The 93303-nt window shown below is 31.0% G+C and carries 94 protein-coding genes and 2 riboswitches (1 of these 96 running past the window's edge); of the genes, 71 read left to right on the top strand and 23 right to left on the bottom strand.

What is annotated here, in order from left to right; genetic code table 11:
- Nucleotides 1-146: 146 nt before the first annotated feature.
- The 7 genes from EV215_RS04805 to EV215_RS04775 all read right to left on the bottom strand — a co-directional run bounded on the left by EV215_RS04805 (nucleotide 147) and on the right by EV215_RS04775 (nucleotide 8105).
- A complete protein-coding gene (locus EV215_RS04805; protein WP_134112856.1) occupies nucleotides 147-1517 on the bottom strand; it encodes a PFL family protein in 1371 nt (456 codons plus the stop codon).
- A 22-nt stretch (nucleotides 1518-1539) separates the two neighbouring features.
- Nucleotides 1540-1818, bottom strand: a complete 279-nt coding sequence (locus tag EV215_RS04800) for an ACT domain-containing protein (RefSeq protein ID WP_134112855.1) — start codon at nucleotides 1816-1818, stop codon at nucleotides 1540-1542.
- Between the two features lie 110 nt (nucleotides 1819-1928).
- Nucleotides 1929-1988: riboswitch (glycine riboswitch) on the bottom strand.
- Nucleotides 1989-1990: 2 nt separating this feature from the next.
- A riboswitch (glycine riboswitch) is annotated at nucleotides 1991-2068 on the bottom strand.
- 78 nt (nucleotides 2069-2146) lie between these two features.
- Nucleotides 2147-3229 carry a hypothetical protein gene (locus tag EV215_RS04795; protein WP_134112854.1) on the bottom strand — a complete coding sequence of 361 codons (1083 nt, stop codon included), beginning with the start codon at nucleotides 3227-3229 and terminating at the stop codon, nucleotides 2147-2149.
- 12 nt (nucleotides 3230-3241) lie between these two features.
- On the bottom strand, nucleotides 3242-3973 hold the full coding sequence (locus EV215_RS04790) for an outer membrane lipoprotein-sorting protein (protein ID WP_134112853.1): 732 nt from the start codon (nucleotides 3971-3973) through the stop codon (nucleotides 3242-3244).
- Nucleotides 3974-3984: 11 nt separating this feature from the next.
- Nucleotides 3985-6555, bottom strand: a complete 2571-nt coding sequence (locus tag EV215_RS04785) for an efflux RND transporter permease subunit (protein ID WP_166667350.1) — start codon at nucleotides 6553-6555, stop codon at nucleotides 3985-3987.
- Nucleotide 6556: 1 nt separating this feature from the next.
- Nucleotides 6557-7138: a TetR/AcrR family transcriptional regulator gene (locus EV215_RS04780; RefSeq protein ID WP_134112851.1), complete on the bottom strand. Its 582-nt coding sequence runs from the start codon at nucleotides 7136-7138 to the stop codon at nucleotides 6557-6559.
- 79 nt (nucleotides 7139-7217) lie between these two features.
- Entirely contained in the window at nucleotides 7218-8105 is an 888-nt protein-coding gene (locus tag EV215_RS04775; protein WP_134112850.1) for a hypothetical protein, read from the bottom strand.
- Between the two features lie 122 nt (nucleotides 8106-8227).
- Between EV215_RS04775 and EV215_RS04770 the strand changes: the two genes are divergently transcribed.
- The 5 genes from EV215_RS04770 (at nucleotide 8228) to EV215_RS04750 (ending at nucleotide 14361) form a co-directional block, all read left to right on the top strand.
- Nucleotides 8228-9685: a mechanosensitive ion channel family protein gene (locus EV215_RS04770; protein WP_134112849.1), complete on the top strand. Its 1458-nt coding sequence runs from the start codon at nucleotides 8228-8230 to the stop codon at nucleotides 9683-9685.
- Between the two features lie 48 nt (nucleotides 9686-9733).
- Entirely contained in the window at nucleotides 9734-10423 is a 690-nt protein-coding gene (gene pgeF / locus EV215_RS04765; protein ID WP_134112848.1) for a peptidoglycan editing factor PgeF, read from the top strand.
- A gap of 8 nt (nucleotides 10424-10431) precedes the next feature.
- A complete protein-coding gene (locus tag EV215_RS04760) occupies nucleotides 10432-12102 on the top strand; it encodes a sensor histidine kinase (protein WP_134112847.1) in 1671 nt (556 codons plus the stop codon).
- Nucleotides 12103-12116: 14 nt separating this feature from the next.
- Nucleotides 12117-12842, top strand: a complete 726-nt coding sequence (locus EV215_RS04755; RefSeq protein ID WP_134112846.1) for a LytR/AlgR family response regulator transcription factor — start codon at nucleotides 12117-12119, stop codon at nucleotides 12840-12842.
- 121 nt (nucleotides 12843-12963) lie between these two features.
- On the top strand, nucleotides 12964-14361 hold the full coding sequence (locus EV215_RS04750) for a carbon starvation CstA family protein (RefSeq protein WP_134112845.1): 1398 nt from the start codon (nucleotides 12964-12966) through the stop codon (nucleotides 14359-14361).
- A 74-nt stretch (nucleotides 14362-14435) separates the two neighbouring features.
- Here the strand turns inward: EV215_RS04750 and cysK are convergent, their stop codons facing one another.
- From cysK to EV215_RS04735, 3 genes are all read right to left on the bottom strand, one after another.
- Entirely contained in the window at nucleotides 14436-15350 is a 915-nt protein-coding gene (cysK, locus tag EV215_RS04745) for a cysteine synthase A (protein ID WP_134112844.1), read from the bottom strand.
- A gap of 10 nt (nucleotides 15351-15360) precedes the next feature.
- Nucleotides 15361-15786 (bottom strand): RrF2 family transcriptional regulator, encoded by a 426-nt coding sequence (locus EV215_RS04740; protein WP_166667349.1) that lies wholly within the window; start codon nucleotides 15784-15786, stop codon nucleotides 15361-15363.
- Nucleotides 15787-15918: 132 nt separating this feature from the next.
- On the bottom strand, nucleotides 15919-16104 hold the full coding sequence (locus tag EV215_RS04735) for a hypothetical protein (RefSeq protein WP_134112842.1): 186 nt from the start codon (nucleotides 16102-16104) through the stop codon (nucleotides 15919-15921).
- A 225-nt stretch (nucleotides 16105-16329) separates the two neighbouring features.
- On the opposite strand from EV215_RS04735, the gene EV215_RS04730 reads away from it, so the two are divergent.
- Nucleotides 16330-16617 carry a DUF2325 domain-containing protein gene (locus EV215_RS04730; RefSeq protein ID WP_134112841.1) on the top strand — a complete coding sequence of 96 codons (288 nt, stop codon included), beginning with the start codon at nucleotides 16330-16332 and terminating at the stop codon, nucleotides 16615-16617.
- Nucleotides 16618-16679: 62 nt separating this feature from the next.
- Here EV215_RS04730 and EV215_RS04725 read toward each other — a convergent pair whose 3' ends face one another.
- Both EV215_RS04725 and EV215_RS04720 read right to left on the bottom strand, forming a co-directional pair.
- Complete coding sequence (locus EV215_RS04725) at nucleotides 16680-18458, bottom strand: glycoside hydrolase family 13 protein (RefSeq protein WP_134112840.1); 1779 nt, start codon at nucleotides 18456-18458, stop codon at nucleotides 16680-16682.
- 74 nt (nucleotides 18459-18532) lie between these two features.
- The gene (locus tag EV215_RS04720) at nucleotides 18533-18793 is read right to left on the bottom strand and encodes a SemiSWEET transporter (RefSeq protein ID WP_134112839.1); all 261 of its coding nucleotides are present in this window, start codon (nucleotides 18791-18793) and stop codon (nucleotides 18533-18535) included.
- Nucleotides 18794-18913: 120 nt separating this feature from the next.
- On the opposite strand from EV215_RS04720, the gene EV215_RS04715 reads away from it, so the two are divergent.
- From EV215_RS04715 to metH, 3 genes are all read left to right on the top strand, one after another.
- Entirely contained in the window at nucleotides 18914-20794 is a 1881-nt protein-coding gene (locus tag EV215_RS04715; protein ID WP_134112838.1) for a lytic transglycosylase domain-containing protein, read from the top strand.
- A 302-nt stretch (nucleotides 20795-21096) separates the two neighbouring features.
- Entirely contained in the window at nucleotides 21097-22308 is a 1212-nt protein-coding gene (locus tag EV215_RS04710; RefSeq protein ID WP_134112837.1) for a uracil-xanthine permease family protein, read from the top strand.
- Nucleotides 22309-22471: 163 nt separating this feature from the next.
- Complete coding sequence (gene metH, locus EV215_RS04705) at nucleotides 22472-26128, top strand: methionine synthase (protein ID WP_134112836.1); 3657 nt, start codon at nucleotides 22472-22474, stop codon at nucleotides 26126-26128.
- 40 nt (nucleotides 26129-26168) lie between these two features.
- Here the strand turns inward: metH and glgX are convergent, their stop codons facing one another.
- Together glgX and EV215_RS04695 are read right to left on the bottom strand one after the other, a co-directional pair.
- Nucleotides 26169-28316, bottom strand: coding sequence for a glycogen debranching protein GlgX (gene glgX, locus EV215_RS04700; RefSeq protein WP_134112835.1), 2148 nt, complete (start codon nucleotides 28314-28316; stop codon nucleotides 26169-26171).
- Nucleotides 28309-28590 carry an NfeD family protein gene (locus EV215_RS04695; protein WP_166667348.1) on the bottom strand — a complete coding sequence of 94 codons (282 nt, stop codon included), beginning with the start codon at nucleotides 28588-28590 and terminating at the stop codon, nucleotides 28309-28311. The genes glgX and EV215_RS04695 overlap by 8 nt, the downstream gene beginning before the upstream one ends.
- Nucleotides 28591-28600: 10 nt before the next feature.
- Here EV215_RS04695 and EV215_RS10670 point away from each other — a divergent pair, with 10 nt between their 5' ends.
- Entirely contained in the window at nucleotides 28601-28729 is a 129-nt protein-coding gene (locus EV215_RS10670; RefSeq protein ID WP_306767444.1) for a hypothetical protein, read from the top strand.
- A 449-nt stretch (nucleotides 28730-29178) separates the two neighbouring features.
- Here EV215_RS10670 and EV215_RS04690 read toward each other — a convergent pair whose 3' ends face one another.
- On the bottom strand, nucleotides 29179-29940 hold the full coding sequence (locus EV215_RS04690; protein WP_134112833.1) for a hypothetical protein: 762 nt from the start codon (nucleotides 29938-29940) through the stop codon (nucleotides 29179-29181).
- 365 nt (nucleotides 29941-30305) lie between these two features.
- Between EV215_RS04690 and EV215_RS04685 the strand changes: the two genes are divergently transcribed.
- Genes EV215_RS04685 through EV215_RS04675 form a run of 3 tightly spaced genes read left to right on the top strand, consistent with a single transcriptional unit; the run spans nucleotide 30306 to nucleotide 33052 of the window.
- A complete protein-coding gene (locus EV215_RS04685) occupies nucleotides 30306-31511 on the top strand; it encodes a betaine/proline/choline family ABC transporter ATP-binding protein (RefSeq protein ID WP_134112832.1) in 1206 nt (401 codons plus the stop codon).
- A complete protein-coding gene (locus EV215_RS04680) occupies nucleotides 31498-32142 on the top strand; it encodes an ABC transporter permease (RefSeq protein WP_134112831.1) in 645 nt (214 codons plus the stop codon). The genes EV215_RS04685 and EV215_RS04680 overlap by 14 nt, the downstream gene beginning before the upstream one ends.
- A 22-nt stretch (nucleotides 32143-32164) precedes the next feature.
- The gene (locus EV215_RS04675) at nucleotides 32165-33052 is read left to right on the top strand and encodes an ABC transporter substrate-binding protein (RefSeq protein ID WP_243832394.1); all 888 of its coding nucleotides are present in this window, start codon (nucleotides 32165-32167) and stop codon (nucleotides 33050-33052) included.
- Nucleotides 33053-33123: 71 nt separating this feature from the next.
- On the opposite strand, the gene EV215_RS04670 is transcribed toward EV215_RS04675, so the two are convergent.
- The 3 genes from EV215_RS04670 to htpG all read right to left on the bottom strand — a co-directional run bounded on the left by EV215_RS04670 (nucleotide 33124) and on the right by htpG (nucleotide 36673).
- The gene (locus EV215_RS04670; RefSeq protein WP_134112830.1) at nucleotides 33124-33978 is read right to left on the bottom strand and encodes a Cof-type HAD-IIB family hydrolase; all 855 of its coding nucleotides are present in this window, start codon (nucleotides 33976-33978) and stop codon (nucleotides 33124-33126) included.
- An 11-nt stretch (nucleotides 33979-33989) separates the two neighbouring features.
- The gene (locus EV215_RS04665; protein WP_134112829.1) at nucleotides 33990-34610 is read right to left on the bottom strand and encodes a DUF502 domain-containing protein; all 621 of its coding nucleotides are present in this window, start codon (nucleotides 34608-34610) and stop codon (nucleotides 33990-33992) included.
- A gap of 110 nt (nucleotides 34611-34720) precedes the next feature.
- Nucleotides 34721-36673, bottom strand: a complete 1953-nt coding sequence (gene htpG / locus EV215_RS04660) for a molecular chaperone HtpG (RefSeq protein WP_134112828.1) — start codon at nucleotides 36671-36673, stop codon at nucleotides 34721-34723.
- A gap of 163 nt (nucleotides 36674-36836) precedes the next feature.
- Here htpG and EV215_RS04655 point away from each other — a divergent pair, with 163 nt between their 5' ends.
- From EV215_RS04655 to EV215_RS04620, 8 genes are all read left to right on the top strand, one after another.
- Nucleotides 36837-37805: an SPFH domain-containing protein gene (locus tag EV215_RS04655; protein WP_134112827.1), complete on the top strand. Its 969-nt coding sequence runs from the start codon at nucleotides 36837-36839 to the stop codon at nucleotides 37803-37805.
- A gap of 85 nt (nucleotides 37806-37890) precedes the next feature.
- Complete coding sequence (gene flgG / locus EV215_RS04650; protein WP_134112826.1) at nucleotides 37891-38676, top strand: flagellar basal-body rod protein FlgG; 786 nt, start codon at nucleotides 37891-37893, stop codon at nucleotides 38674-38676.
- 4 nt (nucleotides 38677-38680) lie between these two features.
- Nucleotides 38681-39625 carry a flagellar basal body P-ring formation chaperone FlgA gene (gene flgA, locus EV215_RS04645; RefSeq protein ID WP_134112825.1) on the top strand — a complete coding sequence of 315 codons (945 nt, stop codon included), beginning with the start codon at nucleotides 38681-38683 and terminating at the stop codon, nucleotides 39623-39625.
- A 100-nt stretch (nucleotides 39626-39725) separates the two neighbouring features.
- The gene (gene rsmH, locus EV215_RS04640; protein WP_243832393.1) at nucleotides 39726-40682 is read left to right on the top strand and encodes a 16S rRNA (cytosine(1402)-N(4))-methyltransferase RsmH; all 957 of its coding nucleotides are present in this window, start codon (nucleotides 39726-39728) and stop codon (nucleotides 40680-40682) included.
- The gene (locus tag EV215_RS04635) at nucleotides 40683-40973 is read left to right on the top strand and encodes a cell division protein FtsL (RefSeq protein ID WP_134112824.1); all 291 of its coding nucleotides are present in this window, start codon (nucleotides 40683-40685) and stop codon (nucleotides 40971-40973) included. It abuts the gene before it with no gap.
- A complete protein-coding gene (gene rlmD, locus EV215_RS04630) occupies nucleotides 40973-42325 on the top strand; it encodes a 23S rRNA (uracil(1939)-C(5))-methyltransferase RlmD (protein WP_134112823.1) in 1353 nt (450 codons plus the stop codon). The genes EV215_RS04635 and rlmD overlap by 1 nt, the downstream gene beginning before the upstream one ends.
- 423 nt (nucleotides 42326-42748) lie before the next feature.
- Complete coding sequence (locus tag EV215_RS04625; protein WP_134112822.1) at nucleotides 42749-42982, top strand: helix-turn-helix domain-containing protein; 234 nt, start codon at nucleotides 42749-42751, stop codon at nucleotides 42980-42982.
- Nucleotides 42983-42996: 14 nt separating this feature from the next.
- Nucleotides 42997-44166 carry a DNA cytosine methyltransferase gene (locus EV215_RS04620; protein ID WP_208320338.1) on the top strand — a complete coding sequence of 390 codons (1170 nt, stop codon included), beginning with the start codon at nucleotides 42997-42999 and terminating at the stop codon, nucleotides 44164-44166.
- Between the two features lie 50 nt (nucleotides 44167-44216).
- Here the strand turns inward: EV215_RS04620 and EV215_RS04615 are convergent, their stop codons facing one another.
- The 5 genes from EV215_RS04615 to EV215_RS04595 all read right to left on the bottom strand — a co-directional run bounded on the left by EV215_RS04615 (nucleotide 44217) and on the right by EV215_RS04595 (nucleotide 48639).
- Nucleotides 44217-45767, bottom strand: a complete 1551-nt coding sequence (locus EV215_RS04615; RefSeq protein ID WP_134112820.1) for a hypothetical protein — start codon at nucleotides 45765-45767, stop codon at nucleotides 44217-44219.
- 14 nt (nucleotides 45768-45781) lie between these two features.
- On the bottom strand, nucleotides 45782-46591 hold the full coding sequence (locus tag EV215_RS04610; protein WP_134112819.1) for an LlaMI family restriction endonuclease: 810 nt from the start codon (nucleotides 46589-46591) through the stop codon (nucleotides 45782-45784).
- A gap of 6 nt (nucleotides 46592-46597) precedes the next feature.
- Nucleotides 46598-47683 (bottom strand): DNA cytosine methyltransferase, encoded by a 1086-nt coding sequence (locus tag EV215_RS04605; RefSeq protein WP_134112818.1) that lies wholly within the window; start codon nucleotides 47681-47683, stop codon nucleotides 46598-46600.
- A gap of 3 nt (nucleotides 47684-47686) precedes the next feature.
- Nucleotides 47687-48154 carry a hypothetical protein gene (locus EV215_RS04600; RefSeq protein ID WP_134112817.1) on the bottom strand — a complete coding sequence of 156 codons (468 nt, stop codon included), beginning with the start codon at nucleotides 48152-48154 and terminating at the stop codon, nucleotides 47687-47689.
- Between the two features lie 269 nt (nucleotides 48155-48423).
- On the bottom strand, nucleotides 48424-48639 hold the full coding sequence (locus EV215_RS04595; RefSeq protein ID WP_134112816.1) for a helix-turn-helix domain-containing protein: 216 nt from the start codon (nucleotides 48637-48639) through the stop codon (nucleotides 48424-48426).
- A gap of 267 nt (nucleotides 48640-48906) precedes the next feature.
- Here EV215_RS04595 and EV215_RS04590 point away from each other — a divergent pair, with 267 nt between their 5' ends.
- The 50 genes from EV215_RS04590 to EV215_RS04350 form a co-directional block, all read left to right on the top strand.
- On the top strand, nucleotides 48907-50772 hold the full coding sequence (locus tag EV215_RS04590) for a helix-turn-helix domain-containing protein (protein WP_134112815.1): 1866 nt from the start codon (nucleotides 48907-48909) through the stop codon (nucleotides 50770-50772).
- Between the two features lie 405 nt (nucleotides 50773-51177).
- A complete protein-coding gene (locus EV215_RS04585) occupies nucleotides 51178-51726 on the top strand; it encodes an RNA polymerase sigma factor (protein WP_134112814.1) in 549 nt (182 codons plus the stop codon).
- Nucleotides 51727-51790: 64 nt separating this feature from the next.
- Nucleotides 51791-52459, top strand: coding sequence for a Rha family transcriptional regulator (locus tag EV215_RS04580; protein ID WP_134112813.1), 669 nt, complete (start codon nucleotides 51791-51793; stop codon nucleotides 52457-52459).
- A gap of 14 nt (nucleotides 52460-52473) precedes the next feature.
- Complete coding sequence (locus EV215_RS04575) at nucleotides 52474-52695, top strand: hypothetical protein (protein ID WP_134112812.1); 222 nt, start codon at nucleotides 52474-52476, stop codon at nucleotides 52693-52695.
- Nucleotides 52679-53116, top strand: a complete 438-nt coding sequence (locus EV215_RS04570; RefSeq protein ID WP_208320337.1) for a DUF7768 domain-containing protein — start codon at nucleotides 52679-52681, stop codon at nucleotides 53114-53116. Before EV215_RS04575 ends, EV215_RS04570 begins: the two co-directional genes overlap by 17 nt.
- A complete protein-coding gene (locus tag EV215_RS04565; RefSeq protein ID WP_134112811.1) occupies nucleotides 53113-55470 on the top strand; it encodes a virulence-associated E family protein in 2358 nt (785 codons plus the stop codon). Before EV215_RS04570 ends, EV215_RS04565 begins: the two co-directional genes overlap by 4 nt.
- Before the next feature lie 224 nt (nucleotides 55471-55694).
- The gene (locus EV215_RS04560; RefSeq protein ID WP_134112810.1) at nucleotides 55695-55976 is read left to right on the top strand and encodes a VRR-NUC domain-containing protein; all 282 of its coding nucleotides are present in this window, start codon (nucleotides 55695-55697) and stop codon (nucleotides 55974-55976) included.
- The gene (locus EV215_RS04555) at nucleotides 55957-57306 is read left to right on the top strand and encodes an SNF2-related protein (protein ID WP_134112809.1); all 1350 of its coding nucleotides are present in this window, start codon (nucleotides 55957-55959) and stop codon (nucleotides 57304-57306) included. Before EV215_RS04560 ends, EV215_RS04555 begins: the two co-directional genes overlap by 20 nt.
- The gene (locus EV215_RS04550) at nucleotides 57306-57530 is read left to right on the top strand and encodes a hypothetical protein (protein ID WP_134112808.1); all 225 of its coding nucleotides are present in this window, start codon (nucleotides 57306-57308) and stop codon (nucleotides 57528-57530) included. Before EV215_RS04555 ends, EV215_RS04550 begins: the two co-directional genes overlap by 1 nt.
- Nucleotides 57527-57952 (top strand): DUF1492 domain-containing protein, encoded by a 426-nt coding sequence (locus EV215_RS04545; RefSeq protein WP_134112807.1) that lies wholly within the window; start codon nucleotides 57527-57529, stop codon nucleotides 57950-57952. Before EV215_RS04550 ends, EV215_RS04545 begins: the two co-directional genes overlap by 4 nt.
- A gap of 145 nt (nucleotides 57953-58097) precedes the next feature.
- Complete coding sequence (locus EV215_RS04540; protein ID WP_134112866.1) at nucleotides 58098-58457, top strand: HNH endonuclease; 360 nt, start codon at nucleotides 58098-58100, stop codon at nucleotides 58455-58457.
- A 119-nt stretch (nucleotides 58458-58576) separates the two neighbouring features.
- On the top strand, nucleotides 58577-59116 hold the full coding sequence (locus EV215_RS04535) for a P27 family phage terminase small subunit (RefSeq protein WP_134112806.1): 540 nt from the start codon (nucleotides 58577-58579) through the stop codon (nucleotides 59114-59116).
- Between the two features lies 1 nt (nucleotide 59117).
- Nucleotides 59118-59276: a hypothetical protein gene (locus EV215_RS10510; RefSeq protein WP_166667347.1), complete on the top strand. Its 159-nt coding sequence runs from the start codon at nucleotides 59118-59120 to the stop codon at nucleotides 59274-59276.
- Nucleotides 59276-60517, top strand: coding sequence for a site-specific DNA-methyltransferase (locus EV215_RS04530; RefSeq protein WP_134112805.1), 1242 nt, complete (start codon nucleotides 59276-59278; stop codon nucleotides 60515-60517). Before EV215_RS10510 ends, EV215_RS04530 begins: the two co-directional genes overlap by 1 nt.
- Nucleotides 60504-62378, top strand: coding sequence for a DNA cytosine methyltransferase (locus tag EV215_RS04525; protein WP_243832392.1), 1875 nt, complete (start codon nucleotides 60504-60506; stop codon nucleotides 62376-62378). Before EV215_RS04530 ends, EV215_RS04525 begins: the two co-directional genes overlap by 14 nt.
- Nucleotides 62379-62478: 100 nt before the next feature.
- A complete protein-coding gene (locus EV215_RS04520; protein WP_134112804.1) occupies nucleotides 62479-63150 on the top strand; it encodes a virulence protein in 672 nt (223 codons plus the stop codon).
- Nucleotides 63141-63368, top strand: coding sequence for a DUF4314 domain-containing protein (locus tag EV215_RS04515; protein WP_134112803.1), 228 nt, complete (start codon nucleotides 63141-63143; stop codon nucleotides 63366-63368). Before EV215_RS04520 ends, EV215_RS04515 begins: the two co-directional genes overlap by 10 nt.
- A complete protein-coding gene (locus EV215_RS04510) occupies nucleotides 63361-63540 on the top strand; it encodes a DUF5049 domain-containing protein (RefSeq protein WP_134112802.1) in 180 nt (59 codons plus the stop codon). The genes EV215_RS04515 and EV215_RS04510 overlap by 8 nt, the downstream gene beginning before the upstream one ends.
- Nucleotides 63541-63543: 3 nt before the next feature.
- Nucleotides 63544-63669 carry a DUF7678 domain-containing protein gene (locus EV215_RS10750; protein WP_442786020.1) on the top strand — a complete coding sequence of 42 codons (126 nt, stop codon included), beginning with the start codon at nucleotides 63544-63546 and terminating at the stop codon, nucleotides 63667-63669.
- Complete coding sequence (locus tag EV215_RS04505) at nucleotides 63632-63772, top strand: DUF7678 domain-containing protein (protein WP_442786019.1); 141 nt, start codon at nucleotides 63632-63634, stop codon at nucleotides 63770-63772. The genes EV215_RS10750 and EV215_RS04505 overlap by 38 nt, the downstream gene beginning before the upstream one ends.
- Before the next feature lie 210 nt (nucleotides 63773-63982).
- Entirely contained in the window at nucleotides 63983-65485 is a 1503-nt protein-coding gene (locus EV215_RS04500; protein WP_243832391.1) for a terminase large subunit, read from the top strand.
- 17 nt (nucleotides 65486-65502) lie between these two features.
- Nucleotides 65503-67122 carry a phage portal protein gene (locus tag EV215_RS04495; RefSeq protein WP_134112800.1) on the top strand — a complete coding sequence of 540 codons (1620 nt, stop codon included), beginning with the start codon at nucleotides 65503-65505 and terminating at the stop codon, nucleotides 67120-67122.
- 15 nt (nucleotides 67123-67137) lie between these two features.
- Nucleotides 67138-68334: a phage major capsid protein gene (locus EV215_RS04490; protein ID WP_134112799.1), complete on the top strand. Its 1197-nt coding sequence runs from the start codon at nucleotides 67138-67140 to the stop codon at nucleotides 68332-68334.
- 13 nt (nucleotides 68335-68347) lie between these two features.
- The gene (locus EV215_RS04485; RefSeq protein WP_134112798.1) at nucleotides 68348-68578 is read left to right on the top strand and encodes a head fiber protein; all 231 of its coding nucleotides are present in this window, start codon (nucleotides 68348-68350) and stop codon (nucleotides 68576-68578) included.
- 17 nt (nucleotides 68579-68595) lie between these two features.
- A complete protein-coding gene (locus tag EV215_RS04480) occupies nucleotides 68596-68913 on the top strand; it encodes a head-tail connector protein (protein ID WP_134112797.1) in 318 nt (105 codons plus the stop codon).
- A gap of 1 nt (nucleotide 68914) precedes the next feature.
- Complete coding sequence (locus EV215_RS04475) at nucleotides 68915-69256, top strand: head-tail adaptor protein (RefSeq protein WP_134112796.1); 342 nt, start codon at nucleotides 68915-68917, stop codon at nucleotides 69254-69256.
- Nucleotides 69243-69674, top strand: a complete 432-nt coding sequence (locus EV215_RS04470; protein WP_134112795.1) for an HK97-gp10 family putative phage morphogenesis protein — start codon at nucleotides 69243-69245, stop codon at nucleotides 69672-69674. The genes EV215_RS04475 and EV215_RS04470 overlap by 14 nt, the downstream gene beginning before the upstream one ends.
- Nucleotides 69671-70015 carry a hypothetical protein gene (locus EV215_RS04465; protein ID WP_134112794.1) on the top strand — a complete coding sequence of 115 codons (345 nt, stop codon included), beginning with the start codon at nucleotides 69671-69673 and terminating at the stop codon, nucleotides 70013-70015. Before EV215_RS04470 ends, EV215_RS04465 begins: the two co-directional genes overlap by 4 nt.
- Nucleotides 70016-70603 carry a major tail protein gene (locus EV215_RS04460; protein ID WP_134112793.1) on the top strand — a complete coding sequence of 196 codons (588 nt, stop codon included), beginning with the start codon at nucleotides 70016-70018 and terminating at the stop codon, nucleotides 70601-70603.
- 13 nt (nucleotides 70604-70616) lie between these two features.
- Complete coding sequence (locus EV215_RS04455) at nucleotides 70617-71000, top strand: hypothetical protein (protein ID WP_134112792.1); 384 nt, start codon at nucleotides 70617-70619, stop codon at nucleotides 70998-71000.
- A gap of 306 nt (nucleotides 71001-71306) precedes the next feature.
- Nucleotides 71307-72023: a hypothetical protein gene (locus EV215_RS10585; protein WP_208320334.1), complete on the top strand. Its 717-nt coding sequence runs from the start codon at nucleotides 71307-71309 to the stop codon at nucleotides 72021-72023.
- Entirely contained in the window at nucleotides 72014-73807 is a 1794-nt protein-coding gene (locus tag EV215_RS04445; RefSeq protein ID WP_208320333.1) for a phage tail protein, read from the top strand. Before EV215_RS10585 ends, EV215_RS04445 begins: the two co-directional genes overlap by 10 nt.
- Before the next feature lie 11 nt (nucleotides 73808-73818).
- A complete protein-coding gene (locus EV215_RS04440; protein ID WP_134112791.1) occupies nucleotides 73819-74595 on the top strand; it encodes a distal tail protein Dit in 777 nt (258 codons plus the stop codon).
- Entirely contained in the window at nucleotides 74573-77125 is a 2553-nt protein-coding gene (locus EV215_RS04435) for a phage tail spike protein (protein WP_208320332.1), read from the top strand. The genes EV215_RS04440 and EV215_RS04435 overlap by 23 nt, the downstream gene beginning before the upstream one ends.
- A gap of 201 nt (nucleotides 77126-77326) precedes the next feature.
- Nucleotides 77327-77911: a hypothetical protein gene (locus EV215_RS04425; RefSeq protein ID WP_134112788.1), complete on the top strand. Its 585-nt coding sequence runs from the start codon at nucleotides 77327-77329 to the stop codon at nucleotides 77909-77911.
- Entirely contained in the window at nucleotides 77908-80376 is a 2469-nt protein-coding gene (locus EV215_RS04420; protein ID WP_208320331.1) for a glycosyl hydrolase family 18 protein, read from the top strand. Before EV215_RS04425 ends, EV215_RS04420 begins: the two co-directional genes overlap by 4 nt.
- A 67-nt stretch (nucleotides 80377-80443) precedes the next feature.
- The gene (locus EV215_RS04415) at nucleotides 80444-80854 is read left to right on the top strand and encodes a phage holin family protein (protein ID WP_134112787.1); all 411 of its coding nucleotides are present in this window, start codon (nucleotides 80444-80446) and stop codon (nucleotides 80852-80854) included.
- Nucleotides 80851-81789: an N-acetylmuramoyl-L-alanine amidase gene (locus EV215_RS04410; protein ID WP_134112786.1), complete on the top strand. Its 939-nt coding sequence runs from the start codon at nucleotides 80851-80853 to the stop codon at nucleotides 81787-81789. Before EV215_RS04415 ends, EV215_RS04410 begins: the two co-directional genes overlap by 4 nt.
- A 139-nt stretch (nucleotides 81790-81928) precedes the next feature.
- Entirely contained in the window at nucleotides 81929-82147 is a 219-nt protein-coding gene (locus EV215_RS04405) for a hypothetical protein (RefSeq protein ID WP_134112785.1), read from the top strand.
- Nucleotides 82119-82439: an rRNA biogenesis protein rrp5 gene (locus tag EV215_RS04400; RefSeq protein ID WP_208320330.1), complete on the top strand. Its 321-nt coding sequence runs from the start codon at nucleotides 82119-82121 to the stop codon at nucleotides 82437-82439. The genes EV215_RS04405 and EV215_RS04400 overlap by 29 nt, the downstream gene beginning before the upstream one ends.
- The gene (locus EV215_RS04395; protein ID WP_134112784.1) at nucleotides 82432-83571 is read left to right on the top strand and encodes a DUF2800 domain-containing protein; all 1140 of its coding nucleotides are present in this window, start codon (nucleotides 82432-82434) and stop codon (nucleotides 83569-83571) included. Before EV215_RS04400 ends, EV215_RS04395 begins: the two co-directional genes overlap by 8 nt.
- Nucleotide 83572: 1 nt before the next feature.
- Nucleotides 83573-84124, top strand: a complete 552-nt coding sequence (locus EV215_RS04390) for a DUF2815 family protein (protein ID WP_134112783.1) — start codon at nucleotides 83573-83575, stop codon at nucleotides 84122-84124.
- Between the two features lie 75 nt (nucleotides 84125-84199).
- Nucleotides 84200-86167, top strand: a complete 1968-nt coding sequence (locus EV215_RS04385) for a DNA polymerase (RefSeq protein WP_134112782.1) — start codon at nucleotides 84200-84202, stop codon at nucleotides 86165-86167.
- A 65-nt stretch (nucleotides 86168-86232) separates the two neighbouring features.
- Entirely contained in the window at nucleotides 86233-86457 is a 225-nt protein-coding gene (locus EV215_RS04380) for an SHOCT domain-containing protein (protein WP_134112781.1), read from the top strand.
- A gap of 51 nt (nucleotides 86458-86508) precedes the next feature.
- Nucleotides 86509-88074, top strand: a complete 1566-nt coding sequence (locus EV215_RS04375) for a recombinase family protein (protein ID WP_134112780.1) — start codon at nucleotides 86509-86511, stop codon at nucleotides 88072-88074.
- The gene (locus tag EV215_RS04370) at nucleotides 88075-88509 is read left to right on the top strand and encodes a recombinase family protein (RefSeq protein ID WP_134112779.1); all 435 of its coding nucleotides are present in this window, start codon (nucleotides 88075-88077) and stop codon (nucleotides 88507-88509) included.
- 1 nt (nucleotide 88510) lies between these two features.
- On the top strand, nucleotides 88511-90079 hold the full coding sequence (locus tag EV215_RS04365) for a recombinase family protein (protein WP_134112778.1): 1569 nt from the start codon (nucleotides 88511-88513) through the stop codon (nucleotides 90077-90079).
- 168 nt (nucleotides 90080-90247) lie between these two features.
- Complete coding sequence (locus EV215_RS04360) at nucleotides 90248-90769, top strand: hypothetical protein (RefSeq protein WP_134112777.1); 522 nt, start codon at nucleotides 90248-90250, stop codon at nucleotides 90767-90769.
- Between the two features lie 2 nt (nucleotides 90770-90771).
- Nucleotides 90772-91527: an HNH endonuclease gene (locus EV215_RS04355; RefSeq protein WP_134112776.1), complete on the top strand. Its 756-nt coding sequence runs from the start codon at nucleotides 90772-90774 to the stop codon at nucleotides 91525-91527.
- 143 nt (nucleotides 91528-91670) lie between these two features.
- Nucleotides 91671-93303, top strand: partial view of a DUF262 domain-containing protein gene (locus EV215_RS04350; protein ID WP_134112775.1) — the 5' portion only. The gene runs 59 nt beyond the window's last position; 1633 of the gene's 1692 nt are visible here — the first part of the coding sequence; it begins with the start codon at nucleotides 91671-91673; its stop codon lies beyond the right edge, outside the window.

Genomic DNA, 93303 nt, shown 5'->3' with positions numbered 1-93303 from the left:
AAATATTGTTTTTAGTGATTCAACATTTTAGCATAGATTCTTATTAGATGTGTCTTTTTTTTTATTTATTTGTGCAATTAATTATACAATGTTCCAATAAAAAATATTGAGTGTATACGAAAGTTAATACACTCAATATAAAAAAATTAATTTTTCATTGCTTGTATAGGAGGAGATACTTTACCACCTCTATTAATTAAAGTAGAACAATTTAGAGAATTTATAGGCATAATATCAGCTTCACCTAAAAGCCCCCCAAAGACTACTCTATCACCAACATTTTTTCCAGGAACAGGGATAACTCTAACAGCAGTTGTTTTGTTATTTACCATTCCTATCGCCATTTCATCAGCTATAAGGCCAGATATAACATAATCAGGAGTATCACCAGGTATTGCTATCATATCTAAACCAACAGAACAAACACAAGTCATAGCTTCAAGTTTTTCTAAAGTAAGATAACCTTTACTAGCAGCAGCAATCATTCCTTGATCTTCACTTACAGGGATAAAAGCACCAGTTAATCCCCCAACTCTAGTAGCAGCCATAGCACCACCTTTTTTCACTGCGTCATTCAAAATAGCAAGAGCTAAAGTAGTTCCATAAGCACCTACAGACTCTAATCCAAATTCTTCTAGAATATTACCTACACTATCCCCAATTGCAGGAGTAGGAGCAAGTGATAGATCAATTATTCCAAATTCAACACCAAGATTTTTAGCAACTTCTTTTCCTACTAATTCTCCCATTCTTGTTATTTTAAAACTTATTTTTTTTATTTCTTCAGTAATTACGCTAATATCAGCTTTTTTATCTATTTTATTAAGAGCTGCTCTTACAACGCCAGGTCCACTAATTCCTAAATTTAATACAACTTCACCTTCACCAACTCCGTGAAAAGCACCAGCCATAAAGGGGTTATCACTTACAGCATTTGTAAATACAACAAATTTTGCAGCACCCAATCCATCTTTTTCTTTTGTATTATAAGCTAAATCTTTTACTGTTTTACCAAGCATTTTAACAGCATCAAGATTTATTCCAGCTTTTGTAGATCCTACATTTACAGAGGAACAAACTCTTTCGGTAACAGTCAGAGCATTAGGAATAGAATTTATTAATTTTAAGTCGCTTTCTGTAAATCCTTTTTCTACAAGAGCAGAAAATCCACCAATAAAATCTACTCCAATATCTTTTGCAGCTTTATCTAAAGTTTCTGCAAAGACAGTATAATCCTCAGCATCAGTAGCACCAGCAATTATTGAAATTGGAGTAACAGAAACTCTTTTATTTACAATAGGAACGCCGTATTTATTTGAGACGGCATCAGCTATATTTACTAAATTTTTTCCATATTTTAATATTTTATTATATATATTTTCGCAAGTTTTTTTATGGTCACTATTTATGCAATCAAGTAAACTAATACCTAATGTAACAGTTCTTATATCGAGATTTTGCATATCAACCATTTTAATTGTTTCTAATATTTCATTTGAATTTGCTAAAATGTGCATTTTTGCCTCCTAAATAAATTTATTAAATTTTATGCATAGCTTTAAAAATATCTTCATGTTGAACATAAACTTTTACACCTATTTTTTCTTCTAATAATTTTAATTTTTCTTTTATTTTATTAAAATCAAAAGTAGAATCTTTTATTTCAACTAACATAATCATAGCAAAAATTTCGTTTTCAAAAATTGTTTGAGAAATATCGATAATATTACACTTTAATTCTTTAAGTTTTAATGATACTTCAGAAACTATTCCTACTTTATCATCGCCAATTACAGTTATAACTATTTTTCCTTGCATAGTGATTCCTCCTAAAATATATTAAAGTTATTTGCCTATAAAAAAAAGCAGTTAAAAAACTGCCAAATAAAAAGAAAAGATATTTTTAAAAATAACTAATTTAAAAATATCCTCTGTCCTTTTACCTGAGAGCGTTACTCCTTCGGTGTCCTTTTGGATCTCTCCAGAGGTTCGTCCAATATAGGTTCTTTTACCTGAAAGTATTACTTCTTCGGTGACCAAAATTATGGTTCTCTCCCTATATCTTCAACCGTGATATTAAATTTTGATATATTTTACTTTATTAATTAAAAAATGTCAAATACATTAACAGTTTTAATTAATAATTTTAAAAGTCTGCTGTTATTGTAAAAGAAATTCCATAATCTCCATAAGTAGATTTTGTTAAATAATATTCACTATTTTTTTCTCCATTAAAGAAAAATTCAGTAAGATTAAAACTAATTAAATCATTATAATAATAATCACTGCTATTTCCAATAGTAAAACTACGGTCATTTATATTTATAAATGAAAAAAATGTAGTAGAAAATAATTCATTCATTTCGTATTTGAATGATGGAATCAAATAATCTGTTCCGATTGGTATATTATAATTTATTTTGTTTAAATCATTGTTGTCATAAAAATTTTTATCTGATTTTCCATACCCATTTTGATAATATTCAATATTGAAATAATAATTTTCCCAAAAATAATTATCGATACCTGTAATAAAAGTATAAATATTATCAGCTGCACTATAGTTTCCTTCTATCCAATACCCATAATTAATATAAGGAATAGTTGTTTTAATAGAAGCACCATATATATCACTAGGAATTAATGTTTCATAAGGTTTTAGTTCTTTACCTCTTTTTGCATATATAAATTCAAAATCAGTATTAAATATAAATTGTTTATATCTTATTCCATATTCGATATCTTTAGAAATAGAATTATTATTATAATTCCCAGCGTAAACAAACTCTAAGCTATCATCATTTTGTAAGTAACTAGTAAAAGTTATACTATTTCTAGCTTCTTTTTCATAATTAGAATCAAATGCAGATCCTGCAGGAGTTTCATTGAAAATATCAATAGGATTAAAATTAAAACCTTGTCCCCAACCTAATCTAGTTTTTCCAAAAATAATTTCTATATTGTTTTGAACTAATTTTATTCTTGCTAAATCAAGAGAATTTTTATTATTTTTTGAATTATTTTCTGTATACAATGAATATTCAATATCAATTAAACTGTTTTCAAAATCATCGTTATAAAGAAAAAACTTAGCTTTACTATTTGAGGTGCTTTCTAAATTTTTAATTTTTGAATTATTTATTGTTAATTTTGTTTTAAGAGAAGTAGTAGCAAAACCATTAAAAAAAATTAACATAAATACTGATAATAAAATTATTTTTTTCTTCATTTTTAACGCTCCTTATTTTTTTAAGTTTTTTTCTGAGAATAAAGTATTTTTAATATTTATATTTAATTTTATTGTAGAGATATCAGAAATAATATATGTAGATTTATTATTTATAATATCAGTCATTTTCATAGTTTTAGGAATTAAATAATTACCTTTTTTAGTATAATCATTTATTTCTAATTTTTTGTATAAAAAATTATTTTTATCATAATATTCTATCAATTCTTCGGTGAAATTAAATTTATTTACTTTGGAAATAATATAACTATACTTTTTATTTTTATCTATTGGAACTAATTTTAAATAATAATACTTTTTATCTTCTTTTAATAAAATAGAGTTAAAATCTTTTTCATAATCAAAATCCATATCATCATATGAAAAACTAGAGCCCATAAGGTTTCCATTTTTCGCACTTTTAGATAAAAGTCTTACTCTATTTGTTCTTTTATTATAATACCATGTATTTCCATTTTTGGAAAGTATAGATGTACCCGTTAATCTACTTGGAGAAGTAAATTTCATTAATTGGAAAGTATTATTATTTATTTTTTTTGAATATGACTCAAAAATCATACTAGATGTTATTTTTCCATTTTTTTCTATTTTCATAGTAGATATTTGAAAACTACTATTATAATTATTGTTTTTTTTAATATTTTTTAATATTTCATTTATAGTTGTTTTAGAAAAGGTAGTTATTGAAAATATTATTAGAAACATAAAAATAAATTTTTTCATTTTAAAGCCTCCTATTTAAATGTTATTTTATCGAAGATAGCAATTAATGAAACTAGTAAAAATAAAGTAAATAAATATGCAAGAGTTACTCCTAAACTGAGTAAAAACCCAAAACCAATAAAGCCACGATATTTTGCAAACATTAGAGTACCAAAGGCAAATACAGTGGTAAGAGTAGTTAGTGTAATAGCTTTTCCAGTACTTCTAAATGTAATTAATAAATCTTTTTCCTGCAAATATCGGTGAATTAAATGAACACCATCATCAACACCTATACCAATAATTAATGGAATACCAATGATATTTACAACATCAAATTTAAAACCAGTCCATCCCATTATTCCTAATATAGCAAGTATAGTTATAAGCATAGGAAGAAGTGCAAATATTGCATATTTAAAACTTTTTAAATCAAATAATAAAACTATAAATATAGCAATAACAGTATAAATAAGAACTTTTTTTCCTTCAGTTTTTTCGGCTTCAACAACTTTAATAAATATTTTAGCGGTACCACTATTATTTTTATTAACATTATCTATTTCAGTTAAAAATTTTTTTTGAAAATCTTCATTCCATAAGTCGTGTTTAGGATAAATTGTAGTTATAAATTCATTATTTTTACCAACAAATTCATTTTTTATACTATTTGGAATATCGTTTAATGTAATTATATTTTCGTTATGATTTAATATAAGGGTTTTAAGTGATTTAAAAAAGTTTATTTGAGATTTTTGAATATTTTTAGAGTCTAGATTATCAATAATATTTGATATTATATTTGAGTTAATAAACTCATCACATTTATTAGTTATTTTTATGTCTCCACTTACATAGCTAAGGTCAGAAAGTTCAATAATATTATTTTCTAACCTATAAAGCTCTTCAATAAGCTTATCTTCATAAATATTATTGTCAACTTTTATTAAAGAGCTTTTTTTGATATTTTTTATAATAGCTAATCTTTTATTTTGTTTTTCAATAGAAGGCAGATATTGTGCAATAGAAGAAATTTCACCGACGCTAGCTAGTTTATCAAGTTTTTCATAATTAGATTGAGCTTCTTTTAAATTTTTATTAATTATAATGGAGTTATCAGAAGTAAAATCAAATTTTTTTATAATTTCTTTATTTAATGCTATACTTTTCAATCCTTTAGCTTCTATTTTCATCATATCTTTTTCAAATTTAAAATTTGTAGATTTAATAGATAAAATGGAAATTATTATTATTAAAATGATTAAAGTAATATATTTATATTTAATTACTGGAATTTCCAATTTTTCCAAGATATAAATAGGTTTATTAGTTTTGACTTTTAATTTTTTTTTACCAAATACCATAAGTAATGCGGGAAGTGTAAAAATAGCAGCTAATAGAGTACAAATAATACCTATTCCTAGGACAATACCAAATTCTTTGAACCCAGGAAACTTGCTAAAACTAAACATTATAAAACCTATACTAGTAGTAATAGAACCAGTAATAATACCTCTTATTACTTTTTTATATACATTAAGTAAGTTTGTTTCTAAGTTTTCCTTTGATTTTTTTTCATCTAAAAAAACAGATATAATATGTATTGAATAATCAATTCCAAGTCCAATTAAAATAGCACCCATCATAGCAGTTAACATATTTAATGAACCAAATATCAAATAAGTTATTCCCATTGACCATATAATTCCCATTATTAAAGGGATAATAGCGAGAAAAGAATAACGTATTAGTTTAAATGAAATAATAAATAATAAAAGCATAAGGATTATTGATAAAGTAGAAGTAAGGTTCATATCTTTTGTACTAACTATCATTTCATCTCTTGAAATTACTTGAGAACCAGTAAGCGAAGTAGAAACATTATATTTTTTTCCTTCTTTATTTAGATAAGCTTCTAATTTGTTGATAAAATTTGTAACTTCAATAATATCATCTATACTTATAGCAGATTTAATTATAAATATACCTAAAGTGTTATCAGGAGAAATGAAATATTTATTTCCTCTAAAAAATCTTTTTGTATCTTTATTATTTAAGGTTCCGTTATTTGCTTTTGTTAAAAAGTCTTTTAAAAAATTAAGCAAAAAAATTATTTTGTTACTATTTTTATTAATTTTTTCTGAATCAGATGAATTTATGTATGTTTTTTCAAAATTATCATTAGAACTTTTTATGAATTCAGCTATAGAATTAGAAGAAAGAAGAGGCACTAAATCTTTTAAATCTTTTTCTTTGAGTGTAATAAGTCCATTTTTTAAAAGGAATTCATCATTTTGAGCATAATTTATACTTTTTATTTCATTCCATTGTTCCAATGTTTTAGGGACATCATTTAAAAATTTTTCAATATCATTTTTATTGTTCCCTTTAATTCCGACAATTATAGAATCTAAACTATTAAAATTTTTAAGAGCTTTTTTATAAATAATAACTGAATTGTCATTTTTAGGAAGTAAATCCATAAATTGCATATTCATTTTTAATTTTGTAATAAAAAATATTGAAATAACTGTGATAATGAAACTAAATAATAAAACTAAACGATATTTTTTTATGACAAATTTCCCTAACTTTTCAAGCATTTTAATCCTCCTCATTTAAAATTAAATCTATAAATTTTTCCCAATTTTTTTCAAAATTAAAAGGTATATCTAATGTTTTATATAAGACCATAGAATCAAGCATCATAAAAAATAATTGTTTAATTATTTCATGATCTTTTTTCTTTGAAATAATATTTTTTTTATAAAGGTGATCAAAAAAAGAATTGAAAAATTCTAGATACTTTTGAAGAAATTTTATTAAATAATCTTTTACTATTGCTATTCTAAATGCTTGATTTATAAATTCAAATTGAAATCTTGAATAATAAGGGTCAACTTGTCCAAAATTTAAAATATTATTACCAATATTTTTTAGTATTAATTTATAATTTTTTTTTGTAATGTTATCAATATCTAAAAAATCAAAGCGCATCATTGATTCGAATAAAAACTCAATTGTAGCAATAAATATATCATCTTTGGTATTAAAATAATGATAAATAGCACCTTTTGATAAGCCAGTTTCTTTTACCAAGTCATTTAAGCTAGCTTTATCATAGCCTTTTTTGGCTATTAATTTATAAAATGTAGTTATAATTAACTGACGTGTTGTTACTTTCATAAAATCACCTCAATATATTTATAATACAGAACAGTCGGTTTGTCAACAATAAAAATATAACTACCAAATTATTTGGTAGTTATAAAAGTTTTATATCAGATGTAGAAAGTGGAATACCTATATCAATGCTTATATTTGGAGAAAATTTCTCATGATTAATAGTTAATTTTATATATTCTTTTGAATAAAATTCGTTTTCAACATCTCTGTAAAAAATCATACTCTCTTTTTTTATATTTGAATTCTCTTTGTTTTTTGATTTTTCAATATATTTTAATTTTTCAAAATAGGATAATTTTTTATATTCAGATTCTAAGTCACCTTCTGATAGTATTATATAAAATTCAGCTTCGGATTCGTTTAAAAGTAAATCAATAATCCAATCTATAGAAGAAATAGCTGTATTAAATTTTGAAAATACTTCTTTGATACTAATACCTAATTCAGAAGAGATTAAATGAAGTAAATTTGTAGAAACATTAGAATCAGAATTATTAAAATTTACATTTGTGAAATTATTAAAATTTGGGAATATTTTTTTAACTATTTTATAAAGTGTAGTAACAGTTTTTTCTAAGGGAGTGTCTTCAAGTATAAAAATATCATCATTTATGATACCAGTAATATGTTCATTTCCAAGCCAATAGATCCACTCTTTTTTTTCAGAAGGATATATAGTATTTATGGTTGTGAATAAATAGCAATTGTTAAAAATGTCGTTTTCAAATATGAATTGTAAATAAGAATTAGAAGAATCAATTATTTTAAAATATAAATTAATTATTTTATAATTATTTATTTCAATGAAACTAATATCATCAATAGTAGAAGTATTAGAATCAAAAATAAAACGACTATTTAAATCATTATTTAAAAAATTTAAATTTTCAAAATGGATATTTTTATCGATATTTTCTATAAAGAATTTTTTTATTTCTTTATAATTAAACTCAGTATTTATTAGCATAAAAACCTCCTAAAATAAATATTGAAGTATATTAAATTATCAGTTACAATAAGAGTATATTATAATTATATATTTATAATATCGGCAAAATTAAAAAAAAATTAATAAATTAGGTGGTAATTATGGGAATTAAAGGAGATATTTTATTAATAATAATTCTTTTTTTTATTTTTCTTATGTTTTTATCAAAAAGAATAATAAAAAATTTTAAAAAATTAAATACATATTTGTTTTTTATTTTAATTTTAGTAATATTAAGAGAAGGGTTTGAGTATTTGTTTGATTTCAATAATAAAACAATAGGATTATATTTTATAACAGTTACATTTTTAGTAATAAAAATTTTAGGTATATTTTTAGATGAAACTTCTTATAAAATTATACATTTTGAAATACCTAAATTATTAAGAAGTGTAATTTTAATAGTTATTTTTATAGTAAGTTTTTTCTTTGCATTAAAAAAATATTATAATATTAATTTAACACCATTTTTAACAACGTCAGCAATTCTTTCAGCAGTAATAGGTCTTGCTCTTCAAGATACATTAACCAATTTTATAGCGGGAATAGTTTTGACTTCTGAAAAAAATTTTAAAAGAGGAGACAGTGTTGTAGTAGATAATATTGAAGGAAAGGTTAATGATACTGATTGGAGGTCTACAAAAATTACAAAGTTTGGTGGTGGAGTAGTAAGTATTCCAAATAGTATTTTATTAAAAGATAAATTTATTAATTATTATAGAAAATCAAAATATAGAATAGATATAGAAATAGGAACTTCATATAATGATCCACCTAATAAAGTAATAAAAGTTTTACTGGAAATAGCTAAAAATAATAAAAAAGTATTAAAAGATCCATTACCAGAAGTTTTGATAAGACAATACGGAGATTTTTCAATTGATTATATATTAAGAATATGGGTAGTAGATGATTATTTGAATAGATGGAGTATAAAAACAGATATTTATAGAGAAATTTGGTATAGTTTTTTAAGAAATGGGATTAAAATACCTTTTCCAGTAAGAGAAAATATAGAAATAATTAAAGATGTTAAAGAAGAAAATAAACAGGAGTTCGAAAATAGAAAAGTTTTAATTAATAAAATAGAATTTTTAAAAAGTTTATCAGAAAAAAGTAAAAATGAATTAAGCAAAAAAATAAGAGTTTTAAGATATGGAAAAGGAGAAATAATTGTTAAAGAAGGTGAAGAAGGGGATTCATTTTTTATTATTCAATCAGGAATAGTAGATATATTTATTAATAATAGAAAAATAGCAAATTTGAAAAAAGGCGATTTTTTTGGTGAGATGTCTTTGCTTACAGGTAACAAAAGAAATGCGACAGTAGTAGCTACAACAGATTTAGAATTGTTAGTTCTTGATAAAATGACATTTAGAAAAATAATAGAAAATGATAAAGCTATTTTGGATATACTTAGTGAATATTTATTAAAAAGAGGAGAAGAAAATACTAAATTTAATAAAGATATTAATGATTTATCTAAAAAACAAAATACTAATAGAGCAGATATAAAAAAAAGTATTTTTAAAAAATTAATTAATTTTTTTGAATTTTAATAAAATGGTTAAAAAAATTTTTAAAATTAATGAGGAGAAGCTAATATTATGATTGAATTTAAAAAATTTCAAGATTACGGAGTGAAAGCTATATTTTCAGATAAAAATGATGGTGATATGTCATTTGAAAATATAAAAAATAGAAGTTTTTTTTTAAAAAAACAAGGGATAAAAAAAGAAATTATTTATGCAAAACAAACACATTCAAAAAATATAAAAATAATAACGGATACTAAAGAAAATTATTATGAAAATATTGATGGATTTATTACAAATTTAGAGAATGTTGTATTATTTACATTACATGCAGATTGTTTACCAATATATATTTTAGATAAGAAAAATAATATAATTTCTCTTTTGCATAGTGGTTGGAAAGGAAGTTATCAAGAAATAGTAAAATCTTCTGTTTATTTATTAGAAAAGAAATTTAACAGTAGAAAAGACAATTTATTAATAGCTATTGGTCCTGGAATAAGTGCATTAAATTATGAAGTACAAAAAGATTTTAGAGAACAGTTTATAATGAAATTTGATAAAAACACACTTAAAAATGTCTTTTTAGAAAAAAATAATAAAATATATTTTGATAATAAAAAATTTAATTATAATCTATTGAAAAATTTAGGAATAAAAGATATGATTATTAGTGAAAAATGTACTTATGATGATAATTATTTTTCGTTTAGAAAAGATAAAGATAAAAAAAGAAATGGAGCATTTTTATTTTATATGTAGGAGGTATTATGTTAATATTATTTAGTCATTTGTTAAATAATTTGGGATATGTAATAGCAATAGCATTTTTTTTATCAAAGCTTAAAATTTTTCAAAAAATTATGCAAAAAGATAATTTCTCATTGTATGATAAATTATTTTTATCATTAATATTTGGGACAATGGCAATAATAGGGACTTATGTAGGTGTAGATTATAAAGGTGCTATAGCAAATACTAGAAATATAGGAGTAGTAGTAGCAGGACTTTTAGGAGGACCTCTTGTAGGAATGTTAGCTGGAATAATGGCAGGATTGCATAGAATATTAATTGACATAGGTGGGATAACATCTATTCCATGTGGGATAGCAACAATAATAGGAGGATTTATAGGAGGATATTTTTATAAAAAATCTAATTTACAAAATAGATATATATATGGATTTATAGGAGGATTTTTAGTAGAAAATATAAGTATGGCATTTATTTTAATCTTGTCAAAACCATTTGAAAAAGCTTTTGATATAGTACGAAATATATATGTGCCTATGGTTTTTGCAAATGCAGTAGGAGTATCTGTAATTATTCTTATTACAGAAAGTATAAAAAAAGAAAAAGACAGAGTAGCAGGAGAACAAGCTAAATTAGCTCTTGAAATTGCTAATAAAACATTACCATATTTTAGAGAATTAAATAATAGTTCACTTAGAAAAGTATGTGCTACTGTCTTAAATTCCTTAAATGCTGATTTAGTTGTAATTACTGATAAAGAAAATATTTTATCATATTTTTCAAAAAAAGATGAATTTACAATAACGCATCAAAAAATATTAAGCAAAGCTACTAAGGATGTACTATATACTGGGAAAACATTAATTTGTGATAGAAAAGAAGATATGATAAATTTTATTTATAATGAAAAACATTTAAAAAGTATAAAATCAGCAATAATATCACCATTGAAAAGTGAAAATCAAATAATAGGAACAATAAAAATATATTTTTCATCAGAAAAGCAAATGACAGAAAAGCAAAAATATTTAGTAGAGGGACTTTCAAATCTGATTTCAACACAAATGGAAATTAGTAAATTAGAAAATGTAAAAAAAACTGCTAAAACAGCAGAAATAAAGGCATTACAAGCTCAAATAAATCCGCATTTTTTATTTAATGCATTAAATACAATAGCGTCATTTGTAAGAATAAATCCAGAAAAAGCAAGGGAGATAATAATAAATTTATCTACATATTTTAGATATAATATAGAAGCGGGAGAAAAATTTGTAAAAATTTCTAAGGAAATAGAGCATGTAAAATCGTATGTAAATATAGAAAAAGCAAGATTTGGAAATAGATTAAATATAATTTATGAAATAGATGAAAGTATTTTAAATAAAGAAATACCTGCATTTACAATACAACCACTTGTTGAAAATGCTATAAAACATGGAATAATAGAATCTGGAATCGGAGATACTGTTTGGGTATATATAAAAGATAAAAAAGATAAAATATATATAGAAGTAACTGATAATGGAGTAGGAATAAAAAAAGAAATCATTGAAAAAATACATAATAATAATATTGAATCAAGTAAAATAGGATTAAATAATGTATATCATAGATTAAAATTAATATATGATAATGAAATAGAAATAAATAGATTAACTCAAGGTACACAAATAAAATTTGAAATATAGATAAAGGGGGAAAAATGAACTGTATAATTGTAGATGATGAATTTCCGTCAAGAGAAGAGTTGAAGTATTTTATTAATGAATTTAGTAATATTGAAATATTAGATGAATTTGAAAATCCGCTTGAAGTAATAAAATTTTTAAAAGATTATAGAATAGATATAGTATTTTTAGATATTAATATGCCTGGAATAGATGGAATGAGTTTGGCAGAAATAATTAAAGGATTATATGATGATATAAAAATAGTATTTATTACTGCTTATGCAGAATATGCAATAGATGCATTTAGAGTAAAAGCATATGATTATATTTTAAAACCATACTCTGAAGAAACAATTATAAAATGTTTAATGAAATTAACTAATAATGAAGAAATAGATGAAAAAAAAGAGAAAAAAAATAGAGGAATAGATGGAGTAGTTGGATGGTTTAAAGAAAAAATGTATGTTTTAGATTATGATGAAATTCTTTTTATAGAAGCATGTGAGAGAGAAAGTAAGATTTATACTAAACATAATATATATATTGCAAAATCAAAAATAAGTGATTTTGAAGAAAAACTTCCTTTAAAGAAATTTTTTAGAACACATAGATCATATATTGTAAATTTAGAAAAAATAGAAGAAATAATTCCTTGGTTTAATAACACATATAAATTAAAAATAAAAGATTTTGATGAAGAAGTATTAGTAAGCAGAAATAATATAAAAGAGTTTAGAATTATTATGAATATGATTTAGTGTAATTATTATGCAATTTGTGTTTTAAAAATGACTTTTTATGTTGGAAATATTTAAAATAAAACCTTTTAGAAGTATTATTGTATTGCAACAACTACAAATTCTTTTAGGAGGTTTTTTTATGTTTACATTTTTTATTTCATTAATTATTTTAATATTAGGATATATTTTTTATGGAAAATATGTTGAAAAAGTATTTGGAGTAACAGATGCAGATACACCAGCAAAACGAATGAATGATGGTGTAGATTATGTAGAAATTGATTGGAAAAGAGCTTTTTTAATACAATTTTTAAATATTGCTGGACTAGGGCCTATATTTGGAGCAATAGCAGGTGCTCTTTGGGGACCAATAGCATTTTTGTGGATAGTATTTGGAACAATATTTGCAGGAGCAGTTCATGACTATATGTCAGGAATGTTATCATTAAAACATGATGGCGCTACAATTGGAGAAGTAGTAGGTATTTATTTAGGAAATAACGCAAAACAAATTATGAGAGTATTTTCAGTGGTATTATTAGTTTTAGTTGGAGTAGTTTTTATAAATGGTCCTGCAGCAATTTTAGCAAATCTTAGTGGAATAGGAAAATTTTGGTGGGTAGGTATAATTATAATATATTATTTAATAGCTACAGTACTTCCTATAGATAAATTAATAGCTAAAATTTATCCTATATTTGGAGCTTCGTTAATTATAATGGGAATAGGAATAGCAGGCGGAATAATATTTAAAGGCTATCATATCCCAGAATTAACATTACAAAATTTACATCCAAAAACATTAAATCCATTTCCATATTTATTTGTAACAATAGCATGTGGAGCAATATCAGGATTTCATGCTACACAATCACCAATGATGGCTAGATGTATTACAAGTGAAAGAGAGGGAAGAAAAGTATTTTATGGAGCAATGGTAGCTGAAGGTATAGTAGCATTAATCTGGGCAGCAGCGGCAATGGCATTCTTTGGAAGTACAAAAAATTTAGCTGCAGCAGGAAGTGCAGCAGTAGTAGTAAATACAATATCAAATTCACTACTTGGGAAAATAGGAGGAGCATTGGCGTTACTTGGAGTAGTTGCGGCACCAATAACTTCTGGTGACACAGCTTTTAGAAGTGCAAGACTTGCAATAGCGGATGCAACAAAATTTAAACAAGGGCCAGTAAAAAATAGATTTTTAATAGCAATCCCTTTATTTTCAATTGGACTTGTACTATGTTTTGTAGATTTTACGATACTATGGAGATATTTTGCATGGTCAAATCAAACTCTTGCAACAATAGCATTATGGGCAGGAGCGGTTTATTTAAAAAATAATGGTAAAAATTATTTGATAGCAGCAATACCAGCAACTTTTATGACTTCTGTAATCATCACATATATTTTAATAGCAAAAGAAGGATTTAAAATATCTGAAAAAATTGCATATCCGATAGGAATAATAGTAGCAATTTTAGCACTTGGAAATTTTTTATTTATAAGAAATAAAGAAGTAGAGTATAGTAAAGAGTAATTAAAGGGATAAATTTATATATAAAAAAACAAGTCTCTGTCAAATAGATAGAGACTTGTTTTCTATTTTGTCATTTATTCAAATATTCCAGTTGAAAGATATCTTTCACCAGTGTCAGGTAATATTACTAATATTTTTTTTCCTTTGTTTTCTTCTTTTTGAGCTAATTTTAAAGCAGCAGCAAGTGCAGCTCCACTTGAAATTCCAGCTAAAATCCCTTCTTTTTGAGCTAATAATCTAGCGTGTTTAAAAGATTCTTCATTTGATACTTGAATGACTTCGTCAAATACATCTGTATTTAACACTTTAGGTATAAATCCAGCTCCAATACCTTGAATTTTATGTGGTCCTGGGCCATTTCCAGAAAGTACAGCAGAATTTTCAGGTTCTACAGCAATAACCTTTATAGTTGGAATTTCTTTTTTTAATATTTCACCAGTACCAGTTACAGTCCCACCAGTACCAACACCAGCTACAAAAATATCAATATTTTTTTCAGTGTTTTCTAATATTTCAATAGCAGTAGTTTTTCTATGTACATCAGGATTTGCAGGATTTTCAAATTGTTGTAAAATTATTGAATTTTCATAAGTTTCATTTAATTCAATAGCTTTGTCAATAGCGCCTTTCATTCCAAGCTTTCCATCAGTAAGAACAAGTTCAGCACCATAAGCTTTTAAAAGATTTCTTCTTTCAATACTCATTGTATCAGGCATTGTAAGAATAAGTTTATATCCTTTTGCAGCAGCAGTCATAGCAAGTCCTACTCCAGTGTTTCCACTAGTAGGTTCTATTATCATGGTGTTTTTATTAATTAATCCTTGTTTTTCAGCTGATTCAATCATATTTTTAGCAATTCTATCTTTTACACTTCCGCCTGGATTAAAAGACTCTAATTTTACTAAAATTTCTGTTCCAAAAGTATTAATACTATTTAATTTTACAATTGGTGTTTTTCCTATTAATTCTAAAATGTTGTTATAAATCATTTTTTCCTCCTTAAATATAATACATATAGTTTTCTTCTAAATTAAAATTATCTATCAAATCTTGTAAGGATATCTTTTTTAAAAATCTGATAATTAAATCGTCAAGTGGTTTTGATAAAGTAATATTAATAGATGTTTCATATTTATCTTTATTTTCAAAGATATCTTTTTTAACTAATTCTGGTTGTAATAAAGAAATTATTTCATATAATGATATTTTATTTGCTTTTTTAAGTAATTTATATCCACCATTAGGTCCTTTACTTCCTTCTAAAATATTTGATTTTTTAAAATATCTAAAAATCTGTTCGAGATATCTATTAGATATATTTAGTTCTTCAGAGATCTCTTTAATACTACATCTATATTTTTCGTTTTGCATAGCAATATATATTAAAGCTTTAAGCCCTGTTTTTGTTTTAGTAGGTAGTTGCAAAATTCTCCCCCCTTAATTTCTTATTTATAGCATAAGAAAAATATGTTATATTAAATTTATACTATAATATACTATAAAAGTCAAGAATTTTTTTGAAATAAAAATAAAGAGACATTTAAGTCTCTTTAAAAATTATGCATTTATCTTGTCATGTCGGTTTTTTCTAAGAGAAGCGTATTCTTCATTTAATGTTTCTAATTTTTTAGTATACTCTTTTACTAGAATATGATTTTCTTCAGCATAAGCTTTTTCAAGAGCATTTTCTAATTTGTGAATTTCATCTAATACCTTTTTGATATCGTTTGTTATTATTTTCATAAAATAAACCTCCTTATGTTGTTTTGTGAAAAAAATAATAATTTATAATATATAAAAATTAAATGTTATACTTTTTTATTAACAAAATAAACTTCTATATTATTAATTTACCTCAAAAGAAATCAAAAATCAAATTTTAAATAAGAATATTGACAAAATTAAAACAATGTATTATACTTTGAATATAAAAATTTTGAAATTCAAAATAAATGTGAGGTGTAATTTATGTGCATAGTGATAGCAGGTGGAATAAAAGGAATAGAAAGAGAATATAAAAATATTTCAAAAAAATATGGGTTTAAATGTAAAATTTTTAATGAAAATGTACCTAATTTTAATAAAAAGATTAAAAATGTTGATGCTGTAGTGATGTTTACAGGGACAGTAAGTCATAAAATATCTAAAAAATGTTGTGCAGTCTGTAAAAAAAATGATATTTGTTTAAAAAGAATGCATTCAAGTAGTATAAACCAATTAGAACTAGCATTACAGGAGATATCAAGTGAAATTTAACTAAAAAACCTTCTAAAATCTAATTAATTTAATAATTTTAGAAGGTTTTTATTTAAATATTATTATTTTAAAATTGCAGCTTGATAAGGTTGTAGTATAATTTCTTTTTTTATTATTTTATTTGTTATTAATTCTTGAGTATAGTTATTTTCTAATTTATATCGTATTTCTTTTTTACTGTTATTTATAATAACTAAAATTTTATTGTTTTTATAAATCCTTTCAAAAGAAAGTAATTTTTTATTAAAATGAGGAATAAATTCTCCTTCTTGTAATTCGATATTTTCTTTTCTTATTCTAATTAATCTTTTTATATAATTATAATATTTCATATTCCATTTATTTTTATTCCAAATCATACCTTTTCTACAATCAGGATCGTGTTCTCCATCCATGCCAATTTCAGTACCGTAATATATCATAGGCGCTCCAATATATGTCATTATAAAAGTAAGTGCTAATAAATGTTTTTCTTCATTAAAATTACATTTATTTAAAAATCTAGCTGTATCATGAGAATCTAAGAGATTTAACATTGAAAAATTAGTTTGTTCTTGATATTTCATTAATAAACTATTGATACCTTCAAGAAATTCAATACTATTTATTCTATTTTCTGCAAAATATTGAGTACAAAGATATGTAACACCATAATTCATTACAGCATCAAACTGGTCACCATTTAGCCAATTTTCAGAATTACTCCATATTTCACCAACAATATAAGCATCTTTATTTATATCTCTTACTACTTTTCTAAATTCTTTCCAAAATGATTGAGGAACTTCATCTGCTACATCGAGTCTCCAACCATCAATATTAAACTCTTTAGTCCAATATTTAACAGCATTTAAAATATATTCTTTAGCATCTTTGTTGAATAAATTTAATTTTGGCATGTGTTGAGTATGGGCAAAGGTTTCATAAGGTAAAATATTTTTGCCAGTTTTTTCGTCGATATACCAATCTTTCCAACCTTTTTCTTTTCTTTTCTTTTCTAAATATTCCAAATCAATTGGAAATTTTTTAATGTAATACCAATCTTTATATTTTGAATTTTCTTGATTTTTTAATATATCTTGAAAGGCAAAAAATTTATCTCCAGTATGGTTAAATACTGCATCAAGAATTATTTTAATTCCAAATGAATGGGCTTTTTTTATTAATTCTTTAAAATCTTTTTTTGTACCAAAATGTGGATCTATCTCCATATAATCAATGGTATCATACTTATGATTTGAAGGTGCTTTAAAAATAGGAGTAAAATAAAGAGCAGTAATTCCTAATTCTTTTAAATAATCAAGTCTATTAATGATCCCTCTTAAATCACCACCATGAAAACTATTGTATTTTGGTTTTTCTTCCCATTTTGCATTTACATAGTCTTTATATTCTGGATTACCTATTTCAAATCTTTCAGGAAAAATTTGATAAAATATAGCATTTTTTACCCAAGTAGGAGTATTGTTTTTTTCTTCGAAATGTAAATATGGAAAATGAAAAACAAAAAGGTAAGCTTCATCTTGTTTTATATTATCAAAAAAACCAAAATTTGTATAAGAATAAATTTTGTGATGTTTTTCTATTTCAAAATAATATGAAAGTCTTTTACTATCAATAAAAACTTTTATTCCATAATAATCAAATTCGTTATCAGTAGAAATTTTTTTCATTTTTATTTTTTGTTTTTTATGCCATTCGTATTTATCACCAAAAATTAAATATACGTTATCAGCATCATTTTTTGCACATTTAATTTTTATATGAACTTTATTATCAGTTGTTAAATAAGCAAAATTTGATTTTGCTTTATGATAGACTGCAAATTTATTTATACTCATCTCTCTCTCCTTTTTATTGTAGTATAATATATACAACAATAATACTATGATAAAAAAAATATGTCAAGAATATTTTATTTTTTAAAATTATTTTTTATTAAAACTATAAGAATAGATATTGCAAAAATAAATGTAATTATATTAGCTGAAATAATAGCAATATCTTTTAAATAAAAACCATAAATTATCCAAAAAAGAACTCCAGTTGTAAAAATAGAATACATACCTAAAGAGAGTCCTTCAGTATTTTGAGTTTTAATAGTTTTTATAGCTTGCGGTAAAAATGAAAAAGTAGTTAAAACTGCAGCTAATAAACCAATTATTTTAAAAAACATATTATACCTCCTATGTTATTTGATAATATATTATACCTTAAAAATATTTTTTTGCAATATAATTATAAATATATTTATAATTATATATATTTAATGTTATAATTTAAAAGAGGTGGTATAATGAAAAAAATAATTTTATTTATATTTATAATAACCAATCTAGTTGTATTTGCAGTAGATATAAATGACTATATGTTATTTGATAATGGGATGAAGGATTTTAATAATAAAAATTATAAAAAGGCAATAGAAAAATTTAAAAAAATTAATATAGAATATAAAAAATCAAATTTAATTAAATCAACATATTTGTATTATTATATAGGCCTAAGTTATTATTATACGGGAAATTATGAAACAGCAATTAAATTTTTAAAACAAACAAAGTATATTCCTTTAGAAGCTGATTATAATAATGGATATTTTAAAAAAAATAAAAAATCATATTTCGAATATGAAAAAAATTATTATATAGCCTACTCTTATTTAAAAATGAATAATTATGAAAAAGCAAAAGAATATTTTTTAAAGTTATATATAGATTATTTTGATATTGATATTATCAAATACGAAAAAACTGCATTAAAAGAATTAATAAAATTAGATAAATATTATAGATATGTTTTTAATACAAAATATAATATAGATGAAAATTATGATAACTTAAAAATAGAAGACAGATTAAAATTAGCAAAATATTTTAAAAGTAAAGGTGAATATTATAAAGCATCAATTTTATATAGAAAATATCTTGAAAATAAATCAGATATGTGGGCCAATATAAGCGTATTAAAAATGTTATATTATTCAAAACACTATAATGAATTAATTGAAATTTCAAAATTATATCTAAAAGATAAAAATAATAAGAAAATAGATTCGTATATTTATTATTATTTGGCTAGTGGATATAGACGAAAAGGTGATTTAGATAATGCAATTACTTATTTCAAAAACGTAAAAGAAGGTTACTTTAAAAAAGAAAGTATACATTTAATAGGAAGAATGTATTATTTTAAAAAAGATTATGATAATGCAGAAAAATATTTATTACAAAGTAATAAAAAAGAAGCATATCAATTGTTATATAATATATACTTTTCTCAAAAAAAATATAAGGAATTAAAAAAATTATTAGTTAATTATATAAAAAATAATCCTTATTCAGAATTGTCGGCGTTTTATAGATATAAATTATATAGTATGGAAAAACAAGGATATCTTGATTATATTATATTTTTCAATCAAAATACATATTATTATGAAAAAGCTATTGAAATAAAAAATTATAAAGAGAAGGCAAAAGATTTTCCAATACAAAAATATAATGAGAAATATAAGAGATTTAATACAAGAATAGAAAAAATATTAGAATTAAATAACCCCTTGTATTTAAAGATAGAATTAAAATATTATGACTTTTCACCAGAAGATGATTTATATAAAAAGTATTTAATATCAAAAGTATTTGAAAAAAACACTTCATATAATGAAGCAATTAGAAATTCTTTACTTAATTATAGAAAATTTTATAATTATAAAGAATTAAAAAAAATGTTATATCCAAAATATTATCAAAAAATAGTATCAAAATATTCTAAAAAATATGGAATTGAAGAAGAATTGATTTATAGTATAATAAAACAAGAAAGTTTATTTGGAAAATCTTTAGTATCAAGAGCTAGTGCCTATGGTCTTATGCAAATAATTTTACCGACTGCAAAGATGTTCGATAACAACATAACTATAGAAAAATTATTAGAACCAGATACAAACATAAAAATAGGAACACAATATTTAAAATGGATAAGTGATAGAGTAAATGGTAATATTTCACAGATAGCAGCTTCTTATAATGCAGGAATTGGAAATGTACTCAATTGGTTAAAAGAAAAAAATGGTGATTTAATTATAGAAAAAATTCCATATACAGAGACAAGAGGTTATGTAGAAAAAGTACTTAATAATTATTATAAATATAAAAGAATATATAGTAACTAAATAATAATAAATATTATATTTTTATAATGTTTTTATAAAAATTAACTTGACAAAAATATAATATATGATATAATATTTTGAATTTTTAAAAGGAGAAGATTATAATGAAAAAAGAGATGTTTTTTTTAAAAAAATTCAAGAAAAATAAGCATAATTTCTCATTTATAACATTATTATCTTTAATTTTTGTTTTTAATATTTTAATATATAACTTATTTATTAAGGTTAAGTGTCTTTAGACATTTGACCTTTTTTTTATATATAAAAAATTTTAATAGATTAAAATGAAATAGGAGGAAATTATGAACAAAGCAAAGTATTTATTAGGAGCACAACATGTATTAGCAATGTTTGGAGCAACGGTTTTAGTACCATTCCTTACAGGATTAAATCCTGCAATAGCACTTCTTACTGCAGGATTAGGAACTTTATTATTTCATTTATGTACTAAAAAAATAGTACCAGTATTTTTAGGATCAAGTTTTGCATTTATTGGAGCAATTAGTTTAGTTTTAAAAGAAGATGGATTATCAGTAGTAAAGGGTGGTGTAATATCAGCAGGATTAGTATATGTTCTTATGTCATTAATAATATCAAGATTTGGAGTAGAAAGAGTAAAATCGTTTTTCCCAGCAATAGTAACAGGACCAATTATTATGGTTATTGGGCTTAGACTTAGTCCAATAGCAATAAATATGGCAGGATATTCAAATGGAAAATTTGATTTGAAAAGCTTAATAATAGCATTAATAGTTATAATTACAATGATAATAATATCTGTAATGGAAAAATCATTTTTTAGATTAGTACCAATATTAATATCAGTAACAGTTGGATATATTGTAGCAATGTTTTTAGGGCTTGTAGATTTTTCAGCAGTAGTAAATGCTAAATGGATAGGATTTTCAGCAGAAGCTACAAAAGACTTATTGACATTACCAAAATTTACTCTTAGTGGAATTTTGGCAATAGCACCAATAGCGTTAGTAGTATTTATAGAACATATAGGAGACATTACAACAAATGGTGCAGTTGTAGGTAAAGATTTTTTTAAAGAACCTGGAGTTCATAGAACAATGCTTGGCGATGGGATAGCAACAATGGTAGCAGGATTATTAGGTGGTCCAGCAAATACAACTTATGGTGAAAATACAGGAGTACTTGCAGTAACAAAAGTATACGATCCAGCAATACTTAGAATAGCAGCAGTTTATGCAATAGCACTTAGTTTTATAGGCAAATTTGGAGCAATATTACAAACTATACCTGTGCCTGTAATGGGAGGAGTATCAGTAATATTATTTGGAATGATAGCAAGTGTAGGAGTAAGAACTCTAGTAGATGCTAAACTCGATTTTGCACATAGTAGAAATTTAATAATAGCAGCAGTAATATTTGTATTTGGAATAGGAATAAACAATATTATAATATGGAAAACAGTGAGTATTTCAGGACTTGCAATAGCAGCACTCTTTGGAGTAGTTTTAAATAAAATATTACCCGAAAATATATAATTAATATAAATCTGTCAAACATAATAATAAGTTTTATTATGCTTGGCAGTTTTTTTTATTTATTATAGTGATAAATATTATTCTTTTGACATATGTATAAGAATATGATAATATTCTTGTTAATAAAACTACATTAGTAGTACAATTTTTTTTGAGGTGGGATATGAGTATATACGAAGAATTAAAAAAGAAAATAATTATTTTAGATGGTGCAATGGGAACATCTATTCAAAATTATAAACTTTCAGAAGAAGACTATAGAGGGAAAGAATTTAAAAATTCTTCTTTTAATCAAAAAGGAAATAATGATTTGTTAAATATAACAAAACCAGAAATAATATCAGAAATACACGAAGAGTTTTTAAAAGCAGGAGCGGATATTATAGAAACAAATACATTTAATGCAAATAGAATATCACAAGCAGATTATGGACTTGAAAATCATGTATTTGAATTAAATAAAAAAGGTGCTGAGATAGCAAAAAAAATAGCAAAAAAATATTCAATACCAGATAAACCAAGATTTGTAGCAGGAGCTTTAGGGCCTACAAATAAAACAGCTTCATTATCTCCAAAAGTAGAAGATCCGGGATATAGAGATGTGGATTTTGATTACTTAGTAGAAATATATAAAGAACAAATAGATGGACTAGTAGCTGGTGGCATAGATGTAATTCTTATTGAAACAATTTTTGATACTTTAAATGCAAAAGCAGCTGTATTTGCGGCAAATACATATATGGAAGAAAAAAATATTCGATTTCCTATTATGATATCTGGGACATTAACTGATAAAAGTGGAAGAACATTATCGGGACAAACACTTGAAGCGTTTGTTACATCTATAAAAAATGATAATGTTGTTAGTGTTGGATTAAATTGTTCATTTGGAGCAAAAGATTTACTTCCATTTATAGAAAAACTTTCTAAAACAGAAGATTTATATATTAGCGTATATCCAAATGCGGGACTTCCAAATCAATTTGGAGAATATGATGAACTTCCAGAAGAAACATCAAATTTTTTAAAACCTTTATTTGAAAATAGAAATGTAAATATAGTAGGAGGTTGTTGTGGAACAACACCAAAGCATATAGAAAAAATATATGAAATTGCTAAAAATTATAAACCTAGAGAAATTCCAATAATAAAAATAGAAACTAAAATAAGTGGGTTAGAATTATTAAAGATAAATGAAGAAATGAATTTCATAAATGTAGGAGAAAGAACAAATGTAGCAGGTTCAAGAAAATTTTTAAGACTTATAAATGAAAAAAAATATGAAGAGGCTTTGTCAGTAGCAAGAGATCAAGTAGAGGGTGGAGCACAAATTATTGATATAAATATGGATGATGGAATGCTTAATGCAAAAGAAGAAATGGTTAAATTTCTTAATCTTGTAATGAGTGAACCAGAAATAGCTAAAGTACCAATTATGATAGATTCTTCAAAGTGGGAAGTGATTGAAGCAGGGCTAAAATGTTTGCAAGGAAAATCTATAGTAAACTCAATAAGTTTAAAAGTAGGAGAAGAAGAATTTATTAGACAAGCTAAACTTATAAAAAAATATGGTGCTGCTGTTGTAGTAATGGCTTTTGATGAACAAGGACAAGCTGATTCATATGAAAGAAAAATAGAAATTTGTAAAAGATCATATGATATTCTTGTTGAAAAAGTTAAATTTAATCCAGCAGATATAATTTTTGATCCAAATATATTAGCAGTAGCTACAGGAATAGAAGAGCATAATAATTATGCTGTTGATTTTATAAATGCGGTAAAATGGATAAAAGAAAATTTGCCATATGCAAAAGTAAGTGGAGGAGTAAGTAATATATCTTTTTCATTTAGAGGAAATAATATTATAAGAGAAGCTATGCATTCTGTTTTTTTATATTATGCAATAAAAAATGGAATGGATATGGGAATAGTAAATCCTAATATGCTTCAAGTGTATGATGATATACCAAAAGAGCTTTTAGAGTATGTAGAAGATGTAATATTAAATAAACGTGAAGATGCAACAGAAAGACTTATTGATTATGCTGAAAAAGTAAAAGGGCAAAGTAATAATAAAGATAATAGTAAAAGATTAGAATGGAGAAAAGGAACAATTGAAGAAAGACTATCTCATGCACTTGTAAAAGGAATAGTTGAATATATAAATGAAGATGTAGAAGAAGCAAGAAATTCATATAATAGTGCTTTAGAGATAATTGAAAAACCATTAATGGCAGGAATGAATATTGTAGGGGATTTATTTGGTAGTGGGAAAATGTTTTTACCACAAGTAGTAAAAAGTGCTCGCGTAATGAAAAAAGCAGTTGAGTATTTAATGCCATATATAGAAGCTGAAAAAAAAGAGGGCGATTCTCAAAATGAAGGGAAAGTTCTTATGGCTACTGTAAAAGGAGATGTACATGATATAGGTAAAAATATAGTAGGTGTTGTTTTAGCTTGTAATAATTTTGAAGTTATTGACCTTGGAGTAATGGTTTCAGCAGAAGAAATAATTAAAAAAGCTAAAGAATTAAATGTAGACATAATAGGATTAAGTGGTCTTATTACTCCTTCATTAGAAGAAATGACAAATATTGTTACTTTAATGGAAAAAGAAAATATGGATATTCCTGTAATGATAGGTGGAGCAACAACTTCTAAAAAACATACAGCAGTAAAAATAGCACCGTATTATTCAAAAGGTGTAGTTCATGTATTAGATGCATCTAGAACTGTTCCTGTGGCAAAAAAACTTTGTAATAAGGAAAAAAGAAAAGATTTTATAAATGAAATTAATAAAGAATATAAAATTATCAGAGATAAATTTTTAAATAGAGATAATAATACATTATTATCTTTTAAAGAAGCAAAAAAGAAAAGATTGAAGTTAGATTGGGAAACAGAAGAAATTTATAAGCCAAAGGTTATGGGAATAAATTATATTTATGAATATCCGTTAGAAGAAATTAGTAAATATATAGATTGGACTTTTTTCTTTTTTGCTTGGCAAATGAAAATACCATATCCAAAAATAATGCAAGATGAAAAATATAAAGAAGAAGCTAAAAAATTATATGATGATGCACAAATTGCATTAAAAGATATAATATCTAACAAATTATTTAAAGCGAATGCTGCTTATGGTATTTTGCCTGCAAATAGTGTAGATGAATATATAGAAGTTTATAATAATGAATCAAAAGAAAAAGTTTTAGCTAGATTTAATATGTTAAGGCAGCAAGAAAAAGATTTAGAAAATAATTTATCTTTAGTAGATTATATAGCTCCTAAAAACAGTAATAAAATAGATTATATAGGATTTTTTGCATTAACAGCTGGACACGGAGTAAAAGAATTAGCAGAAAAGTATAGAGCTGAAGGTAATGAATATTTAGCTATAATGTATACTATACTAGGAGATAGATTAGCCGAAGCATTTGCAGAACTTTTACATGAAAAGATAAGAAAAGATATCTGGGGATATGCAAACTCAGAAAATTTAACAGTTAGTGAAGAACTGCAAGTAAAATATCAAGGAATTAGACCAGCTATTGGATATCCATCTATTCCAGACCATTCTGAAAAGAAAGTATTATTTGATCTATTGGATATAACAAATAAAATAGATATTTTATTAACAGAAAATTATGCAATGTTTCCTACAGCTAGTGTGTGTGGGCTTTATTTTGCAAATAAAAATTCAAAATATTTTAATATTAACAGAATAGATAAAGAGCAAGTGGCAGACTATGCAAAAAGAAAAAACATAACATTTGATGAAGCTAGGAAAAATTTAGCACATAATTTAGAATATAAATAAGGCTGTGATATTTCACAGCCTTTTAAATTTATTAAAATATTTATTTTTCTTTTTTAAATTTTTTAGAAATAAGAATAATAGAACTCCTATCCATTACAAGATATTTCTCATCTTTGATTTCTTCATATTCTTCTAGAAAATCATCACCATAATTTCTATAGGTATCAACAACTCGATACCATTTTTTACCTTCAAGCTTTGGAAGTTCAAACCATAATGGTTCCCAGTATGAGTTAAGGGCTACATAAATATCATTATCATTAGGACTGTCATCACTAAAATCTTCTCCACTTATCATAAAAGCTAAAGTTCTTGAATCTTGACTCCAATCGGGTTTATTTAATTTTGTACCATGCCAAGTAATATCTGCCACACCATTTCCGCTAATATCCTCTGATTTAAAGAAATGAGCTCTTTTTAAAGAATGATGATTTTTTCTAAAGTTTACCATTTTTTTAAAGAATCTAAAGATATCTCTAAAAGAATCTTTTCTAGACCAATCAAGCCAGTTAGTTTCGTTATCTTGACAATAAGCATTATTATTTCCTCTTTGAGTTTTTGCAAATTCATCTCCCATAAGTATCATAGGGACACCTTGAGAAAGCATTAGTATAACCATAAAATTTTTTAATTGTCTTTTTCTTAAATTTATAATTTTTATATCTCTAGTTTCTCCTTCAATACCATGATTCCAAGAATAATTATCATTAGCACCATCCATATTATTTTCACCGTTTGGGAAGTTATGTTTTTCATTGTATGATACTAAATCCCACATAGTAAATCCGTCATGAGCAGTAATAAAATTTATACTATGATAAGGACGTCTACCATATTTATAAAATAAATCTGGACTTCCAACTATACGAGTAGCTAACTCAGAAACTTGGCCAGGGTCTCCTTTAATAAATTTTCTTACACAATCTCTAAATTTTCCATTCCATTCAGCCCAACCGACAGGAAATTCACCAACAAAATACCCACCAGCAGCATCCCAGCCTTCAGCAATAAGCTTTGTACCAGATAATATAGGGTCATCAGCAATATCTTTTAAAAGAGACATATCACCAATCCATTTACCGTTACTATCTCTACCAAGTATAGCTGCAAGGTCAAATCTAAATCCATCTACATGCATTTCTGTAGCCCAATATCTAAGACTATCTATTATTAATTCTTTTACTACTGTATGGCTACAATTAAAAGTATTTCCAGTACCGGAATAATTAGCGTAATATCTTTTATTTTTTTCTAATAAATAATAAATAGAATTATCAAAGCCTTTAAAAGAAATAGTCGGCCCCATTTCATTTCCTTCACCTGTATGATTGTATACAACATCAAGAATAACTTCTATTCCATTTTTATGCATTTCTTTTATAAAATCTTTAAATTCAAAAACTTGCTGTCCTATTCGCATTCCATAAGTTTGATCTCCTGAAAGATAATTACCAGTAGGAGCAAAAAAACCTATAGGATTGTATCCCCAAACATTTTTAAGAAGTTCACCTGTTACAGGATTAGTTCTAATAAGTTCATCTTGGTTAAATTCAAAAATGGGTAAAAGTTCAATAGCGGTAATTCCAAGCTCTTTTAAATGATCAACTTTTTCAATAATTCCTCTATAAGTTCCTCGATTTTTTACATTAGAATTTTTATTCATAGTAAATAAGCTTACATGCATTTCATAAATTATAGTATCTTTAAATTCTGTACGCGGATGCTTGTCACCTTCCCAATCATAACTTCTATCATCAATAATAACACCTTTTATTAATTGAGAGGCATCAACTTCTGAAATAGTATTGTGTTCAGTTTTAAAATAAGAATACATAGCTTCATCATCAAAATTAAATTTACCTGAAAGAGCTTTTGCATATGGATCGATTAAAGATTTATGAGGATTAAATCTATGTCCATTATCGATATCATATGGTCCATCTACTCTATAAGTATAGTATTTTCCAGATTTTAAACCTTTTATAAATATATGCCAAACATCTCCTGTTTTGTTGATATTAGGATCAAATTCAAAAGAATGACAAGGTGTTTTATCATAAAAATTTTCAAAAATGTCTAAAGTAACTTTTGTAGCATTTCTAGAAAAAACAGCAAAATTTACCCCAGTAGAAAAAACAGTAGCACCATATAAGGGAGCTCCTTTTTCTATTTCGTATTTCTTATTCATTGTTATGCGCCTCCTTAATAATCAAATGATTTCCTTCTTTTTTAATAATTATAGCAATATCATCTTTTTTTAAATCAGAATTTGATATAGCATTCCATTCTTCAGAATAAATTTTAATTCTATAATTATTATTATCAAGTTTTTTAAGGACTTTCACTTGTTGTCCTATATAATTATCGATATTTGTTTTAGTATCATTAGTTTTAATAAAATTATTAAGGTATTTTTTAGATAAAAAAATAGTAATAATAGAAAAAATACTAAAAATAAACATAAGGATATTAGTGTTTTTTATAGAAAATGTAAAAAAAGAAGTGATTAAAGCTGCGATACTAAAGGAAAAAAATATAAAAGTACCGGGGGTAATAATCTCTAAAGAAAGTAATATAAGAAAGATAATTAAAAAGAAATAAAATAAACTCATAAAAAACCTCCTAAATAGATATTTTCTATTTATTTTATACAAAAAAATATTTAAAATACCTTTATTTTATACAAAAAAATTAAGAAGAGCTGCCCAGGGAAAGGCAACTCTTCTTAATTTTTTTAGGGATTTTAAGAGGTCATTAAAGGGATAAATTAGAGTCTAAACTCTAATTTAGTGGGATAAGTCATTTTTAATAGTGACTTACTCAACGATAAAAGTATACTATAAAAAATAAAAAATGTCAATAAAAAAATGTAAAAAAATAGAATTTGTTTTTTAAATCAGCACATAAATACAAATATTTTGTTTTATAATTAATTGTTTAAATAAAAATAGAACATTTTTTTAAAAGAGGTAAAAATATAATGATATAATATATAGAAAAATTATTATTAGAATAAAAAAAATAGACTTTATTAATAAAGTCTATTTTTTTCAGACGTTTTCTATAGGTTTTAAAGTAGTGAGAATGGCTATATCTAATTCTTTTATATATTCTAATTCAATAATAGTAATGTTTTCATATTCAAGATATTTATAAATATCACCATTTGAATATGTTTTATCAAAAAGAATTTCAGATTCTATTTCGAGCTTAAAGGTAGCAATAAACTGCTCTAAATCTTCAAAAAGAAAAGAAAATAATTCTTCTTCTTTTTCGCTTAGGGAGTTTAAATTATGTTTTAAATCTTCTTCTTTTTCAGAAAAAAACATTTCAAGAGTGATATCATTTTTTTGAAAAAATATTTTATAAATTTCTATTTTTTTAAAATCAAAATCAATTAAATTAATATTCCAATTTAAAGTTTGTAAAAGATTGAAATGTTCGTTATTTTCTATAAATACTTTCATTTTTAATATTCTTTTCTTTTTAATAATATTTTTTAGATTTGAATTTAATAAAAATTTTATTTTATTTATATTTTTCCATTCTTCTATAAAAGTATTAAAATTTTTATTTAATAAATTAAAATTATTTGATTTTTCTATCTTATATGCTGCTCTACGTGTTTTTATGTTTATTTTATCACTTTTATATTTTTTTAAAATATATCTTAATTTGTCACTTGAATTTTTACCTACTCCCAGTTTATCAATGATTTTAATATCATCAATAGAGAGTCTAAAGTTAAAGATTTTTAGTTTGTCTTTTAAAGGTTTTCTTCCAGAACCTTCTCGAGCTCCTCCTTTATTCATTTTTGCCTCCAAAAAAATTAATTTAATATAAAGATATCATATTTTTTTATAAAATACAACTAAATTTATTTTTTGAAAAAATATTACTTTTTTCAAAAAATAAATTTACACTTGAAATATTATTGTATATTTGATACAATGATTTGTATAATCTAAAAATGAAAAAATGAAATATTTTAAATATAGTTGCTGATAAACTATTAAAAAAGTAATACGTTTTATTAATGTGTTGAACATATAAATAAAAACTTTATTAGAAAAATTAACTTTTACAAAGAAAATAAAAATAATTTATAACTGTTATAGTGAATAAAATAAATAATGAAAATTTAAAATAATGTATTAATAAAAATGAGGAGGAATAAATGATAGAGTTTAAAAAAGTTTCAAAAACATTTGATGGTAAAAAAAATGTTATAAACAAACTAAATTTTAAAATAAATAAAGGAGAATTAGTAGTACTTATAGGCGAAAGTGGATGTGGAAAAACAACTACAATGAGAATGATAAACCTACTAATTAAACCCACAAAAGGCGAAATATTAATAGACGGAAAAAATATATTAAAAATGAATAAAATACAATTAAGAAGAAATATAGGGTATGTAATACAAAAAGTTGGTTTGCTACCTCATATGACTATAGGTGAAAATATAGAACTTTTACCTAAAATAAAAAAATGGAAAAAAGAAAAAAGGGTAGAAAGAGCAAAAGAATTATTAGAGCTAGTAGAATTAGATCCTGAAGAATATTATGATAGATATCCTAATGAACTTAGTGGAGGACAACAGCAAAGAATAGGTATTGCAAGAGCATTAGCAGCAGATCCAGATATTATATTGATGGATGAACCATTTAGTGCATTAGATCCTATAACTAGAGAAAAACTTCAAGATGAAATAATAAGAATACAAGATGAACTTCATAAAACTATTATTTTTGTAACTCACGATATGGATGAAGCTATAAAAATTGCGGATAGAATTGCAGTAATGAATAATGGTGAAATTGTACAATATGATACACCAGAAGAAATATTAAAAAATCCAATAAATGATTTTGTAGAATTTTTTATAGGAAAAGAAAGACTTTGGAGACAACCAGAATTAGTATTAGCAAAAGATATTATGAGAAAGAAAGTTTATAAAATAAATGCAGAAGGTAAAATGGCAAGAGCAGTAGAAAAATTGAAAGAAAGCGAGGCAACAATGCTAATTGTTGTTGATAAAATAAAAGACAAACCACAAAAAGGGCTTGGGTTAATTACACCAAAACTTTTAAAGAGAATAGAATTTAATAAAAAAACTTTAAATTACAATACTAAAGTAATAAAAGATTATATGAGAAAAGATTTTGTTACTGTAGATGAAAAAACAAATATGGTTCAAGTATTAAATTATATGTCAACAAGGAATTTTAGAAGTATTCCTGTAACAAATAGTAAAAATGAAATAGTTGGAATAATAACACCAAATAGTATATTAAATATTATGTCTAAAATTTCACCTGATTGTATAATAGAAGAAGAGATTATAAGCCAAAACAAGGAGGAAGTAAATGGAAAAGCTTAATATTTATGAATTTATATATTATAGATTTGATGACCTTATAGCAGCACTTATTAAACATATAGAAATAACAGGAATGGCTGTAACTTTAGCTATAGTTGTTGGAGTGCCTATAGGAATTATGATTACAAGAAAGAGAAATATTGCTAATTTAGTAATAAATATTGCTAATGTTTTCCAAACTTTACCAAGTTTAGCATTATTTGGATTGATTATTCCGTTTTTAGGAATAGGTGTGCTACCTGCGGTTTTTGTTTTATTTTTATATGCGTTATTGCCAATTATAAAAAATACATATATAGGTATTACAAATGTAGATCCTGCTGCAATAGATGCAGGAATAGGGATGGGATTGACATCAAACCAAATATTAACAATGATAGAGATACCTTTAGCTTTGCCTGTTATAATGGGCGGAATTAGAGTATCAACTGTTATAAATATAGGGACAGCTACAATAGCAGCTTTAATTGGAGCAGGTGGATTAGGAGAATTTATTTTTAAAGGTCTTTCAATGAATAATAATAATATGATCTTAATGGGAGCTTTACCCTCAGCACTTTTGGCTATAGTTGTAGATTTTATATTTGGGAAAATTGAAAAAGCATTAATACCAAGAGGAATTCAAAATTAATTAAAATAAAAGGAGAGATTTAATGAAAAAAAATTTAATATTATGGATGATATTAGGAACAATAATTTTTGCTACTAGTTATGCAGGTTTATTTGGAAAGAAAAAGGAAATAATAAAAATAGGGCATAAAAATTTTACAGAACAAAGAATACTAGGACAAATGTTAAGTATTGCTATTGAAAAAAATACAAATTATAAAACAGATGTAAGAGAATTTGGTGGAACAATGTTAGTAAATCAAGCATTAAAAACTGGTCAAATTGATCTAAGTTTTGAATACACAGGTACAGGTTATCAATATTTATTAAAAGGAACAGGATTAAAAGATCCAGAAAAAATATATGAATATTGTGTAACAGAATTTGCAAAACAAGGGATAACATGGTTAAATCCTATGGGATTTAATAATACATATGCTTTTGCAGTTAAAGAAGAACTTGCACAAAAATATAATTTAAATAAATATTCGGATTTTGTCGGAGTTGCTGAAAAATTAAAAGTTGGAGCATTGTCTGATTTCTTTAGTAGACCAGATGGAATGCCGGGAATTAAGAAAACATATGGTTTTACTTTTAAAGAAGAGGTAGCAATAGATACTGGCTTGAAATATATAGCGGTAGAACAAGGTAAAATTGATGTAGCTGTAGCATATGCTACAGATGGGATGTTAAAAAAGTATAATTTGAAAGTATTAGAAGATGATAAACATTTTTTTCCACCGTATGATGCAGTACCTAGAATGAAAACAGAATTTGCAAACTCTCATCCAGAAATTGTAAAAGTTCTTAAAGAATTTAATAGAAACTTTACAAATGAAGATTTTCAAAAATATAATTATCAAGTAGACGTATTAGGTTATCCAGAAAAAAAAGTAGCAGAAGAAGCGCTAAAAGAAAAAGGAATAATATAGAGAAAATAATAAAAAACAGACTTTTTATATTGAAAGTCTGTTTTTTATTATTAAAATATACTGAATATATCTTATAAAATTTTTTCTATAATTTTGGAAACACCATGATTATTATTACTATCTGTAATTATATCAGCTTTATGTTTTACATAATCTTTTGCATTACCCATAGCAACTCCAAGACCTACATGTTTTATCATTTCAAGATCATTATGATTATCACCAATGCCTATAACATTATCTAAAGAAATATTTAAATAGTCACATAAAAAATCTATTCCTGTAGCTTTTGAAATACCTTTTGGGATTATTTCAAAACCATATTTATTCATCATAGTTATAGTTATATAGTCAGAAAATAAAGATTGTATTTCATTTTTAGCTATTAAAAATTCATCTTGAGTTTTAGTTTTGTCAAAGATACTAAATTTAAATACATCATTATTTTGTATTAATTTTAAAATAGTTTCAGTATTTAGCTCAATAAAATTTTTTCTTTCTTTAGAAATTTCATAAATACTTTTAAAAAAATTAATATTTAAAATATTTTTATAAAATGATATAGGAAAATTTATGGATTTATTATATACAGTATTATTAAATAAATGAGTAAAAAATACAAGATTATGTTTTTTTAAAATATTAATAATTTCTTTAGAGATTTCGGGAAGTAATGTTTTTTTAAACAATATTTTATTACTTGAAATATCGATAATAAGAGCTCCATCATTTGTTATTATAGGGATATTTATATTAGTTTTCATTGCAGCTCTATATGCATTTGTATGATTTCTTCCTGTTGCTATTGTAAAATAAATATTGTTTTGTTTTAATTTTTTTATAGATTTTAGATTTTGTTTTGATATAAATTTATAATCATTAAATAAAGTACCATCTAAGTCTGAAATTATCAATTTGTATTTCATAAATTCTCCTATCAATTATTTTCTATTTTTTTATTTTTATAATTTTCAATAAGTTTTTTAGAACCAGAACCAACAGCTAAAATTGATCTCATTGCTTCATCTACTTTTACATCAACAATTGTAACTTTTGATTTATGAACATGAAAAATATTACCAGATGTAGGGTTTGGTGCAGTTGGAACAAACAAAGTATAATAATCATCAGTCTTTTCAATAACAAAAGCTGTTGAAAGTGAATTACCGTATACTTCAGCTAAAGCCACAGTTGAAAAAGAATCTTTGAAATTACCTTTAAATTGATTAATTGTTTCAGTTACTATTTTATAGCCGGGTAATTTTTTTAATATTTTATTTTCTATATGATAGAAAATAAAGTTTCCAAGTCTAGTGGCTATAAAAAATCCAGTAATAAAACAAAGAGCGATAATAATAGAAAAAGCAATTAAATTAGCTAAGGAATTATTTATTTCAAAACTTAATTTAAAAATATTTGAAATTGGCGAAATAAAACCTAATATAAAATCAAAAATGAATTTAAAAATAAAGATTAAAACTCCAATTGGTAATAAAACAGTTATTCCTCCAATAAGAGTTTGGGTAAAAAAAGATTTGATTCGTGATAATATTTTCATAAAAACCTCCTATTTATTTAAAGTATTATATAAATATATTATATCAAAAAAATTAGAAAATTAATAAAAAAATACACTTCAAATTAAAAATTTGAAGTGTATTAAATATTTTAGTTTAATAATCCGCTAGTTTTAATTATTAAATTTGCCATTTTATTAGAAAATTCTACAGGGTCATCTAATTTAAATCCTTCTATTAATAACGCTTGAGAATATAATAAATATGCAATATCTTTTATTTCTTCATTATTTGATTTATAAAGTTTATCTAAAGCAACAAATAATTCGTGATTTGGATTTATTTCAAGAATTCTTTCAGCTTTAACATCGCCCATAGGATTAGCATTAGGCATCTCATTCATCACTTTTTCCATTTCAAATGAGACACCTTCACCACTTACAAGGCATACAGGACTTGATTTTAATCTATTTGTTAATTTTACTTTTGATACTTTTCCTTCAAGTTCTTTTTGTATTTTTTCTAAAAGTTCTTTATTTTCTTTTTCTTTTTCTTCTAATAATTTTTTATCGTCATTATTTTCATCTAGTTCTAAATCGCCTTGATTTATAGATTTAAAACTTTTCCCTTCGTATTCCATAAGCATTTGAATAGCAAATTCATCAATTTTATCAGTAAAAAACAATACTTCATAACCTTTATCTTTTATGGCTTCCATTTGTGGAAGTTTTTCAAGTTGACTTCTGCTTTCTCCAGATACAAAGTAAATATGTTTTTGTTCTTCTTTCATTCTTTCTACATATTCTTTTAATGTTGTTGGTTTATCAGAATTACTCGATTCAAAAATTAATAAATCTTTTAAAGTGTCTTTATTTGCACCAAAACTATTGTAAATACCAAATTTGATATCTCTTCCAAATTCTTTAAAGAATTCAATGTATTTATCTTTATTATTTTTTAATAGTTTTTTAAGTTCAGCTACAACTTTCTTTTCGATATTTTTTGCAATTACATTTAATTGTCTATTTTGTTGAAGAATTTCTCTAGAAATGTTCAATGAAAAATCACTAGAGTCAATTAATCCTTTTAAAAATCTAAAATGATCTGGAACTAATTCTTTACATTTCTCCATTATAAATACATTTTTAGTATAAAGTTTTAAACCTTTTTCGTATTCTTTTGAATAAAAATCAAGTGGAGCTTTACTAGGGATATAAATAAGAGCAGTATATTCTATATTTCCTTCTACTTTATAATGAATAGTAGCTAGAGGATCACTCCAATCATGAAAATTATTTTTATAAAATTCATTATATTCTTCTTCTTTTATATCAGTTTTATTTTTTCTCCAAAGTGGAAGCATAGAATTAAGTGTTTCAGTTTCTGTTATTTTTTCATATTCATTTTCTATTGGATTACCTTCAGCATCTTTTTTAGGAACTTCTTTTGTAACATCCATTTGAATTGGATATCGTACATAATCAGAATATTTTTTTACAAGCTCTTTTATTTTCCATTCTTCTAGATAAATAGAATATTTCTCTTCTTTTTCTTCATTATCTGTTCTTAAATGTAAAATAATTTCAGTACCAATACTATCTTTTTCTACTTCTTCTAATGTGAATGAACCATCACCAGTAGATTCCCATTTTATAGCAATATCAGAATATGGAGATTTAGTAATTAAAGTTACTTTGTCAGCTACCATAAATGCTGAATAAAATCCAACTCCAAATTGCCCAATGATGTCAATATCATTTGTCTCAGTAGCTTTATTAAGCTCTTCAACAAAAGCTTTTGAACCAGATTTTGCAATAGTACCAATATTATTTATAACTTCATCTCTAGTCATTCCTATACCAGAATCTTTAATTGTAATAGTATTATTTTCTTTATTTGGAATAATTTCTATTTTAAATTTATAATCTGAAGGAATTAAATCAGTTTCAGTTAATGACTTAAATTTTAACTTATCAATAGCATCACTAGCATTCGAAATAAGCTCTCTTAAAAAAATTTCTTTATGTGTGTAAATAGAATGAATCATTAAGTCTAATAATCTTTTAGTTTCAGTTTGAAAACTTAATGTCTCTTTTGTACTCATCTATAAACCTCCTTATTTTTTTTATTAGCACTCTTAAAAATAGAGTGCTAATATTTTTTATCATAAATAATTTTAAATGTCAAGAGTAAAATAAATTTGACAAACAAGAGATTAGTACAGTAAACTTTAAATATATCCAAAATAATTAAGGAGGAAAAGGTAAATGTTTTTTTTGTCAATTATATTAATTATTTTTTTATTTATATTTGTATCAAGTGGAATAATAATTGTAAAACAAGCTGAAGTAATAGTAGTAGAAAGATTAGGTAAATATAATAAAACCTTAGAGAGTGGTCTTAATTTTATTATACCTATTATAGATACTCCTAGAATAATTACGTGGCGTTTTGTAGAACAAAGAGGAGATCAAATACTTATTTATACAAAAGGAGTAAAAAGAATTGATTTAAGAGAAAGTGTATATGATTTTCCTAAACAAAGAGTTATAACGAGTGATAATGTAACAATAGAAATAAATGCACTATTATATTTTCAAATAACAGATCCAATGAAAGCAGTTTATGAGATAGCAAATTTACCAGAAGCAATAGAAAAACTTACTCAAACTACTTTGAGAAATGTAATAGGTGGGCTATCATTAGACCAAACTTTAGTTTCAAGAGATGAGATAAATACTAAACTTAGATTAATTTTGGATGAAGCTACGGATAAATGGGGGGTAAAAGTAAATAGAGTAGAACTTCAAGATATTATACCACCTACTGAAATAAGGGTAGCAATGGAAAAACAAATGAAAGCAGAAAGAGATAAAAGAGCATCAATACTAGAAGCAGAAGGCGCAAAAAGATCACAAATATTAGAAGCAGAAGGTTATAGAGATGCTGCTATAGCAAAGGCAGAAGGTTATAAAAGAAGTAAAATATTAGAAGCAGAAGGTCAAGCAGAAGCTAGACTAAAAGTAATAGAAGCAGAGAAAAAAGCACTTGAAAAAATAAAAGAAACTGTAAAAGATGAACAAAAATCAGTTGAATATCTTGTAGCTTTAAAATATATTGAAGCATTTAGAAATATTAGTGAAAATTCAAATGATAAAACAGTGTTTATGCCATATGAAGCTACTAGTGTAATGAGTAGTTTAGGTGGAATAAAAGAATTATTTCAAAAAAAATAAAAAAAATGTAAAGTAGCGGTAAAGTATAGTCGATAATTTAAAAGGAAATAGGGAGAAATAAAAATTACTGGGGAGTGATTTAATTATGATGACAGCATTATATTCAGCCGCTACAGGTATGAACGCACAACAACTAAATATGGACGTTATATCAAATAACTTATCAAATGTAGATACATCAGGATATAAAAAAAGTAGAGTAGATTTTGAAGATTTGATGTATTCAACAAAACAAACACCGGGAGCAACAACTGGTGATGGAAGTAGTTTGCCTACAGGACTTCAAGTTGGTAATGGAGTTAGAGCTGTGGGAACTAAAAAACTGTTTACTCAAGGAAATTTTAAAAACACTGGAAATGAACTTGATATTGCTATAGAAGGAAGAGGTTTTTTTCAAGTGTTAAGACCAGATGGAAGTGTAGCATATACAAGAGATGGTTCTTTTTCAAGAGATGCAAATGGACAATTAGTTAATGCTGAAGGATTTTTATTAGATCCTTCAATTGTAGTGCCTGCAGAATACACTAACTTATCTATAGGACAAGATGGAGTTGTAACTGTTGATATAAATGGGCAACAACAAGAGATAGGGACAATTACATTAGCGAATTTTGTAAATCCAGCTGGATTACAAAATTTAGGTAAAAATTTATATGCAGCAACACCTGCTTCAGGAGATGCAATAATTGGAAATCCTGGTGAAGGAGCTTTAGGAACTCTTTTACAAGGAAATTTAGAAACATCAAATGTAAAAGTAGTAAATGAGATGATAGATATGATATCAGCTCAAAGAGCTTATGAAGTAAATACAAAATCAATACAAACAGCAGATAGTATGCTTCAAATGGCTAATAATTTAAAAAGAGGATAATTAAATGAAGATAAATAAATTTTCTATAAAAATGATAGTTATGCTATCATTTTTATTTATTACAACAAATATTTTTGCATTGAATATACTAAAAAATGTTGTAGTTAATAGAAAAAATGTATATTTAAGCGATATAATTTTAACTACTGATACTGATCAATATAATAAATCCAAGAAAGTATTAATAACAGAATTAAATGAACCAGGAAGTATAAAAGAAATAAATGGTGATTATATAAGTTTAAAATTAAGATCTATTACGAATGAAAAACTTGTAATACCTAATAAAATAATTATAAAAAGAAATTTTGAATATATAGAAAAAATAAAATTAAAAAAAATAATTTTAGAGAAAGTAGAAGAAATATATAATAATGAAAATTATTATATAGAAGTAATAATTAATGGTGGAAATAAAATAAAAATCACTAAAGGAAAAAAAGAATATGAATTAGAAAGTACTAGACTTAAAGATAAAAAACTCGGAAAATACAGAGTTGCTTTAAATATAGTAGCTGATAATGAAGTTCAACAAAAAATATATTTTATTTTAGATGTAAAAGCAAAATTAATAGAGTATAGATTAAAAGAAAATGTAAAAAAAGGAGAGCTTTTTACATTGGATAAAGTAGAAAAAAGAGAAAAATATGTGTATTATAAATCATATAATAACATAATAGATATAGATAAAATAAAAACAATGATTTATAAAAATGATTTTTATAAAAATCATATTTTAAGTAATAGTGATTTTGAAATAAAAAAACTCATTAAAAAAGGTGAAAGAGTTAAAATAAAAGTTAATTATAATGGAATTAAAATAGAAGATGTAGCAATTGCAATGGAAGATGGAATAGAAGGTCAAACAATAGAAGTAAAAAATCTGAGAAGTAATAAAATTTTTTACGGTAAAGTAAGTGAAAGTGGAGAAATACTGGTCGAAAAATAATTTTCGACCATTTTTATATTATAAATGCTAGCTTGGTTGCTTTTTTTTAAAAAATAATGTAAAATAATATGAATTTAAATAAATAAAAAGGCGGTAAAGAATGTCTGAAATAAAAAGAAGAATGGATTTAGAAGATAAATATCATATACCAGTACTTTATGATGAAACAATTCAAAATTTGATTACTAATAAAAATGGAGTATATGTTGATTGTACTCTTGGAGGAGGTGGTCATTCAGAAGGAATTCTTTTAAATTTAGAAGAAAAAGGTAAATTAATATCAATAGATCAAGACATAAATGCTATAAAATTTGCAAAAGAAAGACTTGAAATATTTAATGGTAGATATCAAATATTTCAAGATAATTTTAAAAATATAGATACTGTAGTATATATGGCAGGGTATGATAAAGTGGATGGAATTCTTATGGATATAGGAGTATCATCAAAGCAATTAGATGATGCGACTAGAGGTTTTTCTTATAAATACAATGCAAAACTTGATATGCGAATGGATCAAAGTCAAGAATTATCTGCTTATGAAGTAGTAAATGAATATCCAGAAGAAGAATTATCTAGAATAATTTATAAATATGGCGAAGAAAGAAGAGCGAGAAGAATAGCTGCAGAAATAGTAAGAGCAAGAACAATTAAACCTATTGAGACAACCGATGAATTGGTAGGAATAATAAAAAAGATAATAAAAGAAAAAACAAAAAAACATCCTGCTAAAAAAGTTTTTCAAGCTATAAGAATAGAAGTAAATAAAGAATTAGAAGTATTAGAGCAAACTATTGATAAAGCAATTTCTTTATTAAAACCAGGCGGAAGATTAGCTATAATTACTTTTCATTCATTAGAAGATAGAATAGTAAAAGAAAAGTTTAGAAAATTAAGTAAAGAATGCATATGTCCACCGGAAATACCTATATGTGTATGTAATCATAAAGCAAGTATAAAATTAATTACAAGAAAGCCAATTGCACCTTCAAAAGAAGAAATGAAAACTAATAGAAGAGCACATTCTTCAAAACTTAGAGTTTGCGAGAGGATTTAAATGGAAGAGAAAAAAAATAAAACATTGAATAATATAATATATATTTTATTTATTTTCTTTTTTTTATTTGGAATAGGATATACATTGACAATTATATATAAAATGCAGCTTATGTCAGAAAATAAAAAACTAAATAAAAAAATAGATGAGTTAAATTTTGAAATAAATAAAATAAATTTAGAATTAGATAAAAAAATTGATTTAAAACAAATAGAAATAAAAGCTAAAAAAATGCTTGATATGGAAATATCAGATGAAATAATATATGTAAAAATAAATAAGGAGAAATAATGCTGAAAATAGGAGATTTGATAGAGGTAAGTATTGATAAAATAGTTTTTGGCGGAGAAGGACTAGGATATTATAATGATATTGCAATTTTTGTGCCAATGTCTGTTCCAGGAGATAAATTGAAAGTGGAGATAATTTCAAATAAAAAAACTTATGCAAGAGGACTTATAAAAAAAGTAATAAAGCCTTCAATAGATAGAGTAAGTAGTGAAAAAATAAGTTTTGAAGATTATCATGGTTGTGATTTTGCAATGATAAACTATGAAAAACAAATTGAATATAAAAAAGAAATGGTAAAAGAGGTGTTTTCTAGAATTGCGAAAATTGATAATATTCAATTTGACAAAGTACTTTTAGCTAACACAATATTTAATTATAGAAATAAGGTGATAGAACAAATTGGATATAGAAATGGAAAAGTAATATCTGGATTTTATAAAAGGAGATCACATGAAATATTTGAAGTAAAAGATAATTACCTACAACCAAAAGAAATTAATAAAATTTTTACGTATTTAAAAAATAGATTTTCTGAAAAAAAACTAACTATTTATGATGAAAGAAAACATAAAGGTATGTTAAGAAATTTAATGGCAAGAGTAAATTCTAATGGTGAAATAATGCTTGTAGTAATTATAAAAGGAAACATTATAAAAGAGTTAAAAAAAATACTAAAAGATACTTATAATAAATATAAAAATGTAATTTCTATATATATTTCAATTAATAATAATAAAACAAATTTTGCACTTGGAAATAAAAATATTTTGTTATATGGAGAAGAAACAATAAAAGAAAATTTATTTGATATAAATTTTAATATATCGCCTACATCTTTTTTTCAAATAAATATAGAACAAACAAAAAAATTATATGAATTAGCAATTTCATATTTTAATAATATAAATAATAAAAATATTGTAGATGCATATTCTGGAACTGGAACAATAGGAATGATATTATCTAAACAAGCAAAAAAAATATTTTCTATAGAATTAGCTGAATCATCTTCAAAAGATGCTGAAAAAACAGCAAAAGAAAATAATATATCAAATATTACTTTTATAAATGATACTGTAGAAAATGGGTTAACAAAATTATTAAATAGTGATGAAAAAATAGACTCTATAATTTTTGATCCACCAAGAAAAGGAATAGACAAAAATTCTTTGCAAGAAGTAATAGATAAAAATATAAATGAATTAGTATATATCTCTTGCAATCCTTCTACACTTGCAAGAGATATAGGAATATTAGTAGAAAATGGATATAAACTAATGAATCTATCTATTGTAGATATGTTTCCGCAAACAAGCCATGTGGAGACGGTGGTATTGATGTCAAGGGTGTAGAAATAGAAAGCTTGAAAGTGTAGGAAATAAAGGGTTCTGTGTATTTTGCTGATTTGCAGAATGGCATAACCCCTTGTTAAATGAGTGCTTTGTGGGAATATATCCACTGTGAAAAAGTGGCATAGTTGAGTGGACAGGATTGCTTTTGGGTAGGTTGAGAAGACAGGATAGATGTATTTAAATCAAAATATAATTAACTTTGATATACTGCTTGTATTGATTGAATGATTAAGAGTAAAAATGCTGATAAATAAATAGCTTTTTCGAGTTATAAATTTCAGATGTTATTTATTTACTGACTTTTACCATGTAAAAATTTTGATTATAGTCTTTTTGGGGATAATTAATTATCATGATATATCCTTGAATTTAACCAACATTAATGTTAAAATGAATATGATTTTGGTTATCAAGGAGGAGATTATGAAACTTCATTGCAGGTTATCAACTTTGATGGGAGAACATAGATTTTCAATACAAGAAGTACACGAGAGAACTAAACTTTCTAGAACGACAGTTTCTAATCTGTATAATGATAAGGCTACTAGGATTAATTATAAAACCATTGAAAAATTATGTTCGCTCTTTGATTGTGAGGTAGCAGAATTGTTATACATAGATGATTGTAAAAAAGGAGAAGGAGAAGAAATAAAATAATGACTAACACTAGCGTGAGTATTGAATTGACAAAAGGTCAAATTATAACAAATATTAGAAAAAAAATAGATGTTACTCGTAAGGAATTTTCAGATGCTCTTGGTTTAAGCAAAGAAGAAGAAAAAGAATTAAAGTTTTGGGAAACTGACAAGAAGGAAGTTCCAGATGAGGTTTATAAGAAAATATTAGCCTTTCCCACAGAGCCTCCTTTTGTTGCACCAAGCATAGAAAATAGTAGATTTACTCAGATAGATTTGTTTGCCGGAATTGGTGGTATTAGACTAGGTTTTCAGCGCCATGGCGGTCGAACAGTATTTTCATCAGAATGGGATAAATTTGCTCAAAAAACTTATAGGATAAATTATGGTGAAATGCCCGCAGGAGATATTACGCAAATTGACGAAAAAGATATTCCAGATCATGATATTTTGTTGGCAGGATTTCCGTGCCAACCATTTTCTCAAGCGGGGTTAAAAAAAGGATTTGAAGATGCGCGTGGTACATTATTCTTTAATATTGCTAAAATTTTAAGGGAAAAACGACCAAAAGCATTTATGCTTGAAAATGTGAAACAATTACGTGGCCATGATAAAGGAAGAACTTTGAAAGTAATTCTTTCGATTCTCAATGAACTAAATTATTACGTACCTGAACCGGAAGTATTGAACGCTTACCACTTTGGGGTACCTCAAAATAGAGAACGTATTATTATTGTTGGATTCAATAAAGATTACCTACCGGCTGATTTTGTGAAGTTTAAATATCCAAAGGGTTACGTGGATGACAGTGTTAATGTAGGAATGATTTTAGAAAAGGAAGTACCTGATAGATTTACAATATCAGACAAATTGTATCAAGGTCACTTAGAAAGAAAGAAAGCACATAAAAAGAAAGGAAATGGATTTGGTTTTTGTTTGTTTAATTCAAACAGCAAGTATACGAGCACCATTAGTGCAAGATATTATAAGGATGGAAGCGAAGCATTAATTGAGCAAAATGGGAAGAATCCTAGAATGTTAACCCCACGAGAATGTGCTAGATTACAAGGCTTTCCTGAAGAATTTATTATTGCTGTTTCAAATTCTCAAGCTTATAAGCAGTTTGGTAATTCAGTATGTATTAACGTTATTGATGCAGTTGCTAAAAGCATGCTTGATTATTTAGGTCAATATAGGATTTTATAAGAAAAACATCACTCGCAGATGGTTGTATCCAATGCGGGTGATGCTTTTTTTTATTCATGGTTTTTATTTTTGGAAAAAATAAATTCTTCAAAAGTTATAGTACCTTTATGTAATAAATCATCAGATAGTTTGTTTTGCGCTGTTAATATATATCCGCTAAATTCGTCTATCAGAGTTGCTATGCCTTTTTTTCTAACATAGCATTTCTTTGGAACACCGTTATATAAAATACAAATATAAGTTATTTCAGGGTTATATTCAAAAATTGCAGATAAATTTTCTTCAGAATTTGAAGAGTTGTTTAATAGCTTAACATTAGTAAATCTTTTTTTTGCTACACCAACACAGCTATTTTTAAGTTGGCAACTGTAACAAGCAATAGGATTAATACCTCTTAGTTCTCCATTTCCAATTGTTCCATACCGCTGACACCAAAGAATATCAAAGAAAGTTTTCATATTGGTCTTGTTTGATTGACTGGAAAGCCAAATAATTCGTTCTAATTTTCCTAGGTTTGAAAATTCATTGAAAAACTGGGTGTTAGTATTAATCCCTAATGGAAATTCATAGAAAGTTTTTACCCAAGTATCAATTGGTATTACTTCAGGATTAAGAAATCCTTGTTGTAAAAAACAAGCAATTACTTTTTCAGAATATCCTTTTAATTTATTTCCATTCTTATAAAAATCCATAAAAAATTTTTTTGTCCACATACTGTAGTTATTTTTAATATTCATAAAAGCACTTATGAAATATGCTGCTCTCCATGCATGACGATTAAAAGCATCAACTAACGTTTCAGCATAAAGTTTTTCTTCTTCAGATAATATCCCTCTAGAAAACATAGGATCGGTTACATTTGATATAAAGCTATCTTTGTTTTGCTTCCACGCATGCTCCATCACTTTAAATTCTATGCCATTAATATTAATATTTTTAATAAAATATTCATCAAATAATTTGTTCATTGCAGACTTAAGTGTTGAAAATTTTGGAAATTGAAGAAAACAACTATTTGATACATCGTATAAGTTAGGAATAGCATAAAACTCTAGATGACTCCATTTTTTTGGCATTACAACTTTTTCACCAAAAGCACTCATGAAATTATATAGCATACGCATTTCACTTTGTCTTCCGGTTTTAGGTTGCCATGCAGCGACAAAGCGAATAATTGAAAAAATCTCCTCGTAGAACTTACCATAGGGAACAAATTCCCCATATGAAAATTGAATGTACTCCCAAAGATCTGTGAATAAAGCTATATATTGTTCGTTCCCATTGCAACATTCAATAACATCTGATTTTGATATTTTTTCTGAATATCCAATACGCTCAGATAGCTCTAATTTAATTTTTTCATTAGTGAGTTCATTTGATTCTACATTAGTTAAAACAGTGAATATGGCATTGCAAGAATTCTCTTCTATTTGGTAACTTACAGCAACTGGGCAAGCAAGAATTCGCTGTTTATTAACATATGTATTGATATAAATAATGGGGAATTGTGGCAAATCAGGATAATATAATTCAATTTTTGGAATCCATGGTAAAGGTATATGGTTAATGACTATTTTAATTTCATTAGTTAGCTTAAACATGATATACCTCCTTGTTATTCATAACATTCTATAATTAAACTATCCCAAAATGAATTATTAGCTCTCCATTGTGAATATGGTCTTTTATTTCCTTGGTACATTCCGCTATCAAAAAACACAATACCTTTTTTGACTAAGTTCAACCAATTATCATAGGTTATAGGCTCTCCGAAACAAATTTTTTGATATGTTCCATCTAGACCTTTTTTACAAGTAAACCAACCCTCATGATTAAATTTATCTTCCAATTTGGCCTGAAGACATTTGTCGGTTCGTTTAGAAGTTGGCGAATATTCTCCAAACCATCTAGCTATTTCTAAATTGTCTTGTCGTAATTCAACGGGAACGACTTGTGATTTGTTTATACGCTTATCTTGGCTATAAGAATATATGGCAATAATGTCTTTATTATTATCTATTATAAGTACCTGTCCAAAATTATTATAACCATGAATAGTTGGGCATGGGCTCCCAGACCAAGAGTATCTACCACCTTTAAGTGGGTTTGGTTTACCAAATATCCTACAAAAACTATCTTGGCGATCAGAGGCAGTGTTGCCATCAAAACAATGCACATATTCACCAGTTTTAAAAATATATCTGTTTGCAGACCAATCACCAAAAGTAGTCTTACTTGTGGTTTCATTTTTTAATTCATATCCAAATAAATCAGCTTCGTTTGATGCGTTGGCACTTATTCCGAATTGGCGTTCTAACCAATGACCTTCTCTACCATCATGATGAATGTTTGAGCCTGTTGTGTCTGGGCGTCTTCCTTTTACATTAGCATAAAATAATTGAATGATTCGTTCTTTGTTAGTCATATTTTTTCACTCCTTATGTAAAAATAATTTTTTATATATTGCTTCTAAGACTGGAACTACAATGCTATTTCCAGCTTGTCTGTATAGACTTGTGTTACTTACTAATTTACTAGCCTTATCAAAATCGGCATCATTAACTCCCATAAATCGCCAAGTTTCTCTAGGGGTTAGTCGCCTTGCTGGATATTTTCCATCATCCCGAACGGGTCCTGATACTAATTGTCGTCTTTTTTTAGTACGAAAATCTTTTAAAAATGTACCTTTCCAATAATTTGAATCTAGGCAATAAATATAATCTTGACTAATAGGTTCATCACTTACTTGATTATTTTTTAAATAAAAATTAATGGGGACATCATCTTCTAATAGATCGTTCATAAAAATAGATAGTTCTCTGATTGGTGGAAACGTGAATTCTTCATGGCTATCAAGAATACTGATACAAAATACTCTTTCTCTATTTTGAGGAATTCCATAATCACGAGCGTTTAATACATCCCAATAGTTTTTATATCCTAATCTTTTTAAATAGAGTAAGAATTCTTCAAAGTTTTTTATGTGATTTTTACCGATTAGGTTTTTTACGTTTTCCATCATTAAATATTTCGGCCTCTTTTTTTCAATAATTTTGCAGCATTCCCAAAGAAGTGAAGAGCGAGTCCCTGAGTCTGCATCTAATCCATTTTGATAACCAGCAATAGAAATATCTTGGCAAGGAAATGAGTATGTAAAAAAATCAAAGTCCGGTAATTTATCGGGGTTAATTGTACGAATATCCCCAAAATTTTTACTAAGTTTATTAGCAAGATACATGTCTTTTAACTTTTGACCCTTTAAATTCTTTGCTTTGTTTTTAAAAGTCTTATAATCGAGTGGAACATTGATTTTTTCTAGAAAATTAAGCATTTGCTCATCTGAAATCAATAATTCCTTTTTTCTTTCTTCCAATAAATTTTCATGGATTGCAGCATATGAACGAATTACATCACCATCGATTTCTGATATACCAACAATCTCATGAGGTATGTTTGCATTTTTTAGGGCTAGACGTTGACTTCCATATCCAGCAAACGCTTCAAATACTTTTAACATTATTTAATACCTCTTACAAACATGCTCTGGATAGGCATTTGAAAAGTCATTTTCAATTTTTTCACCAACAAGAACAAGATTTCTTTCTAAGTATTCTGCAAGATTTTTATTATTTTCTAGTAGTAAATATGATTGAGGGGCAACAAATCCAGGGACATTTTTTCGCAAGTCATCTAAAGTTATGGGATAAACCTTTTGAAAACCCTTAATTTCCATGCCATATCTGTAATTCTTGAGATACTCATCAATTCTAGTAGAAATCTCAAAACTATTAGAATATTTTTCTTTCCAATCTGAAAGCGTATGTTTTTCACCAAAATATAAAATTCCACAAACTGCTTTTACCGGTTTACTAACATACATATAAGCGAATTTGCAGTCTTTTGGAAAAGTCCTACGGTATTCAATTAATTTAATTTGGTTTAAAATCTTTTCATAAATGCTTGGCCAAAAACTCATTATTGGTGTCATTGTATCGGTTTTACCTCCTGATTTTTATCATTGTTATAATATATTTTTTTTGATTACAATCTGATGGCTTGTATGATTTAAGCAATATATTTACAGTATCATCTTGTGCTAATTGGAATTGACAATCTTTATAAAATATAATCAGTTTGCAAACTTACTTTCAATAATTTAAATAGTGTAACAACTTTTTAAACTTTACATCATTGTGAAAGATATATAATTAGTTGAAAGTAATATGCTATTAAGTAAAATAAAAAACTTAGATAAGATTAGTTAGGAGGTTTGTCATTTACAATCTCAACTATATCAGAAATATCACAGTCAAGTGCTTTGCAAACTTTAGTTAACGTTTCAGTGTTTACATTCTGATTTTTTGCCATTTTCGTGATGGAAGAAGAGCTTATTCCAGCAGCAATCTGTAAGTCTTTTTTTTTCATATCTTTGTCAATAAGTAATTTCCATAATTTTTTGTAACTTATAGGCATCTATTTCCACCTCTCAATAAAATATAAAACTTTGAATAATAACGACTAAATAATTTGTCGCTTTTAAAATTATATCATTTGGAAGTGTAAAAAACAATGTATATTGCATGAAAATTGTTGTGATAACAAGAATATTTAGTTAAAACGATTGAAACATCTATTTTTGAGTGTTACAATATTATCCAAAGGGATATGTAAAAAATGTAAGAAAGTTAAAAGTCAGAAAAATATATTTTATTATATTGCCTGTTGGAGGGGGTTGTTGTAATGGCGGGTAATCGTTCTTTTAGGGATTATGTGGCAGATAGGTTCGAAAATGAAATGTATGCTGCTATACAGAGTTATGCCACGGATAATTATAATAATTTGGATTTACAGCTATATAGAGTTAGAAAGATAGGTGGTATAGAATTATCAGATATAGAAGTAAAGTTTGTATCTGTTAGTGATTTACCAGATATGGAAATAGAATTTGATGTCGTTGTTGGGGTTGAACTGGAAGTTCGTGAGGCAGATTATCATTATGATGAATCGGAATATTGTAGTCAGTGGTTTACGCTGAAATGTTCTGGAAATCTGGAGTGTAATTTAAATGACTTTGCAATTTTAAGTGTAGCTGAGTATACCAACAAAAATAAACAACCCAAACCTATGTCAGATGCTCTTGTGCCAATTATTTATAAAAATCAGCTAGAAGAGATAGCAACACAGTTTTTAAAGGATTATTATCCTAAAGCATTGTTACAACCCATGCCAGTTGATCCAATGGAACTTGCTAAGGGAATGGGCTTGAATATTGAAGTAAGGAATATCACAAAGGATTGCTCTGTTTTTGGCCAAATATTTTTTCATAATAGTACATCTGAGTTTTATGATAAAGACTCAGATGAATTAGTGTCAGTAGATGTAAATGAAAAAACCATATTTGTTGACCCTGAAACTTATTTTTTGTATAACCTAGGTAAAGTTAATAATACCATCATCCATGAGTGTGTTCATTGGGATAAACATCGAAAGGCTTTTGAACTTGAGCGTTTGTACAATAGTGAAGCTAGTAGAATTAAGTGCCAAGCTATTGGTGGTGTTGCTGGCAATAGTAGAGACGCGACAGAATGGATGGAATGGCAGGCAAATGCACTTGCTCCGAGAATCCAAATGCCAATGGGTATGTTCAAAACTCAGGCATGGAAATTTATTAAACAATTTCGAGAATCAACTGGGAAGTTTGATATTATTGATGTTATTGAACCTGTTATAGATGCATTATCAACCTTTTTCTGTGTATCTCGTACTGCAGCAAAAATTCGAATGGTAGATGCTGGATTTGAGGAAGCAATAGGCACATTTACATATATTGATGGAAGATATGTTGCTACACATCGTTTTAAAAAGGGCATATTAAAAGAACATCAGACTTTTTCTATTAGTGCAGAAGAGGCAGCTATACAGAGCATAACAAATCAAAAATTATCTAGACTTGTTGGGGATGGTAGTTATCAATATGTTGATGCACATTTCGTATTTAATCATCCTAAATATTTAACCCAAGATGATAATGAATTTACTATATTAACTGATTACGCTCGTAATCATATGGAAGAATGCTGTCTTGTTTTTGACATGACAGTCAAGTCTGGAACTAAAAAGGATTATCATAGTGTATGTTTTCTCAATAAGGATAAGGATTCAACAGTAAGTTTTAATATCGTATATGGTGATGGTTATGCATATGCTGACCATGATAAACAAATCAAATTAGTAGAAGATGTTGTTATGGATGAAATGAGAGTATATAAGTCTTTGCCAAATGATTTTTGTGAATCATTGAAAGTTGTGTTAAAATGGCGTGGAATTACGTATAAGGAGTTAGAAAAGAAAATTATGGTTGATGACCAGACAATTAGCAGAATTGCGAATGGTAAACGTGATCCTTCTATAAATACGTTGGTATTAATTTGTCTAGGATTACATTTACCACCCAACATCAGTAAGCATATTATTGATAAATCGCCTTGCACTTTAAACTTTTGTAAACAAGAACATATATGGTATGATTTTGCATTGACTCACCTATCAAAGCAATCTATGGAATCAATATTTGACTTTTTACATGACCATAATATTGCAGTATAAAATTAAAATATAAAGTGGACGTACCTCGTCCACTTTTACATAATATATGAGCCATACATGAACTCAATTATGAGTTTGTGTATGGCTTTTTTATTTTTTTCTCAATCTATTGCAACTGTCACAGTATAGGACGCAACAAGTCCAACAGGAGGGTTCAATTTCTCATTACAATGTAAATATAGAGACTCACTCTATATAAAATAATATCTCAATGTCCGAGATGCGCATTAGGACGGCGGGATGCATAAGAGTTCAGAACACAGTGATAAAGACTGTGTTTGGAATGAAGATGCACCCACCGTGGTTTCCTGCGCCCAATTTTGGACAAGTGGAGTCTGTGGTCATCTTAGCCACAGGCTCTTTTTGTATTCCGCCGCCCAATGACAGGACGGAAAGGAATACTTAATGAAGATTCGAGTTTTATATGAAGACAACATCAAAAACGGTCACAAGTTCTACACCACAATTGAAATTCCAGATAATGATTACAGTGTCATGCTAGATATTGACTATGAGCAACGTCTTGCAGAGGCAAAGCCAGAAAAGAAGGCAGAAGTAAAGCGTTGTGAGACTGTACAGGAAATGTTTGACCTCATGAACAGTAAAGAATACAACCACTGGCGTAGATATCATAGACATCTTGGCAATCCAAAGACTCCCTACCGCAAGGATGATGAATCTGAGGATGAAACTGACGTAATGGATACCATTGCAGACGATACACAAGAAATTGAACGTAATCACCAATATGAATATGAGGATGTATGTCAAAAAATACGTTCTGCTCTTGGTAAAAAACAGGAATGGGCAGACATCTTTATTGCAGTAAGAATCGATGGAACTCCTATAAGAGAATATGCCAAGAGCTTAGGTGTAAATGAAAATAACATTACAAAAAAACTAAAACGCGCAGAGAAAAAATTAAAAGAAATTTTTGAAAAATGTCAGATTTGACCTTCTCCCAAGGCTACTAGGTAGGAGGTCAATCCTCCAAATAAAATTTAAGGAGGTAATTCTGATGAGAGAATTAATACCTAAAGATCAATACGGAGTGTTTGCCGACAGAAAGGATACTGCAAGAGTAGACAGTTTATATGTGGCAGAGTTCTTTGAAAAACAACACAAACATGTTCTGCGGGATATTGCAAGAATTACTGAGCCCAAATCTGGGCTGAGTGAAGATTTTATTCATTCTAATTTTAAATCTGATTTTTATAAGGACAGTACAGGCAGAAAGCTACCCTGTTATTTTATGACACGAGACGGCTTTACAATGTTGGTGATGGGATACACAGGGCAAAAAGCAATGAAGTTCAAAGAACTTTACATTCGCAGGTTCAACGAGATGGAGAGTTTCATTAAAACCCTTGTATCTGCAAGACAAGAATTTCCATTGTTGACCTCAAACATAAAGCTACTTCATGAAAATCCTAAGCCATATCACTTCAGTAATGAATGTAATATGTTAAATCGCATCGTTATCGGAATGACTGCAAAGCAGTTTAGACTAGCAAATGGCATTGAAAAAGGAAAAAGCATTCGCCCCTATCTATCTGATGAGCAGATTACAATGCTAGATACATTACAAAAAGTAGATGTTGGCTTATTAGTAGCTATTCCAGATTACGGGCAGCGTAAGCGTTATTTGGAATGGTACAAGTTGAAGATGGAAGAAAACAAAAATTAAGGAGGGGTTTTACTATGTTTTATGTGAAGGAAAGATTGAATGATTCTATGGAGATATCCATTGAAATAACTGATGAGAATGTTTTTTGTCACTGCCCAATGTGTGGTGCTGAAGTAATGGTTGATATTGGAGAAATCTTAGGTGATGGTGAAAGTGATTTATTTGGTACTGCAATATATTGTAATGAATGTAGTAAAAAAATTAGAGACGGAGGTGGTTATGATGAACATAAATAAATTTAATGCTGAAAGATATCATGACCCTACTCCATATGAAGCAATAACCAATATTGTAAAGGAAGAGAAAGCAGCGTTAAAACCTGCTTTCCGTCCATTGGTGTACATTTGCTCCCCTTTTAGTGGCAATACCAAATGCAACATCAAACGAACTCAGGAATTTTGCCGTTTTGCATTAGAGAATGGAAATATTCCTCTAGCACCTCATCTCATGTTTCCACAATTTATGAATGATGCTGATGCGAAAGAACGTGACCTTGCCATTTTCATGGATATTATCCTTATGGGTAAATGCCAAGAGGTATGGGTACTTGGAGATGTAATATCTAACGGTATGAGCATCGAAATTAATAAAGCAAAAAGTCGAAAACAAAAGGTCAGGTATTTTAACAGCAAGTTTGCGGAGGTAGATACTCTATGAAAATAGCATATGGTAACAGCCGATTGGATAAGAAATGGAAAAACAGTGATGTTACTTGGGAAGATTTCTGTAATCGGGTCAAAACAACACAACGTACTACCGAAACTCAAGAAGAATATCGAAAGATGAAAAAGGGTGGACAGGATTCCATTAAGGATGTTGGTGGCTTTGTTGGTGGTCATTTAAAAAATGGAAGAAGAAAGAAAGGCAATGTATTATCACGATCTATGCTTACACTTGATATGGATTATGGAACACCTAATATATGGGGAGAAATTTGCACCTTATTTCCATATCAATGTTGTATTTATTCAACACATAAACACACACCGAAAAGTCCAAGATTACGTCTTATTATTCCTTTTTTAAGAGATGTTAGTGAAGAGGAGTATGTAGCAGTTAGTCGAATGGTTGCAAAAGAAATCGGTATAGATCTTTTTGACGATACAACCTACGAACCGGAAAGGTTGATGTATTGGCCGTCCACTTCTAGGAACGGTGAGTTTGTATATAAGGAAAAAGATGGGGCATTGCTTGATCCAGATATATTTTTAGATAAATACGATGATTGGCGTGATACAACGACTTGGCCAGTATCAAGCAGGCAATCTGAAGTAATAAATCGCTCATTAAAAGAACAGGCTGATCCGCTTTCTAAAGAGGGGGTTGTCGGTACTTTTTGCCGTACTTATTCCGTGAGAGCAGCAATTGATAAATTTCTTAAAGAGGTATATGAGCCTTCTGCTATTTCAGGCAGATATGATTATATACCTGCTGATTCAAGTGCTGGTGTCATTATCTATGATGATAAGTTCGCATATTCTCATCATGCGACAGATCCTGCAAGTGGTAGGCTACTCAATGCCTTTGACATGGTCCGTATTCATAAATTTGGCAATCTTGATGATAGAGTAGTACAAACAACATCTCCCAGCAAACTTCCGTCATATATAGCTATGTGTGAGTTTGCCATTAAAGATGAAGAAGTAAAAGCTCAGTTTGCAAAAGAGCGTATTGAACAAACTGTGGTTGAGTTTACCCAAAGTGATTGGCAGACAGCACTTGAACTGGATAAGCAAGGAAAAATCAAGGAAACCCTTGATAATATTGTTCTTATTCTTCGAAATGATTCGGAACTACAGTCCATTGCTTTTAATAAACACCGTGATGGTATTGATGCAAAAAACGGACTACCTTGGGTACAAATGAAGGATGGTTGGAGCGATTCTGATAATGCAGCATTGAAAGTGTATCTTTCTAATAAATATGGAATTTATTCACCTACAAAAACAAAGGATGCAATACTGGCTGTAGCAGCAGAACGTGCCTATCACCCTATAAAAGAATATCTTGACAACCTACCAGAATGGGATAGTGTGAAAAGAGTTGAAACTTTGCTTGTCGATTATTTTGGAGCAACTGATAATTCCTATACAAGAGCAGTTACAAGAAAGATGATGGTCGCGGCGGTAACCCGTATTTATCATCCAGGTACAAAGTTTGACAGTGTACTGATACTTAACGGTCCACAAGGAATTGGTAAGTCCACATTCTTTGCAAAGCTTGCTGGGGATTGGTTTTCTGATAGCTTAACGCTTACGGATATGAAAGATAAATCTGGTGCTGAAAAACTGCAGGGATATTGGATTTTGGAACTAGGAGAACTTAATGGTATGCGAAAAACCGATGTAGAAACGGTAAAATCCTTTATTACCCGTGTGGATGATAAGTATCGTGCATCGTATGGGATTAATGTGGAAAGTCATCCCAGACAGTGTATTATTGTAGGCTCAACCAATGCTGAAAGTGGGTTCTTGCGAGATATAACAGGTAACCGTAGATTTTGGCCTGTACCGATACAAGGTGGATCAAAAAAGAAATCCTGGCAAATGTCTGTATATGATGTGGAGCAGATATGGGCAGAAACTTTGCTTATGTATGCAAAAGGAGAAAAACTCTATCTTGAAGGTCAAGAGGCTAATATTGCAACACTTGAACAGGCAGATGCAATGGAATCAGATGAGCGTGAAGGATTGGTTCGCAGTTACCTTGATATTTTACTTCCTAAGGATTGGGACAATATGTCTTTATTCGAACGTCGTAATTTTTTAAACGGTAGTGAATTTGGTGGAGATAACCATGAAGGGTCGGTTAAACGAACTTTTGTCTGTAATATGGAAATATGGTGTGAATGTTTTGGAAAAGAGGCATCCGCATTAAAGCCTGCTGATTCATATGCTATTGCTGCTATTATGCGTAAGCTCTCCGAGTGGAACAAGTATAAAGGGAACAAGAACGGAACAATGATGTTCCCAATTTACGGTAAGCAGCGTTGTTACTCTCGAAGCGAGTAACGGTAGTTCACTTGTTCTTAGGTTGTTTCCGATGTTGTTTTCTTAAAAACATAGGAAATATCGATACTTTGGCTTTTGAGGAATAACAGGAACAAGAATTTACCTACTTAATAATTAATTAAAAATAAAAGGTAAATAGCGTGTGCATATGTATGTATGCGCGCGTATAGGAAAATCGTCCAAAGTTGTGCCTGTTGTTCCTTATGCCGGAAATGGAGGATTTTATGCAAGAAAAATATATAGAAAGAAAGCTTGTAGCAGCAGTGAAGAAGATGGGAGGAATGGCACCCAAATTTGTAAGTCCTGGTTTAGATGGTGTGCCAGACAGAATTGTGCTTTTACCTATGGGGAAAATTGCTTTTGTTGAATTAAAGACCCCTGGTAAAAAAATGAGGGCTTTACAAGTAAGACAAAAAGATAAGTTGGAATCACTTGGCTTTTCGGTTTACTGCATTGATAGAATTGAGCAGATTGGAGGGATACTCAATGAAATACAATCCACATAAATATCAAAATTATGCAACAGACTTTATTTTAAAGCACCCCGTATCTGCGGTATTTCTAGAAATGGGTCTTGGTAAAAGTATAATTACTTTAACTGCTATATTTGAACTTTGCATGGACAGCTTCCTTGTTAGAAAAGTTTTAGTGATTGCGCCTCTTCGTGTGGCGAGAGATACATGGCCTGAGGAAATAGAGAAATGGGATCATTTAAAAGGACTTTCCTATTCTGTGGCAGTGGGTAGTGAAAAAAATAGAATAAATGCTCTTATGAAAAGAGCAACGGTTTATATCATTAATCGTGAAAATGTAGATTGGCTTGTAAATAAGAGTGGTATTCCTTTTGATTTTGATATGGTTGTTATTGATGAGCTGTCATCATTTAAATCCTATGGTGCCAAGCGTTTCAAAAGTCTTTTGAAAGTTAGACCCAAAGCAAAAAGGATTGTTGGTCTAACAGGTACTCCTTCAAGTAATGGACTTATGGATTTATGGGCAGAGTTTCGGATCCTTGATTTGGGTCAAAGACTTGGAAGGTATATCACCCACTACCGTAATACCTTCTTTTGCCCAGACAAACGAAATGCTCAAATGATTTTTTCATATAAACCACTTCCAGGTGCTGAAGAGAAGATTTATAAGCAGATATCAGATATTACTATCTCCATGAAATCCTGTGATTATCTGAAAATGCCAGAATGTGTGATAAACAAAGTCTTTGCTTTTCTTGATGATAAGGAATGGTCGATATATTCGGATTTTAGAGATGATATGGTGGCAAAACTTGGAGATGATGAAATTGATGCAGCTAATGCTGCGGTTCTTTCAGGGAAACTCCTCCAGATGGCAAATGGTGCTGTCTATGATGAAGAAAATAGAACACATCATATTCATAACCGTAAACTTGATATTCTTGAAGATTTAATTGAAGGTGCTAATGGTAAGCCTGTACTTATCGCCTATTGGTATAAGCATGACTTTGAACGAATAAACAAAAGGTTTAATGTAAGACAGATAAAAACATCAAAAGATATTAAGGATTGGAATGAAGGTAAAATTCCTATTGCTGTAATTCATCCTGCATCTGCAGGACATGGTCTAAACCTTCAAAAAGGAGGTTCAACGCTTATATGGTTTGGTCTTACCTGGTCTTTAGAACTCTACAGCCAAACAAATGCAAGGCTTTACAGGCAAGGGCAAAAAGATATGGTTGTCATCCACCATATAATTACAAAAGGCACAATTGATGAAGATGTAATGAAAGCACTTATCAGAAAAGAAAACTCCCAAGCCTCTCTAATAAAAGCTGTAAAAGCAAAGTTGGAGGTGGTGTGATGATTGAACCGTATGAACAACTTGCAAATGCCATTATATTGCAAGCTGTTAAAGATTATAGGGATGCACTAAAAAAAATTAAAAATTGTCCTCGTTATGAGCCTGCAAAAGGTACTATAGCTGAAGTAGAGAGATTTTTCCACTCTGATTGTTATAGAGAACTTACTTCTATTGATGGGGATTTTTTGATAACAAAACTAAGAATGGAGGTGTTTGGGGAATGAAAGCTAAAGAATATTTACATCAGGCTTACAGACTTGATCAAAGGATAAATTCAGACATTGAAGAAATAGAACGTTTAAGAGCGATGGCAACAAGTGTTTCTTCTCCAAACTGGGATGAGAAGGTTAGTCATTCTCGTAATACTAATGCTCCATTTGTGAGATGCCTTGAGCGGATTATGGATTTAGAAAATAAAATCAATGCTGAGGTTGATCGCCTTGTGAATCTTAAAGAACAAGTCCGTGAAGTTATAGAAAAAGTGTCAAACACGGATGAGCAGATGGTTCTTCGTTATCGTTATATCCATAACCTCACTTGGGAACAGATTGGTGATGAACTAAATGCTGATAAGAGTACAGTTAGAAGATGGCATGGGAATGCATTAAACCATGTAGTGTTACCAGAAAAACCAATAACAATTTAAAAGTTGCATCGAAATAAGCAGTTTTGAGCAGAGATAAGCACCTTACATTTACGATATAGTATAATCAGCAAAAAAGAATTGATATAAGCCTTGTGGGAGAAATTCCTGCAGGGCTTTTTCTATGCCAGAAAAGGGAGGTGAACATGTGCCAAGAAAACCAAAACATCCATGTAGCTATCCAGGATGCCCAAACCTAACGGAGGGACAGTACTGTGAAATTCATAGGACACAAGAGCGAAGACGCTACGATAAGTATGAGCGTTCTAAAGATGTTAATAAAAAGTATGGAAGAGCCTGGAAAAGAATTCGTGACAGATATATTTCACAACATCCTTTGTGTGAAATGTGTCAAAAAGACGGCAAACTAACTCCCGCAAAAGAAGTACATCATATTGTTCCTATCTCTCAAGGTGGTACACATGATAAAAGTAATTTAATGTCTCTTTGTAAATCTTGTCACAATAAGATTCATTTTGAACTTGGTGATAGGCAGATTCGTAAGTGACCCAAGGGGTATCTAAATCTCTACACCTTTTATGCCGGGCAACGGCCTGGGGTCTTGCGTACAAAAATCAGAAATCAAAGGGGGTATTAACCCTATCAAAGGAAGTGGGGTGTATAGAGGTGGCAAAGGACGGTACTGCAAGAGGTGGTCAGCGAGTTGGTTCAGGTAGAAAAAGCAAAGCATTAACAGACAAAATTGCTGACGGAAGATTAAAAGGCACAAGGGTACTTCCGGAGCCTATTGATATTGAAGGAGCAGATATACCGCCTGTAAAAGATTATCTAAAGGCAGCTCAAAAAAATGGTAAAGACCTATGTGCTGAAGGAGTGTATAGAGATACATATCAATGGCTTAAAGAACGTGGCTGTGAAATGTTAGTAAACAACCAGCTTATCGAGCAATATGCCATGAGCGTTTCTCGTTGGATTCAATGTGAGGAATGTATCTCTGAATATGGATTTCTTGCTAAACATCCAACAACTGGAAATGCTATAGCATCTCCATATGTATCAATGAGTCAGACCTACATGAAACAGGTAAATCAGTGTTGGTATCAGATTTATCAGATAGTGAAAGAAAACTGTAGCGTTGAGTTTGGAGGAAATAGTCCACAAGACGATTTGATGGAGCGATTACTTACTGCGAGGAAAGGAAAATGATATGAAAAAAGGATTAATACAATTTATGAAAACGCTGAAAAACAATAAAAGCAATCTGACCTATCAGCAGTTTCGTACCATTAAGGGTCAGGCATTTGCGGGAGATATTGAAGGGGCAAGAAAAGGTTTATTCAAGCTATTAGAAAGGCGGTGTGGGTAATGAATATTGAAAAAAAGAATACAGTAGATTTACTTCCCGCTGATTATAATCCTCGTAAGGATTTAAAACCAGGGGATGCTGAATATGAAAAGCTGAAACGTTCCATTGAACAATTTGGTTATGTTGAGCCTGTTATCTGGAATAAGGCTACAGGACGTGTTGTTGGTGGACATCAAAGATTAAAGGTGCTCATTGATATGGGAATTACAGAGGTTGAGTGTGTTGTTATTGAAATGTCAGATGAAAAAGAAAAGGCTCTTAACATAGCTCTTAATAAAATAAGCGGTGATTGGGATAAAGATAAACTTGCCATATTAATTTCTGATTTGCAGGGTACAGATTTTGATGTATCGCTTACTGGGTTTGAACCCGAAGAATTGGATGACCTTTTTAAAGATACGCTAAAAGATGGTATCCATGATGATGACTTTGATGTCGATGAAGAGCTTAAGAAACCAACTATGTCAAAAACAGGAGATGTGTGGTTTTTAGGAAAGCACCGTTTAGTTTGCGGTGATTCTACCAAAGCAAAAACTTATGATTTGCTTATGGGTAAGAAAAAAGCAAATTTGGTTATAACAGACCCTCCGTACAATGTAAATTACGAAGGTAGTGCAGGTAAGATTAAAAATGACAACATGGAAAAGGATACATTTTATCAATTCCTTTTTGATGCTTTTACTAATATGGAAAAGGTCATGGCAGAAGATGCAAGCATTTATGTGTTTCATGCAGATACAGAGGGGCTAAATTTCCGCAAAGCATTTGCTAATGCCGGATTTTATTTATCTGGTACTTGTATTTGGAAAAAGCAAAGCTTAGTGCTTGGACGTTCTCCTTATCAATGGCAGCATGAACCAGTACTGTTTGGATGGAAGAAAAAAGGAAAACATCAGTGGTACACGGGGAGAAAAGAATCCACTATCTGGGAATTTGATAAACCAAGGAAAAGTGCTGATCATCCTACCATGAAACCTATTCCTCTGCTTGCTTATCCGATTATGAATTCCAGTATGAGTAACTGTATTGTACTAGACCCATTTGGAGGTTCAGGAAGTACACTAATTGCCTGTGAGCAGGCTAACCGTATCTGCTATACTGTAGAACTTGATGAAAAATACTGCGATGTTATTGTAAAAAGATATATTGAACAGGTCGGTTCTTTCGATAATGTAAAAGTGCAAAGAGACGGTCTTACCTACTCCTACAAAGAAGTGGAGGTAAGCGATGAAACAAAATAAACCTCAGTCAATGAGTGGACTTACTCTTGGTAGTCTTTTTGACGGTTCGGGTGGCTTTCCATTAGGCGGCTTGATATCTGGTATAACCCCTGTGTGGGCATCGGAAATTGAGCCGTTTCCTATTAGAGTAACAACAAAAAGGCTACCCTTTATAAAACATTACGGTGATGTTTCAAAACTAGATGGTGCCAAAATAGAACCAGTGGATATTATTACATTTGGCTCACCCTGCCAAGATATGTCCGTTGCAGGTAAGCGAAAAGGCTTAAATGGTAATCGCTCAAGCCTTTTTTATGAGGCAATAAGAATTATAAAAGAAATGAGGTGTGCAACCAATGGCAAATATCCAAGATATATCGTATGGGAAAATGTACCTGGAGCATTCTCCTCAAACAAAGGAGAAGACTTTAGGGCAGTCCTCGAAGAAATCTGTAAAATCAAAGATGCCGGTATTACAGTGCCTAAACCTAAGAAATGGTCAGCTGCAGGAGAAATCATGGCAGATGAGGGAACTTGTAGTAGATTCTCTGTTGCATGGAGGGTGCTTGATGCTCAATACTGGGGAGTTCCCCAACGAAGAAAACGTATCTTCCTTGTCGCAGATTTTGCAGGTAGGGGTGCCGGAGAAATATTATTTAAGTCAGAAGGCTTGTCTGGGTATTCTGCGGAGAGCTTCCGCTCGTGGCAAAGAACTACCTCCGATGCTATCAAGGGCATTAAAAAAACAAGCACTGTCTGCTTAAATGACCAAGGTGGAAAAAGAATGGATCTAACGAAAGATGTGACCTGTACCCTTCGTGCAGAAAGCCATCATCCCCCACTTGTATTTGAAAATCATTCACAGGATTCCCGATATAAGGGGCCGCTTGATGTATCACAGACCATCCTTTCAACTTTTGGTACTGGTGGTAATAATCAACCTTTTGTAGTAGAAACACCTAAGACACTGAAAATCCGATGTGGTTGTGAGGGTGGCGGGAAAGGTGCATTGATACAAGATGATATTTCAGCCACCCTTGGTTGTAATAATGATCAAACTTTGTTTGTGCCAAAGGTATACGGTATTTGTTCCAAGGACAGTAATTCTATGAAATCAGATAATCCAAACAGTGGGATTTATGAGGCAGATACATCAAGAACTATTGATGCTAATGGTAGTAACCCATCCTGTAATCAAGGTGGTATGGCTGTGGTGGAAAGCTATGCACTGCAAGGATCTATGATTGGCAGAAAGGACAAGAATGGACCACAAGGTGATGGCATCGGTGAGGAGGTTTCATTTACCCTTAATACAGCAGATCATCATGCAGTTGCTTATGGGATTGATCGTGCCGCATTTAATCAAGGGGAAAATGCAAAGTATAGTTTTGCAGTAGATGAAGAGGTTGAACCGACTATGGTTGCAAAAGGACCAGGTGCTGTTGCTCATCCTACTTACAGTGCAAGTAAGGCATCGTTTTTCACTTCTGCAAAAGAAGAACTGGCAAACACTTTGGTAGCTACAGATTATAAAGATCCTCCACTTATTAATGATGTTGATGGACTTGATTATATTGTCCGAAGGCTGACACCAATCGAATGTGCAAGTTTACAGGGATTTCCAAAATGGTGGTGCAGTAACCTTGAAACAAAAAATCCAACTCAGGATGAAATTATTCTGTGGAAGGAAATCTTCAAAGTTCATGCAAAAGCAATCGGTAAGAATACAAAACCAAAGACGGATAACCAAATTAGAAAATGGTTACAGAAACCGCATTCAGATTCTGCAGAGTATAAGATGTGGGGCAATGGTGTGGCTCTTCCATGTGTATGTTTTGTGTTATCGGGAATTGTGTGGTTTACACAATTTGATAGCAAATAAGTTATCTGTTTTCTACATTAAAAAAGTGTTGAAATCTCTTGCTATTTCTATACTTTAGAGTGATATATGTACATACCAAAAAACAAGGAGGTTTCACACTATGATTATTAAGTATAATGTTTCTGGCAAGGAACGAAAAAAACTAGTTCACGCTATTGCAAGATGGCTGGAGTGCGATGTGAAATATTTAGGTGCTCCGACATTTGCTTACAGGGTAGATAATTTTACCATTGATAAAGATGGTAACCTTGCCTTTGAAGACAAAACTGACAGCGAAATAGTAGAGCGTTTGCTTGAACATCTCTATGATGAAGGCTATGAATGTGAGAATATAGCTGAAGAACCACAGGGTATTGCAATTCAAATGCCACTGGAAGGGTTTGACGATGGTTCACTTAAGAACTTACGCACCCTAGTTGAGGCAAAAGGCAATCTTATTAAAAAAGCAATCGGAGTAAATGAACTTCCAATTAACATCCTTAATGATAGATTGGATTTTCCTTGGTTTCCTGAAGAGCCTACTCCAGATGAAGTAAAGGCCTATATGCATTTTATAACGGCTCTTTGCAATTTAGCAAAGAAACAAAAAAGGGTAACTGTAAAGAAAAAAGATATCGATAACGAGAAGTATGCATTCCGTTGTTTCCTTTTAAGGCTTGGTTTTATTGGAAGTGAGTATAAGGAAGAACGCAAGATTCTTCTTCACAGATTAACAGGGTCAACTGCATTTAAAAATGGCAAAAAGGATGAGGAGGTGAAATCATGCGAGTAATTTCTAAAGAGGAACTAAAAAGCCTTCGTAAGCAATATACAGCAGGATGTCGAGTTGAACTTCTACAGATGGATGACATACAAGCACCACCAATAGGAACAAAAGGAACAGTTATTGGTGTTGATGATATTGGTTCAATCATGGTGAAATGGGACAATGGTTGTGGCCTTTCGGTAGCCTATGGCGAAGATAGGTGTAGGAGGATTGACAATGAATAAGAAAATTAAAGAACAGATTCTTGCAGTTCGTGATACAGGCCTTACCAATATGTTTGATATCCATGCGGTACAAAGAATTGCCTATGAAATGGATTTTTATGAACTGGTGAATTTCATTGAAGATGAAAAGGAAAAGTATGTGAAATTCATAATCAACGGTCAAGAGGATTAAGTTATGTGGAAAGAAGGAAGTTTGAAAGTTTATAATAGTATTTTCCACTATTGGATGAAAGTTTATGATGAAAGCAGTAAGTTCGGTATTGATGGAGGTAGGGTCAGCAAACTTCACTTTAAAGCGTAACGGTGAAATTGTATGCAACTATGATAGAGGTTGGGATATAAAGCCGGTTGATAAAGAAACACAGCGTGCACTCGAAGTACTTCTCCACAGTGAGAATTACTAATTTGCAAAATAAAATATAAATGGATAGGGATTGAGCTATAAGGCTCTTTCTCTCATAATACAGCTGAAATAAGGCTGTATTTTTATGTTTACAAAAAGGAGGTGACCGCATATCAAAAAGCTGAAGGAATACAAACCGACTCGATTTAAAGCAAAGGATTCATACTATGATAAGGATGCTGCAGATTATGCGGTCGGTTTTATAGAATGTTTGTGTCATACCAAAGGCATATGGGCAGGAAAGCCGTTTGAACTAATTGATTGGCAGGAGAGAATAATTCGTGATATTTTTGGCATTTTAAAGCCAAATGGCTACAGGCAGTTTAATACGGCATATATAGAGATACCAAAAAAAATGGGTAAATCAGAACTTGCTGCAGCTGTGGCATTATTACTTTGCTGCGGCGATGGTGAGGAACGTGCTGAAGTTTATGGGTGTGCCGCTGACCGTGGGCAAGCTACCATTGTTTTTGATGTAGCAGCCGATATGGTGCGTATGTGTCCAGCACTGAATAAGCGAGTGAAAATCCTCGCATCGCAGAAAAGAATCATATATTTGCCTACTAATAGTTTTTATCAAGTGCTGTCCGCTGAGGCCTACAGCAAGCACGGATTTAATATTCATGGGGTTGTATTTGATGAGTTGCATACGCAGCCCAATAGAAAACTTTTTGATGTAATGACAAAAGGCTCTGGTGATGCCAGAATGCAGCCATTGTATTTTCTTATCACTACAGCTGGAACGGATACAAAATCTATTTGCTATGAAACACATCAAAAAGCAAAAGACATCTTGGAAGGCAGAAAGATTGACACTAGATTTTACCCAGTTATTTACGGTGCAGATGAGTCGGATGATTGGACTGACCCAAAAGTATGGAAGAAAGCAAACCCCTCTCTTGGAATTACAGTTGGCATTGATAAGGTAAAGGCTGCTTGTGAATCTGCAAAGCAAAACCCTGCTGAAGAAAACTCTTTCAGACAATTAAGGCTTAATCAATGGGTAAAACAAGCAATCCGTTGGATGCCAATGGATAAGTGGGATAAATGTGCCTTTGCTGTATCAGAGGAAGATTTAAAAGGCAGAGTCTGCTATGGTGGTCTTGACCTTTCTTCTACAATAGATATCACGGCATTTGTGCTAGTATTCCCACCAATAGATGAAGATGACAAGTATCATATTTTACCTTATTTTTGGATACCCGAGGAGAACCTTGATTTAAGAGTAAGACGTGACCACGTTCCTTACGATGTATGGGAAAAACAAGACTTTCTTAAAACAACCGAGGGTAATGTTGTTCATTATGGGTTTATAGAGAAATTCATAGAGGAACTTGGCATGAAATTTAACATAAGAGAAATCGCATTTGACCGTTGGGGTGCTGTTCAGATGGTACAAAACCTTGAGGGAATGGGGTTTACCGTTGTTCCATTTGGACAGGGATTTAAAGATATGAGCCCTCCAACAAAAGAATTAATGAAACTAGTATTGGAAGAGAAAATGGCGCATGGTGGGCATCCTGTTTTAAGGTGGATGATGGATAATATCTACATCCGTACCGACCCGGCAGGTAATATAAAACCGGATAAAGAAAAATCAACAGAGAAAATTGATGGTGCTGTGGCAACGGTTATGGCCCTTGACAGAGCAATCCGCTGTGGTAATGGTACGAGTGCTTCGGTATATGACGAGCGAGGGATTTTGTTTATTTGAAAGGAGTGTGATTTTACATGAGCATATTTAGCGGCCTTTTTAGGTCAAGAGATAAGCCTACTAACAGAACTGTTGGTTCAAGCTATGCCTTCTTTTTAGGAGGTTCAAATTCTGGGAAAGTTGTGACAGAACGCTCTGCCATGCAGATGACAGCGGTTTATTCTTGTGTTCGTATTTTAGCAGAGGCGGTTGCGGGTTTGCCTTTACACCTTTATCGCTATACTGATGATGGTGGCAAAGAAAAAGCACTTGACCATCCGTTATATCATCTGTTCCATGAAGAGCCTAACCCTGAAATGAGTTCATTTGTGTTTAGAGAAACGCTTATGACTCATTTGCTTTTATGGGGTAATGCTTATGCACAGATAATTCGTAATGGTAAGGGTCAAATTGTTGCACTTTATCCGCTTATGCCAAACAAGATGACAGTGGATAGAGATGAAAACGGTCAGCTGTATTATCTATATACCAGATCATCGGATGAAGCTCAAACTATGAAAGGGGTCACAGTCAAACTTAGTACTTCTGATGTTCTGCATATTCCTGGACTTGGGTTTGATGGTCTTGTTGGATACTCGCCAATTGCAATGGCAAAAAATGCTATTGGTCTTGCAATCGCCACGGAAGAATATGGAGCTAAATTTTTTGCTAATGGGGCAGCACCAAGTGGTGTGCTTGAACATCCAGGAACAATTAAAGACCCTAGCAAAGTTCGTGAGGCTTGGCAGACACAGTTTGGAGGCAGTGCTAATTCCAACAAAATAGCTGTGCTTGAAGAAGGAATGAAATATACACCGATATCAATTTCACCCGAACAGGCACAGTTTCTTGAAACAAGAAAATTTCAGATAAATGAGATTGCTCGAATTTTCCGAGTACCACCACATATGGTTGGTGATTTGGAGAAGTCGAGTTTTTCTAATATTGAGCAACAATCACTAGAATTTGTAAAATACACACTTGACCCTTGGGTAGTCCGTTGGGAGCAATCGTTGTCACGTATTCTTTTTACTCCAGAAGAAAAAAAGAAATACTTCTTTAAATTCAATGTAGAGGGACTGCTTAGAGGTGACTATGCAAGCCGTATGAACGGTTATGCGACAGCAAGCCAAATTTATTCTATGCTTATGGATTATAAGGGGGATATAACTGTGAAGATTGACGGTATTGCTGCTAGTGCTGCATCCGTTATTGCTATGGCAGGTACAAATGTTCTAATGTCTCCTACTGCACTTATGATGATTCATAATCCTGCAACTATTGCAGTTGGTGACCACGAAGATATGCAAAAAGCTATGGATATGCTCGGTGAAGTTAAGGAAAGTATTATCAATGCTTATGAAATCAAGACTGGTCAATCGCGCACTAAACTTTCGCATCTTATGGATTCGGAAACTTGGATGAATGCAAACAAGGCAATAGAATATGGCTTTGCAGATGATGTGCTTAAAGATGAAAAATTAACCGATATTGCCGTTTCTGCATATGCATTTTCTAGAAAAGCAGTTGCAACCAATCTGCTTAACAAAATTGCGGAAAAGACTACACACGTAACTGCAGTGAAAACTGCTAAACCCGAAGGACGCTCTGTTGAAGAACTTAAAGAGCGTCTTTTTGCTATTAAAAAATATTTATAAATGGAGGAATTACCTATGACTATTACAGAAATGCGTGAAAAACGTGCAAAGATGTGGAATACAATGGAAGGTTTCCTTGATACCCACAGAAATGAAAAGGGTGTTTTAAGTAGCGAAGATGATGCTACTTATACCAATATGGAAAAAGACCTTGATGATCTCACTAATGAAATCAAACGTATGGAGCGAAAAGATGCCATTGAGGCAGAACTTAATAAGCCTGTGAATATACCCCTTACTGAAAAACCTATGAATGTCAAAGATGATAACAAAACCGGCCGTGGCTCCAATGAATACACGAAGAGTTTCTGGAATGTAATGCGTTCCAAGGCTCCTATCCCTTCTGCTATAAATGCTCTGCAGGTTGGGACTGATTCGGAGGGCGGCTACCTTGTTCCTGATGAGTTTGAGCATACACTGGTTGAGGCTCTCCAAGAAGAGAATATTTTTCGTCAGCTTGCAAAGATTATCCAGACTTCTAGTGGTGACCGCAAGATTCCTGTTGTTGCAACTAAAGGTAGTGCATCTTGGATTGATGAAGAAGGTGCTTTCACTGAGAGTGATGATTCCTTTGGTCAGGTGTCTATTGGCGCTTATAAGCTTGGCACAATGATTAAGGTGTCCGAAGAACTTTTAAACGATAGTGTATTTGATCTTGAGAGCTATATTACTAAGGAATTTGCTCGCCGTATTGGAACTAAAGAAGAGGAGGCATTCTTTACTGGTGATGGTTCTGGAAAACCTTTAGGTATTCTTGCTACAACAGGTGGTGCCCAAACAGGTATCACAACAAAAGGAGAAAATGCTATTACGTCTGATGAGGTAATTGATCTATTTTATAGCCTTAATGCACCTTATCGTAAGAATGCCATATGGATTCTTAATGATGCAACTATAAAGGCTATTAGAAAGCTTAAAGATGGCAGTGGTCAGTATTTATGGCAGCCTTCCCTTACTACAGGAGCTCCTGATACTTTACTGGGAAGACCGGTTAAAACTTCTGCTTATATGCCTACTATTGCAGCAGGAGCAAAGACTATTGCATTTGGTGACTTTGGTTATTATTGGATTGCAGACCGTCAAGGTAGATCTTTTAAGAGACTTAATGAACTGTATGCTGCAACGGGACAGGTTGGGTTCCTTGCATCTCAACGTGTAGATGGGAAACTTATTCTTTCAGAAGCTATTAAAGTTCTTGCTCAGAAATCTTAAGGAGGAATGACCTATGAGTTATAATGCTAAAAACTATACCGAACAGGGCGGCGAAAAAACCGTTATTGGTGGAACTCTTGAAATCAGTGGCACTCTAGAAATTAAGGAGGGTGCTGCAATTTCTGGTCTTCCAAAAGCTGAAATGCAGGCAGACAGTACAGCAGAGGATATATCAAGTCTTGTTACAGACTTTAATGCACTTCTTACAAAACTTAAAGCTGCTGGTTTTATTGCAACGGAATAACAAAGGAGGAGGTGGTGATGGCAACTACAGGATTACTTGATAAAGTAAAGCAAAATCTCATAATCGACCATACGGCAGATGATGTGCTACTTAACAGTTATATCACTGCCGCCGTTTCTTATGCGGAAAGTTATCAGCATATTGAAGAAGGTTATTATACAACTAATGTTATGCCTGCTACTACAGAACAAGCAATAATTATGCTTGTAAGCCATTTTTATGAATCAAGAGATGGTTCTACAGGTGGATTTTTTGCAGACAATGTTTCTGCAAGTCAGCAAGTTTGGAATACGGTCAATCTTCTTTTGCGGCTTGACCGTGATTGGAAGGTGTGAGATGAGTTTTGGTAAGATGAACAGTTTTGCTGATATTAAAGCAATAACAAAAACAAAAGATGCCGAAGGGTTTGCAACTACTGCAGAAACATCACTTGCTTATGTTCGTGTTTATAGAGAAGGCAGGCATGGGAGTGTGCGTTGGGCAAACCTTGCTGCTTTTTCGGAGGCTACAGACCTTTTTAGATTCCGCATTATTCCAGGAGTTACTGTTACAACTGAGCATTTCATTGAGTGTGATGGTGAACGTTTTGATATTATTTCTGTAGAAAATGTTAAAGGACGTGGAATGTATATAGAGGTTTTAGCTAAAAAGGTGGTGAGTACGGTTGGCAAAGGTTGATATAAAGATGCCAGAAGATTTTCTACTTAAAATGTCTAGACTTGGGGACAAGAGTGATGATATTGCAGAAAAGGTACTTGAGGCGGGTGGTGACGTTATCCTTTCTAAAGTAAAAAGTAATCTGTCATCTGTGGTTGGTAAGAATACAAAGTATGAATCTCGTTCCACAGGAGAGCTTACAAATGCTCTCGGTGTAACTGCAGTCAAAATGGACAGAAACGGCAATCACAATGTAAAAATTGGTTTTGCAGAACCAAGATCTGAAGGAGAAAGCAATGCTAAACTCGCCAATATTATTGAGTATGGTAAGCATGGTCAGCCTGCAAAGCCTTTTTTGAAACCGGCAAAAAATTCCTCAAAAGCAGAGTGCATATCTGTTATGCAGAGCACATTTGAAGAGGAGGTTCGAAAACTATGAGTGTTCTATCTGATTTGAAAAAAACATTAGAGCCTTTATTAATCCCTATTGAAACAGGGGTATTTTCTAATAATGCTCCATCTAGTTACATCGTAGTTGTGCCTATGTATGACACTTTTGAGCTTCATGCAGATAATGAACCTAGCATTGATGTTCAAGAGGCTCGGATTTCTTTGTTCTCTAAAGGAAGTTATACAACAGCGAAAAATGCTATCGTGCGAGCATTACTCTCTGCTGATTTTACAATTACCGCACGAGGATATGTCGGTTACGAAACCGAAACAGGCTATCATCACTATAATGTGGATGTAGCTAAATTTTATGAAATGGAGGAAAACTAAATGGCTACAATTGGTCTTGATAAACTTTATTATGCTCCGATTACTGAAGATGCAGTTACAGAAGAGGAAACCTATGACACCCCCGTACAGCTTGCAAAGGCGATTTCTGCTGAATTATCTGTTGAACTTGCTGAGGCTACTCTTTATGCAGATGATGGAGCATCTGAAGTTGTAAAGGAATTTAAAAATGGTACGCTTTCTCTGGGTGTGGATGATATTGGAACAGCAACGGCTGCAGCACTTACGGGGGTATCTGTTGATAACAATAATGTTGTTATTTCTGCAAGTGAGGACGGTGGTAACCCAGTTGCGATTGGATTTCGTGCTAAGAAATCTAATGGTAAGTATAAGTATTACTGGCTTTATCGTGTTAAGTTCGGTGTTCCAGCTACAAATCTTGCTACCAAAGGTGATAGCATTACATTTTCTACACCTACCATTGAGGGGACTGTACTTCGCAGAAATAAAGCAGATGCAAGTGGCAAGCATCCATGGAAAGCTGAAGTTACTGAAGGAGATGCTGATGTTCCAGCATCTGTTATTAGTGATTGGTACACTCAGGTTTATGAACCTAATTTTGTAGAGTAGGGAGGAACGATAAATGAATAATGAACGTACAGCAAATATTATGATTGGTGATGAAGAACATAAACTTCTTCTTACCACAAAGGCAACAAAAGAAATAGCAGGTCGCTATGGTGGTCTTGAAAACCTTGGTGATAAGTTAATGAAATCAAAAAATGTTGAAATGGCTCTTTCAGAAATCGTATGGCTTATTACGTTACTTGCAAATCAAAGCATTCTCGTTTATAACCTTAAGCACAAGGAACAGCCAAAGGATTTGCTTACGGAAGATAAGGTAGAAATTCTGACTAGTCCTATTGATTTGGCTGAATACAAAGAGGCCATTATGAATGCTCTTTATAAGGGCGCAAAACGAAATATAGAAAGTGAACCAGAATCAAAAAACATGGTGGCCCCGTAAGTGATGAAGAATTATTTACGAGGCTTTTATATTACGGCATTAGTCAATTGCATCTTACACAAGATGAATTTTGGCTGATGCCGTTTGGTTTATTTCTTGATTTATGGGAGTGCCATAAGCAGTATAACGGTTTATCTCGTCCTAAACGGGAAATGTTTATTGATGACATCATACCAGATGGAATTTGATAAAGGAGGTGGAAAGCATGGCAGATAATTTTGGCTTGAAAATAGGTCTGAGGGCGAAAAAGAATTCAAGAAGGCTCTTACTGAAATCAATCGAACCTTTAGGGTTCTTGGATCTGAAATGAAACTAGTAGCATCACAATTTGATAAAAATGATAATTCTGTACAGGCTCTTACAGCTAGGAACCAAGTCTTGAATAAAGAAATTGATGCTCAAAAGAGTAAGATTGAAACTCTGCGTGGTGCTTTAAATAATGCTGCCACTTCCTTTGGAGAGAATGACCGTAGAACGCAAAATTGGCAGATACAGTTAAATAATGCATTAGCTACTCTAAACAATATGGAACATGAACTTGACCAGAATAATTCTGCACTTGTAGAAGCAAATGCCAACTATGATGATGCCGAAGAATCTCTTAATAATATGAACCGTGAAATGGATGATGTTACAGATAGTGCAGATGATATGGGGGATGAAATTGAAGATGCAGGTGACTCTGCCCAAAAGTCTGAAAATAAGTTTAAGGGGTTAGGTACTGCGCTCAAATCAGTAGGTGTCGCAATGGGTGCAGTGGTTGTAGCTGCCGGTGCTGCAGCTGTCAAACTAGGTAAAGAGGTTATATCAGCTTATTCTGATTATGAACAACTTGTCGGTGGTGTCGATACTTTATTCCAAGAATCATCGGGTAAACTACAAGAATATGCAGCTAATGCATATAAAACGGCAGGTCTGTCTGCAAATGAATATATAGAAAATGTTACAAGTTTTTCTGCAAGTTTGATTTCTAGTCTTGGTGGTGACCAGAAAAAGCAGTGGAATATGCTGATATGGCTATAACGGATATGTCTGATAATGCTAATAAAATGGGTACGGATATGTCTGCCATTCAAAATGCATATCAGGGCTTTGCAAAGCAGAACTATACGATGCTCGATAATTTGAAACTCGGATATGGAGGTACCAAGACCGAGATGGAAAGATTGCTTGCTGATGCAGAGGCTATATCGGGTATTCACTATGATATAACATCGTATGCAGATGTTGTTTCTGCAATTCATGTAATACAGGAAAATATGGGAATAGCAGGAACTACTGCAGCAGAGGCAGAGCATACAATTTCCGGTTCTATTAATTCACTGCAATCTTCAATCAGTAACTTAGTTGTAGGTTTCGGTAATGCGGATGCAGATATGGAATTGTTATGCCAGAATGTTGTGGATGCATTTAAAAATGTGGTAACAAATATAACTCCAATTATTGCAAATATTGTGGCTGCACTTCCTATGGCAACAGGTGCACTATTAGAGTCGGTATCAGATTTGTTGCCAATGTTAATACAGACAGTTACAGATTTGTTTTCTCAAGTGTTAAATACCCTCTTAAATTTACTGCCTAATCTTATTCCCGCGGCGGTAGATGCTGTTATTACAATTGTAGATACAATAATTGAAAATCTACCGCTACTGATAGATGCAGCGGTTCAGATGATAGCAACTTTGGTTCAAGGCATTGGTGAGTCATTACCACAACTAATCCCTGCAGCAGTAAATGCAATTGTTACAATCGTCCAAGGATTACTTGAAAATCTTCCTATGCTACTTGATGTTGCACTTCAATTGATACTAGGTTTGGCACAGGGACTTCTTGATGCAATACCTCAATTAATTGCAGCACTTCCTACAATCATTACGGCAATTGTGGAGTTTGTTATTAATGCAGTACCCCAGGTTATTGATGCAGGTATTCAGCTTTTGACTTCCCTTGTGTCTGCTTTACCGGAAATTATTACAGTAATTGTAGAGGCAATTCCACAGGTAATAGATGGTATTCTTACCGCAATACTGGGTGCTATTCCCCAGCTGATTCAAGCAGGCATTGATTTGCTTGTCGCTCTTATACAAAACTTGCCAACTATCATCACTACAATTGTGAGTGCAATACCTCAGATTATTTCAAGTATTGTAAACGCTCTTGTGGGCAATATCGATAAGATTATTATGGCGGGCGTTCAGCTTTTCGTTGCATTGATTCAGAATCTACCTACCATTATTGTTGAGATTGTAAAAGCAGTTCCACAAATAATTGCAGGAATTGTTTCTGCCTTTACAAATAGTATGGGAAAGATTGTAGAAATCGGTGGAAACATTGTAAAGGGTCTGTGGCAAGGAATTCAGCAGCTTTCATCATGGCTATGGGATAAGGTCAGTGGATGGATTAGTGGTATTTGGGATGGAATCTGTGACTTCTTTGGTATTCATTCTCCGTCAAAGCAAATGGGATGGGTAGGAGAAATGCTTGTTAAAGGTCTTACTAATTCCATAGATAATAATGGTGATAATGCTGTGAAAGCAGCTGAGGTTATGAGTAATGACATTAACGATGTTATGACTGGTCTTGCTGATGATATGAATACGGCACTTCCATCCAACTTTTCTGTGAATACATCGGGTGGAGATGTTATTTCAAATATAGCACCTTCTTCTAATGGCTTTGGAGGCTCTCTTGTTACGGTTCAGCAGATGGTTGTTCGGAGTGATGAAGATATACGAAAAGTATCACAAGAATTATATAATTTGATTCAAACCGGCTCACGTGCTCAAGGTCGGTTTACAACTGCTTAGGGGGTGAGCTTATGGGTTTTTCTTATAATGATATTTCTTCAAATAGCATGGGACTTAAAGCCAGACTTACTTCATGGCAAGTCTGTGGGGGTATGCGAAATTTCACGACAACTGTTCCAGGAAAATATGGTGTAACAGATTTTGGTGCAGACTTTGATTTCCGTGAAATTACAGTAGCTTGTAATATCTTTCCCAAGCATACATTCTCTGCGTTAGTTAAAACCATTGATGAAATTTCTACATGGCTTGACCCTATGCAGGGATTAAAACAACTTATTTTTGATACAGTACCGGATAGATATTTTATGGCAAGGTTAAACGATAAGGTTGATTGTGAGAGGCTCATTCGTTCAGCTGGAAGTTTTAATTTAAAGTTTTTTTGTCCAGATCCATTTGCTTATGCAGTAATAGATGAAACCTACAATATTACGGAGGAAGGGGCTCATACGGTTATAAGGACCAAAGGCAACATCAAATCCAATCCAATCTACTGTATCCAAGGAATAGTTACCCCATCTGTAAACAACTATATAACAATTACAACTAGTAGTAAAGAATTAAAGATTGTAAATGCGGTTTTGTCAGACAATGAAACACTTGTAATTGATGCCGATAAAATGACTGCTTATGTGGAGGATGAGAATGGTATAGTTATGAGAAATGCTTTGCCATATTTGGAAGAATTAAATTTTCCATACCTTGATGTTGGCGCAAATACTATAACAATAGAAACAAGTAATGCTACTTTTACCAAGTTGAATATTTATGCAAAGAGTAGATGGAGGTGATGGAATGTCTTTAAAAACAATTTTAAATAAGCAGACGGATTTCACAGGTGAATTCCCAGTTGATTATGCAAAATCCGGACTATGGAGATTCAATGATACATCTGTTGATGATGATTATTGTGTTATTGATTCTTCTGGGTTAAACCGTAAGATGAAGATTGTGAATTATTTAGGGACGACTGCAAGTTTGCTTAATGGTCAAAAAGGAGGATATGTAAGGATTAACATCAGTAATCCATCTACAGAAAAGACATATCTCAAAGTAGAAAATGATGGTAGCTTTTTTGCTGATATAGGTGAACGCATTATTGTTGGTGGTTGGATAAAACCGACAACTTATTCTGTTGGAAACACATATTGTCCAATATTTAATACTCGATATGGTCCTGGACAGCCTATTTTTTATCTTTCCCTTTATAGTGGAAGGCCGAGAATTATGCTTTATAATTCATCTGGTTCACTTATATTGGATAAATCACTCACATCAACCATTACGCTTGTAAACGGAGGTGTATATTTTATTGCAATGGTAATAGAGCCAAATAATAAAAAAGCTTGGATTGTTCTAGGTGACCGTGACAGTGGTGAAAGCTGGGTATCAGATGAAAATACTTTCACAGGGACGCTTAATCCCTCTTGCGTGGCTGACATTGTTATGGGTATGCACGCTGATGCTTACTGGTATGCAGGTAGCTTTGATGATTGGTTTCTAGATATGGATTCTAATCTAACAACAGATGACCTTGTAAATTATTTTAATGCATCCCTTTGTGCAAATGGTGGTGATACAAGTGGGAATATTGATGCTATTACGGAACCAGGGACAGTTATGTTACGTAGTACAAATGGTGTATATAAAGCAGAAGGTACACTTTATACGGCACCTGCTGTTTGTAATTTATCTGGCATAGGTAAGGTATCTGTTACAAGTGAATATATCTCGGGCACAACAGCTGTCGGTACAATTGAAACTTCTACAAGTGATGACCTTATTAACTGGAGTGATTGGGTTGCAGTTCCAACGGATGGGAAACTAAAATCACCAAATAAAGCTTATATTCGGTTTAGAGTAATGCTTAGTACTACGGATACAAGCAAGACTCCAAAGCTTTCGGAGATTAGGTTATATGATATTCCAAAGTCACCTTATGAAAAAATTGGCTATGCAAGACCGGTGGTCCTTGATAGTAACGGAGCATGGGAAGCTGTTCTTGAAAATGCATACAATATTGTGGTTACAAGCGAAATTAATGGTGAAGATACACTTTCTTTTAACATTCCATATCGTGACACAAAGAGAAAATATATTGACAGCGAAAAGAAAATACAAATTGTCGATGATATTTATAAAGTTCGTACTATTACGGATATAAAGGATAGTGAAGGTAATCTTGCAACAGAGGTGTATGCAGAAGCAGAGTTTTATGATCTCACTTTTTCAGTTAGAAAAGAGGAATACAAATTTGATGCAGAAACAGCAGAGGTTGCCATGGCATATGCACTTGAAGGCACAGAGTGGAATGTTGGTACAGTTAATGTTAAGACAAAGAGAACTTGGACCAGTACAGAAAAAAATGCTCTTTCAATTCTTCGCAGCATAGCAGATTTTCACGGCGGTGACCTTGTTTTTGACTGTCCAAACAGGCTGGTACATCTTCTGAGTATAAATGGTAAGGATAGTGGTGCCTTGTTTGCATATAAGAAAAATATGAAAAGCATTAAACGTGTGGTAGATACGAGAAGTCTTGTAACAAGGCTCTATGCTATTGGTGCGGATGGTCTAACTTTTGCTGATATAAATAATGGCAAACCTTATATTGAGAATTATACCTATTCATCTGATATTCGTATTACTACGTTGGATTGTTCCTCATTTACCAATCCTTATCAAATGAAAGAGTATGCCGAAATGCGACTTGCTGAGTACTGTAAACCATCTATTTCCTATGTTCTTAATGCCATGGACTTATCTGTTCTTACAGGATATGAACATGAGTCTTGGTCACTTGGGGATTATGTTCATGTTGAAGATAAAGACTTAGGACTTTCTGTTACAACTCGTGTTGTTCGCAGAGAATATAATTTGCAAGAGCCGTGGAATACAGTACTTGAACTTTCTACTACGCTTAAGAATCTTGGTAGTTCTGCAAGTCAATGGGATAATCTAGCCGATTCTTTAGAGGGTACGAGCATGGTTACCAATAATGATATCCGTGAAATGGTGCCTTTTAATCTACTTCGAAATTCTCGTGCAGATGATGGTATGGCATATTGGGTAAACTCAGGTTTTGAGGCTGATAGTGATAATGGTGTAAGTGGCACAGGATCTTTTAAAGCAACAGGAGTGGCAGGTATGACGAAAAGTATGTCACAGACAGTTTATCCTGCGAATCGGTCAAGCTACACGTTATCTGCTCAGATTGCCTCTGAAGATTTAGAAAAGTTAAGTGATGATTCACAGGTAGGTTTTGAAGTGGTTATTAAATATGAAGATGGAACTACGGAAACACGATTTATTGATTTGTATTAGGGGGTGGACTTGTGGCATATTTTTCAAGAACAACAGAAAAGATAACTCCTCAAAGTTACTATTCAAAAGTTAAGTCCATTACCATTTGTGTCTGTATAACTAATTGCACAGGCACATTTTATATTACTGATTTGTTTTTACAAGCAGGATCTGTTGCTACTGGATGGGTAGGTCATCCGTGTGAAATAAGGTGGACGTTAGATGGCTAAAACTTCTTTTATTCGATTAGCAGAAGTGATTAACAAAAAGCAAAATAAAAGAGTTGTTAGTGTAATTATTAAACCTACCATAAACAATTGCACTGGAACAATATGGTTTACTGATCTTCAGCTTCAAGAAGGACCAGTACTTAACGGTTATACTCCACATACAGAGAGCAGACTTTTAAAATTCCGTGAAGACGGCGATATCAAATCACCTGTTTGGTTTAACGGTGTGGTGAGGTCTGAGGAAACAATCATTTTATTTAATGTTGGAGAAACATCAGCTGGTCTTGATATTCATATTTATCCAAAGTCTGATATGAAAGAAGGTTCAGTTAAGTTGTGTCAAGGTGTTAGCGGTCAGAAGGTATCTTTCCCAAATTCAATTGCAAAGGATGCTGACTTGGCACTTCTGGCGTCTACAAGTGGGTGTACAAAAAATGATGTCAGTGAACCAAAAGATGGCTTTTATCAATATAGTGCTGCTTGGGATTCAAAACATAAGGTAACCCTTGAACAAGGTAAAACAGCGAGAGTGCTATTTTATATGCAAGAAATGCAGGATGGAGGTGAGCCATTTTGATAGACAAACTAAAAGGTAAAAGAATCATGGTGTGGACATTTATGGGCAATACTAGAATGTATCAAGCACTTCAAAGTTACGGTGACCGCATTGACACTGTTGGACTTTTTTCATTTAAGGTCAGAGCCACTGGTGAAATATATGAAATTGGAGTAAGTATCAGCAGTATGCTTACCTATATTAATCAATATCCTCATATCAAATGGTTACTTACTATATCAAATGATGGTACCAACAGTATCTTCAAGGCACTGCGAGATAATACAAATGGTGCACAGGATATGTTTCTTTCTGAAATCGTCCGAATCATGGAGAAGTATCCGTGGTGTAGTGGTATTGATATCGACCTTGAAAAGGGTGATGATTATTCCACACACGCAGCATCAACAGCAATGTTTTGTAATATATACAATACAGTAAAAGCATATGATTCAACGAAACTCATGAATATCTGCCTTCCTGGAATGACAAGCGTCAACGGTTCAGTTGGTGGTGAAAACTGGTGCGTTTATGCTGATTTAAACAATTATTGTGATACGGTTTCTATTATGAGTTATGGAATGGCATGGGCTGGATCTGCTCCTGGGCCTGTTTCTCCCCGCAGTTGGCTTGAGGGTATATATGATTATGCGGTTACTGTTATAAACCCAGAGAAAATATTTTTTGGAATGCCTGCATATGGATGGAATTGGCGAATTCATGATACACCCGAAAATCTCGGTAGGACTTATCGAGGAACTTCTAATACTTACTATGCGGCAAAATACTGGATGACTGGAATATATAATTTTACAGATGATGCACCTCCACAACCTTTTATTCCTATAGTAGCTTATTGGGATGATAATAATAAAGTGCCATGGGCATTACCTCATGTTTATGATTATATGGAAGGAAGGGACGCTATAAGTTATGAATATCCTCAAATGCAGGAAACATATAACGGAAGGCATTATCTAACAGCATATAGTAAACAACAGCATACAGAATTTGGAACAATTTATATTGACCACGATGCTATGCCAGACAGCTATTTAGGTGTTGTTTCTGTATCTGAGACGATGACTACCCTTGGTGATGAAGGTGAGGCTACATATAATTTTTCGGTATCACAATCTGGTACTTATGATATAGCAATACAGCTTTGCTATCCTTTTTGGGATAAAAACAGCATTTATGTATCTCTTGATGGTGATATTGTGCATTTTTCTGAGAGCCGACTATGGTGGCCATATTGGAGGACTACCTTTTGGACAACTCTTGCAAGCGGTGTTTCTCTATCAGTGGGGACTCATACAATTACCATTTCTGTTGGAGTAAATGGTGTGCAGTTTTATGGCTTTAAAGTTTGTTCTTCATTTAGTGAAGAACCTACAGTTGGAGAGGCTACATATAGACTTGCACCCAGACAATTTAAAGATGTAAATGGTGATATGGTAGGCCCTGCCACAGGTTTTAAACTGACGCTTGAAATGTTGCGAAGAAAGCCAGATTCAGCGCTTGTTTGGTATGAGGATTTTAGAGATGATACTCCGTTACCTGAGAGCTATTGGACAACTCTATCTGGACAATGGAGTGTCTGGCAGGATGGGAGTAGTATTGAAACAAGGCCGTACTCACAATTAGAAGGATACGGCGAGCTTGCTTGGAACTATAACAGTTTTTCTGATATACATTTACGAGCACAGATAATATTTCCAGAAAATTTCAGTGGTAAGGCTGGCATTTTTCTTGGGAACTTATTTTGTTGCTTTAACTATGGTACACAAGCAATTGAATTGTATGAAGGTGCTACACTTAAAGGAAGTTATTTTACTAGCTTTTCCAAAACTACTGATGAAGATCTTCGTTCTAATCCAAATGTGTATACACTTGAAATGCGTAAACGTGGGAATACAGTGAGGGTGTATTCGTCTGCATCTCATACTTTGCGTTTTACAGCTACAGTTAGCAGTGGCAGCGGTTATGCTGGTATTCGTTCAGATAGTAACGTTAATTGTCAGCTTTTAAGATTAGGTGATGCATGGACTTATGAACCATATGAACAGTTTGATGTTTATATGCCAGATGGTAGCTTTAAAAGCTATGGCAGAATATCTCGTAGTCACTGCATATGGGATAATAAATTTAAGGTATTTACTCTCACATCGGATATAGAAGAGCCATCAACTAGAACTGAGGATATTTCTCTTGATTATGATTTCTTTCATTCAGACATAATGACTTCTGTTGCTTGTGGTAATGATTACACAGCAAGGATTGTGCCGAGGGATATCAATATTTGGATATCAAGAATTTTCTTGGGTGATGCTGATGGTTTTTCCATTCTTTACTACCAAGATGTAGATAGTCTTGTATATTGGGCAAACGAGGCGGCATACCGATGGAAGTTACGAGGAATGTGTATATGGTCACTCGGTCAAGAAGATATGAGGTTGTGGGAATGGTTGCCAAAACAAACATAATGGTGTTACAGGCATCTGCAAAAGCAGGTGCTTTTTTAATACAGATTTTAAAGGAGGATATGAGTTTATGAAACAGATTTGGAGTGTTATTCAAGCCGTATTTACGGCGGTCGGCGGATTTCTTGGTTGGTTCTTGGGAGGTGTAGATGGGTTTCTATATGCACTGATTGCTTTTGTGGTCATTGACTATCTTACAGGTGTTATGTGTGCCATTGTAGATAAGAAACTATCAAGTGAAGTGGGTTTCAAAGGAATTTGCCTTAAAGTGCTTATTTTCACTTTGGTGGGTATTGGGAATATATTGGACAATTATGTGCTTGGAGAAGGAAATGCTGTAAGAACTGCCGTCATTTTTTTCTATTTGTCCAATGAAGGTATCTCTCTATTAGAAAATGCTGCACATATTGGGCTTCCAATTCCCGAGAAATTGAAAGAAGTTTTAGAGCAGTTACATAACAAAGGCGGTGAAAATGAATGAAGTTAGTTAAAAATATTTTGACAAAAAATCCATGTTATGTTGCAGGGAAAACGATAACCATTAAAGGTTTGATGCTGCATTCAGTTGGTTGTCCTCAGCCGAGTGCAGCTGTATTTATTAAAAATTGGAATAGTGAAAGCTATAATAGAGCCTGTGTGCATGGCTTTATTGATGGAAATGATGGTACGATTTATCAGACTTTGCCGTGGAATCATAGAGGTTGGCACTCTGGTGCAGCGGCAAATAACACTCATATTGGTATTGAAATGTGTGAGCCAGACTGTATTAAATATACTGGTGGCGCTACATTCATTTGCTCTGATATGGCTATGGCAAAAGAGGTAGCAACGAGAACATATAATGCTGCTGTAGAGCTTTTTGCATATTTGTGTGAGAAGTTTAATCTAGACCCCCTTGCAGATGGTGTGATTATTTCCCACTCGGAAGGACATAAACGTGGAGTTGCATCAAATCATGCAGATCCAGAACATTTATGGAATCAACTTAATATTGGCTATACAATGGACACTTTTCGTGCTGCTGTTAAGGAGAAAATGGAAAATAAAAATTTATCTGTTTCAATCGGGGATACTAAAGGCAGTTATCCCGAAAAGTTGTCCACAGGTTATTATCGTGTTCGTAAAACTTGGGAAGATAAGAAGTCACAGCTTGGAGCATACCGAGTACTTGTTAATGCCAAGGCACAGGCAGATAAAAATCCTGGATATCAGGTCTTTTCTGATAGTGGTGTACGCATTTATCCAATTTCTAAAAACATAACCTACAGAGAATATACAGTTGTTAAAGGAGATTCACTGTGGACCATTGCACATAAACTGCTGGGCAGCGGTATACGCTATACAGAAATTAAGGCGCTTAACAATCTTACATCTAATACTATTTACAGCGGTCAAATATTGAAAATCCCTAACTAAAACGTATGCCCTTGGAGGTTTAAAACTTCTGAGGGCATTATTTTTTTATCTTTTTTCTAAAAACGTCAGATTTCTCTTTCTCTTAAGGCTACTAAGTAGAGGGCAACAAATTAAACGCTCTCAGAAAGAGGTGAAAGTTATGAAACACAATTTGAAGATAAGTGTTTCAAAAGAACCACAAACAGGCGGAATTGTTACTTGCCGTAATGTCAGCATTAGGGAAAAGATACTTTGTTTTCTCTTTGGAAATAAACAACGAGTAACTATTCTTGTTCCAGGAGATAGCATCGAGGAACTTGCCATTTGTGAAACTAAGAAAGGAGGAACCGATGATGAGCAAAATCAAGTTACTGCTTGATGTGGTTGGTGATATGCGTTCACTTGCAGATAGCATACAAGCAGTTTGTGATGCAATGGGTACTGATGAATCTGCAGAATCTACTAAATTAACCACAGAAACAAAGCCAACGAAAGAAACAAAATTAACACTTGAAGAAGTACGTGGTGTGCTTGCCCAAAAGAGCCAGATTGGGTTTACATCAGAAGTAAGAGCAATTATTCAAAAGTATGGTGTCAACCGTTTAAGTGAAGTTGATCCAAAGCACTATGCTAAAATCTTAAAATCAGCGGAGGAATTAGGCAATGAATAATCACGCAGTTCTATCTGCATCCGCTTCACACAGGTGGCTAAATTGTCTACCGTCAGCAAGGCTTGAACTAGAATTTGAAAATAAAAGTTCTGAGGCCGCAAAGGAAGGAACGGCAGCTCATGAATTGTGTGAGCATAAATTAAAGAAAGCACTCCATATGAAGAGTAAGCGCCCTGTTTCAGAATATGACGATAATGACATGGAAAAATACACTGATACGTATGTGGATTTTGTTATGGAACAGTATGAAATGGCAAAGCAAGTATGCAAAGACCCTATTGTTCTTATTGAACAGCATCTTGATTTCTCATGCTATGTACCAGATGGATTTGGCACAGGAGACTGTATCATAATTGCTGATGATAAATTGCATATAATTGATTTTAAATACGGTATGGGGGTTCTTGTTGATGCAGAAGACAATCCTCAGATGAAATTATATGCTTTGGGTGCGCTTGAAATCTATGATAGCCTTTATGATATAAAGGAAGTGGCAATGACCATCTTCCAGCCAAGACGTGAGAATGTCAGCACTTGGACTATTGCTGTTGATGAGCTAAAAACTTGGGCAGAAAATGAACTAAAACCAAAAGCTATTATGGTCTATAACGGAGAAGGTGAATATGTACCTGGCGAGTGGTGTACTTTTTGTAGGGCAGCTGTTCGTTGCAGGGCTAGAGCCGAAGAAAAGTTAAAATTAGCACAATCAGAGTTTAAACTTCCACCATTGCTTACAGATGCAGAGATAGAAGAAATTCTTGCTATTCTTCCTGACCTTACAAAATGGGCAAATAAAATTACAGCGTATGCTTTAGATGCAGCAGTTAACCATGGGAAAGAGTGGTACGGCTTTAAAGTTGTGGAAGGACGTTCGGTTCGTAAGTATAAGGATGAAGATGCTGTAGCAGAAAAGGCAATGGCAAATGGATATAAGGACATTTATCGAAAGTCACTTATTCCATTGACACAGATGCAGAAATTAATGGGTAAAACCAAATTTGAGAAAATTCTTGGTGACCTTATTTACAAGCCACCAGGAAAGCCTACACTTGTTCCAAACTCAGATAAGCGTAAGACTTATAACGTAACAAATGCCATAAACGAATTTAACAAATACAAGGAGGAAATGTAAAATGGCTAATAATATTAATAGGACAAAGGTTATCACAGGTATAAACACAAGACTTTCTTATTTTCATGGATGGGAGCCAGTATCTATTAACGGTGGTGCTGAAAAATATAGTGTATCTGTTCTTATTCCAAAGGATGATAAGGAAACGATTAATGCAGTCAATGCAGCTGTTGATGCAGCAATCGAAGAAGGTATTGCTAAGTTTGGTGGTAAGAAACCAAATAAGGCTGCTATAAAACTTCCGCTCCGTAATGGAGATGTTGAGCGTGATGATGAAGCTTACAAGGGGCACTATTTTATCAATGCTAATAGCATGACAGCACCTCAAATTGTAGACAAAGCCGTAAAGCCTATCTTGGATCGTTCTGAAGTGTATAGTGGGTGTTATTCTAGAGTATCTCTAAATTTTTATGCCTTCAATTCTAATGGCAATAAGGGTGTTGCCTGTGGACTTGGTAATATCCAGAAAATTAAGGACGGAGAACCTCTCGGAGGAAAAACTTCTGCAGCAGATGATTTCACAACTCTTGAGGATGATGACTTTCTTGCTTAATAAGAATACTTACTTACAGGTGGTGGAGGAATACCCTTTGCCACCTTATTTTTTTTTTAGGAAGAGAGGTGCGTAATGAAGAATTTAGAAATAGATATTGAAACATATTCTTCAGTGAATCTTGCCAAAAGCGGTGTTTATCGTTATGCGGAGGCAAGTGATTTTGAAATACTACTGTTTGGATATTCAATCGATGGTGGCAAGGTAAATGTAATAGATATTGCTAATGGAGAAACAATTCCTGCTGAAGTACTTAATGCTTTAACTGATGATGCTGTTACTAAATGGGCATTCAATGCTCAGTTTGAGCGAATTTGTATTTCAAGGTTTTTATCTGATTTAGGAATAAGTTTAAATCCCCTTTCAACAGAACCTAAGAGATATTTAAATCCTGCATCATGGAAATGTTCAATGGTGTGGTCCGCCTATATGGGACTTCCTTTATCGTTGGTAGGTGTAGGAGCTGTTCTTGGACTTGAAAAGCAGAAACTTACTGAAGGCAAAGACCTAATTCGATATTTTTGTGTTCCATGTAATCCTACTAAGAGAAATGGCGGACGTACTCGTAATCTTCCAAAGCATGATATAGAAAAATGGAAGCGTTTTAAAACATATAACAAAAGAGATGTAGAAACTGAAATGCAAATTCAACAGAGGCTTTCTAAATTCCCTGTGCCAGATAGTGTATGGGATGAATATCACCTTGACCAGGAGATAAATGATCGTGGTATTAAAGTAGATAAGGTGTTTGTAAAACAGGCAATTGCAGCGGATAAGATTTCTCATGACAAGCTTATGACAGTTATGCAGGAACTAACCAAACTTGAAAATCCAAATTCTGTCCAACAGATGAAACAGTGGCTTTTGGAAAATGGACTTAAAACAGATACTCTTGGTAAAAAAGCAGTAGCAAAACTTATAGAGGATGCTCCAGAACGTTTAGTAAAAGTACTTAAACTTAGACAGCAACTTGCCAAATCATCTGTAAAGAAATATACAGCAATGGAAAATGCAATGTGTAGGGATAATCGTGTCAGAGGTATGTTCCAATTTTATGGTGCAAACAGGACGGGGCGCTTTGCTGGAAGGCTTGTGCAGTTGCAGAATTTACCACAGAATCATATGTCAGACCTTAGCGAGGCTCGTGCGCTTGTAAAAAGTGGCAACTACAATGCCATTGATATGTTATATGAAGACATCCCAGATACTTTATCACAGCTTATCCGCACAGCTTTTGTACCAAAAGAAGGGACACGGTTTATAGTAGCTGACTTTTCTGCAATTGAGGCTCGTGTGATAGCATGGTTTGCAGGAGAACAGTGGCGAGCAGATGTTTTTGCAAGTGGTGGTGATATCTATTGTGCATCAGCAAGTCAGATGTTCAAAGTTCCTGTCCAAAAGCATGGTGTTAATGGGCATCTAAGGCAGAAAGGTAAAATTGCAGAATTGGCACTTGGCTATGGTGGATCAGTTGGTGCATTAAAATCCATGGGTGCATTAGAAATGGGACTTGATGAAGAAGAACTTAGGCCACTTGTTGATGCATGGAGACAAACCAATCCAAATATTGTAAGGCTCTGGTGGGATGTTGATAATGCCGTTAAGAAGTGCATTAAGGAGAGGCAGCCGAAAGAAACTCATGGGATAAAGTTCTTTTATCAAAGTGGAATGTTATTTATAGTACTACCTTCTGGAAGAAAACTTGCCTATGTCAAACCACGTATTGGAGAGAATAGGTTTGGTGGTGAATCAGTTACCTATGAAGGTGTTGGTGGAACAAAAAAATGGGAGCGTTTAGAAAGCTATGGTCCAAAATTTGTGGAAAACATCGTTCAGGGTTCTTCCCGTGATATTTTAGTTTATGCGATGCAAACACTTAGGGATTGTTCAATTGTTGCTCATGTACATGATGAAATTATCATAGAGGCTGATTCAAACCTATCCCTTGTTGTATGTGAACAGATGGGTAGAGTCCCTCACTGGGCAAAAGGCTTGCTCCTTCGAGCTGATGGCTACACTTGTGATTTCTATCAAAAAGATTAATGTAATTTTATAAAAACGTCAGATTTCACCTCTTACCACGGCTACCAGGTAGGAGGTGTTTTTATATGAACGTAACAAAGATAGATGGTAACTATAGATTATCAAGTAAAGTAAAGAAAAAATCAAATGAACAGTTACAACGGGAATATGACTATATTAGAGCAGATCAAATAACAAAAAGGATGTTTGAAAAAGGCCTTATTACTGAGGATGAATTAAACAAAATAACTGAATTGAATCGCAAGTATTTCTCCCCAAGTTTAGTCGAGATAATGCCTTGTAATCGTTGATATATAAAGGTTTAAGAGGTAATATGTGACACTGAAAAGGAGGTGAAAACTGTGAAGAAAGTAACAAAAATTGAACCAGCATCTGTTTCTTCCCTTGTTCAGAGAAAATTACGAGTTGCAGCTTATTGTCGAGTATCAACAACAAGTGAAGAACAACTTGAGAGCCTAAATGCTCAAAAGGAACATTATGAGAAATATATAAAGGCTCATCCAGATTGGGAGTTTGTTGGGTTATATTATGATGAGGGTATTACAGGTACCAAGAAAGAAAAGCGTAAAGGATTAAAGGCAATGCTTACTGCTTGTGAATTAAAACAAATTGATTTTATTATTACCAAATCAATCAGCAGGTTTGCAAGGAATACATTGGATTGCTTGGAAATGGTTCGAAAACTGATAGGTCTTGGGATATTCTTATATTTCGAGAAGGAAAACCTAAATACGCAATCGATGGAAAGCGAATTAATTCTTTCTATTTTAAGCAGTATGGCACAAGATGAATCCACATCCATCTCACAAAATAGCAAGTGGAGTGTACAATCACGTTTTAAGAAAGGTACATTTAAAATTTCTTACCCTCCGTATGGCTATGCTAATATTGATGGAAAAATGGAAGTTATCCCAGAAAAAGCAGAAATAGTAAGGGGCATTTTTAGAGAGGCTCTAGCTGGTAAAGGTTGCTATACCATTGCCAGAGAATTAAATGAAAGTAATACACCAACAAAAAAAGGTGGAAAATGGACTGGAACATCTGTTAGAGGAATATTATCCAATGAAAAATACACTGGAGATGCTCTTTTTCAAAAGACATATACAGACAGTCAATTTAATCGTCATATAAATTCTGGTCAACAGGAACAGTATCTTGTAACCAACCATCATGAGGCTATTATAAACCACAAGGACTTTGATAGGGTTCAGGCGGTTATTAGACAACGTGGTAGTGAGAAAAGCGTAAAAAAAGGCAGTTCAAAATATTTAAACAGATATGTTTTGTCTGGAAAAATCATATGTGGAAACTGTGGGAGCCATTTTAAAAGGAGAACGCATTATACAGCTAAGGGGTCCTACATTGCTTGGACTTGTCAAACTCATATTGAACATAAAGATAAATGTACAATGAAATATATCAGAGATGATGAAATTCATAAAGCTTTTGTGCTCATGATGAATAAGCTGATATATGGGTATAAGGTAGTGCTGAAACCTTTGCAGGCTGCGTTAAAAACAATGAACGGTGAAGAAAGAATTACAGCACTTGCCAATTTAGATGAACGCATAGTAAAAAATACAGACCGTAAGCGTGTTATAACAGAACTTGTGGGAAAAGGATTTTTGGATGCGACCTTTTTTACTAAAGAGTTGTCGGACATAGCGGCAGAGGCAGAAATGCTGGCACAAGAGAAAAAAAGGCTTGAAAATTCAGCCACAGGAAATCAAAAACAGCGTTTAGAATTGGATACCCTTATTCATTATATTGTTAAAAAGCCAGAGATTAGAGAATTTGAAGATACCCTCTTTGAACGATTTGTAGAGAATATCGTTGTGTATTCTAGAAATGAAATCGGTTTTTGCATGAAATGTGGAATTACTCTGAGAGAAAGGATGGTGAATTAAGTGGCAGCACACATACCTTATGGTTATATAATTAAAGATGGTAAGGCCGTAATTGATGAAGTTTGTGCTAAGCAGGTTAGACAACTGTATGAAAATTATTTGTCTGGTGATAGTTTGCAAAATGCAGCTGCCAAAGCAGGTATCAATACATGGCATGGAACAGTATCAAGAATACTTGAAAATAAAAAGTATACTGGGACAAAGTATTATCCTTCTATTATTGAAAGAGATACATTTGAAACTGTTCAGAAAGAGCGCCATAGAAGAGCAGTGGCATTGGGGAGAGTTAAAGAGGAAACTGCAAATGAGCCACCTGCACTGGATGTACCTCCTGCCCCGCCAAAGTTTTGGATGAAACCGTTAGAGATTAAATTTCAAGACCCCTATAAACAGGCTGAATTTGCTTATAGCCTAATAGAAAGTGAGATGAGTTGAAATGGCAGTAAGAAACATAACAGTTATTCCTGCTAAAGCAAGAGTTGGAAACACCGCATCAGAAGTACAGATACCCAAATTGAGAGTAGCTGCTTACTGTCGTGTTTCTACGGAAAGTGATGAGCAGGCTACTAGTTACGAGGCACAGATAGAGCATTATACAGAACTGATTAATAAGAATCCAGAATGGAAACTTGCAGGAATTTATGCCGATGATGGAATAAGTGGTACTAATACTAAAAAGCGTGAAGAGTTTAATCGCATGATTGATGAGTGTATGGCGGGAAACATTGATATGATAGTGACTAAATCTATCAGTCGATTTGCACGAAATACTCTTGATTGTTTGAGATATATCCGTCAACTTAAAGATAAGAATATCCCTGTATTTTTTGAAAAAGAGTCTATAAACACAATGGATGCTAAGGGAGAGGTACTACTTACAATTATGGCATCCCTTGCCCAACAGGAGAGCCAGTCATTGAGTCAGAACGTAAAGCTTGGGTTGCAATATCGGTATCAACAAGGCATTGTCCAAGTTAACCACAATAGATTTCTCGGATATACTAAAGATGAGGAAGGCCATTTAATTATAGAGCCGAAAGGTGCTGAGGTTGTAAAAAGGATTTATCGTGAGTATTTAGAAGGGGCAAGCTTAATTGAAATAGCAAGGGGTTTAATGGCAGACAATATTTTGACATCTGCAGGGAAAGAAAAATGGCGATCCGAAACTATCAAAAAGATATTACAAAATGAAAAATATATCGGAGATGCTCTTTTGCAAAAAACCTATACAGTGGACTTTCTTACTAAAAAACGAGTAAAAAATGATGGTATTGTTCCTCAGTATTATGTGGAAAACAACCATGAACCTATCATACCACGTGATTTATATCTGCAGGTTCAAGAAGAAATGGAACGTAGAAAAAATATCCACAGTGGGAAAAGTGGAAAAAAGAGGGTTTATAGTAGTAAATATGCTCTTTCCACTATAGTAATTTGTGGACGCTGTGGCGATATATTTAGAAGAGTCCATTGGAATAACCATGGCTGTAAATCCATTGTTTGGCGATGTGCTAGCAGACTTGACAAAACAGCAGCGGATTGTTTGGCACGAACTATACGAGAAGAAGATTTGAAAAGTGCAGTGGTGCAGGCAGTCAATAAAGTGTTTGAATCAAAAACACAATTTATGGATATTTTGAATCGAAATATTTCAGTGGTTATGAATCAAATTGATAGCAGTGAAATAGAACTGATAAATCAAAAATTGGAACAGTTGCAAAAGGAACTGCTTAAGCAAGCAAATAACAATCAGGATTATTCTATTCTTGCAAATGAAATTTACAGACTTCGAGATGAGAAGGAAACAGCTATGGTTAAAAATGCTGGATTCGCAAGTCAAAAACAAAGAATGACTGAAATGACAAAATTTCTTAAAAATCAGAAAAGTATTGGTAAGGAATACGATGAGCATATAGTACGTAAATTGATAGAAAAGATTACGGTCTATGATGAAAAACTTACAGTTGAGTTCAAATCAGGAATGGAGCTTGATGTGGAGATGTAGATGTTAATAGCAAATAAGAGATAAAACACCTTGTTGGATAGTTATAATTTGGCAAGGTGTTTTTCTGATTTTTGTAATTAGTAAATACAAATTAGTCTATTAGTATTGACTAATACTAATTTCTGCATTATACTAGAAACAGTAAATTAGTGTACGGAGGTATAACCAATGAATAGAAATATTAATATTTCCATAGATGAAGATGTATATGAAAAGTTTTGTCTTGCGGTGAATCTAACAAAAGATAAGGAAAATGATGCGATAGAAACTTCCATGAGATGGTATATTGCCAAGACGTTTGAAAAGGCATCTCAAGATTATAATCCGAAAGTAGCAACAAAGAAAATTGCAAATGAAAGTAATGATTATTATGGAAAGGCTATTCAGCGTATACCTGTTTGGGCATTAAAACCTACTCAGTATAATCATAAAATTATCAGAGCATATTTTGAAGCAGTTAATATTGCAGGACAAGCCACTATTACAATGATGGAGCAATTGTGCAGTGATAAAGAACATCCAGAATTATATGTTCCAACTTTCAAGAATAATTATTCCCAGATGAAAATTGATGGTCCTAAAAGTCATGGAAAGGTGTTTGAGGATGATGGCAATAACGTATGGATTTGGAGTGAAGTTGAAGAAACGCTCATGAAATATAAATCAAGTTTTTATAATTTGGAGGAATAGAAATGACTATTGATATGAAGTTCTTTAATGTGTATTATTTTTGCCATCTTGCAAATGAAAGTATGGGAGAGTTTAACTATGCTAGAACAAATGCTGAATTTACAGAACGACAGTTTGAAATAGAACCAGAGGACTTTCCTAAAGTATCAGTATTAAGAGAGTATTGCTCATGGCTTATTGATAGAGTTTTTTACGAGCAGGCAAATTCCATATCAAATTCAGGAGAAGTCGCAGATTTTAATCCTATTAATTGGATTAACCAGGCTATTTTGAAATATAAAGGAATAAATGTTTCGATAAACAATGATTTTACAATTGATTATGAGGATTTTTTAGAAACATATAATGAATACATATCATATCTTGATAAATTTGAGGATGGCTTATTTTATGATGTTCTTTATGATATTGCCACTGAAGTGGAGTACATTTTGTTTCAAAATAGAGATTTTTTACTAAGATTTAATGAGCAACAAGCGGTTGCATTTGAAGACAATCCAAGAAAAAGAGTGTATATACCAGAATGGGTAAAACGTGCAGTTCTATTTAGGGACAAAGGATGCTGTGTGTTCTGCAAAAAGGATTTAACAGGGTTATATTCATTGTTAGAAGATAATGAAAAACATTTTGACCATATTGTGTCATTGAATGAAGGCGGATTAAATGATGTTTGTAACATCCAATTATCATGTAAGGATTGTAATTTAAAAAAATCAGATAACAGTAAGACAAGTACATTGTATCAAAGTGCGTACTAAGTGTTGTGAAAATTCAAGGTAGATTGTTTTTCAAGAACGAAGGGATCTATGCCTTGATGTACAATTTTGAAACTACATGTACTGAAAGAACAATGTCATGTGGAAAAGTGGAAAATATTAAAGAATAATGTGTGGGTATCACAATGAGCGAGTTAATTGATGACAGCATAAGTATCTATGAGGCTATACAAAATATTAAAAATGGAAAATATGTTATGCCTGCATTCCAAAGGCAGTATGTCTGGAATATGGAGCAGATAGAAAAACTATGGGATTCAATTCTCTTGGATTATCCAATAGCAACATTCTTATTTTGGCATGTGGATGATAACAACGTAACTTGGGACACATATTTCTGCAATTTTTTGTCTGAGGTTACTTTTGACAGCAGAAAACAAGCAGATAGCGTGAATTATGAATTAAGTAATATTGATGTAAAGATTACGAATACAGCAGTTCTTGATGGACAGCAGAGATTAACTTCACTGTTTCTTTCTTTATTAGGTCAAGCTTTTATTCGCCAAAAGCACGCAAGAAGAAAAAATGGAGGTGGCATTGTTACAAAATTGTTGATTGAACTTAATAAGAATAAATTGACGGTTGATGAAGAAGAGTACAATAGCAAGAAATATGACATTAAATTCAGTGAAAAAGTTGGAAAGCTAAGTCCAACTCAATTTGAAATTAAATGTATCTTAGATTCTAGATTTCAAGATGAAACAACTAGGGATAAAGCTATCGAAGATGCCATTGCTAATGTTCCGTCAGATAGTAAAGAGTATGCAAGAGGTATTTTGAATAAGCTGTACAATAAAATATTTGTGGATAAGCTGATTCGGTTTACGGAAATACATGATATGAAACAGGATGATGCTTTGGAAATGTTTGTAAGATTCAATAGCGGTGGAAAAGCTCTTAAAAAATCTGAAATAACAATGTCTATTCTTGAGGCATACTGGCCAAGTGCAAAAACTGAATTTGGAAGACTTCTCGTAGATTCTTATGCCGGATTTGGCTCGGATTTTATTATCCGTTCTGCTCTTATGCTTTATGGTGATGTTGTAAAGTCCAATATTAGCAAACAAATAGCTGAGGAACTTAAGAACAATTGGAGTGAATTTAAAAGGGCATTAAAGAATTTGGAAACCGTGCTAAAAGGAATGAAGATTGAAGTTAGGCGTTTTTCAAGTAGCTGGAACGTCCTATTGCCTATACTCTACTTTATTTATTATAACCCCGATTATGGAAATAACCTTGATGGAATCCGTGCTTACTTGATTAGAGCAATTCTTTTTACATATTTCCAATCTGGTACAACAGGAAAACTACAGCAGATGAAGAGTAGAATCAACGAAAATGACTATGAAATTACTGTTGATATGCTTAATCAGATGAATGATCTCAGAGTCACTGATGGTAAAATTGAAGATATTCTTAATACTGAAAAAGGTAGTAGAGTTGCAGGGGAGGCCTTGTATTATCTCAGTTTAGACTGGATAAATAAAAATTTCAAGTATGAGCAAGACCATCTACATCCCTTCGATAGGTTTGACGGTAGTAAGCCGATATCCGTTTCTATGGAAGAGTGGCGAAGATGGAGAGGCAACCGTAATAGACTGGCTAATCTGCATCTTTTGGAAGGAAGAAGCAATGGCAGCAAGAACGATATGAGACTTGTTGATTTTTACAATGATATGAATGATGAACAAAAAGCAGAGTTCTGCAAGCAGTCTTTCATTCCACAAGGTATTTCACTTGAACTTGAGAATTTTGATG

The organism is Hypnocyclicus thermotrophus, assembly GCF_004365575.1.
GTDB lineage: Bacteria > Fusobacteriota > Fusobacteriia > Fusobacteriales > Fusobacteriaceae > Hypnocyclicus > Hypnocyclicus thermotrophus.
The sequence above is the reverse complement of the archived record's forward strand: the minus strand, read 5'-3'. Positions and strand labels throughout refer to the sequence as shown.

Coding starts and splice junctions, on each gene's coding strand:
- EV215_RS04525 (WP_243832392.1), top strand. CDS start 60,504: ATGAAACAAAATAAACCTCAGTCAATGAGTGGACTTACTCTTGGTAGT.
- EV215_RS04590 (WP_134112815.1), top strand. CDS start 48,907: ATGGCGGGTAATCGTTCTTTTAGGGATTATGTGGCAGATAGGTTCGAA.
- EV215_RS04600 (WP_134112817.1), bottom strand. CDS start 48,154: ATGACACCAATAATGAGTTTTTGGCCAAGCATTTATGAAAAGATTTTA.
- EV215_RS04360 (WP_134112777.1), top strand. CDS start 90,248: ATGAATAGAAATATTAATATTTCCATAGATGAAGATGTATATGAAAAG.
- EV215_RS04580 (WP_134112813.1), top strand. CDS start 51,791: ATGAGAGAATTAATACCTAAAGATCAATACGGAGTGTTTGCCGACAGA.
- EV215_RS04655 (WP_134112827.1), top strand. CDS start 36,837: ATGTTTTTTTTGTCAATTATATTAATTATTTTTTTATTTATATTTGTA.
- cysK (WP_134112844.1), bottom strand. CDS start 15,350: ATGATTTATAACAACATTTTAGAATTAATAGGAAAAACACCAATTGTA.
- EV215_RS04780 (WP_134112851.1), bottom strand. CDS start 7,138: ATGAAAGTAACAACACGTCAGTTAATTATAACTACATTTTATAAATTA.
- EV215_RS04710 (WP_134112837.1), top strand. CDS start 21,097: ATGAACAAAGCAAAGTATTTATTAGGAGCACAACATGTATTAGCAATG.
- EV215_RS04445 (WP_208320333.1), top strand. CDS start 72,014: ATGGCTATAACGGATATGTCTGATAATGCTAATAAAATGGGTACGGAT.
- metH (WP_134112836.1), top strand. CDS start 22,472: ATGAGTATATACGAAGAATTAAAAAAGAAAATAATTATTTTAGATGGT.
- EV215_RS04550 (WP_134112808.1), top strand. CDS start 57,306: ATGATTGAACCGTATGAACAACTTGCAAATGCCATTATATTGCAAGCT.
- EV215_RS04805 (WP_134112856.1), bottom strand. CDS start 1,517: ATGCACATTTTAGCAAATTCAAATGAAATATTAGAAACAATTAAAATG.
- EV215_RS04730 (WP_134112841.1), top strand. CDS start 16,330: ATGTGCATAGTGATAGCAGGTGGAATAAAAGGAATAGAAAGAGAATAT.
- EV215_RS10585 (WP_208320334.1), top strand. CDS start 71,307: ATGAAACTAGTAGCATCACAATTTGATAAAAATGATAATTCTGTACAG.
- EV215_RS04435 (WP_208320332.1), top strand. CDS start 74,573: ATGCAAAGAGTAGATGGAGGTGATGGAATGTCTTTAAAAACAATTTTA.
- EV215_RS04400 (WP_208320330.1), top strand. CDS start 82,119: ATGATGAGCAAAATCAAGTTACTGCTTGATGTGGTTGGTGATATGCGT.
- EV215_RS04575 (WP_134112812.1), top strand. CDS start 52,474: ATGTTTTATGTGAAGGAAAGATTGAATGATTCTATGGAGATATCCATT.
- EV215_RS04760 (WP_134112847.1), top strand. CDS start 10,432: ATGTTAATATTATTTAGTCATTTGTTAAATAATTTGGGATATGTAATA.
- pgeF (WP_134112848.1), top strand. CDS start 9,734: ATGATTGAATTTAAAAAATTTCAAGATTACGGAGTGAAAGCTATATTT.
- EV215_RS04635 (WP_134112824.1), top strand. CDS start 40,683: ATGGAAGAGAAAAAAAATAAAACATTGAATAATATAATATATATTTTA.
- EV215_RS04455 (WP_134112792.1), top strand. CDS start 70,617: ATGAATAATGAACGTACAGCAAATATTATGATTGGTGATGAAGAACAT.
- EV215_RS04670 (WP_134112830.1), bottom strand. CDS start 33,978: ATGAAATACAAATTGATAATTTCAGACTTAGATGGTACTTTATTTAAT.
- EV215_RS04475 (WP_134112796.1), top strand. CDS start 68,915: ATGAGTTTTGGTAAGATGAACAGTTTTGCTGATATTAAAGCAATAACA.
- EV215_RS04410 (WP_134112786.1), top strand. CDS start 80,851: ATGAAGTTAGTTAAAAATATTTTGACAAAAAATCCATGTTATGTTGCA.
- EV215_RS04365 (WP_134112778.1), top strand. CDS start 88,511: ATGGCAGTAAGAAACATAACAGTTATTCCTGCTAAAGCAAGAGTTGGA.
- EV215_RS04390 (WP_134112783.1), top strand. CDS start 83,573: ATGGCTAATAATATTAATAGGACAAAGGTTATCACAGGTATAAACACA.
- EV215_RS04460 (WP_134112793.1), top strand. CDS start 70,016: ATGGCTACAATTGGTCTTGATAAACTTTATTATGCTCCGATTACTGAA.
- glgX (WP_134112835.1), bottom strand. CDS start 28,316: ATGAATAAGAAATACGAAATAGAAAAAGGAGCTCCCTTATATGGTGCT.
- EV215_RS04570 (WP_208320337.1), top strand. CDS start 52,679: ATGATGAACATAAATAAATTTAATGCTGAAAGATATCATGACCCTACT.
- EV215_RS04800 (WP_134112855.1), bottom strand. CDS start 1,818: ATGCAAGGAAAAATAGTTATAACTGTAATTGGCGATGATAAAGTAGGA.
- EV215_RS04385 (WP_134112782.1), top strand. CDS start 84,200: ATGAAGAATTTAGAAATAGATATTGAAACATATTCTTCAGTGAATCTT.
- EV215_RS04790 (WP_134112853.1), bottom strand. CDS start 3,973: ATGAAAAAATTTATTTTTATGTTTCTAATAATATTTTCAATAACTACC.
- EV215_RS04755 (WP_134112846.1), top strand. CDS start 12,117: ATGAACTGTATAATTGTAGATGATGAATTTCCGTCAAGAGAAGAGTTG.
- EV215_RS10750 (WP_442786020.1), top strand. CDS start 63,544: ATGTGGAAAGAAGGAAGTTTGAAAGTTTATAATAGTATTTTCCACTAT.
- EV215_RS04775 (WP_134112850.1), bottom strand. CDS start 8,105: ATGCTAATAAATACTGAGTTTAATTATAAAGAAATAAAAAAATTCTTT.
- EV215_RS04405 (WP_134112785.1), top strand. CDS start 81,929: ATGAAACACAATTTGAAGATAAGTGTTTCAAAAGAACCACAAACAGGC.
- EV215_RS04615 (WP_134112820.1), bottom strand. CDS start 45,767: ATGTTTAAGCTAACTAATGAAATTAAAATAGTCATTAACCATATACCT.
- rsmH (WP_243832393.1), top strand. CDS start 39,726: ATGTCTGAAATAAAAAGAAGAATGGATTTAGAAGATAAATATCATATA.
- EV215_RS04725 (WP_134112840.1), bottom strand. CDS start 18,458: ATGAGTATAAATAAATTTGCAGTCTATCATAAAGCAAAATCAAATTTT.
- EV215_RS04380 (WP_134112781.1), top strand. CDS start 86,233: ATGAACGTAACAAAGATAGATGGTAACTATAGATTATCAAGTAAAGTA.
- EV215_RS04795 (WP_134112854.1), bottom strand. CDS start 3,229: ATGAAGAAAAAAATAATTTTATTATCAGTATTTATGTTAATTTTTTTT.
- EV215_RS04545 (WP_134112807.1), top strand. CDS start 57,527: ATGAAAGCTAAAGAATATTTACATCAGGCTTACAGACTTGATCAAAGG.
- flgG (WP_134112826.1), top strand. CDS start 37,891: ATGATGACAGCATTATATTCAGCCGCTACAGGTATGAACGCACAACAA.
- EV215_RS04735 (WP_134112842.1), bottom strand. CDS start 16,104: ATGAAAATAATAACAAACGATATCAAAAAGGTATTAGATGAAATTCAC.
- EV215_RS04465 (WP_134112794.1), top strand. CDS start 69,671: ATGAGTGTTCTATCTGATTTGAAAAAAACATTAGAGCCTTTATTAATC.
- EV215_RS04675 (WP_243832394.1), top strand. CDS start 32,165: ATGAAAAAAAATTTAATATTATGGATGATATTAGGAACAATAATTTTT.
- EV215_RS04565 (WP_134112811.1), top strand. CDS start 53,113: ATGAAAATAGCATATGGTAACAGCCGATTGGATAAGAAATGGAAAAAC.
- EV215_RS04665 (WP_134112829.1), bottom strand. CDS start 34,610: ATGAAAATATTATCACGAATCAAATCTTTTTTTACCCAAACTCTTATT.
- htpG (WP_134112828.1), bottom strand. CDS start 36,673: ATGAGTACAAAAGAGACATTAAGTTTTCAAACTGAAACTAAAAGATTA.
- EV215_RS04560 (WP_134112810.1), top strand. CDS start 55,695: ATGCAAGAAAAATATATAGAAAGAAAGCTTGTAGCAGCAGTGAAGAAG.
- EV215_RS04510 (WP_134112802.1), top strand. CDS start 63,361: ATGAATAAGAAAATTAAAGAACAGATTCTTGCAGTTCGTGATACAGGC.
- EV215_RS04395 (WP_134112784.1), top strand. CDS start 82,432: ATGAATAATCACGCAGTTCTATCTGCATCCGCTTCACACAGGTGGCTA.
- EV215_RS04685 (WP_134112832.1), top strand. CDS start 30,306: ATGATAGAGTTTAAAAAAGTTTCAAAAACATTTGATGGTAAAAAAAAT.
- EV215_RS04770 (WP_134112849.1), top strand. CDS start 8,228: ATGGGAATTAAAGGAGATATTTTATTAATAATAATTCTTTTTTTTATT.
- flgA (WP_134112825.1), top strand. CDS start 38,681: ATGAAGATAAATAAATTTTCTATAAAAATGATAGTTATGCTATCATTT.
- EV215_RS04690 (WP_134112833.1), bottom strand. CDS start 29,940: ATGAATAAAGGAGGAGCTCGAGAAGGTTCTGGAAGAAAACCTTTAAAA.
- EV215_RS04750 (WP_134112845.1), top strand. CDS start 12,964: ATGTTTACATTTTTTATTTCATTAATTATTTTAATATTAGGATATATT.
- EV215_RS04490 (WP_134112799.1), top strand. CDS start 67,138: ATGACTATTACAGAAATGCGTGAAAAACGTGCAAAGATGTGGAATACA.
- EV215_RS04530 (WP_134112805.1), top strand. CDS start 59,276: ATGAATATTGAAAAAAAGAATACAGTAGATTTACTTCCCGCTGATTAT.
- EV215_RS04610 (WP_134112819.1), bottom strand. CDS start 46,591: ATGACTAACAAAGAACGAATCATTCAATTATTTTATGCTAATGTAAAA.
- EV215_RS10510 (WP_166667347.1), top strand. CDS start 59,118: ATGAAAAAAGGATTAATACAATTTATGAAAACGCTGAAAAACAATAAA.
- EV215_RS04425 (WP_134112788.1), top strand. CDS start 77,327: ATGGCTAAAACTTCTTTTATTCGATTAGCAGAAGTGATTAACAAAAAG.
- EV215_RS04515 (WP_134112803.1), top strand. CDS start 63,141: ATGCGAGTAATTTCTAAAGAGGAACTAAAAAGCCTTCGTAAGCAATAT.
- EV215_RS04520 (WP_134112804.1), top strand. CDS start 62,479: ATGATTATTAAGTATAATGTTTCTGGCAAGGAACGAAAAAAACTAGTT.
- EV215_RS04720 (WP_134112839.1), bottom strand. CDS start 18,793: ATGTTTTTTAAAATAATTGGTTTATTAGCTGCAGTTTTAACTACTTTT.
- EV215_RS04715 (WP_134112838.1), top strand. CDS start 18,914: ATGAAAAAAATAATTTTATTTATATTTATAATAACCAATCTAGTTGTA.
- EV215_RS04625 (WP_134112822.1), top strand. CDS start 42,749: ATGAAACTTCATTGCAGGTTATCAACTTTGATGGGAGAACATAGATTT.
- EV215_RS04785 (WP_166667350.1), bottom strand. CDS start 6,555: ATGCTTGAAAAGTTAGGGAAATTTGTCATAAAAAAATATCGTTTAGTT.
- EV215_RS04555 (WP_134112809.1), top strand. CDS start 55,957: ATGAAATACAATCCACATAAATATCAAAATTATGCAACAGACTTTATT.
- EV215_RS04585 (WP_134112814.1), top strand. CDS start 51,178: ATGAAGATTCGAGTTTTATATGAAGACAACATCAAAAACGGTCACAAG.
- rlmD (WP_134112823.1), top strand. CDS start 40,973: ATGCTGAAAATAGGAGATTTGATAGAGGTAAGTATTGATAAAATAGTT.
- EV215_RS04415 (WP_134112787.1), top strand. CDS start 80,444: ATGAAACAGATTTGGAGTGTTATTCAAGCCGTATTTACGGCGGTCGGC.
- EV215_RS04495 (WP_134112800.1), top strand. CDS start 65,503: ATGAGCATATTTAGCGGCCTTTTTAGGTCAAGAGATAAGCCTACTAAC.
- EV215_RS04680 (WP_134112831.1), top strand. CDS start 31,498: ATGGAAAAGCTTAATATTTATGAATTTATATATTATAGATTTGATGAC.
- EV215_RS04605 (WP_134112818.1), bottom strand. CDS start 47,683: ATGTTAAAAGTATTTGAAGCGTTTGCTGGATATGGAAGTCAACGTCTA.
- EV215_RS04355 (WP_134112776.1), top strand. CDS start 90,772: ATGACTATTGATATGAAGTTCTTTAATGTGTATTATTTTTGCCATCTT.
- EV215_RS04695 (WP_166667348.1), bottom strand. CDS start 28,590: ATGTTTATTTTTAGTATTTTTTCTATTATTACTATTTTTTTATCTAAA.
- EV215_RS04440 (WP_134112791.1), top strand. CDS start 73,819: ATGGGTTTTTCTTATAATGATATTTCTTCAAATAGCATGGGACTTAAA.
- EV215_RS04485 (WP_134112798.1), top strand. CDS start 68,348: ATGAGTTATAATGCTAAAAACTATACCGAACAGGGCGGCGAAAAAACC.
- EV215_RS04595 (WP_134112816.1), bottom strand. CDS start 48,639: ATGCCTATAAGTTACAAAAAATTATGGAAATTACTTATTGACAAAGAT.
- EV215_RS04505 (WP_442786019.1), top strand. CDS start 63,632: ATGGAGGTAGGGTCAGCAAACTTCACTTTAAAGCGTAACGGTGAAATT.
- EV215_RS04480 (WP_134112797.1), top strand. CDS start 68,596: ATGGCAACTACAGGATTACTTGATAAAGTAAAGCAAAATCTCATAATC.